The sequence below is a fragment of the Amycolatopsis sp. WAC 01375 genome (assembly GCF_003947325.1).
Classification (GTDB): Bacteria; Actinomycetota; Actinomycetes; order Mycobacteriales; family Pseudonocardiaceae; genus Amycolatopsis.
In genome coordinates, this window is sequence record NZ_QHHW01000037.1 from 1 (window position 1) to 115,343 (window position 115,343).

The 115,343-nt window shown below is 69.3% G+C and carries 97 protein-coding genes and 1 riboswitch (1 of these 98 running past the window's edge); of the genes, 59 read left to right on the forward strand and 38 right to left on the reverse strand.

Annotation, left to right across the window (positions count from 1 at the left end; genetic code table 11):
* Positions 1 to 69 precede the first annotated feature (69 nt).
* Entirely contained in the window at positions 70 to 306 is a 237-nt protein-coding gene (locus DL991_RS43885) for a LysR family transcriptional regulator (protein WP_305016700.1), read from the reverse strand.
* 86 nt (positions 307 to 392) lie between these two features.
* Here DL991_RS43885 and DL991_RS26025 point away from each other — a divergent pair, with 86 nt between their 5' ends.
* From DL991_RS26025 to DL991_RS26045, 5 genes are all read left to right on the forward strand, one after another.
* Entirely contained in the window at positions 393 to 1,541 is a 1,149-nt protein-coding gene (locus tag DL991_RS26025) for an acyl-CoA dehydrogenase family protein (protein WP_125786979.1), read from the forward strand.
* Positions 1,542 to 1,557: 16 nt separating this feature from the next.
* Positions 1,558 to 2,712, forward strand: coding sequence for a CaiB/BaiF CoA-transferase family protein (locus DL991_RS26030; RefSeq protein ID WP_125786980.1), 1,155 nt, complete (start codon positions 1,558 to 1,560; stop codon positions 2,710 to 2,712).
* On the forward strand, positions 2,709 to 3,509 hold the full coding sequence (locus tag DL991_RS26035) for a MaoC family dehydratase N-terminal domain-containing protein (RefSeq protein ID WP_125786981.1): 801 nt from the start codon (positions 2,709 to 2,711) through the stop codon (positions 3,507 to 3,509). The genes DL991_RS26030 and DL991_RS26035 overlap by 4 nt, the downstream gene beginning before the upstream one ends.
* The gene (locus DL991_RS26040) at positions 3,506 to 4,327 is read left to right on the forward strand and encodes a CoA ester lyase (protein ID WP_125786982.1); all 822 of its coding nucleotides are present in this window, start codon (positions 3,506 to 3,508) and stop codon (positions 4,325 to 4,327) included. The genes DL991_RS26035 and DL991_RS26040 overlap by 4 nt, the downstream gene beginning before the upstream one ends.
* A 92-nt stretch (positions 4,328 to 4,419) precedes the next feature.
* Positions 4,420 to 5,373, forward strand: a complete 954-nt coding sequence (locus DL991_RS26045; RefSeq protein WP_125786983.1) for a helix-turn-helix transcriptional regulator — start codon at positions 4,420 to 4,422, stop codon at positions 5,371 to 5,373.
* Between the two features lie 137 nt (positions 5,374 to 5,510).
* Here the strand turns inward: DL991_RS26045 and DL991_RS26050 are convergent, their stop codons facing one another.
* Complete coding sequence (locus DL991_RS26050) at positions 5,511 to 6,143, reverse strand: TetR/AcrR family transcriptional regulator (protein WP_125786984.1); 633 nt, start codon at positions 6,141 to 6,143, stop codon at positions 5,511 to 5,513.
* Positions 6,144 to 6,191: 48 nt separating this feature from the next.
* Between DL991_RS26050 and DL991_RS26055 the strand changes: the two genes are divergently transcribed.
* Genes DL991_RS26055 through DL991_RS26065 form a run of 3 tightly spaced genes read left to right on the forward strand, consistent with a single transcriptional unit; the run spans position 6,192 to position 9,462 of the window.
* Positions 6,192 to 7,139, forward strand: a complete 948-nt coding sequence (locus DL991_RS26055; protein WP_233598985.1) for a patatin-like phospholipase family protein — start codon at positions 6,192 to 6,194, stop codon at positions 7,137 to 7,139.
* Positions 7,136 to 7,984 (forward strand): SDR family oxidoreductase, encoded by an 849-nt coding sequence (locus tag DL991_RS26060; protein WP_125786985.1) that lies wholly within the window; start codon positions 7,136 to 7,138, stop codon positions 7,982 to 7,984. Before DL991_RS26055 ends, DL991_RS26060 begins: the two co-directional genes overlap by 4 nt.
* Positions 7,981 to 9,462, forward strand: a complete 1,482-nt coding sequence (locus tag DL991_RS26065; RefSeq protein WP_125786986.1) for an NAD(P)/FAD-dependent oxidoreductase — start codon at positions 7,981 to 7,983, stop codon at positions 9,460 to 9,462. The genes DL991_RS26060 and DL991_RS26065 overlap by 4 nt, the downstream gene beginning before the upstream one ends.
* Before the next feature lie 47 nt (positions 9,463 to 9,509).
* On the opposite strand, the gene DL991_RS26070 is transcribed toward DL991_RS26065, so the two are convergent.
* Both DL991_RS26070 and DL991_RS26075 read right to left on the reverse strand, forming a co-directional pair.
* Positions 9,510 to 10,262, reverse strand: coding sequence for a hypothetical protein (locus DL991_RS26070; protein ID WP_125786987.1), 753 nt, complete (start codon positions 10,260 to 10,262; stop codon positions 9,510 to 9,512).
* Positions 10,263 to 10,266: 4 nt separating this feature from the next.
* A complete protein-coding gene (locus DL991_RS26075) occupies positions 10,267 to 10,857 on the reverse strand; it encodes a papain-like cysteine protease family protein (RefSeq protein WP_125786988.1) in 591 nt (196 codons plus the stop codon).
* Between the two features lie 385 nt (positions 10,858 to 11,242).
* On the opposite strand from DL991_RS26075, the gene DL991_RS26080 reads away from it, so the two are divergent.
* The 5 genes from DL991_RS26080 to DL991_RS26100 all read left to right on the forward strand — a co-directional run bounded on the left by DL991_RS26080 (position 11,243) and on the right by DL991_RS26100 (position 20,143).
* A complete protein-coding gene (locus tag DL991_RS26080; RefSeq protein WP_233598986.1) occupies positions 11,243 to 14,053 on the forward strand; it encodes an AAA family ATPase in 2,811 nt (936 codons plus the stop codon).
* A gap of 279 nt (positions 14,054 to 14,332) precedes the next feature.
* Positions 14,333 to 15,031, forward strand: coding sequence for a TetR/AcrR family transcriptional regulator (locus DL991_RS26085; RefSeq protein ID WP_125786990.1), 699 nt, complete (start codon positions 14,333 to 14,335; stop codon positions 15,029 to 15,031).
* Positions 15,031 to 17,568, forward strand: coding sequence for an ABC transporter ATP-binding protein/permease (locus DL991_RS26090; RefSeq protein WP_125786991.1), 2,538 nt, complete (start codon positions 15,031 to 15,033; stop codon positions 17,566 to 17,568). Before DL991_RS26085 ends, DL991_RS26090 begins: the two co-directional genes overlap by 1 nt.
* Positions 17,565 to 19,280: an ABC transporter ATP-binding protein gene (locus DL991_RS26095; protein WP_125786992.1), complete on the forward strand. Its 1,716-nt coding sequence runs from the start codon at positions 17,565 to 17,567 to the stop codon at positions 19,278 to 19,280. The genes DL991_RS26090 and DL991_RS26095 overlap by 4 nt, the downstream gene beginning before the upstream one ends.
* The gene (locus DL991_RS26100) at positions 19,277 to 20,143 is read left to right on the forward strand and encodes an alpha/beta fold hydrolase (RefSeq protein ID WP_125786993.1); all 867 of its coding nucleotides are present in this window, start codon (positions 19,277 to 19,279) and stop codon (positions 20,141 to 20,143) included. The genes DL991_RS26095 and DL991_RS26100 overlap by 4 nt, the downstream gene beginning before the upstream one ends.
* Here DL991_RS26100 and DL991_RS26105 read toward each other — a convergent pair.
* On the reverse strand, positions 20,118 to 21,044 hold the full coding sequence (locus tag DL991_RS26105) for a hypothetical protein (RefSeq protein WP_125786994.1): 927 nt from the start codon (positions 21,042 to 21,044) through the stop codon (positions 20,118 to 20,120). The genes DL991_RS26100 and DL991_RS26105 overlap by 26 nt on opposite strands.
* A gap of 247 nt (positions 21,045 to 21,291) precedes the next feature.
* Here DL991_RS26105 and DL991_RS26110 point away from each other — a divergent pair, with 247 nt between their 5' ends.
* Positions 21,292 to 27,678 (forward strand): Ig-like domain-containing protein, encoded by a 6,387-nt coding sequence (locus DL991_RS26110; RefSeq protein WP_125786995.1) that lies wholly within the window; start codon positions 21,292 to 21,294, stop codon positions 27,676 to 27,678.
* Between the two features lie 41 nt (positions 27,679 to 27,719).
* Here the strand turns inward: DL991_RS26110 and DL991_RS26115 are convergent, their stop codons facing one another.
* Entirely contained in the window at positions 27,720 to 28,148 is a 429-nt protein-coding gene (locus DL991_RS26115) for a RidA family protein (RefSeq protein ID WP_125786996.1), read from the reverse strand.
* A 114-nt stretch (positions 28,149 to 28,262) separates the two neighbouring features.
* Between DL991_RS26115 and DL991_RS26120 the strand changes: the two genes are divergently transcribed.
* A complete protein-coding gene (locus DL991_RS26120; protein ID WP_125786997.1) occupies positions 28,263 to 28,925 on the forward strand; it encodes a maleylpyruvate isomerase family mycothiol-dependent enzyme in 663 nt (220 codons plus the stop codon).
* A 3-nt stretch (positions 28,926 to 28,928) separates the two neighbouring features.
* Here the strand turns inward: DL991_RS26120 and DL991_RS26125 are convergent, their stop codons facing one another.
* On the reverse strand, positions 28,929 to 29,255 hold the full coding sequence (locus tag DL991_RS26125) for a rhodanese-like domain-containing protein (RefSeq protein WP_125786998.1): 327 nt from the start codon (positions 29,253 to 29,255) through the stop codon (positions 28,929 to 28,931).
* 81 nt (positions 29,256 to 29,336) lie between these two features.
* Here DL991_RS26125 and DL991_RS26130 point away from each other — a divergent pair, with 81 nt between their 5' ends.
* The 4 genes from DL991_RS26130 (at position 29,337) to DL991_RS26145 (ending at position 33,948) form a co-directional block, all read left to right on the forward strand.
* Complete coding sequence (locus tag DL991_RS26130; protein ID WP_125787188.1) at positions 29,337 to 29,912, forward strand: TetR/AcrR family transcriptional regulator; 576 nt, start codon at positions 29,337 to 29,339, stop codon at positions 29,910 to 29,912.
* A gap of 29 nt (positions 29,913 to 29,941) precedes the next feature.
* Positions 29,942 to 30,334: a hypothetical protein gene (locus tag DL991_RS26135; protein WP_233598987.1), complete on the forward strand. Its 393-nt coding sequence runs from the start codon at positions 29,942 to 29,944 to the stop codon at positions 30,332 to 30,334.
* A gap of 57 nt (positions 30,335 to 30,391) precedes the next feature.
* Complete coding sequence (gene secD / locus DL991_RS26140; protein ID WP_125786999.1) at positions 30,392 to 32,668, forward strand: protein translocase subunit SecD; 2,277 nt, start codon at positions 30,392 to 30,394, stop codon at positions 32,666 to 32,668.
* A gap of 92 nt (positions 32,669 to 32,760) precedes the next feature.
* Complete coding sequence (locus tag DL991_RS26145) at positions 32,761 to 33,948, forward strand: sodium:proton antiporter (protein ID WP_125787000.1); 1,188 nt, start codon at positions 32,761 to 32,763, stop codon at positions 33,946 to 33,948.
* Between the two features lie 339 nt (positions 33,949 to 34,287).
* Here the strand turns inward: DL991_RS26145 and DL991_RS26150 are convergent, their stop codons facing one another.
* Positions 34,288 to 35,076 (reverse strand): hypothetical protein, encoded by a 789-nt coding sequence (locus tag DL991_RS26150; protein WP_125787001.1) that lies wholly within the window; start codon positions 35,074 to 35,076, stop codon positions 34,288 to 34,290.
* A 160-nt stretch (positions 35,077 to 35,236) separates the two neighbouring features.
* On the opposite strand from DL991_RS26150, the gene DL991_RS26155 reads away from it, so the two are divergent.
* The gene (locus tag DL991_RS26155; RefSeq protein ID WP_125787002.1) at positions 35,237 to 36,220 is read left to right on the forward strand and encodes a LysR family transcriptional regulator; all 984 of its coding nucleotides are present in this window, start codon (positions 35,237 to 35,239) and stop codon (positions 36,218 to 36,220) included.
* A gap of 135 nt (positions 36,221 to 36,355) precedes the next feature.
* The gene (locus tag DL991_RS26160) at positions 36,356 to 37,681 is read left to right on the forward strand and encodes an alpha-lytic protease prodomain-containing protein (protein WP_125787003.1); all 1,326 of its coding nucleotides are present in this window, start codon (positions 36,356 to 36,358) and stop codon (positions 37,679 to 37,681) included.
* A gap of 94 nt (positions 37,682 to 37,775) precedes the next feature.
* On the opposite strand, the gene DL991_RS26165 is transcribed toward DL991_RS26160, so the two are convergent.
* Entirely contained in the window at positions 37,776 to 38,090 is a 315-nt protein-coding gene (locus tag DL991_RS26165; RefSeq protein ID WP_063277207.1) for a multidrug efflux SMR transporter, read from the reverse strand.
* Between the two features lie 11 nt (positions 38,091 to 38,101).
* Positions 38,102 to 38,170: riboswitch (guanidine-III (ykkC-III) riboswitch) on the reverse strand.
* A gap of 65 nt (positions 38,171 to 38,235) precedes the next feature.
* A complete protein-coding gene (locus tag DL991_RS26170; protein ID WP_125787004.1) occupies positions 38,236 to 39,447 on the reverse strand; it encodes an MFS transporter in 1,212 nt (403 codons plus the stop codon).
* A gap of 83 nt (positions 39,448 to 39,530) precedes the next feature.
* Here DL991_RS26170 and DL991_RS26175 point away from each other — a divergent pair, with 83 nt between their 5' ends.
* The gene (locus tag DL991_RS26175) at positions 39,531 to 40,433 is read left to right on the forward strand and encodes a LysR family transcriptional regulator (protein WP_125787005.1); all 903 of its coding nucleotides are present in this window, start codon (positions 39,531 to 39,533) and stop codon (positions 40,431 to 40,433) included.
* A gap of 2 nt (positions 40,434 to 40,435) precedes the next feature.
* Here DL991_RS26175 and DL991_RS26180 read toward each other — a convergent pair whose 3' ends face one another.
* Positions 40,436 to 41,017: a TetR/AcrR family transcriptional regulator gene (locus DL991_RS26180; protein WP_125787006.1), complete on the reverse strand. Its 582-nt coding sequence runs from the start codon at positions 41,015 to 41,017 to the stop codon at positions 40,436 to 40,438.
* 59 nt (positions 41,018 to 41,076) lie between these two features.
* Between DL991_RS26180 and DL991_RS26185 the strand changes: the two genes are divergently transcribed.
* Positions 41,077 to 41,622 carry an SRPBCC family protein gene (locus DL991_RS26185; RefSeq protein ID WP_199754053.1) on the forward strand — a complete coding sequence of 182 codons (546 nt, stop codon included), beginning with the start codon at positions 41,077 to 41,079 and terminating at the stop codon, positions 41,620 to 41,622.
* Here DL991_RS26185 and mptB read toward each other — a convergent pair.
* The gene (gene mptB, locus DL991_RS26190; protein ID WP_125787007.1) at positions 41,526 to 42,965 is read right to left on the reverse strand and encodes a polyprenol phosphomannose-dependent alpha 1,6 mannosyltransferase MptB; all 1,440 of its coding nucleotides are present in this window, start codon (positions 42,963 to 42,965) and stop codon (positions 41,526 to 41,528) included. The two genes, DL991_RS26185 and mptB, sit on opposite strands and share 97 nt — an antisense overlap.
* 111 nt (positions 42,966 to 43,076) lie before the next feature.
* On the opposite strand from mptB, the gene DL991_RS26195 reads away from it, so the two are divergent.
* Together DL991_RS26195 and DL991_RS26200 are read left to right on the forward strand one after the other, a co-directional pair.
* Complete coding sequence (locus DL991_RS26195; protein ID WP_125787190.1) at positions 43,077 to 43,712, forward strand: DUF4230 domain-containing protein; 636 nt, start codon at positions 43,077 to 43,079, stop codon at positions 43,710 to 43,712.
* A gap of 92 nt (positions 43,713 to 43,804) precedes the next feature.
* Positions 43,805 to 44,314 carry an SRPBCC family protein gene (locus tag DL991_RS26200; protein ID WP_125787008.1) on the forward strand — a complete coding sequence of 170 codons (510 nt, stop codon included), beginning with the start codon at positions 43,805 to 43,807 and terminating at the stop codon, positions 44,312 to 44,314.
* A 142-nt stretch (positions 44,315 to 44,456) separates the two neighbouring features.
* Here the strand turns inward: DL991_RS26200 and DL991_RS26205 are convergent, their stop codons facing one another.
* Positions 44,457 to 45,710 (reverse strand): sodium:proton antiporter, encoded by a 1,254-nt coding sequence (locus tag DL991_RS26205; protein ID WP_233598988.1) that lies wholly within the window; start codon positions 45,708 to 45,710, stop codon positions 44,457 to 44,459.
* A 44-nt stretch (positions 45,711 to 45,754) separates the two neighbouring features.
* Complete coding sequence (locus tag DL991_RS26210; protein ID WP_125787010.1) at positions 45,755 to 46,957, reverse strand: helix-turn-helix domain-containing protein; 1,203 nt, start codon at positions 46,955 to 46,957, stop codon at positions 45,755 to 45,757.
* A 157-nt stretch (positions 46,958 to 47,114) separates the two neighbouring features.
* On the opposite strand from DL991_RS26210, the gene DL991_RS26215 reads away from it, so the two are divergent.
* Positions 47,115 to 48,932 carry an NAD(P)/FAD-dependent oxidoreductase gene (locus tag DL991_RS26215; protein ID WP_125787011.1) on the forward strand — a complete coding sequence of 606 codons (1,818 nt, stop codon included), beginning with the start codon at positions 47,115 to 47,117 and terminating at the stop codon, positions 48,930 to 48,932.
* A 133-nt stretch (positions 48,933 to 49,065) separates the two neighbouring features.
* On the opposite strand, the gene DL991_RS26220 is transcribed toward DL991_RS26215, so the two are convergent.
* The gene (locus tag DL991_RS26220) at positions 49,066 to 50,019 is read right to left on the reverse strand and encodes a YafY family protein (RefSeq protein ID WP_125787012.1); all 954 of its coding nucleotides are present in this window, start codon (positions 50,017 to 50,019) and stop codon (positions 49,066 to 49,068) included.
* A gap of 92 nt (positions 50,020 to 50,111) precedes the next feature.
* Here DL991_RS26220 and DL991_RS26225 point away from each other — a divergent pair, with 92 nt between their 5' ends.
* The 3 genes from DL991_RS26225 (at position 50,112) to DL991_RS26235 (ending at position 53,423) form a co-directional block, all read left to right on the forward strand.
* Positions 50,112 to 50,675 (forward strand): DinB family protein, encoded by a 564-nt coding sequence (locus tag DL991_RS26225; protein ID WP_125787013.1) that lies wholly within the window; start codon positions 50,112 to 50,114, stop codon positions 50,673 to 50,675.
* 304 nt (positions 50,676 to 50,979) lie between these two features.
* Positions 50,980 to 51,735 (forward strand): carbon-nitrogen hydrolase family protein, encoded by a 756-nt coding sequence (locus DL991_RS26230; protein ID WP_125787014.1) that lies wholly within the window; start codon positions 50,980 to 50,982, stop codon positions 51,733 to 51,735.
* Positions 51,732 to 53,423 carry an NAD(P)/FAD-dependent oxidoreductase gene (locus DL991_RS26235; protein WP_125787015.1) on the forward strand — a complete coding sequence of 564 codons (1,692 nt, stop codon included), beginning with the start codon at positions 51,732 to 51,734 and terminating at the stop codon, positions 53,421 to 53,423. Before DL991_RS26230 ends, DL991_RS26235 begins: the two co-directional genes overlap by 4 nt.
* Here the strand turns inward: DL991_RS26235 and DL991_RS26240 are convergent.
* From DL991_RS26240 to DL991_RS26255, 4 genes are all read right to left on the reverse strand, one after another.
* Positions 53,387 to 53,899: a VanZ family protein gene (locus tag DL991_RS26240; RefSeq protein WP_125787016.1), complete on the reverse strand. Its 513-nt coding sequence runs from the start codon at positions 53,897 to 53,899 to the stop codon at positions 53,387 to 53,389. The two genes, DL991_RS26235 and DL991_RS26240, sit on opposite strands and share 37 nt — an antisense overlap.
* Positions 53,900 to 53,927: 28 nt before the next feature.
* The gene (locus DL991_RS26245) at positions 53,928 to 54,473 is read right to left on the reverse strand and encodes a cysteine hydrolase family protein (RefSeq protein ID WP_125787017.1); all 546 of its coding nucleotides are present in this window, start codon (positions 54,471 to 54,473) and stop codon (positions 53,928 to 53,930) included.
* Between the two features lie 22 nt (positions 54,474 to 54,495).
* Positions 54,496 to 55,485: a hypothetical protein gene (locus DL991_RS26250; protein ID WP_125787018.1), complete on the reverse strand. Its 990-nt coding sequence runs from the start codon at positions 55,483 to 55,485 to the stop codon at positions 54,496 to 54,498.
* A gap of 91 nt (positions 55,486 to 55,576) precedes the next feature.
* A complete protein-coding gene (locus DL991_RS26255; protein ID WP_125787019.1) occupies positions 55,577 to 56,440 on the reverse strand; it encodes an alkaline phosphatase family protein in 864 nt (287 codons plus the stop codon).
* Positions 56,441 to 56,787: 347 nt separating this feature from the next.
* Here DL991_RS26255 and DL991_RS26260 point away from each other — a divergent pair, with 347 nt between their 5' ends.
* Entirely contained in the window at positions 56,788 to 57,423 is a 636-nt protein-coding gene (locus DL991_RS26260; protein ID WP_125787020.1) for a MerR family transcriptional regulator, read from the forward strand.
* Here DL991_RS26260 and DL991_RS26265 read toward each other — a convergent pair.
* From DL991_RS26265 to DL991_RS26285, 5 genes are all read right to left on the reverse strand, one after another.
* Positions 57,380 to 57,592 (reverse strand): hypothetical protein, encoded by a 213-nt coding sequence (locus DL991_RS26265; RefSeq protein ID WP_125787021.1) that lies wholly within the window; start codon positions 57,590 to 57,592, stop codon positions 57,380 to 57,382. The genes DL991_RS26260 and DL991_RS26265 overlap by 44 nt on opposite strands.
* Before the next feature lie 75 nt (positions 57,593 to 57,667).
* Complete coding sequence (locus DL991_RS26270; RefSeq protein ID WP_233598989.1) at positions 57,668 to 57,904, reverse strand: hypothetical protein; 237 nt, start codon at positions 57,902 to 57,904, stop codon at positions 57,668 to 57,670.
* A 152-nt stretch (positions 57,905 to 58,056) separates the two neighbouring features.
* Positions 58,057 to 58,326 (reverse strand): hypothetical protein, encoded by a 270-nt coding sequence (locus DL991_RS26275; protein ID WP_125787022.1) that lies wholly within the window; start codon positions 58,324 to 58,326, stop codon positions 58,057 to 58,059.
* Between the two features lie 172 nt (positions 58,327 to 58,498).
* A complete protein-coding gene (gene glpK, locus DL991_RS26280) occupies positions 58,499 to 60,451 on the reverse strand; it encodes a glycerol kinase GlpK (protein WP_125787023.1) in 1,953 nt (650 codons plus the stop codon).
* Positions 60,452 to 60,464: 13 nt separating this feature from the next.
* A complete protein-coding gene (locus DL991_RS26285) occupies positions 60,465 to 61,232 on the reverse strand; it encodes an IclR family transcriptional regulator (protein WP_125787024.1) in 768 nt (255 codons plus the stop codon).
* Between the two features lie 151 nt (positions 61,233 to 61,383).
* On the opposite strand from DL991_RS26285, the gene DL991_RS26290 reads away from it, so the two are divergent.
* The 3 genes from DL991_RS26290 to glpD are packed head-to-tail and all read left to right on the forward strand — an operon-like array spanning position 61,384 to position 65,453.
* A complete protein-coding gene (locus DL991_RS26290; RefSeq protein WP_125787025.1) occupies positions 61,384 to 62,205 on the forward strand; it encodes an MIP/aquaporin family protein in 822 nt (273 codons plus the stop codon).
* A 12-nt stretch (positions 62,206 to 62,217) separates the two neighbouring features.
* Entirely contained in the window at positions 62,218 to 63,735 is a 1,518-nt protein-coding gene (gene glpK / locus DL991_RS26295; protein WP_125787026.1) for a glycerol kinase GlpK, read from the forward strand.
* 5 nt (positions 63,736 to 63,740) lie between these two features.
* The gene (glpD, locus tag DL991_RS26300; protein WP_125787027.1) at positions 63,741 to 65,453 is read left to right on the forward strand and encodes a glycerol-3-phosphate dehydrogenase; all 1,713 of its coding nucleotides are present in this window, start codon (positions 63,741 to 63,743) and stop codon (positions 65,451 to 65,453) included.
* A 69-nt stretch (positions 65,454 to 65,522) separates the two neighbouring features.
* On the opposite strand, the gene DL991_RS26305 is transcribed toward glpD, so the two are convergent.
* Positions 65,523 to 66,254, reverse strand: a complete 732-nt coding sequence (locus tag DL991_RS26305; RefSeq protein WP_125787028.1) for an SDR family oxidoreductase — start codon at positions 66,252 to 66,254, stop codon at positions 65,523 to 65,525.
* Between the two features lie 114 nt (positions 66,255 to 66,368).
* Here DL991_RS26305 and DL991_RS26310 point away from each other — a divergent pair, with 114 nt between their 5' ends.
* Positions 66,369 to 66,845, forward strand: coding sequence for an Rrf2 family transcriptional regulator (locus tag DL991_RS26310; protein WP_125787191.1), 477 nt, complete (start codon positions 66,369 to 66,371; stop codon positions 66,843 to 66,845).
* A gap of 129 nt (positions 66,846 to 66,974) precedes the next feature.
* Here the strand turns inward: DL991_RS26310 and DL991_RS26315 are convergent, their stop codons facing one another.
* Positions 66,975 to 67,781: an NmrA family NAD(P)-binding protein gene (locus tag DL991_RS26315; RefSeq protein ID WP_125787029.1), complete on the reverse strand. Its 807-nt coding sequence runs from the start codon at positions 67,779 to 67,781 to the stop codon at positions 66,975 to 66,977.
* A 142-nt stretch (positions 67,782 to 67,923) separates the two neighbouring features.
* Here DL991_RS26315 and DL991_RS26320 point away from each other — a divergent pair, with 142 nt between their 5' ends.
* Positions 67,924 to 68,139: a hypothetical protein gene (locus DL991_RS26320; RefSeq protein WP_125787030.1), complete on the forward strand. Its 216-nt coding sequence runs from the start codon at positions 67,924 to 67,926 to the stop codon at positions 68,137 to 68,139.
* A 167-nt stretch (positions 68,140 to 68,306) separates the two neighbouring features.
* Entirely contained in the window at positions 68,307 to 70,883 is a 2,577-nt protein-coding gene (locus DL991_RS26325; RefSeq protein WP_125787192.1) for an exo 1,3/1,4-beta-D-glucan glucohydrolase, read from the forward strand.
* A 325-nt stretch (positions 70,884 to 71,208) separates the two neighbouring features.
* On the opposite strand, the gene DL991_RS26330 is transcribed toward DL991_RS26325, so the two are convergent.
* Positions 71,209 to 71,859 carry a TetR/AcrR family transcriptional regulator C-terminal domain-containing protein gene (locus DL991_RS26330; RefSeq protein WP_125787031.1) on the reverse strand — a complete coding sequence of 217 codons (651 nt, stop codon included), beginning with the start codon at positions 71,857 to 71,859 and terminating at the stop codon, positions 71,209 to 71,211.
* Between the two features lie 80 nt (positions 71,860 to 71,939).
* Here DL991_RS26330 and DL991_RS26335 point away from each other — a divergent pair, with 80 nt between their 5' ends.
* The 3 genes from DL991_RS26335 (at position 71,940) to DL991_RS26345 (ending at position 75,171) form a co-directional block, all read left to right on the forward strand.
* Complete coding sequence (locus tag DL991_RS26335; RefSeq protein WP_125787032.1) at positions 71,940 to 73,358, forward strand: FAD-dependent monooxygenase; 1,419 nt, start codon at positions 71,940 to 71,942, stop codon at positions 73,356 to 73,358.
* Between the two features lie 50 nt (positions 73,359 to 73,408).
* On the forward strand, positions 73,409 to 74,614 hold the full coding sequence (locus DL991_RS26340) for an MFS transporter (RefSeq protein WP_125787033.1): 1,206 nt from the start codon (positions 73,409 to 73,411) through the stop codon (positions 74,612 to 74,614).
* A 92-nt stretch (positions 74,615 to 74,706) separates the two neighbouring features.
* Positions 74,707 to 75,171: a TetR family transcriptional regulator gene (locus tag DL991_RS26345; RefSeq protein WP_233598990.1), complete on the forward strand. Its 465-nt coding sequence runs from the start codon at positions 74,707 to 74,709 to the stop codon at positions 75,169 to 75,171.
* A 277-nt stretch (positions 75,172 to 75,448) separates the two neighbouring features.
* Here DL991_RS26345 and DL991_RS26350 read toward each other — a convergent pair whose 3' ends face one another.
* Positions 75,449 to 76,414: an aldo/keto reductase gene (locus tag DL991_RS26350; RefSeq protein ID WP_125787035.1), complete on the reverse strand. Its 966-nt coding sequence runs from the start codon at positions 76,412 to 76,414 to the stop codon at positions 75,449 to 75,451.
* Between the two features lie 2 nt (positions 76,415 to 76,416).
* Positions 76,417 to 77,217: an SDR family oxidoreductase gene (locus DL991_RS26355; RefSeq protein WP_125787036.1), complete on the reverse strand. Its 801-nt coding sequence runs from the start codon at positions 77,215 to 77,217 to the stop codon at positions 76,417 to 76,419.
* 303 nt (positions 77,218 to 77,520) lie between these two features.
* Between DL991_RS26355 and DL991_RS26360 the strand changes: the two genes are divergently transcribed.
* From DL991_RS26360 to DL991_RS26380, 5 genes are read left to right on the forward strand one after another with little or no spacing between them, the layout of a single operon-like run.
* On the forward strand, positions 77,521 to 83,844 hold the full coding sequence (locus tag DL991_RS26360) for a type I polyketide synthase (RefSeq protein ID WP_125787037.1): 6,324 nt from the start codon (positions 77,521 to 77,523) through the stop codon (positions 83,842 to 83,844).
* Positions 83,845 to 83,852: 8 nt separating this feature from the next.
* Positions 83,853 to 87,875 carry a beta-ketoacyl synthase N-terminal-like domain-containing protein gene (locus DL991_RS26365; RefSeq protein ID WP_125787038.1) on the forward strand — a complete coding sequence of 1,341 codons (4,023 nt, stop codon included), beginning with the start codon at positions 83,853 to 83,855 and terminating at the stop codon, positions 87,873 to 87,875.
* A gap of 16 nt (positions 87,876 to 87,891) precedes the next feature.
* Complete coding sequence (locus DL991_RS26370; protein ID WP_101608575.1) at positions 87,892 to 88,191, forward strand: phosphopantetheine-binding protein; 300 nt, start codon at positions 87,892 to 87,894, stop codon at positions 88,189 to 88,191.
* Positions 88,192 to 88,195: 4 nt separating this feature from the next.
* Positions 88,196 to 88,981, forward strand: a complete 786-nt coding sequence (locus DL991_RS26375) for an alpha/beta fold hydrolase (protein WP_125787039.1) — start codon at positions 88,196 to 88,198, stop codon at positions 88,979 to 88,981.
* On the forward strand, positions 88,978 to 90,111 hold the full coding sequence (locus DL991_RS26380) for a glycosyltransferase (protein WP_125787040.1): 1,134 nt from the start codon (positions 88,978 to 88,980) through the stop codon (positions 90,109 to 90,111). Before DL991_RS26375 ends, DL991_RS26380 begins: the two co-directional genes overlap by 4 nt.
* Before the next feature lie 112 nt (positions 90,112 to 90,223).
* Here DL991_RS26380 and DL991_RS26385 read toward each other — a convergent pair whose 3' ends face one another.
* Positions 90,224 to 91,078, reverse strand: a complete 855-nt coding sequence (locus tag DL991_RS26385; protein WP_125787041.1) for an ABC transporter permease — start codon at positions 91,076 to 91,078, stop codon at positions 90,224 to 90,226.
* Positions 91,075 to 92,019, reverse strand: coding sequence for an ATP-binding cassette domain-containing protein (locus DL991_RS26390; RefSeq protein ID WP_125787042.1), 945 nt, complete (start codon positions 92,017 to 92,019; stop codon positions 91,075 to 91,077). Before DL991_RS26390 ends, DL991_RS26385 begins: the two co-directional genes overlap by 4 nt.
* Positions 92,020 to 92,302: 283 nt before the next feature.
* Here DL991_RS26390 and DL991_RS43010 point away from each other — a divergent pair, with 283 nt between their 5' ends.
* From DL991_RS43010 to DL991_RS26460, 12 genes are all read left to right on the forward strand, one after another.
* A complete protein-coding gene (locus DL991_RS43010) occupies positions 92,303 to 93,883 on the forward strand; it encodes a DUF6801 domain-containing protein (RefSeq protein WP_199754055.1) in 1,581 nt (526 codons plus the stop codon).
* Positions 93,884 to 94,083: 200 nt separating this feature from the next.
* A complete protein-coding gene (locus DL991_RS26410) occupies positions 94,084 to 94,857 on the forward strand; it encodes a hypothetical protein (protein ID WP_125787045.1) in 774 nt (257 codons plus the stop codon).
* A gap of 2 nt (positions 94,858 to 94,859) precedes the next feature.
* Positions 94,860 to 95,663: an ABC transporter permease gene (locus DL991_RS26415; RefSeq protein ID WP_125787046.1), complete on the forward strand. Its 804-nt coding sequence runs from the start codon at positions 94,860 to 94,862 to the stop codon at positions 95,661 to 95,663.
* A 4-nt stretch (positions 95,664 to 95,667) separates the two neighbouring features.
* A complete protein-coding gene (locus DL991_RS26420; protein ID WP_125787047.1) occupies positions 95,668 to 96,507 on the forward strand; it encodes an ABC transporter permease in 840 nt (279 codons plus the stop codon).
* Positions 96,504 to 97,727, forward strand: coding sequence for an MCE family protein (locus DL991_RS26425; RefSeq protein WP_125787048.1), 1,224 nt, complete (start codon positions 96,504 to 96,506; stop codon positions 97,725 to 97,727). Before DL991_RS26420 ends, DL991_RS26425 begins: the two co-directional genes overlap by 4 nt.
* Complete coding sequence (locus DL991_RS26430; protein WP_125787049.1) at positions 97,724 to 98,737, forward strand: MCE family protein; 1,014 nt, start codon at positions 97,724 to 97,726, stop codon at positions 98,735 to 98,737. The genes DL991_RS26425 and DL991_RS26430 overlap by 4 nt, the downstream gene beginning before the upstream one ends.
* Positions 98,734 to 99,744, forward strand: coding sequence for an MCE family protein (locus DL991_RS26435; RefSeq protein ID WP_233598991.1), 1,011 nt, complete (start codon positions 98,734 to 98,736; stop codon positions 99,742 to 99,744). The genes DL991_RS26430 and DL991_RS26435 overlap by 4 nt, the downstream gene beginning before the upstream one ends.
* On the forward strand, positions 99,744 to 100,748 hold the full coding sequence (locus DL991_RS26440) for an MCE family protein (RefSeq protein WP_125787050.1): 1,005 nt from the start codon (positions 99,744 to 99,746) through the stop codon (positions 100,746 to 100,748). Before DL991_RS26435 ends, DL991_RS26440 begins: the two co-directional genes overlap by 1 nt.
* Positions 100,745 to 101,722, forward strand: coding sequence for an MCE family protein (locus DL991_RS26445; protein WP_125787051.1), 978 nt, complete (start codon positions 100,745 to 100,747; stop codon positions 101,720 to 101,722). Before DL991_RS26440 ends, DL991_RS26445 begins: the two co-directional genes overlap by 4 nt.
* Complete coding sequence (locus DL991_RS26450) at positions 101,722 to 102,822, forward strand: MCE family protein (RefSeq protein ID WP_125787052.1); 1,101 nt, start codon at positions 101,722 to 101,724, stop codon at positions 102,820 to 102,822. Before DL991_RS26445 ends, DL991_RS26450 begins: the two co-directional genes overlap by 1 nt.
* Positions 102,823 to 102,827: 5 nt before the next feature.
* Positions 102,828 to 103,331, forward strand: a complete 504-nt coding sequence (locus tag DL991_RS26455) for a hypothetical protein (protein ID WP_125787053.1) — start codon at positions 102,828 to 102,830, stop codon at positions 103,329 to 103,331.
* 11 nt (positions 103,332 to 103,342) lie between these two features.
* Entirely contained in the window at positions 103,343 to 104,011 is a 669-nt protein-coding gene (locus DL991_RS26460) for a hypothetical protein (protein WP_125787054.1), read from the forward strand.
* 100 nt (positions 104,012 to 104,111) lie between these two features.
* On the opposite strand, the gene DL991_RS26465 is transcribed toward DL991_RS26460, so the two are convergent.
* The 4 genes from DL991_RS26465 to DL991_RS26480 all read right to left on the reverse strand — a co-directional run bounded on the left by DL991_RS26465 (position 104,112) and on the right by DL991_RS26480 (position 109,475).
* Positions 104,112 to 105,356: a CdaR family transcriptional regulator gene (locus DL991_RS26465; protein ID WP_125787055.1), complete on the reverse strand. Its 1,245-nt coding sequence runs from the start codon at positions 105,354 to 105,356 to the stop codon at positions 104,112 to 104,114.
* 36 nt (positions 105,357 to 105,392) lie between these two features.
* Positions 105,393 to 106,583: a helix-turn-helix domain-containing protein gene (locus DL991_RS26470; protein ID WP_199746689.1), complete on the reverse strand. Its 1,191-nt coding sequence runs from the start codon at positions 106,581 to 106,583 to the stop codon at positions 105,393 to 105,395.
* A 339-nt stretch (positions 106,584 to 106,922) separates the two neighbouring features.
* Positions 106,923 to 107,912: an alpha/beta fold hydrolase gene (locus DL991_RS26475; RefSeq protein ID WP_125787057.1), complete on the reverse strand. Its 990-nt coding sequence runs from the start codon at positions 107,910 to 107,912 to the stop codon at positions 106,923 to 106,925.
* A 342-nt stretch (positions 107,913 to 108,254) separates the two neighbouring features.
* Positions 108,255 to 109,475 (reverse strand): helix-turn-helix domain-containing protein, encoded by a 1,221-nt coding sequence (locus DL991_RS26480; RefSeq protein WP_125787058.1) that lies wholly within the window; start codon positions 109,473 to 109,475, stop codon positions 108,255 to 108,257.
* 281 nt (positions 109,476 to 109,756) lie between these two features.
* On the opposite strand from DL991_RS26480, the gene DL991_RS26485 reads away from it, so the two are divergent.
* Positions 109,757 to 110,953, forward strand: coding sequence for a helix-turn-helix domain-containing protein (locus DL991_RS26485; RefSeq protein WP_125787059.1), 1,197 nt, complete (start codon positions 109,757 to 109,759; stop codon positions 110,951 to 110,953).
* Here the strand turns inward: DL991_RS26485 and DL991_RS26490 are convergent.
* The 3 genes from DL991_RS26490 to DL991_RS26500 all read right to left on the reverse strand — a co-directional run bounded on the left by DL991_RS26490 (position 110,893) and on the right by DL991_RS26500 (position 113,366).
* A complete protein-coding gene (locus DL991_RS26490) occupies positions 110,893 to 111,441 on the reverse strand; it encodes a GtrA family protein (protein ID WP_233598992.1) in 549 nt (182 codons plus the stop codon). The genes DL991_RS26485 and DL991_RS26490 overlap by 61 nt on opposite strands.
* Before the next feature lie 7 nt (positions 111,442 to 111,448).
* Positions 111,449 to 112,663: a lipase family protein gene (locus DL991_RS26495; protein WP_125787060.1), complete on the reverse strand. Its 1,215-nt coding sequence runs from the start codon at positions 112,661 to 112,663 to the stop codon at positions 111,449 to 111,451.
* A gap of 130 nt (positions 112,664 to 112,793) precedes the next feature.
* On the reverse strand, positions 112,794 to 113,366 hold the full coding sequence (locus DL991_RS26500) for a hypothetical protein (protein ID WP_125787061.1): 573 nt from the start codon (positions 113,364 to 113,366) through the stop codon (positions 112,794 to 112,796).
* A 486-nt stretch (positions 113,367 to 113,852) separates the two neighbouring features.
* On the opposite strand from DL991_RS26500, the gene DL991_RS26505 reads away from it, so the two are divergent.
* On the forward strand, positions 113,853 to 115,085 hold the full coding sequence (locus tag DL991_RS26505; RefSeq protein WP_125787062.1) for a DUF6801 domain-containing protein: 1,233 nt from the start codon (positions 113,853 to 113,855) through the stop codon (positions 115,083 to 115,085).
* A gap of 73 nt (positions 115,086 to 115,158) precedes the next feature.
* On the forward strand, positions 115,159 to 115,343 hold the 5' end (the start) of the coding sequence (locus DL991_RS26510) for a DUF6801 domain-containing protein (RefSeq protein ID WP_125787063.1). Its footprint extends 931 nt past the window's final position; 185 of the gene's 1,116 nt are visible here — the first part of the coding sequence; its start codon is at positions 115,159 to 115,161; its stop codon lies off the right edge, out of view.

Here is a 115,343-nt window from a genome sequence, read left to right on the forward strand (position 1 = left end):
AAAGCCCTGGGCCCCCCCCGAAAGGGCCGCGGACGCCGAGCAGCATGCCGAAGGTGCCCGCCATCCCGGTCATCGCGGTGACCGCCGACCAGAGCAGCAGCGTGCCCAGCATCGGCCCCCGGCCGCCGAACCGGTGGGGCGCATGCCGTGGCGGGTCCGCTCGAACAACGGCACCCCGAGCTCCTGTTCGAGGGTGCGGATCTGCCGGGTGACCGCGGGCTGGACCAGGTGCAGCAGCTCGGCCGCGCGGGTCACGCTGCCGACCTCGGCGACCGTCACCAACGCCTTGAGCTGCTTGAAGTCCACCGTCGTCCCTTCGCATCGCGGCGCGGTATGCGCCTATCATGATTCGGTATTTCACATACCGTCTCATCATCGCTCATGATAATCACATGACCGAGGAAGAGACCGCGATCGTCGCGCTCGTGGCCGAGTTCGTGGATCGCGAGGTCCGCCCAGTCGCGCGGGAGCTCGACCATGCGAACACCTATCCCGAGAAGCTCATCGACCAGATGAAGGCGATGGGCGTCTTCGGGCTGGCGGTGCCCGAGCCCTGGGGCGAGACCCAGGTCTCCGCCCAGTGCTACGCGTTGGTCACCGAGGAGCTCGCGCGCGGCTGGATGAGCCTCGCCGGAGCGATGGGCGGCCACACCGTCGTCGCGAAACTCCTTGCCACGTATGGCACACAGGAGCAAAAGGACACCTATCTGCCGAAGATGGCGACCGGCGAGATCCGGGCGACGATGGCGCTCACCGAACCCGGCGGCGGCTCGGACCTGCAGGCGCTGCGCACCACGGCGCGGCGCGACGGCGATGAGTACGTGGTCAACGGCAGCAAGACGTGGATCACCAACGCGCGCCGGTCCCAGCTGGTCGCGTTGCTGTGCAAGACCGATCCCGGCGCCGAACCCGCGCACAAAGGGATCTCCGTGCTGCTGGTGGAGAAGGGACCCGGCTTCCAGGTCTCCCGGGACCTGCCCAAACTCGGCTACAAGGGCGTCGAGAGCTGCGAGCTCTCCTTCGACGACTTCCGGGTCCCGGCCACGGCGTTGCTCGGTGGCGTGGAGGGGCGCGGCTTTGCCCAGATGATGCGGGGCCTGGAGATCGGCCGGATCCAGGTCGCCTGCCGGGCGGTCGGGGTCGGCCGGGCCGCGCTGGAGGATTCCCTGCGCTACGCCCAGGAACGGGAGAGTTTCGGCAAGCCGATCTGGCGGCACCAGTCGATCGGCAACCATCTGGCGAACATGGCGACCAAACTCGAGGCCGCCCGCCAGCTGGTGCACCACGCGGCGCGGCGCTACGACTCGGGCGAACGCGCGGACATGGAGGCGGGGATGGCGAAACTGTTCGCCTCCGAGGCCGCGATGGAGATCGCGCTCGACGCGGTGCGCATCCACGGCGGCTACGGCTACTCGACGGAGTTCGACGTCGAGCGGTACTTCCGCGACGCGCCACTGATGATCGTCGGCGAGGGCACCAACGAGATCCAGCGCGGCGTGATCGCGCGCCAGCTGATCGAACGGCACCGCATCCCGTCCTGAAACCGAGGAAGGCAGTATGCGCCAACCACTCGAGGGAATCACCGTCGTCGCGCTGGAACAGGCCGTCGCCGCGCCGTTCGCCTCGCGCCAGCTCGCCGACCTCGGCGCGCGCGTCATCAAGATCGAACGCCGCGGCGTCGGCGACTTCGCCCGCGACTACGACAGGACCGTGCACGGCCAGTCGAGTTATTTCGTCTGGCTGAACCGGGGCAAGGAAAGCGTCGAACTCGACATCAAGGATCCGGCCGATCGGACGTTGCTCACCACGATGATCGGCCGGGCGGACGTGTTCGTGCAGAACCTGGCGCCCGGCGCGGTGGAACGGCTCGGCCTCGACGCGGTGACGCTGCGCGCGGAGCGTCCGCGGCTGATCCATTGTTCGATCTCGGGCTATGGTCCGGAAGGTCCATATCGGACGAAGAAGGCCTACGATCTGCTGGTGCAGTGCGAAACCGGGCTCGTGATGTCGACCGGCACCCCGGAGACCCCGGCCAAGGCGGGGATCTCGATCGCCGACATCGCCACCGGGATGTACGCCTACAGTGGCGTCCTCACCGCGCTGTACGACCGCGAGCGCACCGGTGAAGGCGCGAGCCTGCACGTCGCGATGATCGACTCGCTCGGCGAATGGATGAGCCAGCCCGCCTATTTCTCCCGGTACGGACAGGAACCAGCGCGCCGGACGGCGGCGGCACACCCGTCGATCTCGCCGTACGGGCCGTACCGCACCGGTGACGACCAGGTCTTCCTGAGTGTCCAAAGTGAACGGGAATGGGTCGTGCTCTGCCGGGACGTCCTGCGACGGGAGGCACTCGTCGAAGACCCGCGTTTCCGGACCAACGACGACCGCGTCGTCAACGACGACGAACTCACCGCGATCCTGGAAGAAGCGTTCAGCGGCCGGACGGCGGACGAGGTCGGAGACCTGCTGGAGCGGGCCGGGATCGCCAACGCCCGGCTGCGGACGCCCGAGCAGTTCACCCGGCATCCGCAGCTGGCCGCGCGAAGCCGCTGGCGTGCGGTGGAAACCCCGGCCGGACCGCTGGAGGCGTTGCTTCCGCCGGTCGAGGTGGCTGGCAGGGAACCGGTCATGGGGCCGGTGCCCGCGCTGGGGGCGCACAACGAGTCGATCCGGGCCGAGTTCGGTGCCGGCGAGGAGGTTCGAACGTGAAGGAAGTCCTGCTGCCCGGCCCCGCGGAGGCGCTGGCGTCGTTGCTCGACGTCGAGATGCCGGATCTGGACAGCGACGGCCTGCCCTTGCTGTGGCACTGGTTCTACCTGCTGGACCGGCCCGCGCAGGCCGATCTGGGTCAGGACGGACATCCGGTGCGCGGCACGATCCCCGCACCGCCGGAACCCGGACGCCGCCGGATGTGGGCGGGCGGACGGGTACGGACGCTCGGCAGGCTGCGGTGCGGACTGTCCGCCACCCGACATACGGAAGTGCTTTCCGTGCAGGAGAAACAGGGCCGCACCGGACGGCTGACCTTCGTCGTCACCCGCCACCAGATCGTCCAGGACGGCGAAGTCGTGGTCGAAGAGGAGCAGGACATCGTCTATCGCGACGCCGCTTCCCGGCCTGTCGAGGTGGCCACCGGGGAGCCGGAAGTGTCGGCGGCCGAAGACGAATGGGCGATCGACGTCTCGCCGACGCTGCTGTTCCGCTTCTCCGCGTTGACCTACAACGCGCACCGCATCCACTACGACCGCGACTACGCCCGCGATGTCGAAGGCTATCCGGGGCTGCTGACCCACGGGCCGTTGCAGGCGCTCGCGATGGCCGAAGCCGCCAGGCGGCAGGGGAGCGGCGGGCGGCTGGCGTTCGACTACCGCCTCGTCTCGCCCCTGTTCGACCATCAGGGCATGGTCGTCCTGGCCGAAGCCGGAAGTGACGAGACCGTCACCGCCGTCCGAGATCGCCATGGACGGCGGACCGCGACCGGAACGGTGCGGAGCCTCGGCCGATGAACGCTCTCCTCGCCGGTGCGAAGACCTTCCTGTTCGTCCCCGGGCACCGGCCGGACCGGTTCGCCAAGGCCGCGGCCAGCGGCGCCGACGTCGTGATCCTCGACCTGGAAGACGCCGTCGCGCCGGATCGGAAAGAGGCCGCGCGCGAACACGTCCGGACGTGGCTGGCGGACGGCCATCAGGCGGTCGTCCGGCTCAACGCGGCCGGAACCGGTTGGTATCACGAGGATGTGGCGAGCGTCGGGCGCGCGCTCGCGGTGATGCTCCCCAAGGCAGAGGACCGCGCCGAGATCGATTCCCTCGCCGGGCGGCTGCCCGGAGTCCCGATCCTGCCGCTGGTGGAAACGGCGGCCGGGATCGCGAACGCGCTCGCGGTCTGCGCCGCGGACGCGGTGGTGCGGCCCGCCTTCGGCAGCGTCGACCTCGCCGCGCAGCTGGGTGTCGATCATCGTTCGCACGAGGCGTTGCGGTACGCGCGATCCGCGCTCGTCATCGCCGCGGCGGCCGCGGGCGGGGCGGCTCCGATCGACGGCGTCACCACGGCACTCGACGACGAGGCCGCGCTCGCCGCGGACCTCGATCACGCGAAGACCCTCGGGTTCACCGGGAAACTCTGCGTGCATCCCCGCCAAGTGGCCGCCGCGAATCGTGGGCTGGCTCCTTCGGAAAGCGAGATCGAGTGGGCGCGGGGCGTGGTCGCGCTCGCCGGGGACGGCTCGGTGGCCGTGGCGGACGGCCAGATGGTGGACAGACCGATCGAAGCACGGGCCAGGGCGATCCTCGGGCGCGCGGGTGAGCCATTCCGACCAGCTGGATGAGGCCAATGTGCCCTGGTAGTTCCCACCGGGTGGCGGTAGCGTTCGGCGAGCGGACTTTTCGTTACGGGTGAACGGAAAAGAGACGTGGTCCCATGCACGAACCGTTGGTGACGGAATTCGCGACCACCGATCCGGAACAGGCATGTGCGCTGATCGCCGAGGCTTACCGCGACAACCGCTTACGGGTGCGGGGCACAGTCGAAAACTACCGTTTCGAGCACAACCGTTGTGATCTCGGGGACGTGCATTTCGACTTCCTGCACAACACGCTGACCACGGAAGTCGTCGTCGAGCCGTTGGGCAGAGTCGTGCTGCTGCGCGTGCTGGACGGTGAGCTGGAGATCGATGACGGCGTCAGTGACCGCAGGTTCGGTGCCGGAGACGTGTTCGTCGGCCCGCACCCTGGTCACGATTACCGGACGGGCATGCACTGCGCGCGGCTGCAGGTCATCGGCATCGATCTGTCGTTGTTCACCGGGATCGACCCGGCGCAGGACGGCAGGTCTATCGAGCGGTTGTGCTACGAGCCTGTGCGCATGGAGAAGGCACAGCGATGGCGCAGGACGGTCGAGTACATGACCGGGTTGCTCTCCGAACCGGGCGTGGAGAACGGTCCGCTGGTGCTCGGGGCGGCGGGGCGGCTGATGGCCGCCATGGCTCTCGACACCTTCACCACGGGCACAGGTGACGACCGCATCGGTGACCGCCGGGACGCCGTTCCGGCCACCGTGCGCCGGGGGATCGCGTTCCTGGAGGCGAATCCGGACCTCGACCTCGGCGTCGCCGACATCGCCCATGCCTGCCGGGTATCGGTGCGTGCCCTGCAACTGGCGTTCCGGCGGTATCTGGACACCACCCCCATGGCCTATCTGCGCAACGTCCGGCTGCACCAGGCCAGGACCGAACTCCGCGACGCCGACCCCGGGGGAGACACAACGGTGACCGGTGTCGCGGCGAAATGGGGTTTCCTGGACGGCAGCCGGTTCAGCGCGCAGTACCGGGCGGCCTTCGGGGAGTCGCCCAGCGAAACTTTGCGCAAGCGGTGAAGTTCGTTTTTGTCGGTGCGGTTCTGCGTTTTCGCCGGTAGACCGTGGCCGCCGGGTCCGGTTCACTGGGTTCAGGCTCACTGGCAGTGCCCGGCCCCCGCCTGCTGGTGCGCCGAAACGGGCCGGCCGGCCGGTTCCTATCGAGGCGCCGCGATTCCGTCGTACATGACCCGCCGGATCGCCCGGCTCATCGTGGCCTGCCTTTCCGGTGACGGGTCGCGCAGTTCGGACAGGATCGACGCGAGGATCATCCCGTTGATCGCGCGGGCGGTGGAGTCGACGTCCAGGTCCTCGTGCAGATAGCCGAGGCGGACGCCATGATGCAGGTAGCCGGCGGTCAGCTCGGCGGCGGTCTCGTAGAAGTCGAGCACCCGTTCGCGCATCTCGGCGTCGATGCCCGCCGCTTCGAGCAGGAGGAAGCGGGCCATCCGCGGGTCGCCGCCGAAGATCCGGGCGAGCGCCTCCCCGATCCGCGCGCTCTGTTTGCGGTACTCGGCGAGGCTGTTGACCGCGTCCGGCGCGTTGTCCGCGGCCAGCGCGCCGACCACCTTTTCGACCAGGTCCGTGATGACGTGGTCGACGATGTCCCGTTTGTTCTGGAAGTACCGGTAGAAGGTGCCGTGCCCGATGCCCAGCCGTGCGGCGATGTCGGCGATCCCGGTCGCGTGGTAGCCGCGTTCGGCGAAGCAGTCGAACGCGGTCTCCACGATCTCGCGCCGTAGTTCCTGTTTCTTCCGTGCGGCCCTGCTGACCGGGGTCTCCGTCGTCATTCCGTCAGCTTATTGCCTGACGCGTTCAAATGACATACCGTTCCGGAAATGACACGTCATTCCGCGAGGGCGCTGGTGCTCGGCTGCGGCGGAACCCTGGGGTTCGCCTGGACGGCCGCCGTCCTCGACGCGCTGCACGCCGAAGCGGGGTGGGATCCCCGCGAGGCGGACATCCTGGTCGGGACCTCCGCGGGCGCCGAAGCGGCGGCGATGCTCGGGTCCGGCATTCCGGCGAAGGCGATCCTCGACGCGGTAGCCGGCGCGCCCGGTGGAGACGCCGTCGTCGCCGCGCACGTCCAGCGGGTGCCGAACCGCTTCCCGCCGCTGCCGTCTCCGCGCTGGCCCGCGGCCGGGCTGGTCCGGGCCGCGCTGCGCCGGGACGTCGACACGCTCGCCGGTCTCGCGGGCTTTCTGCCTCGTGGCAGGGGAAACGCCGGCCGGCTCCGCGAGCTCGGGGACGCGCTGGCACCCGGCGGCTGGGTCCCGCATCCCGCGACCTGGCTGGTGGCCTCGGATTCGGCGGGTGACCGGGTCGCCCTCGGCTCCCCGGACGCGCCGCCCGCCCGCCTCGGCGAGGCGATCGCCGCCTCCTGGGCGATCCCCGGCTGGTTCCCGCCGTCCGTTGTGGACGGACGGCCGCTGCTCGACGGCGGGACGGTTTCCCCGACGTCGGCCGACCTCCTGCTGGGGCACGATGTCGGCGAGGTCGTGCTGGTCGCGCCGATGAGCAGCGAAGGCGGGGCTCCGGCACGCGGTCCGGCCCGGCTGGAACGCCTGCTGCGGACGGCGATGACCAGGCGCGTGGACGACGAGGCGCGACGGCTGCGCGCGGCCGGTGTCCGGGTGGTCCGGATCGAACCGGGACCGGCCGATCTCGCCGCCATGGGCGCCAACTTCATGGACGGACGGCGGCGGGAACACGTGCTCACCACGGCGTTACGGACGGCGCCGGGTCTGGTCGCCGACGCCTTCGAACGAGAGGGAGTGCGCGCATGAGCAAGTACCCGGATCTCGACCTCGACGGGGCACACGTGGCGATCACCGGTGCGGGCCAGGGCATCGGCCGCGCGACCGCGGAACGCATGGCCGCCGTCGGGGCGCGCGTGTCCATCGGCGATCTGGACCTCGAAGCCGCGAAGCGCACCGCCGCCGGGTTCGGTGGGACAGCGCATCACCTCGACGTCGCCGACCCGGCCTCCTTCGCCGCTTTTCTCGGTGACGCCGAACAGGCGAACGGGCCGCTCGCGGTGCTCGTCAACAACGCCGGGATCATGCCCAACGGCGGTTTCCTCGACCTCTCCGACGCCCTGAACCGGGCGACCATGGAAGTCAACGTCTTCGGCGTGGTCCACGGAATGCGGTTTGCCCTGCCCGGAATGCTGGAGCGCGGACGCGGCCACATCGTCAACGTCGCGTCGCTGGCCGGGAAGTTCCCGGTCAAAGGGCTGGCGATCTACAACGCCAGCAAATTCGCCGTCGTCGGGCTGACCGCGGCGACGCGCCTGGAGTACGCGCCGCACGGCGTGAGCGTCTCCGCCGTGCTGCCGTCGGCGGTCGACACCGCCCTCGCCTCAGGGCTCGACATGCGGCCGATCCCGAAGGTGAAACCGGGCAGGATCGCCGACGCCGTCGTGGCTTCCGTTCGCACCCGGGCCGCGGAGATCGCCGTGCCCGGTTACGTCGGCGCGCTCGCCACCCTCGCGGCCGTGACACCCGAGCCCGCGCTCAACGCCTTCCGTCGGCTGATGAGGGACGACCGGGCTCTGCGCCCCGATTCACCGGAGCGGGACGGCTACCGCGCCCGCCTCCATCAGGACACCCAGCGGGAGGAAAACGCATGAACGCGCAGTACGACGCCGTCGTCGTCGGAGCCGGTTTCGGCGGGATGGGCGCGGCGATCCAGCTCAACCGCCTCGGCTACGACAACCTGCTCATCCTCGAACGCGAGTCCGGCCTCGGCGGCACGTGGCATGTGAACCGCTATCCCGGCCTGGCCGTCGACATCCCGTCGGCCACCTACTCGTACTCGTTCGAGCCGAACCCGCACTGGTCTCGGCTCTTCGCGCCAGGTGCGGAACTCAAGCGGTATGCCGAGCACGTCGCGGACAAATACCGGCTGCGGCGATACATGCGGTTCGGCTCGGTGGTCACCGGCGCGGTCTGGGACGAGGCGAAGGCGCACTGGACGGTCTCCCTCACCGAGGGTGGGCCGGTCACCGCCAAGTACCTCCTCACCGCGACAGGATTCCTTTCGCAGCCCAAGAAACCCGACATCGCCGGGATCGGCACCTTCGGCGGCAAGGTCATCCACACCACGGCCTGGGACGACGACTACGACCTCGCGGGCAAGCGAGTGGCCGTGATCGGCACGGGCGCGACAGCGGTCCAGCTGATCCCCGAGATCGCGAAGATCGCGCGGGAACTGACCGTGTACCAGCGGACACCGATCTGGGTGAGCCCGAAACTGGACTTCCCGGTGCCCAAGGCCGTCCGCCGCGCGTTCGCCGCCGTCCCGTTCACCCAGCGGGCCGCCCGGCTGACCGGGACCGCGCTGCTGGAACTGATGATGGTCTCCGGTGTCCTGCACTACAAGCAGCTGCCGATGGCGAACCGGCTCGGCAAGCTGTGGTGCCGGGCGCATCTGCGCCGTCAGGTGCGGGATCCGGGGCTGCGCGCGGAACTGACACCGCGCTATTCCTTCGGTTGCAAGCGGCCGACGTTCTCCAATGAGTACTACCCGGCCTTCACCAAGGACCACGTGCACCTGGAGACGACTTCCATCGCGAAGATCGACGAGACCGGCATCGAGACCACCGACGGCGGGCGGCGGGAGATCGACGTCCTGGTGCTGGCGACCGGATTCGATTTGTGGGAGGCGAACTTCCCGGCGATCGAGATCATCGGCCGCGACGGCCGGAATCTCGGGAAGTGGTGGCGGGAGAACCGGTTCCAGGCCTACGAGGGCGTCGCGATCCCCAAGTTCCCGAACTTCGTTTCGCTCAACAGCCCGTATTCCTACTCCGGGCTGTCCTATTTCACCACCATCGAGACGCAGATGCGGCATATGGACCGGCTCTTCGGCGCGATGCGGCGGCGCGGCGCGACCGAGTTCGAAGTCACGCAGGAGGCCAACGACGCGTTCCTCGACCGGATGACCGAACGCCTCGGCGACTCGATCTTCGCCCTCGGGAACTGCGCCCCGGCGAACAGCTACTACTTCAACCCGCACGGGGAGGCGACCCTGCTCCGGCCGTCCTCCACGCTGAACGCCATCAAGGAGGCGGGGAGTTTCCCGCTCGAGGACTACACCTTCGCCTAGCGGTCAAGGGGTGCCGGGACCCCGCGCGGTCCCGGCACCCGTCGCGTTTACTGCCTGCGGAGCCGGAGTGTGACGGCCGCGCCCGCCGCGGCGAGGAAGACCGCGCCGAGTGCGTACGGCCACCACGGCACCGAGTTGTCGCCCACCGGGGAGGCACCATAACCGCCGGCGGCACCGGTGCGGTCGTAGGTCGAGCCGGGCAGCTTGTCGCCGTAGCGGCCCTGCAAGGCCTCGCGGTAGGCGGCGAGCGTCATCTTCTCGCCGGTCTTCGCGACCGAGGAGCCGTCGAGGACCGTCACGGTGTCCCCGTCGACGGAGTACCAGGCGCCCGCCTGCGGTTCGCTCAGGAGGTAGCCCCTGCCTGCCTGCGCCGCGAGGCGCTTTTCGACGTCACCCGAGGCGACGTTGTAGACCGACCAGCCCGAGCCCTCGCGCTGCGACCACACGGTCGCCGCGTCACCGTTGCCGAGGGTGGCGGGTGTGGCGACGTAGGCGAGTTCGGCGGGGACGGAGGACGTGCCGGAGATGAAGGCCGCGGTCGGCTGGTAGACCGCCACCGGTGTCCGCGGATCCGCCTTCGCGGTCCTGGCCGCGATGGCCGTGTCCGCCTTGGCGGCACCGGGGAAAACCGCCTTGGCGAGCCGCTGGGTGGTCGCGTCACTGGTGACCACAGTGGACACCGCGGCGAGGTCGGCGGCGGTGGGCGCGCCGCTGGGGGCGTCGGCGGCGGAGGCTTGGCCGCCGAGCGCGAGTGACAGTCCGAGGGCGAGGATCGTGGCGCCGAGGAAGGTTCGCTTCATGGTTTCAGTCCTTGATCCCGTAGACGGTGTGGGTCCAGGTGAACGAGTTGTTGGACCGGTAGGCGTTGTAGCTCATCTGGTTGTAGCGGGGGCTCGAGCCCCACGGGTCGCCGTAGTAGACCGTCGTCGCGCCGTTCGTGTTGTCGTAGCCGTAGAGCACGTGCATGTGGCCGCCGCCGTTGCGCCAGCCGATCCGGGTGCCGATCGGCTGCCGCGCGTCGACCTGGCCCTTGATGGAGGCGAAGCTCAACGTCTGGCCGGAGGAGCTGTAGCTGCCGACGTTGCTGAACCCGAGCCAGCGGAACACGCGCTGCTGATCGCTGAGGTAACCCTGGTTGTTCGCGCAATCCGTACCGGACTCGTTGTGCGCGACCTGGCAGAACTTCGTCTGCGTCAGGCTGTGCCCCCACCAGGCGGCGATGGTGTTGCCGCTGGCGTCCCAGCACCAGTTGCTCTTCTCCTGTGCCTGCATCTTGATCGGGATCGTGGTGGCGGCCGTGGTGGCGGGCGCCGCGGCGGCGGGCGCCTGCAGGGCGACCATCGCGGCGACACCGGCGCAGGCCGTGGCCAGCCCGCGCCTGAATGAGGTCTTCACCGTCGGAACACTCCTAACTGGATGGTCGGACGCGAAACACGCGCGGGCGGCTACCCGACGGAACAAGTGGGGACTTCGGCTACCCGACTGGGTGGCCGACCGGCGCGAGCAGGGGACTTGCGCTGTGACGAAGTGACAGAGGGGCACTGCGAACAGACTGAGATTCACCCTCTGGTGGATCCCGTGGCAAGGTTCGCGGCAATACCTAAGGGTCCGTATTACCGCCGCGCGGCTCCGTGTCACCGCGGGTCGGCGTCGCCCGATCGAGTTAACGACGCGGGAAGCTCGTGACTCCGGTGGTGTGGACCAGCGGAAAGCCTGCGGCCCGTGGTGACTGTTCGTGTTCCCGCCTTTCGGCGGGTGTCCGATCGGTATGGTCCCGAGCATGCCGACGAGCGGTGCGGCATCGGTGTTCGTGGCCCGCGACACCGAATTGGCCGAACTGGTGCGCGTCGCCTCGTGCCCGCCGTCGGTCGCCGTCGTCGAGGGTGAACCGGGTGTGGGCCGGAGCCGTCTGCTCGAAGAACTGGTCGCCCACCCCGGGATCGCGTCACGCGTGGTCTGGTCCACCCGATGTGTTCCCTTCGCCCGGCCGTGCCGGTTGGCGCCCTTGGTCGACGCGTTGCTGGGGAGCGGCGCCGTGGCCGCCGCCCACGCGGCGGAGTTCTCCCCGGTGACCGGCGTCCTGCGGCGGCTGATCCCCGAATGGTCTTCGTGGCTGCCGCCGTTCCCCGAGAACGCCGACGACGGCACCGTCCGGCAACAGGAGTTCCGGGCCGTTCGCGAAGTGCTGACCGGCTGCGGTCCGGCGGTGCTGGTCCTCGACGACGTCCACGCCGCCGACGACGACACGTGGGAGTTCCTGCGTGGGCTCGCGGCGTCCCCGGCGACGTCGCTGAGCGTGGTGGTCAGCGCGGTTGCGTGTGGTCCCAGGCGATTCCCGCCGCTGCCCGGAACCGCCGCGCAGCTGTCACTTCGGGCGTTCAGCGCCGTCCAGGTGCGGACGCTGCTGGACGTTTCCTTCGGCCGCTGTGCGCCGGATTTCGCCGAGGCGGCGCACCGGCGGACGTCCGGGATCGCCGTCGATCTGACGGCTCTGGTCCAAAGCACCAGTGAGGCGCTCCCGGCGACCGTGCCGCCGGTCGTGCGGAGCCGGGTCGCCGGGCTGATGGCGGCGATCGGCCCGGCCGCGCGGGACGTCGTCAGCGCGGCCGCGGTGCTGGGATCGCCTGCCGGGGAACCGGAGCTGGGCGCTGTCGCGGCATCGTCGGCCGGGGAGATCTCCGGCGCGGTCACCGAAGCCGTGGAAACGGGACTGCTGCGTGATCTCGGCCGCGGCCGGTACGTCTCGGGAAGTCCGCTCATCGGTGAAGCCGTCTACGCCTTGCTCCCCGGGCCTCAGCGGTGCGCGATGCACGAACGCGCCGCCGCCCGGCTCGCCGCTGACGACGAACCCATCGCGTCGCTCGTCGCCCGCCACGCGCGGCTTGCGGGTGACCTCGCCGAATGGACACAGTGGACCGGCGTCGCGGTCGACAACGCCATCGAAGACGGCCGGACCGAGGAAGCGGGTCGTCTGCTCGAAGCGGCTTTGCGGGACGCGGAGCTGCCGTGGGCCGCGCGCGAGTCGTTCGCCGTCCGGCTGGGGAGGGAACTTCCGCGCAGCATCGCCCACGCGGGCACGGTCCGGCTGCTGCGGGAGATCCTGCGCGAATGGCCGCTGAGCAAGGCCGCGCGTGGCGAGATCCGGGTCAATCTCGGGCAGGTGCTGATCAACCAGGTGGGCAAGGTCGACGCGGGCAGGCTCGAGATCGAACTGGGCGCGGCCGATCTCGGGAGGCGGCAGGCGCTGCTCGCCAGGGGCTTGGTCACCCTGGCCCTGCCGCATATCGGAACCGTCCCGGTGGAGGAGAACCTCCGCTGGCTCGACCAGGCCGAGCAGATGAGCAAGGGGGAACACGACGCGGGAGTGCTCGCCGCGATCGCCGCCAACCGGCTTTCGGCGCGGATGCAGATCGCGGATCCGGGGGTGTGGCAGGACATCGCCGACCTGCCACCCGTGCCCGAGTCGGCCGAGGTCTGCCGCCAGGTGGCCCGCACCTACATCAACCTGGCCGACGCGGTGGCGTGGAACGGGCATTACCCCGTCGCGCGGGCGTACCTCACGACCGCGCGATGGCTGATCCGCGACGATCACCAGCCCTATCTCGACGCGCTGGCCGACGGCACGGAACTGCGCCTGGACCTCGCGATGGGGGAGTGGGCGAGCGTCACGGAGAAGGCGCGGGCGATGCTGACCCGGGTCGACAAGGACAGCTCGCTGGCGGCCGAGCCGCTGCTCGTGCTCGGCTGGTACGAGTACGGGCAACACCGGCCGGCGGCGGCGCTGCGCAGTTTCGACGCGGCGTTCGCGCTTTCCGCGGGAAGCGTCCCGGTGCAGGCTTCCGCCTACGCTGGTCGCGTCGCGGTCCATCAGGCGGGCAAAGACCTGCAGGCGGCCCTGCGCCTGGCGGAATACGGCCTGGAAATCGTGCGCCGCAAGAACAATTGGCTCTGGGCGGCCGAACTGATGCCGTTCGCCGTGCGCACCATGCTCGGGCTGGGGCAGCACGTCGAGGCGCGAGAGCTGCTCGGCGAGTATCGGCAAGGCATCGACGGCAAGGACGCCCCCGTCGCGAACGCTTCGGCGCTGCTGTGCCGGGGGTTGCTCACCCAGTCACGGGGCGAGATACTGCCCGCCGGTGATCTGCTGCTCGGTGCCGCGCAGGCGTACTACGCGCTGCCCCTTCCGTATTTCGCCGCCTACGCCGACGAACTCGCGGCCGGATGCTTCGCCGAAGCCGGGGATCTGGCACGCGCCGTCGCTTCCTTCACCACCGCGGAGACGGCGTACGCGAGCCTCGGCGCCGCTGTGGACGCGCTCCGCTGCCGCCGGTCACTGCGTCGCTGTGATCCGGAGATGCCCCGGCGCGGCCGCAAGGGGTACGGCGAAGCGTTGTCGCCGAGGGAACTCGAAGTCGCCAGACTCGCCGCCCGGAACCTCACGAACCGGGAGATCGGCGAGCGGCTGTTCCTCTCGCCGCGGACGGTCGAAATCCACATCGGACGGGCGCTGCGCAAGTTGGGCCTCCCGTCGCGCACCGTGCTGACCGAAGAGCGGCTTGAGGGGTTGACCGTGAAGGAACCGGGACGTTAGTTGTTTCGATTGCAGATCCGTGAGGGCCTCCTTCCTCAAGTATCTGAAGGACTCCAGCCGGGCGCTCACGTGAGTGGTCGCGGTCCGTGGGGATGTCGTGAAGCAGCCGCCCGCTCATCCTCGCCACTCACGACCACCTTGGCTCGGCCCGTGCCACGGCAGACTCGCTCACCCGCCACCAGCCGACGAACTCGATCTTCACGCCGGGGGACGGGCTTGACTTCAAGGTAAGCCAACCCTTAGTTTCCCCCTATAACTTTCCATCGGTGAAGGGGTGCGATGCCGAAGATCGGTGGTCGTCCGGCCAGGATCGCGAGGGACGACATCCTTCGGGCCGGTCGCGAGCTCGGCATGCGCCGGCTCAGCGTCAAGGCGGTCGCGGTCCGGCTGGGGGTGACCGCGACCGCCCTGTACCGGCACGTCGACGGCCGGTGGGGGCTCGAGCGGCTGGTCGGGGAGAGCATCCTGGCCGAGCTACGGCTCCGGGACGATCCCCGGCACGGCCTCGAACAGCATCTGTTGTCCTTCGCCCTGCAGATGCGGGCCTTCATGCTGGAGTATCCCGGCCTGGTCACCTATCTCCAGCTGCTGTTCCCGCGGGGTGACGGCGGTCAGCGGCTGTTGAACACCGAGGTCGACGCCCTCGTCCGCCGGGGTTACGAGCCCGGCGCGGCGATCGTGCTCAGTGGCGCCGTCGCGTCGCTGACCATCGCGATGACCGCGTCCGAGGAGCACAGCATGGCCGCCGAGGAGGCCGACGGCGACGGGCTGGACCGGGAGCGGCAGGCGGTCCTCGACCGGTTGTCCCGTGACGACCGGCTCGCCGGGCCGTCCGCCGCGTTGCCGCAGGTGCCGAGGCCCGAATACGTGCGGTTACTGCTGACCGCGTCGATTCGCGGGTTGATCGAGTCCTGCCCGCCGGGCAGGCCGGTCGCCGAGATGGTGGCCGATCTGGCGGCCACGGGGGAGGAACTTTGATGGCGCGCGGATTCCAAGGCGCGGTGATGCGGGGTTTCGGGGCAAGAGACCACGAAGCGACCGTCGTCGGGACAGAAGAGATGGCGCCGCGTTTCGTGCGGGTCCGGTTCGTCTCGCCGACGTTGTTCGAGGACGTCGTCGTGGAGCCGACGGCCTGGCTCCGGTTCTGGTTCCCGGACCCGGAGGGCGGCCCGACGGAGTTCCAGCGCGCGTACACGCTCACCGAAGCCGACCCGGAAGCCGGCACGTTCGCGATCGACGTCGTCCTGCACGAACCCGCCGGACCCGCGTCGCGGTGGTTGCGTGAGGCGCGGCCCGGATCGACGGTTCCGGTGATGTCACTGGGTTCCACGTCGTTTTCGGTCCCCGCCGAACCGCCCGCGGGTTACCTCCTGATCGGCGACTCCGCCTCGATCCCCGCGATCAACGCGATCCTCGACGTGGTCCCGGCCGGAATCCCGATCGAGCTGTACCTCGAAGAGCACGACGAGACCGACCGGCTGATCCCGCTGGGGGAACACCCGAGGCTGGCCGTGCACTGGGTGCCGCGTGAGGACGCGACTTCGCTGGCCGCGGCGATCGAGACGCGTGACTGGTCGGACTGGCAGGCGTGGCTCGCGCCGGAAGCGGGCTCGCTCAAACAGCTCAAGACCCGGTTGCGGGACACGTTCGGCTTCCCCAAATCCGAGGTGCACGGCCGGGCGTACTGGTACTACGGCAGGGCCATGGGTTCTTTCCGCGGGAAGAAGGAAGAACCGGCCGCCGCAGTCCTGAAACCCGAAGTCCCGAAGCCCGTAGAGGAAGCACCCAAGGGAGCTTGGCGGGCACAGGCCGCCGGACGGCTGCTCGCGCCGGTGCGGCGGACGCTGATCTTCGCCGGGATTCTGCAGGCCGTCGTGACGTTGATCCGCCTCGCGCCCTTCGTGCTGCTGGTGGAGCTGGTCCGGCGGTTGCTCGCGGGCGGCGGATCGCTGTGGGCGATCGGCATCGCGGCGCTGGTGCTGCTGGGCGTGGGCACACTGGTCGAATCCGCGGTCGTGTTGTGGCTGCACGCGGCCGACGCGCGGTTCGCCCGCGACCTGCGGCAGCGGCTGCTGGGCAAACTCGCGAGGCTGCCGCTGGGCTGGTTCACCGCCCGCGGTTCGGGCACGGTCGCGAAACTCGTGCAGGGCGACACGCTTTCGCTCCACTATCTGGTCACGCACGCCGTCCCCGACGCGGTGGCGGCCGTCGTCGCGCCGGTCGCGGTGCTGGCCTACCTGTTCGCCGTGGACTGGCGGCTCGCCCTCGTCCTGCTCGTACCGATCCTCGTCTACCTCGTCACGACGTCGATCATGGTCGTCCAATCAGGACCCAAGACCGGCCAGGCGACGCGCTGGGCGGAGCGGATGGCCGGGGAGGCGGGCGCGTACCTCGAAGGCCAGCCGGTGATCCGCGTGTTCGGCGGTGCCGCGGCTTCGTCGTTCCGCCGTCGGCTCGACGAGTACATCGGTTTCCTCGGCGACTGGCAGCGACCGTTCACCGGCAAGAAGACCATGCTGGACTTCGCCACCCGGCCCGCCACCTTCCTGCTCCTGATCGCGGGTGCCGGCACGCCGATGGTGGTGGGCGGTGGCATGGAGCCGGTGACGTTGATCCCGTTCCTCTTGCTGGGTACCACGTTCGGCGCCCGGCTGCTGGGCATCGGCTACGGTCTCGGCGGCGTCCGTGAAGGGATGCTCGCCGCCCGCCGGATCCAGGTCGTCCTCGACGAACCCGAACTGTCCACTGTGGAGCAAAAGATCATCGACGGCGTCGAGCCCGGCACGGTGGAACTGGACCGGGTGGGTTTCGCTTACCGCAGCGGGGTCCCCGTGCTGGAAGACGTGTCTCTGACCTTGCGCCCCGGTACGGTGACCGCGCTGGTCGGCCCGTCGGGAGCGGGGAAGTCGACGCTCGCCGCGCTGGTCGCGCGGTTCCACGACGTCACCGAGGGCGCGATCCGGGTCGGCGGCCGGGACGTCCGCGCCTTCGCCGCCGACGAACTCTACGGCCGGGTGGGATTCGTACTGCAGGATCCGCGACTCGTGCAGGGGACCGTGCGGGAGAACATCGCGCTCGCCGTCCCCGATGCCACCGAAGGTCAGGTCGTCGCCGCGGCTCGCGACGCGCAGATCCACGAGCGGATCCTGCGGCTGCCCCAGGGATACGACACAGTCCTCGGTGCCGGTTCCCAGCTGTCGGGCGGAGAACGTCAGCGGGTGGCCATCGCCCGCGCGATCCTCGCCGACGCTCCCGTCCTCGTCCTCGACGAGGCGACCGCCTTCGCCGATCCCGAGTCGGAGTACCTCGTGCAACAAGCACTCGACCGGCTCACCGCCGGCCGGACCGTCCTGGTCATCGCGCATCGCCTGCACACCGTCACCGGCGCCGACCGGATCGTGGTCCTCGACCGCGGGAAAATCGCCGAAAGCGGGACGCACGAGGAATTGCTGGCTTCGGGCGGGCGCTACACCCGCCTCTGGCAGGCCGGTGCCGGAGCGGGGGTGACCGCGTGATCCGCACACTCCTTGGCCTGATCCCCGACACGAAACGGACGGCGTTCCGGCGTTACGTCGTACTCGCCGTGCTTTCGGTGCTGCTGCGTGCCGCCGGTGTCGTGCTGCTCGTGCCGCTGGTGGGTGCCCTGTTCGGCGCGGAACCTTCGGACGCGTTGCCGTGGCTGGGCGCGCTCGCGGCCGTCACCGCGGCGGGCTGGGCTGTCGACGCCGTCGTGGGACGGCTCGGCTTCGACCTCGGGTTCGGCGTGCTCGACCACGCCCAGCACGATGTCGCCGAGCATCTGACGAACGTCCGGCTGTCCTGGTTGGACAGTGAGCACACCCAGACCGCCCGCCAGGCCATCGCCGCCACCGGCCCCGATCTCGTCGGCCTGGTCGGCTACCTGCTCACGCCGCTCATCGGCGCGGTCCTCCTGCCGTTCGCGATCGCGCTGGCCCTGCTGCCGATCGCCTGGCCGCTCGGCGTCGCCGCGCTGGCCGGGGTCCCGGTCCTGCTGGACGCGTTGTGGGCGACCGGCCGGATCACCCGGCGCGCCGACCGGACGGCGGCCGAAACGAACACCACGCTGACCGAGCGGATCGTCGAGTTCGCCCGCACCCAGCAGACGTTGCGAGCCGCTCGCCGGGTGGAACCCGCGCGCAGTCACGCCGGCGCCGCGCTCGCCGCGCACCACGGCGCGACCCTCCGGCTGCTGCGCCTTCAGATCCCGGGCCAGGTGCTGTTCGGCATCGCAGGCCAGCTGGCCTTGGTCCTACTCGCCGGAACGACCGTTCTCCTTGCCACGCAAGGGAGCCTGACCGTGCCCGAGGCGATCGCGCTGATCGTCGTGATCGCCCGCTACCTGGAACCGTTCACCGCGCTCGGCGATCTCGCGCCCGGCATCGAGACGGCGACCACCACCCTCGGCCGCATCCGCACCGTGCTCACCGCGCCCATCGCTCCGGCCGGGGAGGCAGCGCCACCGGCGAAGGCGCCGCGGATCCGGTTCGAGGACGTCGGCTTCCGCTACGCACCCGGCACCGAGAACGTGCTGGAGCACTTCGACCTCACCCTGGAACCGGGGACGACGACCGCGATCGTCGGGCCGTCCGGCTCGGGCAAGAGCACCGTGCTCGCCCTGCTCGCCGGCCTGTACCAGCCCACCAGTGGGCGGGTGCTCGCCGACGGGACGGATCTCGCCGGCTTGTCCGCGGCCGGGCGGCGGGAGCTCGTCAGCGTCGTCTTCCAGCAGCCGTACCTGTTCGACGGTTCGGTGCGCGACAACGTGCTCGCCGGGGATCCCTCGGCGAGCGACGAAAGGGTCGCCGAGGTCGTCACGCTCGCCAGGGTCGACGAGCTGCTCGAACACACGGCCGTCGGCGAGGCGGGCGGCGCGCTCTCCGGCGGTGAGCGGCAACGGGTGTCCATCGCCCGCGCGTTGCTCAAACCGGCGCCGGTGCTGCTGGTCGACGAGGCCACGAGCGCGCTGGACACCGAGAACGAGGACGCCGTGATCCGGTCGCTCAGCGCCGATCCCGTGCGGCGGACGCGGGTGATCGTCACCCACCGGATCGCCGGGATCCGGCACGCCGACCGGGTCCTGTTCCTGGAGGAGGGGCGGTTGGCCGAGGACGGCACCGTTGAAGAACTCCTTGCCAGGGAAGGACGTTTCGCAGAGTTCTGGCGGCGGCAGATCGACGCCACCGGCTGGAGGATCGCCGCGCGATGACCCACACGCAGGGTGAGCCCGAATGGGTCACCACCCGTGACGGCAGACGGCTCTACGCGATGGTCCATCCGGGGCCGGAAGATTTCGCCGGGCCGACGGTCGTGTTCGAAGCCGGAGCGGCGGCCACCCGGTCGTCCTGGGCGGCGGTCCAGCCGGAGGTCGGCCGGTATGCCCGCGCGATCGCCTACGACCGCTCCGGGCTCGGCCGCAGCGCCCCCGACCCCGGTGGCCGGACGCTGCGCCGGATGGCCGACGACCTCAACGACGTCCTCGACCATTTCGGCCCTGGACCGTATGTTCTCGCCGGGCACAGCGCCGGCGGGCCGATCGTGCGGCAGGCCGCCGCCCGCCGCCCGGAGCGGATCGCCGGTCTGGTGCTGGTCGACCCGACCGATGAGGCGGCGGACGTGCTCTTCGGCCGCGCCTTCCGCGCCGGTGAACGCGTCATGCTCGGGCTCGGCGGCGTGCTCGCGCGGCTGGGCCTGCTCAAGGTCGTCTTCCGCGGTCTGCTGCGGGACATCCCGGACGACGTCCGCCGCGACCTCGAACGGGAGGCGTTCACCGTCGGGACGATGCGGACCCATCGGGAACAGGCCCGTACCTTCCTCGACGAACTGGCCCTCTGGCGGCACGATCCGCCGGTGCTCGGGGACATCCCGCTCACCGTCGTCTCCGGCGGGCTCGGTGAGGGCGGGATGTCCGCCAGGATGAGAGCGCAGGCGAACGCTTCACACGCCCACCGCGTGAGCCTCTCGCCCGGCGCCAGGCAGGTGATCGCGGAGCGGTCCGGTCACTACATCCCGAAGACCGAACCCGAGGTGATCGTCCGCGAGATCGTCAGGATGACGTCAGCGCCTGCCTGAGTTCTTCGTAGGTCGGGGCGAGCCTCCGGAGTGTCTCGGCGGCACACTCGTCGTCTTCGGTGACGAGGTCGTACTGCAACGAGCCGACCAGCCGAGACTGCGCGGCGAGGACGGCCGCGGCGTCTTCGCGGCCGATCCGGCGCAGGCACGCCGCCGCGTCGGCCTGCCTCCGGGCGCCGACGCGGATCGCGAAGTGGACGAGCAACCCGCGCAGGTCCGGGTCGCGACCGGCCTCGATCCGGGCGGCCAGTGCGAGGGCCGCTTCGCCGTTGCCGAGACTGCCGGGCGGGAGACCGCCGTCGTTCTCGCCACCGAGCCGCCTGACGGCCCGGGGGAGCGACCCGACGATCGCGGCTTCGTCGTCGACGACGGTGTGCCGGACGAAATTCGTGCGCATCGTATGCGGTTTGCCGTAGGCGACGGTTTCGGCGAGCCAAGCGGCGGCGAAATCCGCTCGCGGGATCCGCGCGTACGGATATCCCTGCGGGTCGTGGGCGGTGACGGACTCGCCGTCCGCGGCGAGCGCGACCAGGAAGTGGTCGGCGCCGATCGGGCCGGTCATCCCCGGCTGGTGGCGCAGATGCCCCATCTCGACCGGGCCGATCAGGACAGGACCGTCGGCGAGGCTCTCGACGAGCCGTGCGAAGGCGTCGTCCGGATCCGGTTCGCTGACGGTTTCCACGCTCCAACCGAGGGCGTCGAGAGCCTCGCCGATGCCGAAGTGGGGATCCCAGCCGAAGGCGTCGAAGAACGGCAGTGACCCGCCGACCAGCTGCATGCCGAACGGGCTGCCGGTGACGGTTTCGAGCACGTCGATTCCCGGCGCATCGGAGCCCAGCATCATCGCGAGGGAATGGGCATAGCAATAGGGACCGGAGCCACTATACGGAAGATCGAGCATACGTTCGACGATGGCGGTTTTCGCGCGAAAACGCCAGTCCCTTCGTTTTCGTCCGTTGTGGACGGTGACCCCGCGATTCATCACCCGTCCGGGGGTTTCGGGGCCACTCAACGGGTTCTATCCAGGGGACACCGTCGATCCCGCTTGCCGTCGACGATCTTGCCGAACCAGGATGACCATCACTTGGCTCGCTGTCGCCGTCGTCCTGACCTGGGCCGACGGGAGCGAGGGGTGAGGCGGAGGCGGCATGGCGGAACGTCGTGGGCGGAATCGGTGGCGGCGGGGCATGACGCTGCTCACGGTGATCGTCGTGGCCCTGCTGATGGGCGCCCCGCTGCCCGCAACCGCCCAGGTCCAGCCGCGCGGAGCGGGTACCGAGCGGCCGATCGGGCCGGAGCCGGTGTATTCGGGTCTGGCGCACGGCGGTATCACGATGGCCGCCAACTCCGTCGTGCAATGCGGCGTCGGCGTGGTCTGCAACGAGTCCGCGAGCAACGCGAGCCCGGTGTCGTGGATCAAGACCGACCCGGCCGCGCCGGGGAACACCGCCTCCGCGGCGAGCTTGAACGTCCCGCCCGGCGCGAAGGTGCTCAACGCCAGGCTGTACTGGCAGTTCAACCCGGTCGCCAACAGCGGGACCTCCGGTGACGGGAGCCGGGGCAACCAGGTCTCGGTGAAGACCCCGGGCTCGGCCTCCTACCAGCGGATCACCGCGGAAACCTACGACTGGTTCCCCGCGACCACCACGGGCGGTGTCCCGACGTTGTACGCCTACGGAGGCGCGGCCGACGTCACTAACCTCGTGACCGCCGCCGGCACCGGGCAGTACACGGTCGCCGACATCCAGGCCTGCCAGGGCCAGTCGATCAGTGGGACGAACCTCGGCTGCTGGGGCGGCTGGTCACTGGTGGTCGCCTACGAACTGCCCAGTGAGCCGCTGCGTTACCTGCAGGTGTGGGACGGTTTGCAGCGCGTCGCCGGCGGTAGCACGCCGAGCTCGGCGACCATCGCGCTGAGCGGCATCAAGGCCCCGACCTCGCGTCAGCCCAACGTCGAACTCGGCATCGTCGCGGGCGACGGCGACGCGCCCATCAGCGGCGACTACCTCCAGGTCGGTCCGAACGCCTCCAGCCTCCAGACGATCGCCATGCCCGCGCCCGGCGGCGTGGCGACCAACAACGCCTTCAGCAGCCGCATCGACCGTGTCACGGCCACCGGTTCCGGCGCGAACGTCACGTCGCGCGATCCCAATCCGGTGAACAACGTCGGCTACGACGCCCGCAGCATCGACATCACCGGCAAGGTCCCCGCGGGGACCACCGCGCTCCAGGTGAAGATCGGCACCATCGGCGACGCGCTGTACCCGCAGACGATCTGGCTCGTCACCGACGCGCTCGAACCCGACTTGCAGATCACGAAGGCCAACGACCCGGTCGGCAACACCGACGACAACCCGCCGGGCTACGTCGCCAAGGGCGGCGAGGTCACCTACAGCTTCGACGTCGCCAACCGGCACGCCGACGGTAGTGTCAACGACCTCGACACCGCGACGAACGTGGTGCTCACCGACACCTTGCCCGCCGGCGTCACGTTCGTGGCCGGGTCCAATCCGGACTGTTCGGCCGCCGGTCAGCTGGTCACCTGCAACCTGCGGAACTTGAGGCCGGGGCAGTCGCAGAACGTCGCCTTCAAGGTCAAGGTCGGCGCCTCGGTGCCGGACGGCACCAAACTCGACAACACCGGCAAACTGACCTTCCGCGGCGAGGACACCGGACGTCCGCAGGAACGCACCTCGAACACGGTGCGGAACACGGTCGCCTCGCCCGGGTACCAGCTGACGAAGACGGTCGACCTCGCCGAGGCGATCCCGGGCGACACCCTGACCTACCAGGTGACGGTGCGGAACACCGGGGTGATCCCCGTGCCCGCGCTGACGGTGCGCGACACGCTGCCGCCGGGCACGACGTACGTGTCCTCCACTCCTTCGAAGGGCACGACGTCCGGCTCCGGGCCGATCGATTGGGCCGTGAACGGTCTCGCCGTCGGGGAGATGGCCACGTTGACGGTGCGCGTGAAGGTCGAAGAGGCCGCCATCGGCAAGGAACTCGTGAACCGCGCGACGGTGCCGACCGGACCGCCGCCGGTCGTCCCGCCGGACAACCGCTGCCCGGACGATCCCGCCGCCGCGTGCGCGAAGACCAAGGTGCCGCCGCCGTCGTACACGGTGACGAAGACCGTGGACAAGGAATCCGCGAACCCGGGTGACGTCGTGCGTTACAAGGTCACCGTCGCCAACACCGGAAAGGTGACCGCGGCGGACCTCAGGGTCGTCGACGATCTGACCGGCGTGCTGGACGACGCTGTCTACCAGAACGACGCCACCGCTTCGCCCGGTTCGGTGTCCTATGTGGACCCGAAGCTGACCTGGACGGGAACGCTCGCGGCGGGGAAGAGCGCGGAGTTCACCTACACGGTCAAGGTCAAGAGCCCGAACACGGGCGACAACCGGCTGAAGAACGTGGTGACGTCGGAGACGCCGGGTGGTAACTGTCCGCCGGGTTCGACGGATCCGAAGTGCGGAACCACCACGCCGGTGTCGGGTCTGCTGATCGAGAAGTCGGTCGACAAGCAGTCGGCGAACCCTGGCGACGTGGTGAAGTACACGGTGACGGTGCGGAACACCGGTCAGACCAAGCTGACCGGTGCCACGTTCGCCGATGACCTGACTCAGGTGCTGGACGACGCGGACTACCAGAACGATGGTGCGGCAACGATCGGTGGTGTGGCATACGCGGCGCCGAAGCTGACCTGGACCGGTGATCTCGACGTGGGCGCGACGTCCACGGTGACCTACACGGTCAAGGTGAAGAACCCGAACACCGGCGACGACCAGCTCAGGAACGTCGTGTCGTCGGAGACGCCGGGCGGGAACTGTCCGCCGGGTTCCACGGATCCGAAGTGCGGGACCACCACTCCGGTTTCAGGGTTGCTGATCGAGAAGACCGTCGACAAGCAGTCGGCGAACCCTGGTGATGTCGTGAAGTACACGGTGACGGTACGGAACACCGGTCAGACCAAGGTTTCCGGCGCGACGTTCACCGACGATCTCACTCAGGTTCTCGATGACGCGGACTACCAGAACGATGGTGCGGCGACCATCGGCGGTGTGTCTTACGCGGCGCCGAAGCTGACGTGGACCGGTGATCTGGAGATCGGTGCCACGGCTACGGTCACGTACACGGTGAAGGTCAAGAACCCGAACCCCGGTGACAAGAAGCTGTCCAATGTGGTCACTTCGGAGACGCCGGGTGGGAACTGCCCGCCGGGTTCCACGGATCCGAAGTGCGGGACGACGACGCCGGTGTCGGGTCTGCTGATCGAGAAGTCGGTCGACAAGCAGTCGGCGAACCCCGGTGACGTCGTGAAGTACACGGTCACGGTCAAGAACACCGGCCAGACCAAGCTGACCGGGGCGACATTCACCGATGACCTGACTCAGGTGCTGGACGATGCGGACTATCAGAACGATGGTGCGGCGACGATCGGTGGTGTGGCTTATGCCGCGCCGAAGCTGACGTGGACGGGTGATCTGGAGATCGGTGCCACGGCTACGGTCACGTACACGGTGAAGGTCAAGAACCCCACCACGGGCGATAATCTGCTCAAGAACGTGGTTTCGTCGGAGACGCCGGGTGGCAATTGCCCGCCGGGTTCGACGGATCCGAAGTGTGGGACGACGACGCCGGTGTCGGGTCTGCTGATCGAGAAGTCGGTCGACAAGCAGTCGGCGAACCCCGGTGACGTGGTGAAGTACACGGTCACGGTCAAGAACACCGGCCAGACCAAGCTGACGGGCGCGACCTTCACCGACGATCTCACGCAGGTTCTCGATGACGCGGACTATCAGAATGATGGTGCGGCGACCATCGGTGGAGTCACCTACGCGGCACCGAAGCTGACGTGGACCGGTGATCTGGAGATCGGCGCCACCGCGACGGTCACGTACACGGTCAAGGTGAAGAACCCCGCCCCCGGCGACAAGAAGCTCATCAACACGGTCACCTCCGAGACGCCGGGTGGCAACTGCCCGCCGGGTTCGACGGACCCGAAGTGCGGCACCACGACGCCGGTGTCGGGGTTGAAGATCGAGAAGTCGGTCGACAAGCAGACCGCGAACCCGGGTGACGTCGTGAAGTACACGGTGACCGTCACCAACACGGGGCAGACCAAGCTGAGTGGCGCCACCTTCACCGATGACCTGACTCAGGTGCTGGACGACGCGGACTACCAGAACGACGGCGCCGCGACGATCGGTGGTGTGGCTTACGCCGCGCCGAAGCTGACCTGGACCGGTGACCTCGGCGTCGGTGACACGGCCACGGTCACCTACACCGTCAAGGTCAAGAGCCCGAACACCGGCGACAACCGGCTCAAGAACGTGGTGTCGTCGGAGACGCCGGGTGGCAACTGCCCGCCGGGATCCACGGATCCGGACTGTGGCACCGACACCCCGGTTTCGGGCCTGGAAATCAAGAAGACGGTCGACAAGCAGACCGCGAACCCCGGCGACGTCGTGAAGTACACGGTCACGGTCAAGAACACCGGCCAGACCAAGCTGACCGGCGCGACCTTCACCGATGACCTGACCCAGGTGCTCGACGACGCCGTCTACCGGAACGACGGCGCGGCGACCATCGGCGGTGTCACCTACGCGGCACCGAAACTGACGTGGACCGGCGACCTCGGCATCGGGGAGACCGCCACGGTCACCTACACGGTCCAGGTGAAGAAGCCGGGCGACGGCGACAAGAAGCTCGTCAACGCCGTCACCTCGGACACGCCGGGCGGCAACTGCCCGCCGGGTTCGACCGATCCGGACTGCGGCACGACGACCCCGATTTCCGGACTGCTCATCAAGAAGACCGCCGACAAGAAGTCGGTCGACCCCGGCGACACGGTGAAGTACACGATCACCGTCACCAACACCGGGCAGACCGCGCAGGACGGTGCCACGTTCACCGACGACATGACCGAGGTGCTCGACGACGCCGACTACCAGAACGACGGCGCGGCGACCATCGGCGGTGTCACGTACGCGGCACCGAAACTGACGTGGACCGGTTCGCTGGGCATCGGACAGACCTCGACCGTCACCTACACGGTCAAGATCAAGAACCCGAACCCCGGTGACAAGAAACTGTCCAATGTGGTCACTTCGGAGACGCCGGGCAACAACTGCCCGCCGGATTCGACCGACCCGAACTGCGTCGCGGACGTGCCGTCCCGCGAACTGACGGTCAAGAAGACGTCGGACAAGCAGACCGCGAACCCGGGCGACGTCGTCACCTACACCGTGACCGTCAGCAACACCGGCAAGGTCGACCTGGTCGGCGAAGATGCCGCACGGGTCACGGACGACCTGTCCGAGGTGCTGGACGACGCCGACTACGCCGACGATGCCGCGTCGGCGCCGGTCGCCGGGACGTTCGCCTTCACCGCGCCGAACCTGGTGTGGACCGGCGATCTCCCGGTGGGGGCGTCGACCACGCTGAAGTATTCGGTGAAGGTGAAGAACCCGGTGACGGGTGATCACGAACTGCGGAACACCGTCAGCACCAACACCCCGGGCACCTGCCCGCCGCAGTCCGACGATCCCGCGTGCTCGACCGTCACCCCGGTGCCCGGTATCTCGCTGGAGAAGAAGGCGGACAAGGCCACGGCCAACCCGGGCGACGTGGTCAAGTACACGGTGACCGTGCGCAACACCGGCAAGACGAAGCTGACCGGCGCCACGTTCACCGACGACCTCTCCGAGGTCCTCGACGACGCGGTGTTCCAGAAGGACGGTGCGGCGACGATCGGTTCGGTGACCTACGAAGAACCGAAGCTGACCTGGACCGGCGACCTGGAGATCGGGCAGACGGCGACGGTCACCTACAGCGTCAAGGTCACCAAGACCGACGGCGACGGCAAGCTGACCAACGTGATCACGTCCGAAACCCCCGGCGGGAACTGCCCGCCGGGCAGCAAGGACCCGAAGTGCGGCACGACGACACCACTGTCCAGCCTGAAGATCAAGAAGACGGTCGACAAGACGGAGGCGAAACCGGGCGAGGTCGTCACGTTCACCGTCACGGTGGAGAACACCGGACAGGCCACAGTGGACGACGCGACCTTCACCGACGATCTGACCCAGGTGCTGGACGACGCCACCTTCGACGGCACCGCCAAGGCCAGTACGGGAGCGGTCGCCTATTCCGCGCCCAAGCTGACCTGGAAGGGCGCGCTCAAGCCGGGGGAGAAGGCCACCGTCACCTATGCCGTCACCGTGCGGAAGCCGGCGACCGGTGACCACCGCCTCCGCAACGTCGTCACGTCCGACACTCCCGGCGGCAACTGCCCGCCGGGTTCGGCGAACCCCGACTGCGGCACCGACACCCGGGTCCCGCCGACACCGCAGCCGCCGGACAAGCCGAACCCGCAGCCGCCGAACCCGCAGCCACCGACCACGCCGCGTCCGCCCGGTCTGGCCGTGACCGGCTCGCCGGTGAAGACGATGACGGTGCTGGCGCTGGGCATGCTGGCCATCGGCGCGCTGCTGCTGCTCGCCGGGCGGAGGCGCCGGGAGTCCTGATCGAGCCGCGGTGCCGGTGGTCGTGAGTGGCGATTCGGGTTCTAACCCGAATCGCCACTCACGACCAGCCTGACCGCGATCAGTGCTTCGACCTCGACGACGAGGTCCGGGCGCGCCAGTGCCGCCACCACGATCAGCGACTGGGCCGGCCAGTCCGCTTCCGGGTACCAGCGGGTGAAGGTCTCGCGCAGCGCCGTGCGGAATCCGCCGAGGTGTTCGGTGCCGGAAAGCATGCTGAACACCTTGACCAGATGTTCCGGTCCGGCGCCCGCGGCTTCGAGCAGTCGTTCGAGGTTGGCGAGAATCGCGCGGGTCTGCGACTCCGCGTCGGGTCCGGCGAGTTCGCCGTCGGGCAGAACGCCGATCTGGCCGGATACGACGACGAGTTCGTGATCGGCGGGAACGCGAACCAGATGGCTGTACGGGCCGATCGGCGCCGCCACGGTCTCCGGATTCCAGCGCTGGATCATCGGTCCCCATTTCCTGGTGCTCGGCGGAATTCGCCTCCCGAGTATCGGGGACCGATGATTCCGGTCCGCGGCGGGAGTCTCACCTTCGGACGACGATGATCGGAAGGACTCCCGATGACGAATTCAGGATCGAAGACGCGCGCCGCGACCGCGGTCTGGCCGCTGATCCACGCCGAGCGGGCGGCACTGGCGAACGACCTCGCGGAACTCGGCGAGGAGCGGTGGGCGACGCCGTCGCTCTGCGCCGGGCTGACGGTGCGCGAGGTGCTCGCGCATCTCACCTCGGGGGCGAGTCTCACGCCGTTGCGGTGGCTGGCCGGCGTGATCCGCTGCCGGTGGGACTTCGACAAGCAGGTCGCCATGCGGCTGGCCGAACACCTGGGGGAGGACGGCGCCGAGACGCTGGAGCGGTTCCGCCGGGTCGTCGACAGCACGACGAAACCGCCTCTGCCGAAGTTGGCGATGCTCGGTGAGGCGATCGTGCACGCCGAGGACATCCGCCGCCCCCTCGGCATCCGCCGCGACTATCCGATCACCGTTCTCACCGCGCTGGCCGGGTACTACCAGGGCGCGGACCTGGTGGTGATGGCGAAGGGGCGCATCGGCGGGCTGCGGTTGCGAGCCACCGATGGCCCCTTCGCCGTCGGGTCCGGGCCGCTCGTCTCGGGTCCGACCCTGGCGCTGATCATGGCCATGACCGGACGGGCGGCCTACCTCGCCGAACTCCACGGCGACGGGGTCCCGATCCTGCGGCGGCGTATCCCGCCCCAGGACTGAGGCTCAGTCCTGTTCGAGGGGCAGGCCGGCGTCGGCCCAGTCCTCGATGCCTTCCCGGTATTTGCGGACGTCGGTGTAGCCGAGGGCGGTGAGCCGGTCGGCGACCTGTCCGCTGTTGGGGCAGGCGGGGTTCGAGCAGTAGGTGACGATGGCGGCGCCGCGATCGGGCAGCACGGTCGCGGCGCGAGTGTCGACGTCGGCGAGGACCAGGGGGATCGCGCCGGGCAGGTGTTGCTTGGCGTAGTACTCGCCACCCAGTGCGTCGACCACCGTCACGGCCTTCGCGTCGATCGCGGCTTTCAGTTCGTCACGGGTGATGAGTGCGGTCATATCGCTACCTCCAGTTAATCGGACTATAGTCCGTATGTGCCTCACGACCATAACGGACCGCAGTCCGCTTTTGCAACACCGTTGGAACTCCTGCGCACGCCGCCGTCCAAGGAACGCGCCGACGCCGCCCGCAACCGGGCCGCCATCCTGGACGCGGCCGCGTCGCTGTTCGCCGAGCACGGCGTCGACGCCGTGTCGATGGACCAGGTGGCCGCGGCCGCGGGCGTGGGGAAGGGGACGCTCTTTCGCCGCTTCGGCGACAAGGCGGGGCTGGCCGTCGCGTTGCTGGACGCGCGGGAACGCCTGCTCCAGGAAGGAATCCTGCACGGCCCGCCGCCGCTGGGCCCCGGAGCTCCGCCGGTCGAACGGCTCGTGGCCTTCGCCGAGGCGTATGTCGACTATGTGCTCGAACACCTGCCGCTGGTACGGATGTCGGAGACCGCGGCGCCGGGCGCGCGCTACCGCATCGGTGCCTACCGGTTCTGGCACCGGCACGTCGCGCTCCTGCTCGACGGGACGCCCGATCCCGAGCACGCCGCGCACGCCTTGCTGGCCACGCTGGCGGCCGAGCATCTGACCGCGCTGCTGCCGGAACTGGGGGAGGACCGCGTCCGCGCCGGGATCACGCGCCTGTGGCGGCGGGCCGGAGCCCAGTAGGGTGTCGGCGAGGACCCGGGAGTGTGTCGATGATGGTGGAGAGCCGGAGGTACCGGACGGCAAGGCAGGCCGTGCCGGCGCTGCTCGCCGCCGTGCTGACCGCGCTCGGCCTGTTCCTCGCGCTCCATGCGGCCGACTCCGCTTCGGCGGACGAGTCGCGCGGGCCGAACGCGACGGTCGACTCCTCGGTCTCCAAGGCCGTTGCGCCGGTGCGTGCCTCGGGCAGGCTCGCCGCCGAACCTTCGCTCCTGGGTGTGCACGGTCACGGTGATCTGCCGCTCTTCGGGACCGTCCCGCACGGGCCCGCGTCGACGACGCTGCTCCGCCTCGGCGGACTCCAAGACGACGTCATTCCTCCCTCGCGCACGGCGAACCGCCTCGCGCCGGGGGATCGCGCTCCTCCTTTCCCGGTAGCCGTCTGAGCTCACGGGCGCGTCTTCCGCGTGCCCGAACCGGGAAATCATCGAGGAGAAACCTTCGTGCCGCGCGAAACCGCGCGGCGTGGCATGACCGGGCGAGCCGTCGTCTCGCTGGTCGTCCTCGCCGCGACCGTGTACCTGTTGCTGACCACCGCCCCGCGTCTGGGCCTCGATCTGCGTGGTGGGACGCAGATCGTGCTGGAGACCAAGGATTCGCCCACCGTCACCGCCAACGCCGAGACCACCGACCGGACGCTCGAGGTGCTGCGCCGCCGGGTCGACGCGCTGGGCGTCGCCGAGCCCATGCTGGCCCGCTCCGGGGACAACCGGATCATCGTCGAACTGCCCGGCGTCCGGGATCCGCGCGAAGCCGTCGAGGTGATCGGCCGCACCGCGCAACTGTCCTTCCACCCCGTGCTCGGCACCGGCACTGCCTCCGGTGACTCCCGGGTCCTGCCCGACGAGAGCGGCCGGCCGCTCACGCTGGGGCCCGCCGCGCTGACCGGCGAAGGTGTCGACGAGGCACTCTCGTCGATCGATTCGCAGGGCGGCGGCTGGCTCGTTTCCGTTGACTTCAAAGGGGATGCCGGCCGCGCCTGGGAACGGCTGACCGGGCAGGCCGCTTGTTCGCCGCCCGGTGACCCGGCCCGCCGGGTGGCGATCGCGCTCGACGACAAGGTGATCTCGTCGCCGCAGGTCAGCCCGCAGGTCGCCTGCGGGGTCGGGATCGTCGGCGGGAGCACGCAGATCACCGGCCAGTTCTCCCCGGCCGAAGCGAAGGACCTGGCACTGCTGATCAACGCCGGCGCGCTGCCGACGCCGGTCGAGATCATCGAGCAGCGCACCGTCGGACCCACGCTCGGCGCCGAGGCCATCGACGCCAGCGCGCGTGCCGCCGTGATCGGCCTGGCGCTGACCGCGCTGTTCCTCCTCGCGGTGTATCGCCTGGCCGGGCTGATCGCCGTTGGCACGCTGGTGGCGTACGCCGCCGTGTCCTACGCCGCGCTGCTCGCCGTCGGCGCGACGCTCACCTTGCCGGGACTCGCCGGCTTCGTCCTGGCGATCGGCATGGCCGTCGACGCCACCGTGCTCGTGTTCGAAAGGGCGAGAGAGGAACATACGGTCAAACGGGGCGGTTCACTGCCGCGGTCGGTCAGCCGCGGGTTCAGCGGGGCGTTGTCGGCGATCGTCGATTCGAACGTGACGACGCTGCTCGCCGCGGGCCTGCTGTTCTGGCTGGCGTCCGGCCCGGTGCGCGGGTTCGGGGTGACGTTGTCCATCGGCGTCGTCGTCGCGTTGTTCATCTCGCTCGTGCTCACGCGTTTGCTGCTGCACCTGACGATGCGGGGCGTGGTCGCGCGGAAACCGCGGTTGTCCGGGCTCACCCACGAAGGCCGCGTCCGGCGGTGGGTGAACCGCCGTGATCCGGGGTTCCTCGGGAAACCGAAACGCTGGCTGATGGTGGCCGGTGCGGTCGTCATCGCCGCGATCGCGGGACTGTTCGTGGCGGGGCCGAATCTCGGCGTGGAATTCACCGGCGGCCGGGTCGTCGAATACAGCACCTCGGCGCCCGCCGACGTCGAGCGGGTTCGCGACGCGGTCTCCGACGCCGGATTCCCCCGCGCCGTCGTGCAGACGTCCGGGGAGAAGGACATCTCCGTCCGCACCGAACCGATCGACGAGGACGCCACCGAACGGATCAGGACCGCCGTCGCGTCGGTCGCGGGTGACGCCATCGAGATCCGCGACGAGCAGATCGGCCCGAGCCTCGGCGCCGAACTGCGCACCAAGGCGGTGATCGCGCTCTGCCTCGCGGTGCTGGCGCAGCTGATCTACCTGGCGGTGCGGTTCGACTGGCGGCTCGGCGTCGCCACGGTGGCGGCGCTCGCCCAGGACGTCCTGATCATCCTCGGGATCTTCGCCTGGCTGGGCAAATCCATGGACGGCGTCTTCCTCGCCGCGCTGCTGACGGTGATCGGTTATTCGGTCAACGACTCGGTGGTGGTCTTCGACCGGGTCCGGGAAGTGCGCGGGCAACACCGCAAGGAACCGTTCGCCCGCGTCGTCGGCACGGCGGTGCTCCAGACGTTGCCGCGGACGATCAACACCGGGATCGGAGTGCTGTTCGTCCTCGGGGCGCTGCTGTTCCTCGGGGACGGATCCCTGGCCGACTTCGCCCTCGCGCTCCTGCTCGGTCTCGTCGCGGGCACAGTGTCCACAGTGGCCACCGCCGGTCCCGTCGCGATCCTGCTCGACAAGCGGTGGCCCGGGGCAGGACGTCCGGTCAGGAAGGCGTCGCGGACACGGTCGCGCGAAGACAACGGCGCGGTGGTGTGATCGACGTTCCTTTGTGGACCGCCGCGCCGCGCCCGGCCTCTATGCTCGTTCCCGGTGGCAGGGGAGTTCCACCGGGAACGAGGGGCGGGTAGATGATCCAGAGCGTGCTCGTCGGCGCGGTCGTCGTGCTGGCCTGGACGATGACCGCGGCCCGGCTGGAGCGGTGGCAGATCACCGCGCCGATGGCGATGGTCGCGGCGGGGCTGGCGATCGGGTTCAGCACCCGCAACGACCTCGGCAACGGACTCAACACCGAGATCGCCCTCAACGCGGCGGAACTGATCCTCGCGCTGCTGTTGTTCGTGGACGCCACCGCGGTCAAGGGCGGCTATCTCGGTCATGACGCCAAGACCGCGGTGCGGCTGCTGCTGATCGCGCTGCCGCTGACGATCCTGATCGTCATGGGCGTCGGCCTGCTGGTGCTGCCGGGCGTCGGCTGGACGGTGGTGCTGCTGATCGCCTGCATCATCGCGCCCACGGATTTCGCGCCCGCGACCTCGGTGGTGCACGACGTCCGGGTGCCCGAACGCGTGCGACATCTGCTGAACGTCGAAAGCGGCTACAACGACGGCGTCGTCGCCCCGGTGTTCATCTTCGCGCTCACCCTCGCGGGGAGCCACCACCAGGCGAACACGCCGGGCGAGGCACTGCAGACAGCGATCCCCGCGGCGCTGCTGGCCGTGCTGGCGGGCTCCGTCATCGGCGCGGTGGCCGCGGTGGCGATGAACGTGACCGGCAGGCACGGCTGGTCGACGCGGCATTCCGCGCGGGTCGCCGCCGTCGCGTTGCCGCTGCTGACCTACACCGCCGCCGTCGCGATCGGCGGCAACGGCTTCGTCGCCGCGTTCATCTGCGGGATCGCCTACAAGACCGCCCGGCACCCGAGCGAAGACGAACTCGGGCTGGCCGAGGACGTCAGTTCGCTGTGCGGGCTGCTGATGTGGTTCGTCTTCGGCAGTACCGCGGTGCTGGTGCTGTCCTTCGGCCTCACCTGGGGCGTGGTGATCGTCAGCGTCGTCGCGCTGACCGTCGCCCGGCTGGTCCCGGTGCTGATCACCTTGCTGCGGACGGATTTCCGCTGGCGGGACCGGATGACCATCGGCCTGCTGGCCCCGCGCGGCGCGGCCTCGATCGTGTTCGGGCTGCTGGCCTTCAACTCGCTCGACGGGGACGCGGCGGACATCGCGTTGAGCGTCATGGCGGTGACGGTGCTGGCGAGCGTCGCGGCGCACGGTGTGGGGGCGTCGGCGTTCCTGAACCGCAAGTCGAAGAGGTCTTGACGGCGAGGTGCGCCCAATGTGGCATTGGGGACGCTGGGTGTCCCCAATGCCACATTGGGCGCACCGAACGAGCCGCCGGCACGGCCACCTATTGAGGGGTAAGGCAAACGTGCGGTGTCTCGGGGCGAGACGGCGGGCTGGGTGACGTGACGCCGCACCCCCGAGTTACGTCCCCAATCACGCGAGTCACGCCTTGTACTTCATGACCGGCCGCCGAGCGTACGCAGGAGCGACACCGGCCCCGCGCCACGACACGTTCGACTTCACCCTCGATGACTTGCAGGTGATCCTCCGGCCGCGGAAGCCGATGGAACGGCGAGGAATGCCGGCCGATCGTGCTCAGTCACCCGCTGACTCGACGACGTCCACCGCCGGCGGCCAGGGCGCGCCGTCCTCCCACAGCCGTTCCGCCTCGTCGGCGAAATGCCGGTACCATGGCGCGTCCTTCGGTTCCACTGTGAACACCGGCGAGGCTTCACCGGACGGCCGGTATTCGTAGTGCTGGACGCAGATCAGTCCCCGTTTGCTGGAGACGTCGAGACAGTTGAATCCCGCGGAGGAGATCCGCGACGAAACCCGGATCTCCAGCCTGCCGCTCGTCCTGCTCTTCAAGGACGTCAGTTCGTCCAGGGTCGCGAGGATCCGCTGCCGCAGCCGCCCCTGCCCGAGGCTCTGGGAGATCCGGCGGTCGGCGATGGCGACGAGTTCTTCGTCGGACGGATCGAGCACCAGGACCCGGATCCGTCCGCCCGCTTCGAGGATCGACCGGATGTCGCTGCGCATGCCCTGCACGGTCCTGGTCATCGAATGGCCGATGAGCAGGATGTCGAAGGCCGTCGCACGCCGGGAGATGAGATCCGCGGGGAACTCCGGTTCGAAGAACGCCGCCGGGCCGCCGCGGTTGGCGTCGCGGACCTGTTCGGTCAGCCGCCGCGAGCGGATCTGGGAGAAGGCGAGCAGGGCGAGCAACGCCGTCACCACGGACGAAAGCGTTTTGACGTCCGAGATCCCGGTCGCGCCGAGAACGGTGAACACCAGTGCGACGGTGCCCAGTACGTACAGATCCAGATTGTCGTCGGTGATCACGCGCGCCAGCGATCGCCGGAACCGTCCATGCTCGTCCGCCACTGAACCCCCTTGTCGTCGTTCCGTGGTGACGATATCGGCCGGTCGCCCGCCATGTCCGGGATTGCTGACATCGATGGCATCCCGCGAACCACCCGATACGAAGCCATTTGGCCCACTTGTTTGTCTGGTCCAGTCCAGTTATGTCTACTAACGTAGAGGGATGGAGCTGGAACTGCGCCACCTGCGCATCATGTGCGCGATCGCCGAACTCGGGAGTATCACCAAGGCGGCGAACACGCTCGGAATGGCGCAGCCTGCACTGACAGCACAACTGAAGCGCATCGAACGGACCCTCGGCGGGAAGCTCTTCCTGCGCGATCACACGGGCACCAGGCCGACCGCGCTCGGTCTCCTTGTCCTCGAGCGGGCCAAGATGGTGCTCCCGGCCGTGTCGTCCCTGCACGACGAGGCGGCGCGCCTCGCCCAGCACGCCGGGACCGGTGAGCCGGTGACCCTGCGGCTCGGCTCGGCGACGGGGCCGATGCTGGGGGCACTCCTGCAGCGCCTCGGCACCACTCATCCCGACATCCACGTCGCCACGCATACGTCGTGGTCGTCCAACAAACTCGCGGACATGACGGCCGAGGGCGCGCTGGACTTCGCCTTCGTCGGCGTCTGCGGTGACGCCGCGCCGCCACCCGAGCCCGGTCTCCGCTGGCGGACGCTCGCGCATCATCCGGTGTTCGTGCTGATGTCGGCGCGGGACGAGCGCGCGCAGCAGAGCGAGGTGGAACTCGGCGAACTCGCGGACGAACGGTGGTGTGCGACGCCGGGCGACGGATGCTTCGGCGACTGTTTCGCTTCCGCGTGCGCGCGATCGGGGTTCACGCCGCGTTCCCTGTACGAAACCGATGTGCTGACCTGTATCGAGATGGTCGAATCGGGACACGCGGTGGTGTTGTGTCAGCCGCTGTTCCACGAGATCCCGGGGATCGTCGCGGTCCCGATCGCGGGGAACCCGCTGAGCTGGCGGAATCTCGTCGGCTGGTCGGATCGAGGGGAGATGGGCCCCTTCGCCGCGGAGATGATCGCCCTGTCCCGCGCGGTGTACGGCGAGCTGATCGACCGGCGGCCGACCTACTCGAAGTACCTGGAGTTGAACCCGGGTTATGGCGTCGACTACACGGACGCAGGGGTGCGCTGACCTGCGCGGAAGTCGTTGAAAGGTCCAGTCCACTGACGTGGATATGACCTAAATGGTATGTACCTTTTGCGGCAGGTGCCTCGTACGGTCTGGGACGAGATCTTCTTCCGGAACGTCGGTGAGGAAACGCCTGAAATGAACCGAAAGATCGTAGCGGCCGCCGCGGCGGCCCTTACCGGTGCGGGCCTGGTCACGGCCGTCGCGCTGACACCGAGCGCCAGCGCCGGCCAGACCGCCCCCGCGGCCGACCAGGTCCAGTCGGAGATCGTCGCCGCCCTGTCGCGCGACCTGAAGATCAGCCCGGACCAGGCGAGGACCCGTCTCGCCGTCGAGCAGAAGACGGCCCGCGCCGACAGTGACCTCAAGACCCGGCTCGGCTCGTCCTACGCCGGATCGTGGCTGGACGCGACCGGGACCACGCTGACCGTCGCGGTCACCGACGCGGCGCTGGAGGGCACCGTGCGTGCCGCAGGCGCGACCCCGAAGACCGTCGCGCGGAGTGCCGCTCAGCTCGACGCGGCGAAACTGTCGTTGGACGCCAAGGGAACCAGCGCGCCGAAGACCGTGCCCGGCTGGTACGTCGACGCCGTCAGCAACTCGATCGTCGTCCTGGCCACCACGGGCACCGAAGCCGCCGCGAAGTCGTGGGCGACCGCGTCCGGCGTGCGTGCCGACGCGGTGCGGGTCGAGACCAGCACCGAAAGCCCCGTTCCGCTGATCGACGTCATCGGCGGCAACGCCTACACCTTCGGTTCGGGTCGCTGCTCGATCGGTTTCTCGGTCGAGGGCGGTTTCGTGACCGCCGGGCACTGCGGCACCACCGGCACGCGGACCTCGAACCCGAGCGGGAGCGTCGCGGGCTCCAGCTTCCCCGGCAACGACTACGGATGGGTCCGCGTGGACGCGGGCAACACCCCGCGTCCGCTGGTGAACCGCTACCCGGGCACCGTGCCGGTGGCGGGCTCGCAGGAGGCCGCGATCGGCGCGTCGGTCTGCCGTTCCGGTTCCACGACGGGCTGGCACTGCGGCACCATCCAGCAGAAGAACGCCTCGGTGAACTACCCGCAGGGCACCGTTTCCGGCCTCACCCGGACCAACGCCTGCGCCGAACCCGGCGACTCCGGCGGTTCGTGGCTCGCGGGCGACCAGGCGCAAGGTGTCACCTCCGGCGGTTCCGGCAACTGCAGCTCGGGGGGCACGTTCTACTTCCAGCCGATCTCGGAGATCCTGAGCGTCTACAACCTGCGCCTGGTCACCTCGGGATCGAACCCGCCGTCCAGCACGACGCCGACCACCACGACGTCGAACAACCCGCCCGGCGGAACCTGGGCGGCGGGCACCACCTACGCCGTCGGCGCGACGGTGACTTACGGCGGTGCGTCGTACCGGGCCCTCCAAGGCCACACCGCACAGGCAGGTTGGGAGCCGCCGAACGTCCCAGCGCTTTGGGCGCGCGCCTGACCGCCTAGCCGTCCGGGCCACACGCAGGGGTGCGCCCGGACCCGACCGCCCCCGACGTCGTCCGTGCGTCGGGGGCGGTCCCTCTTTTGCCGGGTCAGTGCAGGACTTTCAGGCCGACCACGCAGGCCACGATTCCCACGATCAGCAGAATTCGGGCCACCGAAACGGTTTCCGCGCCGGACCACATGCCGTACGCGACGGTGAGCGAAGCCCCGATCCCGACCCAGACCGCGTAGGCGGTGCCGACGGGGAGATCCTTCATCGCGTAAGCGAGCCCCACCATGCTCGCCACCAGCGTGACGCCGAAGATCACCGACGGTACCGGCCGGGACAACCCTTCGGATTTGCCGAGTGCGGTGGCCCACACGGCTTCCAGTACACCCGAAACGATCAGGACAAGCCACGACATGACGCGCTCCCAGAGCGCCGTCTTGTCGCTGGCCGGGTACGGCACCCACTCGTCCGGGGACCTCGATCACGAGGTTCCACGACCAGGATGGCACACCCTCCTCATGGGCGCCCGCGGGTTTGACGAGGGTCACCACTGTGGACGGTCAGGTCAGCACCTTGGGTGCCGACCACGCGAGCAAACCCAGTTCCAGCACCGAGAATCCGATCAGCGCCCACGCACTCGGCAGCCAGATCAGCGAGATGCCGACGAGGAGGATGGGCAGGACCAGTCCGGCGTAGGCGGCCAGGAACAGGGCCGCGAGGACTTCGCCGCGCACCGGCGGTTCGGCGAGGGCGGCGACCGTGGCCACCGCGGCGCGGAAGCCCAGACCGACGCCGGCGCCCGCCACGACCCCGCCCGCGAGGAAGAGCCACAACTGCGACGTGGTCACCGCGATCGGCAGTGCCACGAGTCCGGTCACCATCAGCCCGAGGCCGAGCCGCAGCTGGGCGCGCCTGGCCAAGCCGGCGAACACGACCTGTGCCCCGGCCGCCGCGACGAACACGGAGAACGACGCGAGACCGGCCAGCATCCGCGAGTTCTCGTGCATGCCCTGCGCCAGCAACGTCGGGGTCAACGCCATGAACAGCCCCGTGATCGCGAAGGCCGCGAAGGCGCCGATGGCCGCGCCGAAGAAGGCTGGCCGCGCTCCCGAAGGCAACGAGACGCGCTGTGGCCGGTACGCGGGCCGTTCCTCGGCACGTTCCACCGTCTCCGGTACGAGCGCGACGGCGATGGCCGAGGCGAGCAGCAGTACCAGGAAGAACACGAACGGCGTGGTGAGCGGTTCGGCCGAATGGCTCGCGAACACGCCGCCGACCAAGGGGCCGAGCGACAGCCCGCCCATGTTGACCACGGTCGCGATCAGCCCGGCGCGCCCGTGGTCCTCGCGCGGACGGGCGACCGCGCGCAGTTCGGACAGGTGCGCGGTGGCGGTCGCGGTCAGCGCGCCGATCCCGGCGCCGCCGACGAGCCTGGCCAGGATCAGCCCGGGAACGTCCGGCCACGCCAGGAAAAGCGTCGCGGAAAGGGCTTGCGTCAGGGTCGCGGCGAGGATGACTCGCCGCCGTCCCAGCCAGTCGCTGACGTGGCCGGCGAGGTAGAGGCTGCCCATCACGCCGACCGCGTACGCCGCGAACACGATGGTCACGACGTAGGTCGGGAAGCCGTCACGCTGCTGGTAGAGCACGTAGAGCGGAGTGGGGACGGTGGAGAAGGCCAGCGACGCGGCGTAGGCGGCCGCGATGACCCAGAAACCGCGACCGTGACTGATCCGCCGGAGCGCGGGACGGGGGAGGGTGACGGTGTTCGACATGTCTCCACTGTGAATCGGCGGATCAACCAAGTCCAACGAACAATGCTGGTCACAGTTATCGAGAACTGCGATAATCGGCTACTGTGGAGACCCGTCAGCTCGAATGTTTCGTCGCCGTCGCCGAGGAACTCAGCTTCACCCGCGCCGCTCGGCGGCTGTACGCGGTGCAGTCGACCGTGTCGGCGACGATCCAAGCGCTCGAAGGTGATCTCGGCGTCAAGCTGTTCGACCGCTCGACGCGGCGGGTCGCGCTTTCCCCGGCGGGCAAGGTGTTCCTGCCCGAGGCCAAGGCCGCGCTGGAGGCTGTCGACAGGGCACGTGAGGTGGTCGCCGACGCCTCCGCCGGCCTGCGCGGCAGCCTCCGCATCGGCACGCTGACCAGCGTCGGAGACCTCGATCTGCCCGATCTGCTCGGCGCGTTCCACCGGCGCTACCCGCTGGTCGACCTGCACGTTTCGGTGTCGATCACCGGGTCGACCGGACTGGCCGAGGATCTGCGCCAGGGCAGGCTCGACGTCGCGCTGCTCGGCCTGCCCGAATCCGATCTCGCCGGGCTCGACACCAAACTGCTCGGCTCGGCGCCGTTCGTCGCCGTGCTTCCGGACGGTCACCGGCTGGCCGACCGTCGGTCGCTGACCTTGGCGGATCTCGCGGGCGAGTCCTTCGTGGACAATCCGCGGGGCTTTGGCAACCGGGTCGCGCTGGACCGCGCGTTCGAGGCGCTCGGGGCGCCGCGGCGAGTCATCGTCGAGGTCGCCGATCTGCGCGCCGTGCCCGCCTACGTGGCGGCGGGGCTCGGCGTCGCCGTCGTCCCGGATCTCAAGCTGCTCTCCGGTGTCCGGACGATCCCGCTCGACGAACCCGGTCTCGCCTGGCCGCTGACCATCGCCACGAGAGGAGAGCGGCCGCCCGGCCGGGCGGCCCGGCTGCTGTTCGAACTGATCGACGAAGGGGAGTTCTCCCTCGTGATCCCCACCAGGACCTGAGTTCAGCCGGTCAGCAGGGTGCGGGTCGTTTTGGCCACCAGGTCGACGGTGCGTGGTGGCGGCGCCTCGCCTCGGTCGAGATGTCTCCGCACCGCGGCGTACGGGAGGTCCACGAGCGCCAGCATCAGTTCGTCCGTGCTCCGGCCGGTCAGCGGGCGCAGCCGTCGCACGACCTTGGTGATCGCCGTTTCGAGGCGGTGGTTGGCATCTCCGACGCGGGTGCGGTCCTCGGCGCTCCAGTCGTCGACGCCGAGCGCGCTCTGACCCCCGTAGAGCAGCTTCCCCTCGGCGGGATGGGCACGGCACCAGCGGACGACCTGTGCCGCGGCTTCGACGGCCGCTTCGGTGACCGGTTCCTGTTCGAGGGCTTCGAGATAGCCCTGCTGGAAGCGGGTCACCGTGCGAAGCCAGACGGCGGCGAGCAGCGCCGGACGTCCGGGAAAACGATGGTAGATCGACCCACTCGGCGCGCCGACCTCGCGGGCGACGGCCGACATGGTCACCCCGGCGATCCCTTCGGCGGCGAAGATCCGCACGGCGGCGTCGAGGAAGTCGTCGGCGGTGTGCCGCGGTGGCCGTCCCATTTTCAGAGACTATCCTCTACTATGGTTTTAGGGGAAGGTCTCTAGAACTGGGAGGTACGATGCGCGTGTGGAACAGGCATCACCGGATCGTCGACGTGGCGCAGGAGCGCGTCGGCGCGCTGATCGACACTCTTTCCGCGGACGGCGACCAGCTCTGGCCCGTCGACGCGTGGCCGCCGTTGCGGTTCGACCGGCCACTCGGGGTGGGAGCCGACGGCGGGCACGGACCGGTGCGGTACCACGTGGAGTCCTACGAACCCGGGAGGTCCGTGCGGTTCAGGTTCACCGCGCCCCGCGGCTTCGACGGGTTCCACGAATTCACCTTGCGGGCGACGGAAAAGGGCGAGACCGAACTCGTACACCTCATGGTGCTGCGGCTTCGGCATCCGGCATGGTTCACCTATCCGCTTCTGTGGCGGCCGATGCACGACGCGCTGCTGGAAGACTGCCTCGACCGTGCCGAGCGTGAACTCACCGGCACGGTCAAGGCGCCCGCGCGATGGAGCCTCTACGTTCGGCTCTTGCGGAACCTGATCTCCGGCAAGAGGCCCTTTCGCTTGAGTACGAACAAAGTGCCGCCGATGAGCACGACGGCGATCAAGTAACCCAGTGCCAGCGACACGGCGCCACCGTTCGCGGGCGGGAGCAGCACACCGAACACCGCGCTGACGACGGCGAGGATCCAGCGTCCGCGGTCGGTCGTGAGGCTGACGGCCAGCAGCGCGACCGTCCACAGGAGATACCACGGCTGCACGACCGGGCCGAGCACCAGCATCGCGGCGAAGGTCAGACCCGCGCCGTAGAGCGGGTGCAGCTTTTCCCGGTACGTGAGCCATAGGAGCCTGGCGCCGACGGCGAGACCGAGGATCGCGCCGACGAGCGAGAACACCTTGATCGCGCCGCCGGTCAGGTCCGCGCCGAAGATCTTGCCCACCCCGCCGACGAGGAAGCCGAGTTCGTTGGTGGGCGCCATCCAGCTGTGGACCTGGCCGGAAACCCCGGAAAGCACGCGGACCCAGCCGAAACCGAGCCCGCTGCCGAGTGAGATCGCCACCGTGACGGCGGCGAATCCGGCGGGCAGCCCGAGCGCCACCGCCGCCCGGCCGGCGGGCGTCGCCCGGCGGAACAGGTCGATGCCGACGAACAGCAGGCCCGCGACGGCCACGATCTTGATGTTCGCGGCGGCACTCACCGCGATCACGCCGGCGGCGATCAGCGCCGGCCGCGCCGCGCCGGTCTTCGCCGCGCCCATGAGGACGAGTTCCAGCCCGGCGACCATCAGCCCGACCATGAGCCCGTCGTTGTGCACGCCCGCCACGACATGCCATAGGACCAGCGGGTTGAGCAGGGCCAGCCACAGCGCGATCGACGGCGAAACCCCGACGCGCCGGGCGAGCCGGGGGAGCGCCCAGGCCAGCAGCACGATCCCGATCAGCCCCAGCAGCCGGTGCAGCAGCACTGTCGGCACGAAGGCCTCTCCGGCGACGTGGGCGATCGCGCGGGCCAGCGCGACGAACGCCGGACCGTACGGCGCGGGCGTGTCCCGCCAGTAGTGACTGACCGCGAGCGTCACCGGCGAATCGGCGCCGAGCGCCTCGGCCGGTCCCACGAGATAGGTGTCGAACCCCTTGGCCGCGATCAGGCCCTGCGCCAGGTAGCTGTTGATGTCGCCGCTGAACAGCGGGCGCGCGACCAGCAGCGGCGCGCACCAGGAGACTGCGATCCAGTACAGCCGCCGCTCCGGCAACCCGGCGGCCAGCCGTCCGATGCCGAGCCAGGAGAGCACCAGGGTGGCCATCCCGGAGACGCCCAGCGCCACCACCAGCACCGAGGGCAGGCCGATCCCGGACGTGACCAGCACCAGCACGGCGATTCCGAGGAAACCCGCCCAGTGCAACGCCGAGATGTTCAGCCCGGTCTTCTCCGGCGCGGGCAAGACGTTCTGCATGCGGCCAAGCTACTCCAAGTGCGGAATCCGGTTCCGCCGAACGTACGGGAAACCGGCCACGACGCTTCGGGGCCGCGTCCGGCGGGTACCCCACGCGCTGGAGAGGCGGTGGTGGGCGTGAAGAAGCGCTGGACGCGTCTCGGAGTGTTCGGCCTGGTCGGGCTCCTGATCGTCGCCGCGGCACTGCAGATCGCCGGGGTGCTGCCGAAGCTCGACCCGTTCGGAACGTCCACTGTGGACCGCTCGCAGCCCGCGGTGCTCCAGGCCGTCCGTGACCTGAGCCAGTATCACGCGGCGGTCGGCGACTACCAGGTCGTCGTCGACATCGAGAAGGACGTCAAATGGGTGCCCGCGAGCATCGCCGGGGAGCGCACCCTGTTCGTCGCGGCGGGCTCTGTCGACGCGTACGTCGATTTCGGGCCACTGGTGGAGAATTCGCTGACCGTGTCCGAAGATCGGCGATCGGTCGCGGTGCGGCTGCCCGAGCCGAAACTGGCGAAACCCAATCTGGACCACGAACGCAGCTACGTCTTCGGCCAGGAGCGCGGCCTGATCGACCGGCTCGGCGGACTGGTTTCCGTGCAGGACCAGCGGCCGTTCCACCTCGCCGCGGAGAAACGCATCGGTGAGGCCGCGCAACACTCCGGCCTGCTCGAACGCGCCAAGGCCAACACGAAGGCGATGCTCACGCAGCTGCTGAGAGGGCTGGGGTTCCAAGTCAGCTTCCCGGAGGAACCGGCCACCTGACCTCGGGTTCCGCGTCCGTGCTGAGCTGGCCGCGCCGGTCTTGACCGGGAGCCCTCGTACTGGTGGGCTGACGAAATCGACCGGGAGGCGCGATGGAGACGAAGCCGAAGGACAGCCTGACCTACAGCGAACCGATCGCGACCGGCGAGGTCACGATCGACGTCGCCCCCGAGAAGGTGTACCGGCTCGTCAGCGACCCGGTCGCGATGGCCGAATGCGCCGAGGAACTGCACAAGGCGCGCTGGATCCACGGCGCGACCGAGGCGCGGGTCGGGAACTGGTTCACCGGCAGCAACCGCAATGGACTCCGGCGCTGGGTGACCCACGCCGAGATCACCGAGGCCGAGCCGGGGCGCCGGTTCGCCTATCGGGTGCGCACGCCGTTCTTCGTGCCGATTTCCCGCTGGGAGTACGACATCGTCCCCGTCGGCGAAGGCAGCCGCGTCACCGTGACGAACTGGTTGCGGGTGCCGCCGTGGTTCGTCCCGATCGCCATCCTCATCACCGGGGAACCGGATCGAGCCGGGACCAACCGGGCCAACATCGCCACCACGTTGCAGCGGGTGAAGGCCCGGCTCGAGGGCCGGGAGTGGCGCCACTAGCGAAGCTTTCGCTTGCTAGGCCCTGGGTGTAGTTGTCCGTGAAGGCCTCCTTGAGGGACCCAGAGTCCCTCAAGGAGGCCTTCACGGACTTCGGGATCGGGGCAACACCGGTCGAGTGAGCGTCGAGGAAATGGCGTTTCCCTTACCCGCTCTCGAAGCTCTGCATTCCCTGGCCCTCCAGTTTGCGCATCACCGGGCCGGACAGCAGACCGTGCACGAGGACCGACACCGCGATCGTGAGCGCCGTGACCCGCCAGAGCGAGTCGGCCATCGGGAAATCGCCGTGCCCCAGCGCGTAGGACAGGTAGTAGAGGCTGCCGATCCCGCGGATGCCGAAGAACGCGATCGCCGTCGCCGCCGGACGTGTGGTGGAGCCACCGAGCAAGGCCAGCGCGCCGAACAGCGGGCGCACGATCATCACCGCCGCGACGGCAACCAGGACTTCGACGAGTTTCACCCCGGAAAGGAGTCCGTCGCCCAGCGCCACGCCGAGTCCGAGCAAGGCCAGCGCGACGAAGAGTCGTTCCAGCTGATCGCCGAATTCGTGCAGCACCCCGTGGTACTCGTGCGACCGTTCGCTGGCGCGGATGGTCGCGGCAGTGGTGAACACCGCGACGAAGCCGATACCGCCCAACCATTCGCACAGCGCGAACGGAAGAAACGCGATGGCCAGCACTACCAGCCCGTCGGAGTATTCACCGAGGCGCAGCCGCTCGTGCCGCACCCGGAACATCAGCCAGGACATCAGCCGGCCGCAGACAAGCCCGACCAGTACGGCGACCGCGAGCGGGACGAGGACCTCGGTCAGCACCCACGGCACGGGTGACGTGCTCGCCGTTCCGGCCAGTACGAGGGCCAGCAACACGAACGGCATCGCCAGTCCGTCGTTGAGCCCGGCCTCCGAGGTCAGCGTGAACCTGATCTCGTTGTCCGAGCCCCGGCCGTCCTCGGTATGCGGCGCGGGCACCTGGACATCGCTCGCCAGCACGGGATCGGTCGGTGACAGCACGGCCCCCAGCAGCAGCGCGGCGGCGGGGGACAGGGCGAGCGCCCACCAGCCGAGCAAGGCGACCGCGCAGACCGACAGCGGCAGCGTGATCGCCAGCAGCCGCCACGTCGAATTCCAGGACCGCCAGCCGATCAACCGGTCGGATTTCAGTCCCGCGCCGACCAGCGACACGAGCACGCCGAGTTCGGTGATCACCTCGACGGCGCCCACATGCGACCGTGGGTCCAGCACTCCCTGGCCATAGGGGTACCCGAAGGGGAGCAGCCCGAAAAGCAGTCCGCCCACCAGCAGGACCAGCGGCATCGACAGCGGGCGTTCGTGCAACAGGTTCGGCAGCACCGCGGCGCACAGCGCCAGAACGCCCGCCCCGGCGAGGAGTATCTCCATTCGCGCGGAGTACCCGGCTTGGTCCTCCGGCAACCGGGGGCGGCTCAGCCGCCGACTTCGAGTCCTTTATGGATTGTCAGGCCGACACCGGCGGCCAGCCGGTACGGCCGGGTGTCCACAATGGCGCCGAGCAGCCGTCGCAGCCGGGAGACCTCGGCGCGGACGGTGACGAGATGTTCGGCGTCGCCGTAGAGCGCCCGGCTGAGCGCCTCGGCCGACAGCCCGGACGGGCCCGCCGTGTGCAGGTGCACGAGGATCTCCGCGTGCCGCGGCGTCACGGTGCGGACCCAGCCGACGTCACCCGAGGCCATCCGCAGCATCGGCGCGTGGCCGAGTTCGAGATCCAGCCGGACCCGGCGCGCGGTGTCGGCCGGGCGCACGAGCCAGCCTTCTGACAGCCGTTCGGGAAGGCAGGCTCCCAGCCCGGGAACGGCGAGGATCCGCCCTTCCGCGGGCGCGGCGATCCTCGCGCCGGAGGAGACCCCCGCGGAGTGGGCCACCCAGCCGTCGTCGTCCACCAGCAGTACCGGGCCGCCCACGCCGGTCACCACCGGTTCGGCGGTCCGGCGCAACCGGTCGAGCCCCTGCTGGTGGTGGCGCCAGAGCTCGGATTCGACCAGCCGCCGCCCGGTCTCCACCAGCGCGCCGATCGCCGGGTGCAGGGTCAGCGCGGGACCGCTGACGTCGATCACCCCGAGCAGTTCGCCGGTGCGCGGATCGTGTACCGGCGAGGCGGTGCAGTACCAAGGATGCTGGCCCTGTTCGAAGTGTTCGCCCGCGAGCAGTTCCACCGGCGCGGCCTCGGCGAGCGCGGTGCCGATCGCGTTGGTGCCGACCCTGGCCTCGGTCCAGTCGGCGCCTTCGGTGAAGCCCAGCGTGTCGGCCCGGCGCCGCACCGCGGGCGAGCCGACCCGCCAGAGGATGATGCCCTCGGCGTCGGTCACCACCAGCAGCATGTTCGCGGTGTCGGCCGTCGCGCCGACCACCTGCCCGAGGTCCTCGATCACCCACCGCAGCGGGGAGGCGCGGCGACGGCGGGCGACCTCGTCGAGCGGCACCGAATCGCGGGTGTTCACCCCGTCGGCGGCGAGCCCCAGGCTCAGCATCCGTGACCACGACCGCGAAACCAGCGGCCGCGGCCGGACCCGAGGACGGCCGCCGCCGATCACGGCTTCGTGCATGCGGATCAGGTCCCGGGCGTGCATCGGCAGGTCGACGCCGGGCGGGACCGAACTGTGCACGCCCACAGGCCACCTCCGCACCATCGCGTCGACTGACCAGCATAGGTCCGCCGGTCGAGGCGCGCCAAGGAGCCGGGCTGCAACACGCTGCAACCCTTGCCGCCGTAGCCGGCCGCGGCGTGTGATCGGGGTAACAGCCGAACGCCGACGTTCAGGAGTGGCCATGACACAGACGGTGGACCGGATCGAGGCGACGGGCTCGCCGCAGGCTCGGGTCGATGCCTGGCTGAGCCGGTTCGAATCGGCCCTCGCCGCCCGCGACGCCGAAGCCGCCGCCGCGCTCTTCGCCGTCGACTGCTACTGGCGCGACCTGGTCGCCTTCACGTGGACGATCAAGACGGTCGAAGGTCGCGACGAGGTGGCCGGCATGCTCGGCGCCTGTCTCGACCGGATCGAGCCGTCCGGGTTCCGCACCACCGAGACGCCGACCGAAGCCGACGGTGTCACCGAAGCGTGGCTGGAGTTCGAAACCGCGACCGGGCGCGTGAAAGGCCACTTGAGGCTGAAGGACGAAGGCGCCTGGACGCTGTTGACGAGCCTGCGGGAGCTCAAGGGTTTCGAGGAACCTCGCAACGATCAGCGGCCCAAGGGCGTCGAGCACGGCATCGTGCGCGGCCGGAAGTCGTGGGCCGAGAAACGCGAAGAGGAACGGACCCGGCTCGGCTACGAGCAGCAGCCGTACGTCGTCGTGATCGGCGGCGGGCAGGGCGGGATCGCGCTCGGCGCCAGGCTGCGGCAGCTCGACGTGCCGACGCTCGTCCTGGAACGCAACGAACGGCCCGGCGACTCGTGGCGCAAGCGGTACAAGAACCTCTGCCTGCACGACCCGGTCTGGTACGACCACCTGCCCTATCTGCCGTTCCCGGACAACTGGCCGGTGTTCGCGCCCAAGGACAAGATCGCCGACTGGCTCGAGATGTACACGCGGCTCATGGAGGTGCCGTATTGGACCAGCACCGAGGTGACCTCGGCTTCCTGGGACGAGGAACAGAAGCAGTGGCTGGTGACCGTCGTCCGTGAGGGCGAGGAACTGGTGCTCACGCCGCGGCACGTCGTTTTCGCGACCGGGATGTCCGGGAAACCGAACATCCCGTCGTTCCCCGGAATGGACGTCTTCGAAGGCGATCAGCACCATTCGTCCCAGCACCCCGGCCCGGACTCCTACGCCGGCAAGAAGGCGGTCGTGGTCGGCTCCAACAACTCCGCGCACGACATCTGCGCGGCACTGTGGGAACACGGCGCCGACGTCACCATGGTGCAACGGTCCTCGACCCATGTGGTGAAGTCGGATTCGCTGATGGAGCTGGGACTCGGCGACCTGTACTCGGAACGCGCGGTGCGATCGGGGATCACCACCGACAAGGCGGACATGATCTTCGCGTCGATCCCGTACCGGATCATGCCGCAGTTCCAGATCCCGGTGTACGACGCGATCCGTGAGCGGGACAAGGACTTCTACGCGCGGCTGGAAGCGGCCGGGTTCCAGCACGACTGGGGCGACGACGGATCCGGGCTGTTCCTGAAGTACCTGCGCCGCGGTTCCGGCTATTACATCGACGTCGGCGCGTCGGAACTGGTCGCCGACGGGAAGATCAAGCTGGCCCACGGCCAGGTCGACCGGCTGACCCGTGACGCGGTGGTGCTGTCCGACGGCACGGAACTGAAAGCGGACCTCGTCGTGTACGCCACCGGCTACGGCTCGATGAACGGCTGGGTCGCCGACCTGGTCGGCCAGGAGACCGCGGACCTCGTCGGCAAATGCTGGGGCCTCGGCTCCGCGACGACGAAGGACCCCGGCCCGTGGGAGGGCGAGCAGCGCAACATGTGGAAGCCCACCCGGAAGGAAGGCCTGTGGTTCCAGGGCGGGAACCTGCACCAGTCGCGGCACTACTCGCTTTATCTCGCACTGCAACTGAAAGCGCGCTATGAGGGCATCCCGACGCCGGTGTTCGGCCTGCAGGAGGTGCACCACAAGGCGTGAGGAACACGAAGCTTCAGTGCCGGGACCCCGGGCGGTCCCAGCATCGGAGGGCGCCGCCTCCGGACCCCGGGCGGTCGACGACGTCGGGCACCGTTCCCCAGACCCTGGGCGGTTCCCGGCGTCGTATCCGTGTTCAGCGGATCCGGGCCGCCTTCGCGTAACGCCGGGCCAGGACGGCGAAAGCCTCCCGCAGTTCGGGAGGCCCGACGACTTCGACGTCGGCGTCGAACCGGCCGATACTCGCCGCGAGCCCGGCCCACGACCACGACCCCAGCGCGAGACGACACCGATCCGGCCCGAGTTCTTCCACCGCGCCGTCTCGGACGTAGTGGGAGACAGTGGCCGCGGGAAGGTCGAGGATGACTTCGCCGCGGCACGGCCACTCGCCGGATTCCGAAGAGCCCCGGAACCGGCTCGCGACGAAGGTGGCGACGTCCGGGGCAGGCAGCTCACGCGGCGTGAACCGCGGGCCGGTCGGGGTGCGCGGGGAGATCCGGTCGGCGCGGAAGGTGCGCCAGTCCGCGCGATCGAGATCCCAGGCGACGAGATACCAGCGGCCGTGCCAGGTGACGAGATGATGCGGTTCCACCCGGCGCGGCGCGTCCGCGTAGTCGAACCGGAGGATCTCGCGGGCGTGCACCGCCGTGCCGAGCGCGAGCAGGACGTCGCCATCGACGCGGGGTTCCGGCCGGCTCGCGGGTGATTCGACGGCGGTGACCCGGAGCATGTCGATCCGGCGCCGCAACCGCGAGGGCAGCACCTGCCGGACGGTGTGCAGCGCCCGCATCGCCGCCTCCTCGATCCCCGCGCCGCTGGTGGTGGCGATCTGGAGCGCGACGGCCAGCGCGACCGCCTGGTCGTCGTCGAAGAGCAGCGGCGGCAGTTCGGATCCGGCGTCGAGCCGGTACCCGCCGTCGGGACCTTTGATCGTCGCGATGGGGTAGCCGAGCTCGCGGAGCCTGTCGACGTCGCGCCGCACGGTGCGCGGGCTGATGTCCAGCCGCTCGGCCAGCAGTGCCCCCGGCCAGTCGCGGCGGGCCTGCAGCAACGAGAGCATCGACAGCAGACGCGCGGAGGTCTTCGGCATGTTTTCCATGATGCCTCCAGTAGAGGCCACAACCTGTCCTCTACCCCTGCGAGAGTCGTCGTGTGCCAGAGAACGACAACCCGGAGGGCCTGATGACCACCACCATCCTCGACGCCGAACGCGCCGACCTGCTCGAAGCCCTCGACACCATCCGCGCCGCGCTGACCGCCACCGTCCAGGGGCTCACGGACGAGCAACTCGACGCGCATCCGACGGTCAGCGAACTGAGCCTCGGCGGCCTGATCAAGCACGTCGCCTCGATCGAGGAGATGTGGCTGCGGTTCGCGGTCGAGGGCCCGTCCGCGATCAACTACGACCTGCCGGAAGGCGTCACCTGGGCCGACATCGGCGCCGGGACCGCCCGTGAGTTCCCGCAGTGGGCCATCGACCACCAGAACAACTTCAGGATGCTGCCCGGCGACACCCTGGCAGGAATCCTCGCGCGCTACGAGCAGGTCGCCGCGCGGACGACGGAGATCGTCTCGACGATCCCCGACCTGTCCGCCACGCATCCGCTGCCGGAGGCGCCCTGGAACCCGCCGGGCGCGGTGCGCAGCGTGCGCCGGGTGCTGACGCACGTCATCGCCGAGACCGCCCAGCACGCCGGCCACGCCGACATCCTGCGCGAGAGCATCGACGGTCAGAAGTCGACCTGATCCCTTCGCGCACCTGTTGTGACTGGTGATGCTGCTGAGGCTCATGATGGCCTCCCGGGGTCCGTGAAGGACTCCTTGAGGGACTCTGGGTCTCTCAAGGAGTCCTTCACGGACCGGCCGCTACCCGGCTCACTCCAGCAGGTACCTAAACACCCTTGGCCAGAACGACCCCCGCCGTGAGGGTGATCCAGACAACAAATCACCGCTGAATTGCATTTAACTGCATCTTTTCGACGGTCCACCGACATTATTCGCAACAGATCGCCCTTATCGGCACATCGAAACGGCGCATATCGTCGTCGGTATGAAGGTCGCCGTCCATCAGGGCTCGTATGCCGAGCTGCCGTCCGTCGTCGCGGCGTCGGGCGCCGATCTCGTGATCGCCGCCGAGATGATCACCACCGGCTACCACATCGGCGCCCGCTCCCATGCGCTCGCCGAACCGGCCGACGGTCCGACAGCGGCCCGGATGTCCGTGCTGGCGAAGGAAACCGGCGTCGCGCTGGCCTACGGATACCCCGAGTCCGGCGGTGACCACGTCCACAACAGCGTCCAGCTGATCGGCCCCGGCGGACAGCGGCTGGCGAACTACCGCAAGACCCACTTGTTCGGCGACATCGACCGCGACCGGTTCGAGCCAGGCACCGAGGCGGTTGTGCAGGCCGAGCTCGGCGGTCTCCGGATCGGCCTGCTGATCTGCTACGACGTCGAGTTCCCCGAACTGGTGCGGGCGCACGCGCTGGCGGGGACAGAACTGCTCGTGGTGCCGACCGCGCTGATGAGCCCGTACGAACTGGTCGCCGACACGTTGGTGCCCGCCCGCGCCTACGAAAGCCAGCTGTTCGTCGCGTACGCGAACCGCTGCGACACCGAACAGGAACTGACCTACTGCGGCCGATCCTGCGTCGTCGCCCCGACCGGTGAGGTGCTCGCCCGCGCGGGCGCCGGTCCGGAGCTGATCAGTGCCGAAGTCACCCGTGACGCGCTCGTCGCGTCGCGCCTGGAGAACACCCACCTGGCCGATCGACGGCCCGATCTGTACCGAGGACTTTCCGCATGACCTCCGCTCTCCCGACCGCGATCCACCACGACGAATCCACGGGTCGCCCGATCACCATGTTCGGCCCCGATTTCCCGTTCGCCTACGACGATTTCCTCGCCAGCCCCGCCGGGCTCGGCTCGCTCCCCGACGAGCGACACGGCACCGAGGTGGCGGTGATCGGCGGTGGCCTCTCGGGCATCGTCACCGCGTATGAGCTGATGAAACTCGGTCTGCGCCCGGTCGTGTACGAGATCGCCGAGATCGGCGGCCGCCTGCGCACGGTGAACTTCCCCGGCTGCCCGGACGACGTCGTCGCGGAGATGGGCGCGATGCGGTTCCCGCCGGCGTCCACCGCGCTCTTCCACTACATCGACAAGGTCGGGCTGGAGACGACGCCGTTCCCGAACCCGCTCGCGCCGGGAACGCCGAGCACCGTGGTCGATCTCAAGGGGGAGAGCCACTACGCGCGGACCGCGGACGAACTGCCCGCCGTCTTCGGCAAGGTCGCCGCGGCCTGGGACAGCACGCTGTCCGAGCAGGCGGCGTTCACCGAGATGCAGAAGGCGATCCGCGAGCGTGACACGAAGACGATCAAGCGGCTGTGGAACGAACTCGTGCCGCGGCTGGACAACCAGACCTTCTACGGCTTCCTCTGTGATTCGCCGGCGTTCGCCTCGTTCCGCGACCGCGAGATCTTCGGGCAGGTCGGCTTCGGCACCGGTGGCTGGGACACCGACTTCCCGAACTCGATCCTGGAGATCCTGCGGGTGGTCTACACCGGCGCCGACGACGAGCACCGCAGCATCGTCGGCGGGAGCAGGCAGCTTCCGTTGCGGTTGTGGGAACACGCGCCCGAGGACATCGCTTTCTGGCCCGCGGGAACGAGTTTGAGCTCACTGCACGGCGGAAGCCCGAACCCCGGCGTCGCCCGGCTGCACCGCACCGCGCCGAACAACATCACCGTGACCGACACCGAAGGCCGCGTCCGCACCTACCCGGCGGCGGTGTTCACCGCGCAGAGCTGGATGCTGCTGTCGAAGATCGCCTGCGACGAGGCGCTGTTCCCGATCGACCACTGGACGGCGATCGAGCGCACGCACTACATGGAGTCCTCGAAGGTCTTCGTCCCGGTGGACCGGCCCTTCTGGCTGGACAAGGATCCGGCGACCGGCCGCGACACGATGAGCATGACGCTGACCGACCGCATGCCGCGCGGCACCTATCTGCTCGGTGACGACCCGGACGCGCCCGCGGTGATCTGCCTGTCCTACACGTGGGCCGACGATTCGCTGAAGTGGCTGCCGCTTTCGGTCTCCGAGCGGGTCGAGGTGATGTTGCAGTCGCTGAAGGAGATCTACCCGGGCGTCGACGTCCGGCGCCACATCATCGGCGACCCGGTGACCGTGTCCTGGGAGGCCGAACCGCATTTCATGGGCGCGTTCAAGGCCAACCTGCCCGGCCACTACCGCTACCAGCACCGGCTGTTCACCCACTTCAAACAGGACAGGCTGGAGGAGCGCCACCGCGGCCTCTTCCTGGCGGGCGACGACGTCTCGTGGACGGCCGGTTGGGCCGAAGGAGCCGTCCAGACGGCGCTCAACGCGGTGTGGGGCGTGCTCGACCACTTCGGCGGCGCGACGGATCCGGCGAACCCGGGTCCGGGCGACGTCTACGACGAGATCGCGCCCATCGAGCTGCCGGACTGAGCGCGGCGCTTCACCAGCCACGCCGTGCCGAGCGCCAGTGCCACGCCGAGTACCGCGCCGACGGTGTTCATCAGCCAGTCGTTGGTGTCGCAGGCGCGGCCGATGGCGGGGACGAACGCCTGAAGCGTCTCGATCACCGCGGACAGCGCCGAGCCCGCCGCGAGCATCGTCAGCGGCCGCTCCGCCGCCAGCGCGGCGAAGTACACCAGTGGTAGGAACAAGGCGACATTGGCCAAGAGTTCCACCGTCCCGAGCGTGGGCAGCGAGAACTGGACGGTGCACAGGATCCCGTCGATCGTGTGTGCGGTGGGCATCAGCGTCAGCGCGAAGACCGGTACCAGGGACGCGCCGGTGAGGGCCCACAGGATCCGCCGCTTGCCCGCGAACAGGTGGCCTAGGACGGCGCAGACGAGCGCGACCAGTGCGATCGCCACGGGCACGAGCGCGGAGTGGTCGAGGAGGAAGTTCGTGATCATGGCGAGCCGATCGTACGAGCAGGCTCGCTCAGCCGGTGAACTCGACCTCCGCCGCGGGCACCACGCGCAGCCTGCCGCCCGGGTGGATCGCGGTGCACAGGAGCAGGTTGTGCCGGGCGATGACCTGTTCGGCGGTCAGGCCCGTGGTGGGGTCGCCGTCGGCGGACGGCGCGTGGCCGTCGCCGACCAGCACGACGTCGAGACCGTGGCTCTGCGCGGACCTGGCGGTCGCGTCGACGCAGTAGTCGGTGGCCAGCCCGGTCAGCACCACGGTGTCGACGCCCCGGTCGACGAGCAGCCCCGCCAGCCCCGTGCGGTAGAACGAGTCGGTCGCCGTCTTGTCGACCACCACGTCGATCGGCTCGAGATCGAGCAGCGCGCTGACCCGGGTGCCCGGTGACGCGGGATCGAAGTCGGTGCCGGGCGCGCCGACCTGCCGCAGGGCGATCACCGGAACGCCGTCCGCCCTGGCCCGGCGCGCCAGCGCGGCGATCCGGGCCGCCAGTTCCTCGCCGCGCCACACCAGGGGGACGAGCATGTCCTGCATGTCGACGATCAGCAGCGCGGCCTTCATATCCGGCAGCTTAGGCCGAGTCCTAGGGCAGCGCGGCGGGTGATTCGGCCTCCGGGATGAGCAGGCGAGGAGTCCCCGAGCCGTCGGCGGACACGGCCCAGACGTCGGAATGTCCTTGGGTGCGGGGGAGGGCGTAGGCGACGGTGCGGTCGTCGAGCCAGGCGGGCTGGTCGTCGACGTTCCGCGTCTCGGCCAGCGGTGTCACGGTGCCGCTCGCGAGGTCGAGCACCGAGATCCGCCAGCCTTTGGCGGGATCGCCGTCGATGGCGGCCTTGTAGGCGATGCGGGTCTCGTCGGGGGAGAGCGACGGGCATTCGACGTTGTCCCGCAGCGTCCTCACGGTCCTGGCCTGGGAGTCGCCCTCGACGAGGTACCGGTGGGAGCCGGTGGACATGGTGGCGTAGAACCGGTTCGGTTGCCTGGCGAAGGTGACGCCCCAGAAGTTGAAGTCGGCCGCCTTGTACGGCTTGCCGTCCACCGTGACTGCGAAGTCCTCGAGCGTGCCTTCGACGTTGTCGGTGGTGAGGTCGAGGGTGCCGGCGCGGGTGGAGAACCGGCCGCCGTTGTACGAGTCGCCCGTGACGAACACCGTCCACGCGAGACGCCGTCCGTCGGCCGAGACGCGCGCCCGGTTGGGCAGGCCGACCAGCGGGATCTCCTGCTTGACCGCGAGAGCGCTGTCGAGTACGGCCAGCTGGTAGGTCGTCAGCCCGGTTTCCGGGCGCAGGCAGATCCCGGTGCCGCTCGCCGCGTAAACCCGGCTGCACGAGACGGTGGACACCGCCCGGGTTCCGCCGGGATCGGCCGCGCTGACGCTGGACACGTGCCCGCGGTCGGCGTCGGCGGTGCTGCGGAACAACAATCGCCCGCCTTCGAGGGTGACGGCGTCGCGGGTGCCCGCCGACGCGGTGTCCTGGTTGCGCGCGCCGGCCACCCCGACGTAGAGCACGGCGGCCGTGGCCAGTGTGAGTATTCCGGTGACGGCGATCAGGACGCGGGTGCGGGTGTTCACGGTCGTGCCTTCCTGCGGGGAGCCAAGAGAACAGCGTCTTTTACCGGCCGCGGGCGCGTCCACAGTGGACACGCCCGCGGGGTTCACCCGGTTACTGCCACACGCTCGTGATCGGCGGCTTGTTCGCCGCGTTGGCGATGCCCGGCAGGCCGAACGCCGCCTCCATCGTGCGGAGGATCGAGTAGTGGTTGATGGATTCGCTGTAGCTGCCCGGCTTCACGTGGGCGCCGACGAACGTGGTGAAGATCTGGTTCACCGACGTCCCGCTGTCTTCGTCGAAATTGACGATCAGCAGGCTGTTGTGCGTCTTGGCCCACTGCGCGTAGGCGTCGAGGTTGTTCTTCAGCCATTTGTCGCCGGTGTCGACCGGGCAGTCGTGCATGTCGCTGCACAGGTCCGGGGTCACGAAAGCGACGTGCGGCAGCTTGGTGAAGTCGCTCGGGAACGACGAGAACCTTTTGTTCGCCGACGCCGGGACATTGCTGAAGCTGACCCAGCTGTTGTGCTTGCGGGCGTATTTGCCCTTCGTGCACCCCGTGTAGCCGTCGGAGGGCATGCTTTCCGCGTAGCCGGCGAACTTCTTGCCGATCCCCGCCAGCTGGGAAGCGATGTTCTCCTTGTTCCCGAGATCCTGGCATTTGTTGCTGTCGACGCCGTGCGTCGAACCCGCGAACTGGGCGATGTAGTTCGGCTGGCTGGGATGGGTCGTCCCGTACGCCTTGGTGAACTTGGCGCCCTGCGAGGCGAGTTTGTTGAGATACGGAGCCTTGGAGCTGCCGCTGATCTCCTTGTAGTCCTTGTTCTCGAACATCACGAGGACGATGTGGTCGAAGGCGGGGACCGTCGCGGCGGCCGGCTCCGTCGCGGCGGCCGGAATGTCCTGATGGGACACCACCAGCCCCGTGGCCAAGCCGGTCGCGGCCACCGCCGCGACCGCGATCCGTTTCCAGAACATGCAGAAACCTCCTGGGAAAAGGTTGAAACTTTGACGACCGGCCATCGGGTTCAGCGGCGCTCCGAAGGCGTCGACAGAGCTGAGACATCAGATGTCTCAGCTGCATTTAAACGGCAGGAAAGTCTTGGGCCCATCAAGATCGCCTGACTGGAGCAATCCGCGGGGGTAGAACGCCCCAAAACCGACATTACTTGGCACGAAACCATGTAAAGCACCTCTTCGCCTTGTGTTCGGGGCGGCGAACCGATGAACTTGTGGCAACTCGCTGATTCAGCCGGCTGGCAGTTGCGTCACCATTGCGCCGGTGTTGTGGTGTACTCATCCGACCATTGGTTAAGCTGTTCGGCGTGAAGCCCTTTTCGCCGAGACCGGCCGGATACACGATCGAAGAACTCTCGACGATCATCGGCATGTCGGCGCGCAATATCCGGGCCCATCAGACGAGAGGTCTGCTCGCCCCGCCGGTCCGGCACGGCAGGTCCGCCTACTACGGCCCGGCCCATCTGCGGCGGCTGCGGCGCATCACGATGCTGCAGAAACAGGGCTTCAACCTGGTGTCCATCGCCGCGATGCTCGGAACGACCACAGTGGACGGCGCCGAACGGCTGGAGGCGGCGATGGTCGACCTCGCTCGCGAACAGCCCGCCGTCGTCCGGTGCCTGGAACGGCACGGCGTGCTCGGCAAGGACGACGAGGGAGCGCCTGCCGTCGTGCGCCCGTCCGTTTCCCGCGCGGTGGCCGAGCTTGCCGGTGCCGGGATCCCGCCCGTCATGGCCCTGCGGTTCCTCGGCCAGTTCATGGACCGGGTGGCGCCGCTGGCCGGCGAGCAACTGGCCGCTCTGAAAGTCCAGACCGGGGGTGTCTCGGCGGCTCCGTGGTCCTGTTTCGCCGAGCTGCTGGTAAGCGCTTTCAGAACGACCGTGGAAAACGCCGCCGAAGTCACTTTCGCAGACGGGGAGCCAGGGACACGGCCGCCGAGGTAGCCGCAGCCGTCGCCACGTCGAAGCTCGTGCCGTCGGCGAAACCGGACAGGATGACCACGTAACCGAGGATTCCGGCGATCACCAGGAAGACGGCCAGGATCGTCACCGGAAGCCGTGGTCGCCGCTTCGCACCGGGTACCGCGATGGGCGTGGTTCGTTGGTCGAGCATGATGCAGATGTTCGGGAACGTTCATCGTGGCCCCGTCTTGTTCATGTCATGACTCTGTAACGGGAGGAAGGCGGGTCAGGAGCGCCGCACGATGATCTGATCGACCAGGGTGCCGTCGCGGAACCGGACACGGGACCAGGTGACCTTCTTGGTGCGGTCCTGGCCGTCCTGTTCCGAGTACTTCATCGGGACGGGGGAGTCGTTGCCGGTCTCATGGCCGAGGTAGGTCGTCCCGTCCTTGACCGGGTCGGTGGTCCCTCGCGACGGCACCTTCTTGACGGCCTTGCCCGCCGGCTGCACGGAACCGTGCAAGAGACTTCGGGCATAGGGGACTTAGCGCCGAACTCGCGTGATCAGAGCCGTAACTCGCGTGATTGGGGACGTAACTCGTGAGATGCGCCTTCAATCACGCTAGTTACGTCTCTGATCACGCGAGTCACGACTTTCGGGCCCGCGGCCGGCGGTCAGACCAGTTCGGACGAGACGACCGAGGACAGTCCGCGCAGCCGGTCCAGCAGGGGCTCGACCTCACCGGCGTCGATCAGGACGGCGCAGGTCATGGTGCTTTCGCGGACCCCGTCGCGCACGTCGACCGACAGGTCGTGGACGAGGCAGCCGAGCGCGTCGACCAGGCCGGGAATCTGGTCGACGCCGCCGACGAAGTACGTCGCGATCCGGCGGCGGACCAGCATGGACGATCGCGGGGCGGGGATCTGAAACGAAACAGCGGACATCGCGGGCTCCAAGGGCGGGAAACGTACAGGCCATGGAGGGCCAGGTCCCGGGAAATGCCCCGTGTCGAGGGGTCGCCGGACTGCGCGCCGGCGACCTGGTTCAGCCGGCGCGCTTGACTACGAGTCGAGTCCAGCGGCGCACGGCGACAGGCTAACACGACCTACCGGCGAGTCACGAGAGCCGTAGCCGGGAGCCCTGCTCGCGGACGTGCGCGGCGGAGCCGCAGTCGAGGTCGAGCTGCCGCTGCCGTTCGGCCACGAACGCGCGGCCGAGCCCGGTACGGTCCGAAGTGGACAGTGTGCGCCGGAGTTCGTTCAGCAGCCCGCGTTCCTCCGCGCGGATATGCGCGTCCACCGAATTCTCCAGTGCCGCCAGCGCTTTCTCGGAGTCGCCGGCCTCCAGCACGGCCAGCAGTTCGGCGCCGAGCCCGCTCTCTGTCGCATCGGGACGGACGATCCGTTCGGTCGCGGTCGCATGGGCGACCAGCGCCGCCGAAAGTTCCGCGATCAGCGCCCGACGATCGGCCTCGTCGTTGCGGAGGTCCCGGAACAGCTGTTCGATCCGGCGGTGGTCGGCCAGGACGACCTCGACCAGGTCGGAGCCGGGGGGAGCGGCCGTCGGGCCCGGGCGCATCCAGCCGAAGGTCAGCTCCACGGCCTGGCGCCAGTGCGAGTATTCGCTGTCGCGGCGGGCCGGGTCCATCGTCGGCAGCCACTGTCCGGCGCGGTGCCAGTTCCGGCGCAGGCCCTCCAGGTCCGGCCAGTAGCCGACCGACAATCCGGCCGCGTACGCCGCGCCCAGTGACACCGTCTCGGCGACCATCGGGCGCACCACCGGCACGTCGAGGACGTCGGCGACGAACTGCATCAGCAGGTTGTCGGCGGTCATCCCACCGTCCACTTTGAGCGTCGACAGCGCGAGCCCCGAATCGGCGTTCATCGCGTCGACGACCTCGCGGGTCTGCCAGCCCGTCGCTTCCAGGACGGCCCTGGCGAGGTGTCCCTTGGTGATGTACGACGTCAGTCCGGCGATCACGCCGCGTGCCTCGCTGTGCCAGTGCGGCGCGAACAGGCCCGAGAAGGCGGGCACTATGTAGCAGCCGCCGTTGTCTTCGACCGTCCGCGCGAGCGTCTCGATCTCGGGCGCGCTGCCGATCAGTTCGAGCCCGTCGCGGAACCACTGCACCAGCGATCCGGTGACGGCGATCGACCCTTCGAGGGCGTACACGGCGGGCTCGTCGCCGATCTTGAACCCGACGGTGGTCAGCATGCCGTGGGTCGAGAGCACGGGCGTCGGGCCGGTGTTGAGCAGCAGGAAGCTGCCCGTGCCGTACGTGCACTTCGCCTCGCCGGGCGCGAAGCAGGTCTGGCCGAACAACGCCGCCTGCTGGTCGCCGAGTGCCGCCGCGATCCGGATCCCCGGCACCACCCGTGACGTCGTCCCGTACACCTCGGTCGACGGCCGGATCCGCGGCAGCATCGCGCGGGGGACGTCGAAGAACTCCAGCAGTTCGTCGTCCCAGGACAGCGTCCGCAGGTTCATCAGCATGGTGCGCGAGGCGTTGGTGACGTCGGTGATGTGGACGCCGCCATCGGGACCGCCGGTCAGGTTCCAGATCAGCCAGCTCTCCACCGTCCCGAACAGCACGTCGCCGCGCTCGGCGCGTTCCCGCAGGCCGGGAGTCCTTTCCAGCATCCACCGGATACGCGGTGCGGAGAAGTACGTTGCCAGCGGCAGCCCGCACAGCCGCCGGACGCGGTCGGCGCCCGGCTCGCGGGCGAGGTGTTCGAGCATCGCGTCGGTGCGGGTGTCCTGCCAGACGATCGCGCGCCCGACCGGATTGCCGGTGTGCCGATCCCACAGCACCGTCGTCTCGCGCTGGTTGGCGATGCCGAGGCCGACCACCTGTGCCGGTTCGGCACCGGCGTCGGCCAGCGCCTGCGGCACGATCCGGCCGACGTTGCGCCAGATCTCGGTCGCGTCGTGCTCGACCCAGCCGGGCCGGGGGAAGTGCTGCTGGTGTTCGCGCTGCGCGACCGAGACCAGCCTGCCGCGCGCGTCGAACAGGATGCACCGCGTCGAGGTGGTGCCCTGGTCGATCGACATCACGTAGCGCTGGACCACGCGAGCACCTCCATCACCATCGGGACGCGCCGAGATCGCGGGAGACCGCCCGTGCCGCGTCGCGTACGTGGCCGAGCAGCCGCGGGATCGGGCTGCCGTCGGCTTCACAGATCCGTTCCGTCGCGCCGGACACCCCGATCGCGCCGACCACGATGCCGCCGTGGCCGCGGATCGGCGCCGCTATCCCGGCCTCGCCGGTGATCATCTCGCCGTTCTCACTCGCCCAGCCCGCCTCGCGCACCTTGCCACAGGCGCGTTTGATCGCCGTCTGGGTGACCAGGGTCCGGCGGGTGTAGGCCTCCGGTCCGCCGCTGCGCAACGATGCCACGAGACCGGTGTCGTAGGCCAGAAGTACTTTTCCGAGCGCCGTCGCGTGCAACGGCAGAAGCGTGCCGATGTCCAGGGTTTGCAGGCTGTCGTCGGGCCGGAACACGTGGTGCACCACCAGGACCCGGCCTTCCAGCGGCGCGCCGATCCGGACGGCTTCACCGCTGCGCGCGGCCAGCGCGTCGGCCCAGTTGATCGCACGTGACCTGAGTTCGTTGACGTCGAGGTAGCTCGTGCCGAGGTGCAGCAGCGCCGCGCCGAGTTGGTATTTCCCGGTGTCGCGGTCCTGTTCGACAAAGCCGACCCCTTGCAGGGTGCGCAGGATCCCGTGCGCCGTTCCCTTGGCGAGTTCGAGGGAATCGGCGATCTCGCCGACCCCCAGACGCCCCGAACCGCGCGCCAGCAACCGCAGGATCGCGGCGGCGCGCTCGATGGACTGGATCGGACCGGGCACGGCTCAACCGTAGCCCGACCGGCCCTGATTCGACAATGTCGAACATCGTCTTCGCGCGTTCGACAATGCCGACCGGTGTCCGTTGACCCCGCGTTTCCGCGAACTTAACTTCGGCCTCAACAGGGCAACGGTGTCCTTTGTGGAGGAAGCAATGGTGCGAAACCTCAAAGCTCGCGGACTGGCGGGCGAACTGGCGGCGGAGTTCGTCGGGACGATGATCCTCATCCTGTTCGGCTGCGGGGTGGTGGCGCAGGTCGTCGCCGCGGGCATCGGGGACCACGACAGCATCGCGTGGGCCTGGGGAATCGGTGTCACGCTCGGTATCTACGTGGCTTCACGGATCAGCGGGGCGCATCTGAACCCCGCCATCACGGTGGCGCTCGCGGTGTTCAAGGGCTTTTCGTGGCGCAAGGTCGCCCCGTACGCCTTGGCGCAGACGGCCGGAGCGTTCGTCGCCGCGCTGCTGGTGCGGTGGAACTACACCGAGGTGCTCAACGCCGCGGACCCCGGCCTGACCATCAAGACCCAGGGTGTCTTCTCCACCCTTCCGGGTAACGGAACCCTTCCGGTGGGTGACTGGGGCGCCTTCCGCGACCAGATCATCGGGACCGCGATCCTCGCGCTGGTGATCTTCGCCATCACCGATCTCCGCAACACCGCGCCCGCCGCGAACCTCGCCCCGGTCGTCGTCGGCTTCCTGGTGGTCGCGATCGGCATGGCCTGGGGCACCAACGCCGGCTACGCGATCAACCCCGCCCGCGACTTCGGCCCGCGGCTGATGTCCTGGCTCACCGGTTACGACACCGCGTTCACCGACCAATACGGCTATCCGTACTGGTGGATCCCGATCGTGGCGCCGGTGATCGGCGCGGTGATCGGCGGTGCGATCTACAAGTTCTTCATCGAGCGCTACCTGCCCGCCGACCCGGCACCGGAAGCCTTGCCCGCCAAGGACATCGAGCGCGTTTCTTAAGGAGCGAAACCCATGCCTGACTACATCGGCGCCGTCGACCAGGGCACCACCAGCACGCGCTTCATGATCTTCGACCACGGCGGCAACGAGATCGCCCGCCACCAGCTCGAGCACGAGCAGATCCTGCCGAAGCCGGGCTGGGTCGAACACGACGCCACCGAGATCTGGGAGCGGACCCGCTCGGTCATCGCCACCGCGCTCAACAAGGCGAAGCTGACCGCCGCCGACCTCGCCTCGCTCGGCATCACCAACCAGCGCGAGACCACCGTCGTGTGGAACCGCCGCACTGGGCGCCCGTACTGCAACGCCATCGTGTGGCAGGACACCCGCACCGATCGGATCGCCTCGGCGCTCGAACGCGAGGGCAAGGGCGACGTCATCCGCCGCAAGGCCGGACTGCCGCCCGCGACCTACTTCTCCGGCGGCAAGCTGCAGTGGATCCTGGAGAACGTCGACGGCGTCCGCGAAGACGCCGAAAAGGGCGACGCGCTCTTCGGTACCACCGATTCCTGGCTCATCTGGAACCTCACCGGTGGCCCCGACGGCGGCGTGCACGTGACTGACCCGACCAACGCGTCGCGCACCATGCTCATGGACCTCGAAACCCTGGAGTGGGACGACGAACTGCTGTCGTTCTTCGACGTCCCGAAGCAGATGTTGCCGTCGATCGCGCCGTCGTCGAACAACGGTCGTTTCGGCGTCACCCGCGCGGACGGCCCGCTCGGCGGCGAGGTCGCCATCACCGGGGTGCTCGGTGACCAGCAGGCGGCGACCGTCGGCCAGGTGTGCTTCCGCCCCGGCGAGGCCAAGAACACCTACGGCACCGGCAACTTCCTGCTGCTCAACACCGGGCACGAGGTCGTGCGCTCGAAGCACGGCCTGCTCACGACGCTGGCCTACCAGTTCGGTGACGAGAAGCCGGTGTACGCGCTGGAAGGCTCCATCGCCGTCACGGGTTCCGCCGTGCAGTGGCTGCGCGACCAGCTGGGCATCATCAGCGGCGCCTCCCAGAGCGAGAGCCTCGCCCGCCAGGTCGAGGACAACGGCGGTGTCTACTTCGTCCCCGCGTTCTCCGGGCTCTTCGCGCCGTACTGGCGATCCGACGCGCGCGGCGCGATCGTCGGGCTCACCAGGGCGACCACCAACGCGCATCTGGCGAGGGCGACGCTCGAAGCGATCTGCTACCAGACCCGCGACGTCGTCGAGGCCATGCAGAACGACTCCGGTGTCCCGCTCGACGTGTTGCGTGTGGACGGTGGCGTGACCGCGAACGAGCTCTGCATGCAGTTGCAGGCCGACATCCTCGGCGTGCCGGTGTCGAAGCCGGTGGTCGCCGAGACCACCGCGCTCGGTGCCGCCTACGCGGCAGGCCTCGCGGTCGGGTTCTGGAAGTCCATCGACGAGCTGGAACAGAACTGGAACGAGGACAAGCGCTGGGAGCCGTCTTGGACGGACGAACAGCGCGCCGAGGGCTACGCGGGCTGGCAGAAGGCCGTCGGCCGCACGCTCGACTGGGTGGAGGTCGAGTGAGCCCGATGAACAGGAGGAACAGAGTGACACCCGTACCGCTTTCCCCGGTCTACCGTGCCGAGACGTTGCGCAAGCTCGCTCGCGAAGAGGTCGAAGTTCTCGTCGTCGGCGGGGGAGTGACCGGTGCCGGCGTCGCGCTCGACGCCGCTTCGCGCGGGCTCTCCGTCGCGCTCGTCGAGGCACGCGACTTCGCCGCGGGCACGTCGAGCCGGTCCAGCAAGCTGATCCACGGCGGGCTGCGCTACCTGGAGAACCTCGACTTCAAGCTGGTCCGTGAAGCGCTGAAGGAACGGAGCCTGCTGCTGCAGACGCTGGCGCCGCATCTGGTCCGTCCGGTGAAGTTCCTGGTTCCGCTCAAGCACCGCGTCTGGGAACGCGGCTACATCGGCGCGGGTGTCACGCTCTACGACACGCTCGGCGGAGCGCGCGCCTTGCCGCGGCACCGGCATCTGTCCAAACGCGGCGCGGGCAAGGTCGCCCCCGGCCTCGCGGACGACGCCCTGATCGGCGCCATCCAGTACTACGACGCCCAAGTCGACGACGCCCGTCACACCATGACGATCGCGCGGACCGCGGCTGAGCAAGGCGCGTCCGTTCTCACCCGCGCTCGCGTGACGTCGCTGATCCGTGACGGCGAGCGCGTCGTCGGCGCCAAGGTCGTCGACCGCGAGAGCGGCGCGGAGATCGAGGTCCGGGCGAAGACGGTCGTCGCGGCCACCGGCGTGTGGAGCGACGACATGGCCGAGGCGGCGGGCATCCCCGCGCCGTTCACCGTGCGCGCGTCGAAGGGCATCCACCTGGTGGTGCCGCGCGAGAAGATCGACCTGGACACCGGGCTGATCCTGCGCACCGAGAAGAGCGTCCTGTTCGTCATCCCGTGGGGACGGCACTGGATCGTCGGCACCACCGACACCGAATGGGACCTCGACCGCGAACACCCGGCTGCCAGCCAGGCGGACGTCGACTACGTGCTCGAACATCTCAACGCGGTCCTGCGCACGCCGATCACCGCCGACGACATCGAAGGCGTGTACGCCGGGCTTCGGCCGCTGCTGGCGGCGAAGGCGACTTCGACGACGAAGCTGTCGCGCGAGCACGCCGTCGCGCATCCGGTGCCCGGTCTGGTGATCGTGGCCGGCGGCAAGTACACGACGTACCGCGTGATGGCCGCCGATGCGGTCGACGTCGCGGTGGAGGACCTCGGCCGTCCGGCGCCGTCGTCGTGGACCGAGCGGCTGCCGATCGTCGGCGCGACGGGCTACCACGAGATGTGGGGTGCGCGGCACTCGCTGGTGCAGCGCACGGGGCTGCCGATCGGCCGGATCGAGCACCTGCTCCAGCGCTACGGCACCGCGATCGAGGACATCCTGGAGTCGATTTCGGAGCGACCCGAATTGGGCGAGCCGATCCCGGGAACGGCGGAGTACCTCAAGGCGGAGGTCGTGTACGCCGTCTCACACGAGGGCGCGCTGCATCTGGAGGACGTCCTGACCCGGCGCACGCGAATCTCCATCGAGGAGCGTGACCGCGGTGTGACGGCGGCGCCGGTGGTGGCGGAGCTGATGGCGCCGCTGCTGGGCTGGGACTCGCACAAGCGGGAGCGCGAGGTCACCAACTACCTCGCGCGGGTCGAGGCGGAACGCTCCGCCCAGGCCCAGCCGGACGACGAAGCGGCGAACGCCAGCCGTCTCGCGGCTCCGGCGCTGCTGCCGAGCTGATCCCGAAGCGCGTGAAGGTCCCCTTCCCTTGGCTGAGCCGAGGGAAGGGGGCCTTCACACGCTGTGCCGTTACTTGAGCCAGTCGAGGTAGCGGGTCTCGGCGATGCGGGCGCCGTCCTTCGTGGTGAGGACGTCGCCCTTGACCGCGGCGAACATGCCCGCGGTCTCGTCGACGGTCACCGAACGCGTGTCTCCCTTGGCGGACAAGGTGATCCGGCCCAGTTCGTCCAGGGGGTACACGTCCGGGCCGCCCACGTCGAGGGTCCCGTTCAGCGGCTTCCCGGCCGAAACCTCGGAAACGGCGGCGGCGACGTCCGCCGCGGCGATCGGCTGGATCGGCGTACTGGGCAGGCGGACCGTGGTCTCGTCGGAGGTCCAGGACAGGACCGCGTCGACGAATTCCATGAACTGGGTGGCGCGGACGATCGAGTAGGGGACGCCGCTGTTCTTGAGGATGTCTTCCTGAAGCGTCTTCGCGCGGTAGTAGTCGAGTTCGGGCACCTGGTCGACGCCGACGATGGACAGGATCACGAAGTGCCCGGTACCCGCCTTCTTCGCAGCCGCGACGAGGTTGTCCATCGACGTCCGGAAGAACGCGGGGGAGGCGTCGTCGAAGGTCGGCGAGTTCGTGAGGTTGACGACCACGTCGGCGCCGTCGAGCGCGGCGTCCAGCCCTTGGCCGGTGAGGAGGTCGACCCCGGTGGACGGCGAGTGCGGCACCGCCTCGTGCCCGGCCTCGTTCAGGTTCCGCACGACCTGCGAACCGATCAGTCCGGTCCCGCCGATGATCGCGAATTTCATGGCCCAGTGCCCTTCCTCGGTAGGCGTCCGCTAACTCGGATACCTCATGTCCGAGATAATACTCAGACATATTGTGTCCGAGTCAAGAGGCGAGTTAGAGTCATCCGGGTGAAGATGTCCGGCGGGGTCGAGTGGGCCCTGCACTGCTGCGTCGTCCTGACCTCGGTCGAGGAACCCGCGCCGGCCGCGCGCCTGGCGCAGCTGCACGACGTCTCGCCGAGCTACCTCGCGAAGCAACTCCAGGCCCTTTCGCGAGCTGATCTCATCCGGTCGGTGCAGGGAAAGGCCGGGGGATACGTCCTCACCCGGCCGCCGTCGGAGATCACGGTGCTCGACGTCGTCGAGGCCATCGACGGGCCCGGCCCCGCCTTCGTCTGTACCGAGATCCGCCAGCGCGGCCCGATGGCGACCCCGTCCGAGGCGTGCACGGCGCCGTGCGCGATCAGCCGCGCGATGGCGAACGCCGAAGTCCAGTGGCGGGCGGCGTTGCGCGCGGTCTCCATCGCGGATCTGGCCGACGACGTCAGGGGCGACTACGGTCCGGGCGCCCTCGCCGGGATCGGCGCGTGGTTCAAGGCCGCCGAGGGGTAGTCGAGGCTTGCCGGTCCGGGTGGTCGTGAGTGCCGTTTCGGGTTAGAACCCGAAACGCCACTCACGACCACGATGACCAGGCAGGCGGTCGGGTTTACCGCACGGCGCGCGTCACGCCGGTCGGACCGCTCACGGTTTGAACCGGTCGGCGTGTTCGGCGACCCACTGAGCGAAGGTGCGGGCCGGGCGCCCGGTCACCATCTCGATCGTGTCGACGACGGTGCGCGCCTCCACGGGCGGATCGCCGTGCCAGCCGACGACGTATTCGGCGTCCGCCACCGAGACGCCTTCGGCCAGCAGCCGGTCGATCGCCTGCTGTCGCGTGATCCGGTCCAGCGTGATGTCCTGGCCGAGCGCGTTGCCGAGGATCGCGATCCGTTCGCTCGTGGTCAGCGCTTCCGGCCCGGTGAGGTTGTAGACCTTGCCCGAGTGCCCGTCCTCGACGAGCGCGGTGGCGGCGACGGCCCCGATGTCACCCTCGTGCACCACGGCGCTCGGGAGGTCGAACGGCTCGCGGACCACTTTCCCGGTGCGGATGGAGTCGGTCCAGGTCAGGACATTGGACATGAACTCCTGGGGTTCCAGCCGTGTCCATTCGACCCCGGACTCGGCCATGGCCTGCTCCGTAGGCCCGACGTAGCCGCCCCACACGATGGTCATCCGCCGCACCCCAGCGGCCACGGCGCGTTTGACCAGGTCGGCGCCTACGTCGGCGAGCCCCGCCGTGACGGTGATGTGCAGCCGGGTGACGCCGTCGAGGGCGTCGGTCAGCGTTTCCGGCGCGGTGTGCGTGCCCTCCGCCAGTTCGACACCCACCGGAAGCCGTGCCGCGGCGGGGTTCCTGGTGAGTGCCCGGACGTGTTCCCCTCGGCGGACGAGTTCGGCCACCACGTGGCGGCCGGTGTTCCCGGTGGCGCCGGTTACCAAGACGGTCATGAGTTTGTTCCCTTCGTTTCCAGCGAAGGTAAAAGCTCAAGTAATGTGGAGGTCAAGCGGACCGGTCAGGAATCGAGAAGCGTCGAGGTCCACGGGATCCCTAGCGTCTTAGCCACAGGCAAAACGACTCCAGGAGGTTCTCGTGAGCAAGCGGATCCGGACGTTCCACCGGTGGACGTCCCTCGTCTTCGTCGCCACCGTGATCGTCTGCTTCGTGGTCGTCGCGCAGGGTGACCCGGCCGAGTGGGTGCTCTACACGCCGCTGCCGCCGCTCTTCCTGCTGATGTTCAGCGGCCTCTACCTGTTCGCGCTGCCGTATACCGCCAAGCGGCGCAATCGGCGGGGTGTGGCCGGGTGACTTTCCCGGTCTTAGTTTATGGCGAAAATTAACAGGTCCCGTACTGGTCCGAAACTCTTGACGCCACCGCCGGGTCCGGTGAGGATCGGCCGGTCCCCGCCTCCCGCAGAATGGACCAGACCATGGCAAGACGTGCGCCTGCGCGCCGAAGTCCGCTGATCGCCTTGATGAGTCTCGCGCTGCTCGGCGGGGCCGTGGTGGCCACCCCTGCCGCCGTCGCCGCCGAACAGCCCGTGATCGGCAAGCCCGCGCTGGACCGGGACGGCTGTGCCCGGATCGAAAAGAGCCTGCCGGCGCTCGCGGACTGGCCGATGGTCGAGAGCCGGTTCAAAGGCAAGGCGGGTGACGAGCAGCGGATCGCCCGGATCCTCGCGGGGATGACCCTGGAGGAGAAGGTCGGGCAGATGACGCAGCCCGAGATCGCCGCGATCACCCCCGACGAGGTCCGCCAGTACTCGATCGGCTCGGTCCTCAACGGCGGCGGTTCGTGGCCGAACAAGGACAAGCACGCCTCCCAGCAGGACTGGCTGAAGCTCGCCGACTCCTACTGGGAAGCCGCGAAGGGCAGCCGGACGAAGATCCCGGTGATCTGGGGCATCGACGCCGTGCACGGCAACAACAACGTGTACGGGGCCACCGTCTTCCCGCACAACATCGGTCTCGGCGCCGCGCACGATCCTTGCCTGGTGCGCGACATCTCCGCGGCGACGGCCCGGCAGATCCGCGCCACCGGCCAGGACTGGGCGTTCGCGCCGACGCTGGCCGTCGTCAAGGACGACCGCTGGGGACGCACCTACGAAGGGTTCTCCGAGGATCCGCGGATCACCAGGGCCTACGGCTACGAGGCGATCAACGGGCTCCAGGACCGCTCGACCAAACGCATCGGCTACAACGGCGTGATCGGCACCGCCAAGCACTTCATCGGCGACGGCGGCACCCTCAAGGGACAGGACCAGGGCGTCAACCCGTCCTCCGAAGCCGAGATGATCAACGTCCACGGCCAGGGCTACTACGGCGCGCTCGCGGCCGGTTCCCAGACCGTGATGGTGTCGTTCAACAGCTGGACCAACGCCGAACTCGGCATCGACGAGGGCAAGCTGCACGGCAGCGACAAGGCGCTGAACCAGATCCTCAAGGGCAAGATGGGCTTCGACGGTCTCGTCGTGTCCGATTGGAACGGCATCGGCCAGGTTCCCGGCTGCACCAACGCCTCGTGCCCGCAGGCGATCAACGCCGGCATCGACATCGTGATGGTGCCGAACGACTGGAAGGCGTTCATCGCCAATACCGTCGCCCAGGTCGGCGACGGCCGGATCCCGGTCTCGCGGATCGACGACGCGGTGACCCGAATCCTGCGCGTCAAACTGCGGTCGGGGCTGTACGAGTCGCAGAAGCCGTCGGACCGGTCGTACGCCAACTCGGACGAGGCGCTGAAGGAGACCTGGCTGGCGCGCGACGCCGTCCGTTCGTCGCAGACGTTGCTGAAGAACAACGGCAACGTGCTGCCGCTGAAGCCGAAGTCGAAGGTCCTCGTCGTCGGCAAGAGCGCGGACAGCATCCAGAACCAGACCGGTGGCTGGACGCTGAGCTGGCAGGGGACCGGCAACACCAACGCCGACTTCCCGAACGCCACGTCGATCCTCGCCGGGCTCAAGCAGCAACTGGGCGACGTCAACGTCACCTTCGACGAGAAGGGCGACACCGACCCGAAGGGCTACGACGCGGTCATCGCCGTCATCGGTGAGACCCCGTACGCGGAAGGCGTCGGCGACCTGACCCGGAAGACGCTGGAGGCGTCCAAGCTCTACCCCGAGGACCTGGCCGTGCTGGACAAGGTCCACGGTAAGGGCGCTCCCGTCGTCACCGTCTACGTCGGCGGCCGCCCGCTGTACATGAACAAGGAGATCAACCGCTCCGACGCGTTCGTCGCGGCCTGGCTGCCGGGCACCGAAGGCGGCGGCGTCGCCGACGTCCTGGTCAAGGGCGGCTTCAAGGGAACGCTGCCGTACTCGTGGCCGAAGAGCGCGTGCCAGACGCCGCTGAACGCGGGTTCGGCGGAGTACGACCCGCTGTTCAAGCTCGGCTACGGCCTCAAGACCGGCCAGCGCGTCACCGTCGGGCAGCTGGACGAGACGGCGGGCCCGGTGACCTGTGGCTCGACCGGTGGCGGCGGCACCGCGACCGAGGATCTCGAGGTCTTCAACCGCACCGATGTCGCGCCGTACAAGGGTTTCATCGGCTCGGCGGAGAACTGGGGTGGCACCGAGATCGGCCCGGACGGCGCCGCTTCACACGCTGAGATCGGCGTCGTCCAGTCCGATGTGAACGTCCAGCAGGACGGGCTCAAGGCGACCTGGACCGGCACCGGCCCGGCACAGCTCTACTTCCAGAACCCGGGCGGTACCAACGATCTGCGGGGCTACCTGAACGCCGACGCGGCGCTGGAGTTCGACACCGTCGTGCACGAGGCGCCTGCCAATCGGACGGTGATCAGCATGCACTGCGTCTACCCGTGCTTCTCCGAGGTGAACGCGACCAAGCTGTTCACCGATCTGGCGGGGGCGCCGAAATCGACGGTCAAGATCCCGGTGTCCTGCTTCGCCAACGGGCTGGACCTGGAGAACGTCAACACGCCGTTCCTGGTGTACACCGACGGCCGATTCTCCGCTTCGTTCGCGAACGTGCGGTGGGTGCCCAAGGGCGCGCAGGACCCCGATGCGAGGCCTTGCTCAAGTCTGAGCTGATCCCGTCAAGGTGTGCCCATAGCGGTCTTGTCGAGAGGTAAGGCCGGCGCGGCATGATGCGAAAGCCACTTTCGCAACCTTCAAGGTTGCGAAAGTGGCTTTCGCAACGTCGGTGGACACGGGGCGAGCGGTCGGCCCGGGTGGTCGTGAGTGGCGATTCGGGTCCAGCGGCGTTCGTTGGTCCGGCGGTTCACGTACTTGCGAATACGGTCAGCCTAGGGGAAAGCAGACATTTCCCCTTGATTCGCGTCCTCTGTGGACGATTAGCGAGTCGGCACCGCCATGTCACCTTTTCCTTACCCCTCAATAGAATCCGAATCGCCACTCATGACCCGTCCGACGGCGCGGCCGCGACGAGCCCGCTGATCAGCAGGTCCAGTGCGCGCGTGAAGTCCCGCTCGGGATCCGCGGCCGTCAGCGCGGGCAGCGCGCGGCTGAAGTTCGGCAGCGCCGCCGGATCGATCCGGCGCAGGTAGGGGTCTTGTCCGGTTTCGTCGCGGCGCGTCGTGGTGAAACCGGCGGTCGTCAGCAGCAGGGAGCCGAAGACGAGGCTGTTCAGGGCGCCCAGTGTCTGGCGGATCCCGTCGTCCTCGAAACCGGCTTCGTAGAGCGCGCCGACGAGATCCTCGACCGGCCGCAAAGAGCGCAGCGAGTTCGGATTGGCCTCGTCGGTGGCCAACGCCATCGGCACGACCGGATGCCGGGCGAGCGCGCGATAGAGGTTGAGCACGGTGACCCGCACTCTTTCCGGCCACGGTGCGCCGGGGTCGGCCGGTTCGATTCCGCTGTAGACGCGTTCCGCGATGCCGTCGAGGATGTCGGTCTTGTTCCGCACGTGGTTGTACAGCGCCATCGCTTCGACGCCGAGCGTCTTGGCGAGTTTGCGCATCGACAGCCCTTTGAGGCCTTCCTCGCCTGCCAAGGCGAGCGCCGCGTCCAGGACCTTCTCCCGGTTCAACGGTTCTCTCCGCGTCATCCCGCGCCCTTCGCTTGACAGGTTTACGGTGTATCTATCATATTTACAGCGTATATTTACACTGTACACGCGGGGGTGTCGTGAACGACGTGATCATCGTGGGCGGGGGACCGGTCGGTCTGCTGCTGGCAGGCGAACTCCGGCTGGCCGGAGCCGATCCGCTCGTTCTGGAGGCGGGTGACGGTGCGGTCCGCCGGAGCCGGAGCTTCGGGTTGCGCGGGATCAACGGCCGTACGTCGCAGTCCCTGCGGCTGCGTGGTCTGACCGAGGCGTTCTCGAAAGCGCAGAAGGAGGCATCCGGCGTTTCCAGGCTGCTGAAGGGGAATCGCGCCAGGGGGCATTTCGCCGGCTTGCCCCTCGTCGAGAACGAGGTCCAGTCGGGAGCGGCAGGCGGGTTCGTGCTCGAACAACATGTGCTGGAACGGATCCTCGCCGACTGGGCGACCGGGCTCGGCGTCCGAGTCCGGACGGACTGCGAGGTCGTCGACCTCGTGCAGGAGGATTCGGCGGTCCGTGCGGTACTCGCCGGCGGCCGGTCCGAGCGGGCCGCCTACCTGGTGGGCTGCGACGGAGGTCGCAGCGTCGTGCGGAAGCGGGCCGGGATCGCATTCCCCGGCACGGACGCGACGATGACCGGCCGGGTCGCCGCGGCGGAGCTCGCCGATCCCGGTGCGGTGCGCTCGACGATGCACGGCCCCGGCGGGATGGTGCACACGTCGCTGGTGCCGGGTGAGATCTCCACCATGGAGTTCGGCGGCGGACCGGGCGGCCGGGACACGCCGCTGACGGCCGAGGAGATGCGGGCGAGTATCAGCCGTGTCGCGGGGGTCGACGTCGAACTCGTCCGCTTCGGTGGTGGAATCCGATTCAGCGACAACACGCGTCAGGCAGCGACCTATCGGCAGGGGCGCGTCCTTCTGGCGGGCGACGCCGCCCACGTGCATTCGCCGATCGGCGGACAGGGGCTGAACCTGGGGCTCCAGGACGCGATGAACCTCGGCTGGAAACTGGGCCTGGTCGTCCGCGGACTGGCGCCGGAGTCCTTATTGGACACTTACACCGCGGAGCGGCATCCGGTCGGGGAGCGCGTACTGCGCAACACCCGGGCCCAAGTCGCGCTGCTGTGTCCCTGCCCGCAGGTCGCCGCGCTGCGCGAGGTGATGGAGGAGACCTTGGCGATCCCGGCGGCAAAACGGCATTTCATTGCGATGGGGAACGGCGCCGACATCGACTACGCGCCGGACGCCGCGCATCCGCTGATCGGCCGGTTCGCTCCGCTGCCGCTGGTGTCCGAGGACGGTCGCGCGCTTCTGGTGGCTCGCGACGGCGAGGTCCATGTCGCCGCGAACGGCCAGGTTCGGCTCGTCGAGGCAAACTCCGATCAGGCATTCCTGATGCGGCCGGACGGCTACGTGGCCTGGGCCGCGCCGCACGGCGAGACGACCGGATTGACCGAAGCGCTCGCACTCGTTGCGGGCACGGACGGAGCGGGTGTATAAAGTGAAACGACCGTTCAAAATGTAACGGATGTTCAAGTTGTGGGGGCGTCTTGCCAGGCCAATATCGAGCGCTGTTCTCCGCGAAAGGCTCTCTCGCCTTCTCCGCCGCCGGGCTGGTCGCCAGGATCCCGGTCCCCATGATGGGGATCGGGATCATCACGATGCTGGCGCAGACGCGGGGCGACTACGGGCTCGCCGGACTGGTCTCGGCGGCGTTCACGCTGTCCATGGCGCTGCTCGGGCCGCAGGTCTCGAGGCTGGTGGATCGCCGGGGGCAGAGCAGGATCCTGTTGCCCGTCACCGGGATCAGCGTGATGGCGCTCGGCGCGCTCCTGCTCTGCGCGCGATTCGGGGCACCGGTCTGGACGCTGTACGTGTCCGCGATCCTCGCCGGATTCATGCCCAGCATGGCGGCGATGGTCCGGGCCCGGTGGTCGCGGCTGTACCGCGGCTCGCCCCGGCTGCACACCGCCTTCGCGCTGGAATCGGTGGTCGACGAGCTGACCTTCGTCATCGGGCCCGCGTTGTCGGTCGCGTTGTGCACCATCGTCTTCCCCGAAGCCGGACCGCTGGTCGCGGTGGTGTTCCTCGTCGTCGGAGTGCTGCTGTTCGTCGCGCAACGCGAGACTGAGCCGCCCGTGCTGCCGCCGAGCGGATCTTCCGGGAGTTCGGCGATCCGGGTGGGCGCGGTGCGGGTGCTGGTGCTGACGCTGGTGGCGGGCGGCGTCATCGTCGGCACGGTCGACGTCGTCAGTGTGGCGTTCGCCCGGCAGGCCGGGTCGCCGTCGGCCGCGGGCATCGTCGTTTCGGTCTACGCGGTGGGTTCCGCGATCTCGGGGCTGGTCTTCGGGACGCTCAAGCTCGCCATGACCCCGCCTCGGCTGTTCCTGATCGGCACTGCGGGCACAGCCGCGAGCGTGGTCCCGTTGCTGGTCGTGGACGGTGTCGTGAGCCTGTGCGCGGTGGTGTCCGTCGCGGGATTGTTCTTCTCTCCCACGATGATCGTCGTCATGGGGATGATCGAGAAGATCGTCCCGGCAGAGAAGCTGACCGAGGGGATGACGTGGGCGATCACCGGCCTCAGCATCGGGGTCGCGCTCGGCGCCGCGGTGTCCGGTGAGGCCGTCGACCGCTTCGGGCCGGACGGCGGGTTCGCCGTCGCGGTCGTCGCCGGTGGCTTGATCATCCTGACCGCCCTGCTCTCGTATCCTCTGCTGAGCAGGAAGACCACGATCAGCGAGGAGGCGGCACGCTGAACGAGCCGAGCACCGACGGCCGTCTCGCCAAGGGCGAGCAACGCAAAAGGGAACTGATCGAGGCCACCCTCCGCATCGTCGCGAAGGATGGCGTGTCGGGGGTCAGTCACCGCACCGTCGCCCGTGAAGCGAAGCTGCCCGCGACGGCGGCCGCGTACCATTTCAAGGGGATCGAAGACCTGTTGACTGCCGCGCTCACCCAATGCATGGACGAAGACGCCGAGCGGATGCGCGTCCTCGCCGCCGAGGCCGACGGCGGCGTGGACGCGCTGCGGAGGTTCGCCACTTTGCTGGCCGAAGTCGTCGCCAAACCCGGGCATCTGCTGGCGGAGTACGAGCTTTACCTCTTGGCGGCGCGGGAGCCGAAGCTCCGCGAGTCGACCGATCGCTGGATGGCGGCCTTGGCGGACTTCGCTCGCCGGTACACCGAAGATCCGGTGCGGGTCGAGATGCTGGTCGGGCTGGTGGACGGGTTGCTGCTGCAGGGATTGCTGCGCGACGAGCCGCCGGCGGCTGAACGGTTCGAGGCCATCTTGCGGACCGCTCTGGCCTCGTAATCGGGGACGGGAGCGCGTTGCGAAAGTGGCTTTCGCAACGTCAGCGGACGTGAGTGGCGATTCGGGTCAGGGCCAAGGGCCACGTGGGTTTCGGCCTGGCACCACGTTCGCCCCACAGACACCAGCAGCCACAGCAGTGGCGCGTGAAGTCCCCCTTCCCTCGGCTCAGCCGAGGAAACTCGACCTTCACACCTTGCCGAGGTGGGCAAGGACACTGACCAAGCCCTCGTGAGTGGCGATTCGGGTTAGAACCCGAATCGCCACTCACGACCTCGTCCTACGTGATCGCGGGTGGGGACCAAGTCAGCCGCGGATCCGTCTGCACGAAGCTGCCCAGCAGCTGGTCGATCCGTGTCAGCGTGTCGAGGTCCAGTACCACCCCGGCCGCCTTCGCGTTCTCGGTCAGCTGGGCGGCGCTGCTCGCGCCGGTCACCACCGAGGCGACGGTGTCGTGCTGCAACGTCCAGGCGAGTGCCAGCTGGGCCATGGTCAGCCCGGCCTCGTCGGCGACGCCGCGCAGCATGCCGACGCGTTCGAGGAGGTCCGGCAGGAGCAGCGGCCGTGCCTCGGCGGACTTGGCGGCCCGGGAGTCCGGCAGGATCTCGCCCGGCCGGTATTTGCCGGTCAGGACGCCCTGCGCGAGGGGGACCGAGGCGAACTGGCCGATCCCGGCGCGTTCGCAGACCGGCATCACCTGTGCTTCGGCGACCCGCCAGAGCATCGAGTAATGCGGCTGGTTGGCGATGAGCGGGACGCCGTGCCGCTCGGCGATCGGCCGCGCCTCCAGTAGCTGTTCCGCCGTCCATTCCGCGGTGCCCGTGTAGAGGATCTTCCCCTGCCGCACCAGATCGGACAGCGCGAGGAAGGTCTCCTCCAGCGGTGTGCGGTAGTCGAACCGCAGCAACTGGTAGACGTCGACGTAGTCGGTGCGCAGCCGCCGCAGCGATCCGTGCAGCGACGTGGTCAGGTGTTTGCGGCTGAGGCCGGCGTCGTTGACACCCGGGCCTTCCGGCCAGAAGACGCCGGTGCAGAGGACGAGATCGTCGCGGCGAGTGGGCGCCAGTGCCGCGGCGAGGTTCTCTTCGGCGGCGCCGCCGTCCCAGGCCGCGGCCGTGTGGAAGGTCGTGATGCCCGCGTCGAGCGCGGCCTGGACGCATTCCGCGCCGTCGCGGTGCGTGAGCCAGTTGCCGTAGGAGATCTCGCTGACGGAAAGCCCGCTCGCGCCGAGCCTGCGGTATTCCATGGTCACCTCTTCCGTGCGCCGGTTTCGAGGATGGTGCGGTCGATCCATTCGTCGAGACCGGCCGCCTTACGGGCGTAGGTCTCCCGCACCGATTCGTGCGGCAGGATCAGGAACTCCTCCGACGCCAGGCCGTGCACCACGGACTCCGCGACCTCCTCCGGTTCCAGCAGCGGCGCGGCGGCGGCGATCGCGAGCGCCGCCGGGTGTCCGGCGGCGATGCCCGGTTCCAGCAGCGCGGTCCGCACGCCGAGCGGGCACAGCGCGCTGACCCGCACCCCGCGCGGCCGGTAGGTGATGGCCAGCCACTCGGCGAGGCCGACGGCCGCGTGCTTCGTCACCGAGTACGGCGCGTCGCCGGGGGTGCCCAGCAGGCCCGCTCCCGAGGCCGTGATCAGCAGATATCCGTTGCCCCGGCTCAACATCGCGGGGAGCGCGACCTGGGCGGCGTGCACATGCTGCATGACGTTGATCGCCCACGAACGTGTCCACTGTTCGTCCGCGGCGTGCACACCCGTCCCGAACGCGGCACCGGCGTTGGAACAGAAGAGATCCACCGGTCCGAACGCCGTGCGAGCCTCGGCCACCAGCATCTTCAGGTCCTCTTTGGACGACGCGTCGGCGTGCCGCGCGATCGCGGCGCCACCCGAGGCGGTGATCCCGGCGACGACCTGCTCCGCGGCCTCGAGGTCGAGATCCGAGACCACCACCCCGGCGGCGCCCTCGGCGGCGAACCGCCGGGCCATGGCGGCGCCGATACCGTGTGCCGCGCCGGTCAGCACGACGACTCGTCCTGTCACTTCCACATGCGCTCCATGGTTATCGATTCTGCTTTTGATGACAATTCTTCTGTTTTGTTATGCCGGTGAGCAACGCCTTGTACAGAACTGCGACGAAGGTGATAAAAGTGCAGGTCAAGGGACTGTTCTTAAGGTGTCGACATATTTGTTTCCGGCGCCGGACTTTAGCATGCGATCCCTTGTTTTCCGAGTTCTGGTGCGGGAGTATTGCGCTCTCTGCGGCAAGTAGGTTATTTCTTGGGAATCCCGCTGAAAGATCGCCGAACCCGGCGAGGTTCGACCAGCCCCAGCCGAACAGGAGGTCCGCCGGTGAGTCATGCGACGGCGCGCACGCGGGTACTCGGCGTCAACCCGCTCGGACGTCCGGATCCAGGGCTGGCCGCCGCCGTCGCCAGGGGCGGCGGCCTCGGGATCGTGGACATCGGATCCACGATGTCCACAGTGTCCACATCGGACGGAGGGTTCCCGTTCGGCCTTCGCGTCCCGTCGGGCCGCCACGTGCGGGACGAAGAGGTGAGAGAGCGCGGTGCGGGGCTCGTCCTGCTTGCCGAGGGGGCGGTTTGGCGGGGCGGGGCCGATCGTCCGGTGCTGGCCGAGGTGACCGGTGTCGAGCAGGCCGTCCGGATGCTCGACACCGGCGCCACCGGTCTGGTGGCGAAGGGAGCCGAAGCGGGCGGCTCGGACCTCACCACGTTCGTTCTGCTCCAGCGGTTGCTGGAGCGGTTCGGCGAGGACGTCCCGGTGTGGGCGTACGGGGGCATCGGGCCGCGGACGGCGGTGGCCGCCATCGCCGGAGGAGCGGCGGGTGTGGTGCTCGACGCGCTCGGCCTGTACCCGGAGGCCGACGTGCCCGTGACCGCGCGGGCCGAATTGGCGAGGGCCGACGACGGACTCACCACGTTGTTCGCGAATCGCTTCGAGGACGCGGAAAGCGCCGTCCGATCGGTTGTGCGGTCCCTTGCCGCTCCGTCGTCGGCGAGCCCCTCGGACCAGGGCGTACGGCTGTGCCGCACGTTGGGGACCCGCCTGCCGGTCGTGCAGGGACCGATGACGCGGGTGAGCGACCAGCCCGGTTTCGCCGCCGCCGTCGCCACGCACGACGGCTTCCCGTTCGTCGCCGTGGCCACCGCGAACGGCGCCAAGACCACCGAACTGCTCGGCCGCACCGCCGAAGCGCTCGGCGAACGGCCTTGGGGCGCGGGCATCCTCGGCTTCGTGCCGGAGGCGCTGCGTGCCGGACAACTCGCGGCGGTCCGGGCGGCGCGTCCGCGCTGCGTGCTGATCGCCGGCGGGAAACCCGCGCAGGCCAAGGCGCTGGAGGCCGACGGGATCGGGACCTTTCTCCACGTGCCGTCCCCGATCCTCCTGCGGCAGTTCCTCGACGCCGGCATCCGCCGGTTCGTCTTCGAGGGCGCCGAATGCGGCGGGCATATCGGCCCGCGGTCCAGTTTCGTGCTGTGGGAGCAGCAGCTGGACGTCCTGCGCGAACACGGCGCCGAGGACGTCGAGGTGCTGTTCGCGGGCGGGATCCACGACGCCCGGTCCGCGGCCATGGTCGCGGCGATGGCGGGGCCGCTGACGGGGATCGGTGTCCTGATGGGCACCGCGTACCTGTTCACCGAGGAAGCCGTGACCCACGGCGCCATCACCGAGGTCTTCCAGGACCGGGTGCTCGACGCCGGGTCCACGGTCACCCTGGAGACCGCGCCCGGGCATCTGACCCGCTGCCTGCCCAGCCCGTACACCGACGAGTTCGCGGCGCTGAAGGCCGGGCTTCGCGCGGACGGTGTCCCGCCGCAGGAGAGCTGGCAACGACTGGAGGAGCTGAACACCGGACGGCTGCGGATCGCGAGCAAGGGCATCCGGCGGGAAGGCGACGCCCTCGTCGAGGTCGACGCGCTCGGTCAGCTCGCCGAGGGTATGTACATGGCGGGCCAGGTGACGGTGTTGCGCGAGCGGCGCACCGACATCGCCGCTCTTCACCGGGAAGTCACCGATGGCGCGGCGGAACTGCTCGCCGGCCGCACCCCGCCTGAGGAGTCCGTTGTGGACGGTGACATCGCCATCGTCGGCATGGCGTGCGTGTTCCCCGGGGCACCCGACCTCCCGGCCTTCTGGTCCAATGTCCTGCGCGGCGCGGATGCCGTCACCGAGGTGCCGGATCAGCGCTGGGACACCGATGTCTACGCGGACCAGTCGACGTCGAAGTGGGGCGGTTTCCTGCCTGCCGTGGACTTCGACCCGCTCGCGTACGGCATTCCGCCCAACTCGATGGGCAGCATCGACCCGGCCCAGCTGGTGTCCCTGCAGACGGCTCGGCGAGCCCTGGAAGACGCGGGCTACGGCGACGGCGGTTTCGACCGCGAGCGCACCAGCGTCATCTTCGGCGCCGAGGCCGGGGGAGACCTGGCGAACGCCGGTGTGCTGCGTGCGCTTCTGCCCAGCTATCTCGAAGACGTCCCGGAAGAGCTCCTCGCGCAGTTGCCGGAGCTGACCGAAGACTCGTTCCCCGGCACGCTCGCCAACGTCATCTCCGGCCGGATCGCCAACCGGCTCGACCTCGGCGGCACCAACTACACCGTGGACGCCGCCTGTGGCTCCTCGCTGGCGGCGCTGGACCTCGCGGTGAAGGAACTGCGGGCCGGCACGAGCTCGATGGTCCTGTGCGGCGCTGTCGACCTGCACAACGGCGTCAACGACTACCTCATGTTCACCTCCGCGGGCGCGCTGTCGCCGACCGGCCGGTGCCGCCCGTTCGACGCGTCGGCGGACGGGATCGCGCTCGGCGAGGGCGTCGCTTGTCTCGTGCTCAAGCGGCGGGCCGACGCCGAACGCGACGGCGACCGCGTCTACGCCGTGGTCAAGGGCGTCGGCGCGGCCAGTGACGGCAAGGCGCTCGGCCTCACCGCGCCGCGCCCCGAAGGCCAGCGGCGGGCCCTCGCCCGGGCGTACCGCGATGCCGGGGTGTCCCCGGCGGACGTCTCGCTGGTGGAAGCGCACGGCACCGGCACGGTCGTCGGCGATGCCACCGAACTGACCACCCTCACCGAGTTCTTCCTCGACGCGGGGGCTGAGCCGGGCCAGTGCGCGCTGGGTTCGGTGAAGAGCCAGATCGGGCACACGAAATGCGCCGCGGGGCTGGCGGGCCTGATGAAGGCGGCGCTGGCGCTGTGGCACGAGGTCGTGCCACCCACGCTGCACCTGCGCACTCCGAACCCCGCCTGGGACGCCGAGATCAGCCCCTTCGCCTTCTCCACAGGCGCCCGGCCGGTGCCGGTTCCGCGCGGACGCGAGTTCGCCGGGGTGAGCGCGTTCGGGTTCGGGGGGACCAACTTCCACGCGGTGCTCGCCGCTCCGGGAGTGCCGCCGCGACGGCGGCACGGGCCGCGTGACTGGGATGCCGAGCTGGTCCTGCTCCGCGGGTCCGACGTGGACGGTGCCCGGAAGGCGCTGAGTGACCTGCTCGCGGTGAACGAAGGCCGTCCGCTGCGGGAAATCGCCGCTCTCGCCGCCGAACGCGGCGGATCCGAACCGGTGCGGCTCGCCGTCGTCGCGAGTGATCTCGCGGAGTTGCGCGAGGCAGCCGAGAACGGCGGAGGGCTCACCGCGGAGCACACCGAGGCCGGTGCGGTCGCGTTCCTGTTCCCCGGCCAGGGCAGCCAGCGGACGGGGATGCTGGCGGAGCTGTTCGTGCACTTCCCCGAGCTGGCCGACGTGCTGAGGCTCGCTCCCGACGTCGCCGCGACCACCTTCCCGCCGCGCGCGTTCACCGAAGAGGCACGTGCCGCCCAGGACGAGGCGCTCAAGGACACGCGGGTCGCGCAGCCCGCGCTCGGGCTCGTCGAGTCGGCCGTGTGCCGGTTGCTGGCCGACCTCGGTGTCCGGCCGGACCTGCTGGCGGGGCACAGCTACGGAGAACTGGCCGCGCTGTCGGTCGCTGGCGCCTTCGACACCCCGACCTTGGTGGCGCTCAGCCGGGCGAGGGCCCGCTCGATCGCCGAAGTCGCGGGCGCGGATCCGGGCGCGATGGCCGCGGTGAAGGCGTCCCGCGAGGAGCTGGTCGCCGCTCTCGACCACCCGGACGTCGTGCTCGCCAACCACAACGCGCCGGGTCAGACCGTCCTTTCCGGACCGACGGCCGCCGTGGATGAGGCCGTCCGCGTACTGCGTGGCCAGGGGATCGCGGCCAAACGGATCCCCGTCGCCTGCGCCTTCCACAGTCCGTTGGTGGCCGGGGCGAGTGACGTGTTCGCCGCCGATCTCGACAACGCCGAGATCGGCGAGCCGGGTACGCCGGTGTGGTCGAACCGCACCGCCCGGCCGTACGACGCCGGAGCCGTACGCGCGGAGCTCGCCGCGCAGATCGGGTCTCCGGTGCGCTTCGTCGAGCTGATCGAAGACATGTACGCGGCAGGCGCGCGCACGTTCGTCGAGGCAGGCCCGGGGCAGGTGCTTTCCCGGCTGGCCAAGGAAATCCTCGGTGACCGGCCGCATACGGTGATCCCTTGCGACCCCGGTGGGCCGGGGCTGCGAGGGTTCCTCACCGCGCTCGCGCGCCTCGCGCTCACGGGCGTCGACGTGCGCACCGAACGGCTCTTCCACGGCCGCGTCCGCGTCGGCCCGCTTCCCGCGCCCGCCTGGACCGTGGACGGCCAGACCGTCCGCGCGCCCGGCGGCGAGGTCCCCGCCCATGGGCTCGTGCCCGCCCGACGAATCCCGAGGACGACCATGAACCAGCCCGTGCCCGGTCGCGACCAGGCCGTCGTCGAATTCCTCCGCACCAGCCGTGAAATGCTGGCGGCGCAACGGGACGTGATGCTGGGCTACCTCGGCACCGCGCCACTCGCCCCGGCCCCGGTGCAGGTCCCGGTCGTTCCGGCGGTGCTGCCGCCGGTCGTCGTGGCCCAGCCCGCCGTCGAGCCGGAACCGGTCGCCGCGGTGCCGTCACGAGAGGCCCCGAAGACCGACGTCCTGGCCACCGTGATCGGCGCGATCAGCGAACGCACCGGCTATCCGGCCGAGATGATCGACGCCGATCTCGATCTGGAAGCGGATCTTTCCATCGACTCGATCAAACGCACCGAGATCGCGGGCACGCTGCTCGCGAAGCTCGGCCTCACCGGACGGGTGCACGACGACGCCCAGGATCAGCTCAGCCGCGACCGGACGGCGAGCGCGCTGGCCGTCCGGCTGCGGAAGTGGCTCGAACCGGCTGCTCCGCCCGCCGGTGCACCGGCCCCCGCGGGTACCTCGCCCGGCCGGTACCTGCTCAGCCGCGTGTCCGCGCCGCTCCCGACACCCGATCTCGCCAGGGTGAACGGCAAGACGGTCTCGGTGAGCTTCGAGTCAGGCCAGGAGGAACTGGCCGAGTCGGTCCGCGCGGTGTTCGTCGACGCGGGCGCCGTGCCGGGGGAGCGGGCCGAAGCCGACCTCGTCCTCGTGCTGAACCCGTTGTCGGACGCGGAAGAACCGATCGCCGCCCAGGTCTTCGGCCTGCTCAAAGAGGCCAAAGGCGCGGTGGTCGTGGTGGCGAGGCCGGGTGCCGGGCACACCGCCGGACTGCGCGGCCTCGTCCGTGCCGCGGCGCGGGAGCGGACCGAGCCGACCAGGCTGGTCGAGCTGGAGTCCACAGTGGACCTGGCGCGGATAGTGCTGGAAGAGGCGATCGCCGACGGGCCGGTGGCCGTCCGTTACGACACCGCGGGGCGCGCGGCGTTCGAGCCGTCCGCGGGCTCTCTCGGTTCGATCGCGTACGCGGGCGCCGGCCCCGGCGGCGGAGAGGTCAAGGCCCTCGGTCTCGACCAGGATTCGGTGCTGCTGCTGATCGGCGGCGCCCGCGGGATCACCGCGCGGGCGGCGGTCGCGCTGGCGGCGAGCGGATGCCGCGTCGAACTGGCCGGGCGCACCCCGTGGCCGGCCGAACCCGGCGACGACGACCTGCCCGGCGACGCGCCGGGGATGCGCTCGGCGTTGGCCGCCCGAGGTGGTTCGCTGGCGGACATCGAACGCCGGGTGCGCACCGTGCTGGCCCAGCGTGAGATCGCGAGAACACTCGACCAGATCGGCGCGGCGGGCGGTGTCGCGGCCTACCGGTCGCTCGACGTGCGCGACGGCGCCGCCGTCCGGCAAGTGGTCAAGGATCTGCACACCCGCTACGGCCGTATCGACGGCGTCGTCCACGCGGCCGGGGTGATCGACGACAAACTGATGGCCGACAAGGACGAGCAGTCGTTCCGCAGGGTATACGGGACCAAAGTGGACGGTGCGCGCGCGTTGCTCGACGCCTTGGAGCATTTCGGGGTGCGGCCCGGGTTCGTGACGTTCTTCGGCAGCATCGCCGCGGTGCTGGGGAACCGGGGTCAGACCGACTACGCGGCGGCGAACGACGCGCTGGAAACCCTCGGCGAACAGTGGGCGGAACGCACCGGCTGCCGGGCGCTGACCGTCCACTGGGGACCGTGGGCCCCCTCGGAGGACCACGCGGGCATGGTGTCGCCGGAACTGGCGCGCGAGTACGAACGCCGCGAGGTGGCGCTGATCGACCCGGACGAAGGCACGGCCGCGCTCTTGCGTGAGCTCGCCTTCGGCCCGGCCGACGTCCGCTCCGTGCTGTACACGGCGTCACTGTGGTGAATCAGGCCGTGGTGAACCAGGAGCCGGTCGCGATCGTCGGGATGGGTGTCTTCCTTCCCGGTTCGTCCACTGTGGACGAGTACTGGCAGAACATCGTTTCCGGCACCGACGCGATCACGGAAATCCCGCCGCACCGCTGGGATCCGAGCTTCCACGACGGTGACGGCCGCACTCCCGACCGCACCTATGGGCGGCGCGGTGGGTTCGTCGCCGACAGCCTGGACTTCGACGCGACCGCGCTCGGCATCGCTCCGAGTTCCGTCGCCGGGATGGAACCCGACCAGCTGGTCGGGCTGGCCGTGGCCGCTTCCGCCGTCGACGACGCCGGTGGCCTGCGGCGGCTGGGCGACCTCGAACGCGTCGGCGTGATCCTCGGCAGGGGCGGCTACCTCTCGCCCGGGCTCCAGCGGTTCGACCAGCGCGTCCGGTCGGTCCGTCAGATCACCGGCGCCGTCCGGGATCTCCTCCCGTCGGCGCGACCGGAAATGCTCGACAGGCTCCGCGACGCGCTGCTGGAACCGCTCGGCGAGTTCCGGCCGGACAGCGCGATCGGGCTGGTGCCGAACCTCGCCGCGTCGCGGGTCGCCAACCGGCTGGACCTCGGCGGCCCGGCGTACACGGTCGACGCCGCCTGCGCGTCCTCGTTGCTCGCCGTGGACCAGGCGATCGGCGAGCTCTCCCGTCGCCGCTGCGACGTCGTGCTGGCAGGCGGCGTGCACCACTGCCACGACGACACACTCTGGTCGATGTTCACCCAGCTCGGCGCCCTGTCACCGAGCCAGCGGATCAGCCCGTTCTCCCGCGACGCGGATGGCCTGCTGATCGGCGAGGGCACCGCGATCGTGGTGCTGAAACGGTTCTACGACGCACGCCGCGACGGCGACCGGGTCTACGCGGTGCTGCGCGGTTCCGGGACGTCGAGCGACGGCAAGGGCGCGAGCCTGCTCAGCCCGGCCGTCGCGGGCCAGACCCTGGCGCTGCGCCGCGCGTGGGCGTCGGCGGGCCTCGATCCCACCGCGCCCGGCGCGCTCGGCCTGCTGGAGGCGCACGGGACCGCGACACCGACCGGGGACGCGGCCGAACTGACCACCCTCGCCGAGGTGTTCGGCCCGCCGGACGGACCGCGCGCCGCGATCGGCGCGGTCAAGGCGATGATCGGGCACACCATGCCGACCGCCGGGGCCGCCGGGCTGATCAAGGCGGCGCTCGCGCTGCACCACGCCGTCCTGCCGCCCACCCTGAACTGTGCCGATCCCAGTCCACTGCTGGACAAGACCCGGTTCCGCACACTGGCCGCCGCCGAGCGGTGGCAGGCGGGCGACGTCCCGCGGCGGGCGGCGGTCAACGCCTTCGGATTCGGCGGCGTCAACGCGCACGTGGTGCTGGAGGAGGCCGACCCGGCACCCGCGCGGCCACAACGGGCCAAGGTGACCGTGGAGCCCGAGCGGGTCCTGCGGCTCGCGGGGTCCACACCGGACGAACTGCGCGCGCTGCTCGACCGCCAGGAGCCGGAATCCGGCGGACACGGCCCGTGCCGGATCGGAATCGTCGGCCCGACCGGGAAGCGGCTGGAAGTCGCGCGGAGGGTGCTCGCGAAGGTCACGGCCGAGGGCAAGTCCTGGCGCGGGCCCAACGACATCTGGTGCGGCACGGAGCCTCTGTTGCAGCAGAACGGGGCGAAGACCGCGTTCGTCTACCCCGGCCTGGAGGCCGACGCGGAACCGCGCTGCGCCGACGTCGCCCGGCACTTCGGCCTGGAGCGGCCCGAGTGGTCGACGGCGAGTGTGCTTTCGCGTGCCTCCAGCGTGTCCCAGGTCGGGTTGCTGCTCGACACCGCGCTGCGACGGCTCGCCATCACGCCGGATCTGCTCGCCGGGCACAGCGTCGGCGAATGGACCGCGATGCAGGCTGCGGGGATGTATCCGGGACAGTCCACAGAGGACATGTTGGCCCAGTACTGGCCACAGGGATTCACCTTGCCCGACGCCGAATTCCTCGTTCTCGGCTGCTCCGCCGAACGCGCGGAGGCACTGCTCGCCGCCGAACCGGAGCTGATGATCTCCCACGAGAACGCGCCGCGGCAGACGATCGTGTGCGGGGATCCGGCGGCCGCCGCCCGGCTCGCCAAGCTGTGCACCCAGCACGGCGTCGTCGCCAGGACACTGCCGTTCCGGTCCGGGTTCCACACCCCGCTGATGCGCTCCCGGCTCGGCCCGTTCACCCGGCTCGCCGCCGAACTGGACCTGAAGCCGCCGCGGATCCCGGTCTGGTCGGCGACCACGGCGCGGCCGTATCCCGCGGATCCGGTGGAGGTCCGCGAGCTGTACCTGGCCCATCTGGTGCGCAAGGTCCGGTTCCGGGAGCTCGTCGAGGCGCTCTACGCCGACGGCGCCCGGGTCTTCGTGCAGGCGGGAGCCGGTCAGCTCGGTTCGTTCGTGACGGACACGCTGGGTTCGCGGCCGCACCTGGTCATCCCGGCGTCCTCCGGTACGCGGCCCGGTCTCGCGCAGCTGCGCCGGGTGGCCACCGCGGTCTGGGCGGAAGGCGGACGGCCCGCGTTCGACGCGCTGGAACCACGCCGGACCCGGATCGACACGGCTGGCACGCTGCTCTCGGTCGACGGCGACGTCAAAGGCATGTTCGACGGCGCGGTTCCCGAGCTGGTCGACGGCGTGCCGGACGCGATCGTCGCCGAGTTCACCGCGCTGCTCTCCGAGACCCGTCAGGCGGCGGCGAGTGTCGTCAACGCGGCGGCACGGCGGACCTTCGAGTCCACTGTGGACGTCTCACTCGCCACGATGCCGTACCTGGTGGATCACCGGTTCTTCCGTCAGCGCGAGGATTGGCCCGAGGAAGCGGACTTCCGCCCCACGGTCCCGGCGACGACGCTGGTCGAACTGGCTTGCCGGGAAGCGGAACGGGCTTGGCCGGGTTCGGTCGCGACCGGCGTGAGCAATGCCGCGTTCTCCCGATGGCTGATCGCCGCGCCGTCGGTGCGCGTGCCGCTTTCGATGACCCGCGAAGGCGACCGGATCAGTGTCCAGATAGGACCGCACGCCAGTATGGACGTCCACCTGGCGCAGCGGTATCCCACGGCGCCCCGGCCGTCCCCGCTCCCGGGACCGGAAACCGCGCCGCCGCTGAGCGCCGCCGAGATCTACCCGCGACGCGAGATGTTCCACGGCCCCGCCTACCAAGGGCTCGCGAAGCTCATCGGGCTGGGCGAACGGCATATCCGCGGCGACCTCGTCGTGCCATCGGCGCCCGGCGCGCTGCTGGACAACGTCGGCCAGCTGCTCGGCTGCTGGCTGATGGCCACCAAGGCGGACGCGCTGCTGGCCTTCCCGACGTCGATGGGCCGGATCACCTGGTACGGGCCGGAACCGGCGCCGGGCACCCGGCTGCGGTGCGTGGTCCGGGTCCGGCTGCCGCGGCCGGACGTGCTGGAGATGGACGCCGAACTCGTGCGCGACGGTGCCGTGCTGGCCAGGATCGAACAGTGGCGGGACATCCGGTTCCCGTGCGACCGGCCCGCACACCGGGTCTACGCCTTCCCGGACCGGCACCGGCTTTCCGAGGATCACCACGGCGGCTGGACCCTGGTCACCGACCGCTGGCCGAGCCCCGCCGCGCGCGACATCTACGCCGGCGTCTACCTCGGCGCGGAGGAACGCGCCGAGTTCGCCGCCTGCGCGCCCCGGCGGCAGCGCGGCTGGCTGCTGGAACGGATCGCGATCAAGGACGCCGTCCGCGCGAAACTCGGCTGGGACGGCGTGTACCCGGCGGAGCTCCGCGTGAGCGCCGACGGGACCAGGGTGACCGGCCTCCACGGCCGGACGGTGCCGCCGCTGGCGGTGGCCGTCGCGTCGGCAGGAGAGGTCGCGGTCGCCCTCGTCCGCGAGCCGGCCGCGACGCCACCCCGGATCGCGATCCGGGCGGAAGGTGAGCCTGCCGGGCTCGCCGAGGAGATCGGTATCGGGGCGGAATTCGCCGGAATCCCCGGGCACGTGGTGGCCTGGAACCGCGGGTAAGAGCAAGGAGCAGAGCATGACGATCGAACAGCAGAGCCCGGCGTCGGTCTTCGGGACCGTGGCCGAGTTGCTGAGGGAACTGGTCGGGGACACCGACGTCCTCGGCATCGAGATCACCCCGCAGACCACCTTCCACGAGGATCTCCAGCTGGAGAGCATCGACCTGGTCACCTTCGCGAGCATCCTCGCCGAGTTCTTCGGCGCGGACGTGAACCTCGCGGAGTTCCTGGCCGAGAAGGACCTGGACGACGTGATCGGACTCCGCGTCGGCGACATCGCGGACTACGTCGCCGCCCGCCTCGGCGAACGGGGCTGAAGCGGTGCCGACGATGACCGTCAACGGGCTGCGCACGAACGTGCAGCTCGTGCCCGGCGGGGGTACGGAGACCGTGGTGTTCCTGCACGGCATGGGCACCGACAGCCTCGCGAGCTTCTACCTCACGCTGGCCCCGCCGGTCGCCGCCGCCGGCGTGGACGTGATCAGCTACGACCTGCGCGGGCACGGCAAGACCGAACGCCCCGAGCGCGGGTACACGATCGCGGACTTCATCGCCGACCTCGACGACCTGCTGGACCAGCTCGATCTCGACCGGCCGGTCCACCTGGTCGGCAACAGTTTCGGCGGCACCCTCGCCTACAGCTACGCCGTGGCGAAACCGGACCGTGTGCGCAGCATCGTGTGCATCGAATCGGAGCCCGCCACCGAACTGTGGGCCGACAAGATGGCGCAGATCCTCGAGCACACCGTGCGGTTCTTGAAGGTCGAGGAGAGCTTCGACTGGATCGAGGCCAACTACAGCGCCCATCACCGGCGGCTCGCGCGAATGGCGGCAGAGCGGATCATGGCGACGTCGATGGCCGAGGAGGTCCCGCTCGGCCCGTTGCTGACCATGGACCAGGTGGCCGGGATCGACTGCCCCGTACTGTCCATTCTGGGCAGTCACGGCTATCAGGCCGACGACCTCACCGCGCTGACGTCCTTGTTGCCCCGCGGGGAGTTGCACGTGTTCGAAGGCCAAGGGCATTCGGTGCTCGTCGAGCAGCACCGGGAAGTCCGGGAGCTGCTGCTGAACTGGATCTCCCGGCACGGGAGGCCACGCGGATGAGCCGGTTCCTGCTGGTCGTCCCGCCGCTCACCGGGCATGTGGCGCCGTTGCGCGCGGTGGCCACCGAACTGGTGGGGCGCGGCCACGACGTCGCCTGGTGCGGCCCGGAACCCACGACGTCCGAGCTGACGCGCGCGGGCCGGGTGTACGCGGCGGGCGACGCGCTGGAGTTCGCGGTGGAGCGCCGTCCCGAAGGCCTGCGCGGGTTCGCGGCGTTGAAGTTCCTGTGGGAGCAGTATCTTGTTCCGCTCGCGGACGCGATGGTGCCCGGGGTCGAGAAGGCGGTCGACGACTTCCGTCCCGACGTCGTGATCGCCGATCAGCAGGCCTTCGCGGGTGCCCTCGTCGCGAGCCGCCGCGGTCTGCCGTGGGCGACGTCGGCGTCGACGTCGACCGAACTCGGCGATCCGCTGGGCGCCATGCCGAAGATCGCCGCTTGGGTCGACGGCCTGCAGGACGGTCTTCGCGAGCGGCACAAGGTGTCCTGCGGCGACCTGCGCTTCTCCCCGGATCTCGTCCTGGCCTTCACGACCGTGTCCCTGACGGGGCCGATCGCCGACGCGGGCGCGGTCCGGTTCGTCGGCCCCGCGCTGGCCCCCGCGCCCCCGCTGGGGTTCTCGTGGGACCTGCTCGACGGCCGTCCGCTCGTCCTCGCGACCCTCGGCACCGCCAACGCCGCCCTCGGCCGCCGCTTCCTGTCCGAATGCGTCGACGCCCTCGCCGGGATGCCGGACGTCCAAGGTCTGGTCGTCGATCCCACCGGTGAGCTGATCAGCGACGATGTGCTTTTGGCCAAACGGATTCCGCAGCCGGAGCTGGTGCGGAAGGCGGCGGCGGTGATCTGCCACGGCGGGCACAACACCGTCAGCGAGACCCTCGCTTCCGGGCTGCCGCTGGTGATCGCGCCGATCCGGGACGACCAGTCGATGCTCGCTCAGCAGGTCGAGGCCGCCGGTGCCGGGTTGCGGCTGCGCTTCGACCGCGTGAAGGCACCCGACATCCGCCGCACGGTCACCGAAGTGCTGACGGAGCCCGCCTACGCCGCCGCGGCCGCGCGAGTGCGGGCCTCGTTCGCGGCGGCCGGGGGAGTCGTAGCGGCGGCGGACCACCTGGAGTCCCTGCCGCGCTGAGCGTAACTCGCGTGCTTGGAGCCGTATCTCGCGTGATTGAAGGCGTAACACGCGAGATACGGCTTCAATCACGCGTGTTACGCCTTCAATCACGCGAGTTCCGGGTTCGGCCTCAGGCCATCGGGGTGACGTCCCGCGGTGTGCGGAACGTCCTCGCCGCGATCCACCCGCCCGCCAGCGCCGCCACGGCGGCGATGGCGAGCGAGACGGGGATCGACCAGCCCGAAGGGCGGCCAAGCGCGAGCGCTCTTGTCGCGTCGATCGCGTAGGTCAGCGGGTTGAGCGCCGAGGCCACCCGCAACCAGGTCGGCATCGTCTCGAGCGGCATGTACGCGCTGGAGGAGAACATCAGCGGGAACATGACCACGAAGGACGCCATCTGCAGGGTTTCGGCCTTGCGCAGCCAGGTCGTGATGGCGACGAAGATCCAGCTCAGGCACCAGCCGACGACGAGCGTGAGCAGAAGTGCCGCGGTGACACCGAAAACGCCGCCGGTCGGCCGGAAACCCAGCAGCACCACGCTGGCGAGTGCGGTCACCAGCAGTTGCACGCCGAGTCTGGCGGAGTCGGAGATGGTGCGCGCCACCAGGACGGCGGAAAGGCTGATGGGCATGCAGCGGAGCCGTCCGGTGAATCCACTGTAGATCTCCGCGAGCAGGCCGGCGCCGGAACTCATCGCCGTGGTCATCGCGATGTTCACCAGCGTCGCCGGGACGAGGAAGTTCACGTAGCCCTGATAGGCCGCGACCCCGGGCAGTGTGCTGACCCCGTTGAAGACCTGGCTGAACAGCAGGAGCAGCACGATCGGCTGCAGCAGACCGAAGAACACCAGCCGCCGGTCGCCGAACGCGGTCTTCAGCGACCGGGCGGCGAGCACCCGGACCTGGGTGGCGAAGGTGCTCGGCGGCCAGGCCGCCGGATCGGTCAGCGCCGACGGCGACGGCGCGCGGTGGCGTGCCTCGGTCATGTCGTGACCGCCGGATTCCGGTGCAGGGAAAGGTAGACGTCGTCGAGTGTCGGCTCGGCGACGGTGAGGTCCTTCATCGGCGCGCCCGCCGCGTCGAGCGCGCGGACCAGCACGGTGATGTCGGCGGGCCCGGAAAGCGCGACGCCGACCACCAGCCCGGAGGCTGACGTCGTGCAGCCCATGCCGAGCCGGTGCAGTGCGGCCAGCGCACGGCGGGCGGCGAGGTCGGTGCCGAAGGTCAAGGTCGCGGTCCGTTCCCCGAGCCGGGCCTTCAGTTCCGACGGCCGGCCGGAAACCGTGACGTGCCCCAGCCCCAGCACGATGACGTGATCCGCCAGCCTGTCCGCCTCCTCGAGGTACTGCGTGGTGAGCACGACGGTGGTGCCGCGTGCGGCGAGTCGTTCGACGCCGTCCCAGAGCCCCGCCCGGCTGAGCGGATCGAGGCCGGTCGTCGGTTCGTCGAGGAAGAGGACTTCGGGGGAGCCGACGAGCCCCGCGGCGAGATCGAGCCGTCGCCGCATTCCGCCGGAGTACGTCCGAGCCGGACGGTCCGCGGCGTCGTCGAGGCCGAACATGGCGAGCAGTTCGGCCGCGCGGGCCCTGGCCTGGCGCCGGTTCGCGCCCAGCAGCCTGGCGACGAGTTCGAGGTTGCCGCGGCCGGAGAGCGCGTCGTCGACCGCCGCGAACTGGCCGGTGACCCCGATCCGCCGCCGGACGTGGTGCCCGGCGCGCACGACGTCGAAACCGCAGACCTTGGCGCTGCCGCCGCTCGGCTTGACCCGGGTGCTGAGGATGTCGATCAGCGTCGTCTTGCCCGCGCCGTTGTGGCCGAGCACCGCGAGCACGGTGCCGCGGCCGACACGAAGGCTGATGCCGGCGAGGGCCGTCACTTCACCGTAGTGCTTGGCGAGGCCGGTCACCTCGATGGCAGCCTGCTCCATTCGCCGAACGTAGCGGCTGTTCCGACGCGGCCGCAATGAACGCGAGCGGACTCCGGGTGCGCGTGACAGTTCCTCGCTCGCGGCTGTTGACGGAAGTGACAAAAACGATTTCGCGAGGATGCCGATGCCAGTGAATCAAACGGCCGACCGCATGCGTATGACAAAGAAAAAGCGACGGATTCGGTGTCCTTGCCGGTGCGGCTGGGCGCAGGTAATTTGTCGATTTCGTGTCCGCGCCGTTTCGGCGGATCACGCAATTCTCCGATTCCCGGGAGTGACCGTTGTGAAGTTCCCACTGAAGTCGAAAAGATCCGTGCAAGCCTTGGCCGCCGGTACGGTGGCCGCCGTCGCGGCCACCCTGGCTGTCGTCGGTTCCGGCTTGAGTGAGGCGGCGCCCGCGTCGCTGACGCTGAACTACACCTGCCCGTTCCCGTTGATCGGCGACCAGACCCTGGTCGTGAAGGTCGACACCGTCCTGCCGGACGACGCAGTGGCCGGGAAGACCTCCACACCGATCACGTTCGACGTCGACGTCACCGTCCCGGCGGACGCGACAGCGGGACTCGTGCTCGTGGGCGCCACCACCGTCGAAGGCAGCGCGAAGGCCGCCGCGGTACTGAAGTATCCGGTCGACAAGACGCTGAACCTCGGCCTGCCGCTGGTCATCCCGGTCACGCCGGTGCCGGAATCGGGCGAATTCCACGTCAAGACGAGCGGCAAGGCGCCCGCGGTCACCTTCCCCAGCCCGGGCACGGCTTTCGTGACGGTCGGGAACTTCAGCACCACCATGACGCCGAAGAACGCGCAGGGACAGCCGACCGACCTCGGCACCTTCACCTCGGACTGTGTCGTCCAGCCGGGACAGAACCAGCAGCTGGGGACGTTCGAGATCAAGCCCGCCGACGGTGGCACTACGACGCCGACCACCCCGACGACGCCCACCACCCAGCCGACGCCGACGACTCCCACGACGGAGCCGACCCCGACCACGGAGCCGACCCCGACCACGACTCAGCCGACGCCGACGACTCAGCCGACCCCCACCACTCAGCCGACGCCGACCACGCAACCGACCCCCACGACACAGCCGACTCCCACCACGGACCCCACTCCGACCACGGAGCCGACTCCCACCACCCAGCCGACGCCGACGACAGAACCCACTCCGACCACGACCCAGCCGACGAGCCCGACCACGGAGCCGACGTCGACCACGCAACCGACACCCACCACGGAGCCGACTTCCACGACCGAGCCCACCCCGACGTCGAGTACCCAGCCGACTCCCGCCACGGAGCCGACACCGACGAGCCCGACCACCGCGCCCACCACGACAACCACGACGACGCAGCCGCCAGGCGACACCCAGATCACCTACGGCGTCAAGGGCAAGACCACGATCGCCGGCCTGAACGCGAGACTCCCGCTCGGCCCCGGTGAGTTCAGCGCGAAACTGAACGCGCAGTCGGGCAGGTTCACCGGGCGGTTGTCGCTGCCGCCGTCGAACGTGCAGTTCCGTTTCCTCGGCTTCTTCCCTGCCTCGGCGACGGTGAAGGTCGACCAGGTCGGCGACGTGACGGGCACCGTCGACGCCGGCGCGGTGAAGGCCGACGCGAAGGCCGACGTCAAGCTGCTCACGGTGCGGCTGTTCGGGTTCCCGATCATGGCGAGTTCGACCTGCAAGACCGCCCGGCCCGCCGACATCCCGCTGGTTTCGTCGCACGGCTTCAACCCGTTGAAGGGCGGAAAGCTGACCGCTGAATACAAGCTGCCGCAGTTCCGCGGTTGTGGCCCGCTGACGCCGATGATCAGCGCGATGGCCTCCGGCGACGGGAACAGCCTGGAGATCACCCTCAAGAAGTAGGTTCGGTCTCGTGAGTGGCAATGACGGTTAGAACCGTCATTGCCACTCACGAGAAGTCACTCGAAACAGTTACGCCCATTACAACATTTCCGCGATTCCGCCCGTCCATTCCCGCATTACTTGTGTCCCTGATCTTCCGCCAGTAGCGTGCTGCACGAGTTGGCCGTTCGGCCGGAGAAAGTCGAAGTGAGGAAGCCCGAATGTCAGTGATGACCGGGCGCGTCCCGCGCGCCTTCCTGCTCCCGGTGGTGCTGGGGCTGGGGGCGCTTTCCTTGGCTTCCGCCTCCGCGGAGCCCGCGCGGAGCCGGCAGGCCGAACCCGAAAAGCCGCCCGCCGCCGCGCAGGCCGGGTTGAAGTTCGGCTTCTACGTCGGCGACGAGAAGCAGCCCACCACGAGCCGCATCGCGAAACTCGGCTCGGACATCACGTTCCCGCAGGGCCGGTTCGACGGCTCGATCCTCGGCTTCAGCGACACCTCGCCGATCACCGGCAAGCTCGCCATCCCGTCGACGTCGAGCTACTTCATCTCCTTCCGGTTCATGCCCGCCACCGGCACCGTCGAACTCATCCCGGACGGCGACGCGACCGGCGTCGTCGATGTGGACACCGGCGCCACTGGCGACTGCAAGGAGGTCGGCACCAACATCTGCGCGCACACCGACGTCACCAACAAGGTGTTCATCAAGCTCTCGAACGTCAAAGTGGACGGCAAGGTCCTCGACGTCGGCCCGAACTGCCGGACCGCGCAGTCGGTGGTGGTGAACATCAAGGCCCTGGTGCCGCTCGCGTTCCCCGCCTCGCCGGTGAAGGTCACCAGCACCTTCGCGACGCCCGGGTTCAGCGGGTGCGGCGTGCGTGAAGACCTGAGCCCGTTGCTCACCGGCCTGGTCTCCGGCCCCGGCAACACCCTGGTCACCAACCTCGTGCTGCGGTGCGTCGGCTCGGGCCCGCCCCCCAACGGATGCGGAGCCTGACGATGGCCAATCCAGTCACCCTGCTCGCCCGCGCGCCGGAGAAGGCCGCCGCGGGGCTGCGTGAATTCGGCCGCATGTGCGCCATGGGGATCGACGTCGTCCTCGCGATGTTCCGCCGCCCGGTGCAGGTTCGGGAGTTCATCCAGCAGTTCTGGTTCATCGCGAGTGTGTCGATCACGCCGGCGATCCTCGTGTCGATCCCGTTCGGCGCGGTGATCTCGCTGCAACTCGGTTCGCTCACGAGCCAGATCGGCGCGCAGCAGTTCAACGGCGCCGCGAGTGTCCTCGCCGTGGTGCAGCAGGCCAGCCCGATCGTGACCACGCTGATCATCGCGGGCGCGGGTGGTTCGGCGATCTGCGCGGACCTCGGCGCCCGCTCCATCCGCGAGGAGATCGACGCGATGGAGGTGCTCGGCGTCTCGCCGATCCATCGGCTGATCGTGCCCCGTGTGCAGGCGGCCATCGGCGTTTCGGTGCTACTGAACGGTTTGGTCAGCGTCGTCGGCGTGCTCGGCGGCTACTTCTTCAACGTCATCGTGCAGGGCGGCACCCCGGGCGCGTACCTCGCGAGCTTCAACGCGCTCGCCCAGCTGCCCGACCTCGTGGTCAGCTCGATCAAGGCGTTCATCTTCGGTTTCCTCGCCGGCGTCGTCGCGGCCTACCGGGGGCTGAACCCCAGGGGCGGCCCCAAAGGCGTCGGTGACGTCGTCAACCAGTCGGTGGTGATCACGTTCCTGCTCCTGTTCTTCGTCAACACCATCCTGACCGCGCTGTACCTGCAGCTCGTCCCGGCGAAGGGAACCTGATCCCGTGACCAGCGTCCCCGAACGGGCCAAGGAAGCGTTGAAACGCCCCGGTAACAGTCTTTTCGAGCTGGGCGACCAGTTGCTGTTCTACATCCGCGCACTCGCGGCGATCCCGATGGCCGTCACCCGCTACTTCCGCGAAGTGGTGCGCCTGCTCGCCGAGGTGACCTTCGGCAGCGGGGCGCTGGCGGTGATCGGCGGCACCGTCGGCGTGATGGTCGGCCTGTGCGTGTTCACCGGGATCACGGTGGGGCTGCAGGGTTTCAGCGCGCTGAACCAGATCAACATCTCCGCGATGACCGGCTTCCTCACCGCGTACTTCAACACGCGCGAGATCGCACCGCTCTCGGCGGGGCTCGCGTTGTCCGCGACGGTCGGCGCCGGGTTCACCGCGCAGCTGGGCGCCATGCGGATCTCCGAGGAGATCGACGCGCTCGAAGTGATGGCCGTGCGCAGCATGCCGTACCTCGTCACCACCCGGATCGTGGCCGGGTTCATCGCGATCATCCCGCTCTACGTGATCGGCCTGCTGATCTCGTACCTCGGTTCGCGGGTGACCACGGTCGTCTTCTTCGGACAGTCCGGCGGAACCTACGACCACTACTTCTCCCTGTTCCTACCGCCTGAAGACGTCCTGTGGTCGTTCGTCAAGGTCCTCGTGTTCAGCGTCGGCGTCATCCTCACGCACTGCTTCTACGGCTATCGCGCCGCGGGCGGCCCGGCGGGTGTCGGGGTCGCGGTCGGCCGCGCGGTGCGGACGTCGATCGTGCTGATCAGCGTGCTCGACCTGTTCCTCAGCCTGGCGATCTGGGGCGCCACCACGACGGTGAAGGTCTCGGGATGAGCGCGCGGGCACGGACGCAGGCGGCAGGGGTGATCTTCCTCGTCATCCTGGTGCTGCTCGGCTGGCTCTCCGTGGCGATCTTCAACAAGGACTTCGACCGTGCGGAACTGGTCACGCTCAAGACCGACCGGGTCGGCAACCAGCTGGCCCCGCCCGCCGAGGTCAAGGTCCGAGGGGTCCCGTTCGGCGAGGTCAGGGCGGTACGGGGCAGCGCGGACGGCGCGGAGATCGACCTCGCGATCGACCCGGCGAAGATCGATCAGCTGCCGCGCAACGTCTCGGCCCGGTTGCTGCCGAAGACGGTCTTCGGTGAGCGTTACGTCAATCTCGTGCTCCCGGACCGGCCGGAAGGAGGCTCGCTGCAAGATGGCGATGTCATCGGCCAGGACCGGTCTTCCAACGCGATCGAACTGGAACGCGTTCTCGGCGATCTGCTGCCGCTGCTGCGGGCGGTGCAGCCACAGAAGCTGAACAGTTCACTCGGCGCGATCTCGCTCGCCCTCGACAATCGCGGGAAATCCTTGGGGGACAGCATTGTCCAGCTCAACGACCTGCTCGGCCAGGTGAACCCGCTGATGCCGCGGTTCAAGGCCGACATCAGCGGCCTCGCCGACGTGGCGGACCTGTACACCGGGGCGGCGCCGGACATCCTCAAGGCCCTTTCTGATCTCTCGACGACGGCGAAGACCATTGTGGACACTCGTGCGGACCTGGACAAGCTGTACAGCAGCGTCACCGCCGCCAGCGGCGACATGAACAAGTTCCTGGTGCAGAACAAGGACAACATCATCGGCGTCAGCGTGAAGAGCAGGCCGACCCTGGAGCTGCTTTCCCGTTACTCACCCGAGTTCCCCTGCCTGTTCGACGCGGTGAACCGGCTCAAACCGGTGATGGAGAAGGCCTTGGGCAAGGGCACCGGCGAGCCGGGTCTGCACGTGACGCTGTCCGTCCACGACCCGCGCGACAAATACGTGCCCGGCCGGGACGATCCGCGGTTCGACCAGAAGGGCGGCCCGCGGTGCTACGGCGGCGGCGGGACTTCGGCGGCGGTGGCGTTCGCCGCCGATGGGGACCTCGGCCCGGCCAATTCGAAGGGGGAGCGGGGGCTGGTCGCCGAGCTGCTGGCGCCGTCGCTCGGGATGAAGCCGGCCGAGGTCCCGGATTGGAGCAGCGTGCTCGTGGGCCCGGCCTTGCGCGGTACGGAGGTGACCGTCCGATGAGGGGTGTCGCGGGGCCTGCGATCAAAGGCCTGATCTTCTTCGTGATCACCGTGGTGGCGACCGGGATCCTGGCCATCACCATCGCCAACTCCGGAGTCGGCACGACGGTCGGTTACACCGCCAGATTCACCGACGCCACGTCGGTCAACCCCGGCGACGAGGTCCGCATGTCCGGTGTCCGCATCGGGCAGGTGGATTCGGTCGGGGTGGTCGAACGGCGGCTGGCGGACGTGCGGTTCTCGATCGAGAACAAGCGACGGCTCACGTCGGGTGCCACGGTCACCATCAGGTATCGCAACCTCGTCGGCCAGCGGTATCTCTCGATCGATCCCGGCCAGGACGGACCGGCGGCACTGGACGAGGGCGCGCTGATCCCGCCGGAACGGACACATCCGGCATTGGACCTCACCGCGTTGTTCAACGGGTTCAAACCGCTGTTCCAGGCGCTGTCGCCGAACGACGTCAACCAGCTGTCGTTCGAGATCGTCCAGGTGCTGCAGGGCGAGGGGAGCACCGTCGACAGCCTGCTCGAACACACCGCCTCGCTCACGAGCACCTTGGCGGGCAAGGACGAGCTGATCGGCCAGGTGGTCGGGAACCTCAACACGGTGCTCGACACGCTGAACTCCCAAGGCGATCAATTCGACAAACTCGTCGATGTCACCGCGCAGCTGGTCTCCGGGCTCGCCGGTGACGCGAAACCGATCGGACAGGCGATCGGCGGGCTCGGCGAGCTCACCACCGCCACCGCGGGCCTGCTCCAGGACGGCCGCGCGCCGCTGAAGGCCAGCATCGACACGCTCGGGGACCTGTCGAAGAACCTCGCCGACAACACCCCCGTGTTCGAGCAGTTCCTGACGAATCTGCCGAAGAAGCTGGACCGCATCGGCGCGATGGTCTCGTACGGCTCGTGGTTCAACTTCTACCTGTGCTCGGTCAAATCGGACGCGCCACCCGCCCCGGGCGGCCCACCGGTCGGTATCCCGTCGACCCAGGGACGGTGCCGGTGAAAGCGCCGAGGATCAAACCCTTCCGCGGCCGTAACCCGATCGTCGTCGGCACCGTCACGGCGGCGCTGATGGCCGCGGCGGGCTCGGCCGTCTTCTTCTCCGACGACCTCCCGCTGGTCGGCGGCGGCACCACGTACGCGGCCGAATTCACCGAAGCCGCCGGGCTCAAACGCAACGACGAGGTCCGGGTCGCCGGGGTGAAGGTCGGCGAGGTGTCCGACGTCCTGCTGGACGGCGGTCGCGTCAAGGTCCTGTTCCGGGTCAAGGACACCTGGATCGGCAACCGCACCACCGCCGCGATCAAGATCAAGACGTTGCTGGGGCAGAAGAACCTGGTCCTAGACCCGGTCGGCAACGGGGAACTCGATCCGGACGAGCCGATCCCGGTGCAGCGCACCAGTTCGCCCTACGACGTCACCACGGTGTTCAACGACCTCGCCAACACGGTCGGCGCGATCGACACCGATCAGCTGGCGAAGGCGTTCGGGACGATGTCGGAAACGCTCGGCGCCTCCACACCGCAGGAGGTCCGGACGGCCTTCGACGGCATCACCGCGCTGTCCAAGACGCTCGCGTCGCGCGACGAGGAGCTGGTGAAGCTGTTCCAGAATACGAACAAGGTGTCCCAGACCCTCGGCGAGCGGTCACAGCAGATCGAGGCGCTGATCCGCGACGGCAACACGCTGCTCACGGAGCTGAACGCGCGCAAGGACGCCATCGCGAAACTGTTCAGCGGCGTGAAGAACCTGTCGGTACAGCTCAAGGGGCTGGTGGCGGACAACCAGAAGACGCTCGGCCCCGCGCTGGACCAGCTCGATCGCGTGGCCACCGTGCTGCAACGCAACCAGGACAAGCTCACCGAGAGCCTGCGGCTGGCCGGCCCCTTCTACCGGTTGCTCGGCAACGCGGTCGGCAATGGCCGCTGGATCGACACCTACATCTGCGGGCTCGTCCCGACCGGTGGCACACCGGGCAGCTGCATGCCGTCAAGGAAGGGGGGACGCTGATGGGGCGCCACTTCACGCTGGCCGATCTCGGCGGACAGGCCCGGCGACGGTCCTGGGTGCGGCGGCTCGCGCTCGCCGTCGTCGTGGGACTGCTCGTCACGGCGGCGTGGCCGCTGCTGACCCGGCAGGCCGACCGCGTCGTGACCGGGTTCTTCACCGCGACCGTCGGGGTGTACCCGAACACCGAGGTGCGCGTGCTCGGGGTCCCGATCGGTTCGGTGACCAAGGTCGAGCCGCGGGGTACGAACGTCGAGGTGACCATGACGGTCCGGCCGGACGTCAAACTGCCCGCCGACGTCGGCGCCGTCGTGATCACGCCGAGTCTGGTCGCCGACCGGTACGTGCAGCTCACGCCGGTGTACGTGGGCGGACCGGAACTGGGCGGCGACGCCCGGATCCCGCCGGAGCGCACCGTGACCCCGGTCGAGGTCGACGAACTCCTGGGCAGCCTCAACCAGCTGATGACCGCGCTGGGGCCGAAGGGCGCCAACCGGGACGGCGCGGTCAGCGACGTCCTGACGAAGGCCGCGGCGTACCTCGACGGCAACGGCGGCAAACTCGGTGAGGCGATCAAGAACCTCGGCGAATTCGCCCGTACGGCGAGCGATTCGAAGGACGACCTGTTCACCACCGTCGACAACATCAGCAAGTTCACCGCGATGCTCGCTTCGAACGACGGCCAGGTGAAGCAGGCGATCCAGCAGATCTCCTCGATCAGCAAGATCCTGGCCGATCAGCGGGACCAGTTCTCCGGCGCGATGACCGAACTCACCGAGGCGCTCGGCGTCGTGCAGGGCTTCATCAAGGACAACCGCGGGAAGGTGAAGTCCGATGTGGACAAACTCGCCGAGATCACCAAGGTGCTCAGCCAGCAGAAGGCCTCGCTGAGCGAGGCGCTCGACGCGGCGCCGAACGCGCTGGCGAACGTCCTCGGTGCGTACAACCAGGGCGCCGGAACACTGGACGGCCGAGGGAACCTCACCGAATTCTCGGGGGCGAAATGAAAACCCGGCTCGCTGCCGTCCTGATCGTTGTCCTGGCCGCCACCGGGTGCAGCGGCGGTGTCGACGTCTACGACATCCCGCTGCCGGGCGGTGCCGCGCTGGGCGAGCGGCCGATCCACGTCACGGCCAGCTTCAGCAACGTCCTGGATCTCGTGCCGCAGTCCGGGGTGAAGATCAACGACGTCCCGGTCGGCCAGGTGCGGACCGTCGAACTGGCGCCGGACGGCCGCAGCGCGATCGTCGGGTTGCTGCTCAACGGAGACGTGAACCTGCCTGCCAACGCCGTCGCCCGGCTGCGGCAGGCGAGCATCCTCGGCGAGAAGTTCGTCGAGCTCGCACCGCCGGACGACGGCACCCCGAGCGGGCGGTTGGCCGACGGCGCCGTGATCCCGCTGGCGCGTTCGTCGCTGACCCCGGAGATCGAGGAGGTCTTCGGCGCGCTTTCCCTGCTGCTCAATGGTGGAGGCGTCGCGCAGGTGCAGAACATCACCCGCGAACTCAACGACGCGCTCGGCGGCAAGGAAAGCGCGGCCCGCAGCCTCCTGTCCAATTTGGACAAGTTCGTGCGCGGGCTCGACGAACACAAGGCCGAGATCACTCGCGCCATCGAAAGCGTCAACAAACTCGCGGTGACACTGAACGCGAACACCGAGGAGATCAAGGCGACCCTGAACGGGCTCACGCCCGGGATCGAGGTGCTGAACCAGCAGCGTCAGGCGCTGGTCGGGATGCTGAAATCGCTGGACGGGCTCACTTCGGTCGCGGTCGAGACGGTGAACCGCAGCAAGGACGACCTCGTCGCGGATCTGAAGGCACTCGAACCGCTGCTGCGGAAACTGGCCGACTCGGGGGACAAGCTGCCGAAGGCGATGGAGATGATCTTCACCTTCCCGTTCCCCGACGCCGCGCTCGAGGCCATCCGCGGTGACTACCTGAACACCTTCCTGACCTTCAAGAACAGTGGTGGCCGCTGATGCTGACCAGATTCGTCCGCGCCCAGCTGGTGGTCTTCGTGGTCATCGCGGTCCTCGGTGTCGCGTATGTCGGCGCGACGTACGCGGGGCTGGACAAACTGGTGCTGGACCGCGGGTACACCGTCAAGGTGCGGCTCGCCACCGGCGGCGGGATCTTCGGCAACGCCGAGGTCACCTATCGGGGCGTGCCGATCGGCCGGGTCGGCGAACTGCGGCTGACCGCCTCCGGGATGGAGGTCGATCTGGAAATCGATCCGGGCGCCCCGGAAGTGCCGGCGGACACCGAAGCCGTCGTCGCGAACCGGTCCGCCGTCGGGGAGCAGTACGTCGACTTGCGGCCTCGGCGTGGCGACGGCGCGATGCTGCAGGACGGTTCGGTGATCAGCGAGGCGGATACGAAGATCCCGCTGCCGGTGGACGTCGTGCTGTCCAGTGTGGACTCTTTCGCCAACTCGGTGCCGAAACCGGCCCTGCGGACCGTGGTCGACGAGCTGTACAACGCGACGTCCGACGCGGGCCCGGCACTGGACCAGCTCGTCGGGCGGGGCATCGAGTTCGTGCGGGAAGCGAGCGCGCACGTCGGGCCGCTGACCAGGTTCGTGACCGACGCGCAGACCGTGCTCGACACACAGATGTCGCAGGCGGACGCGATCCGCTCGTTCGGCGCCAACGCGAAACTGCTCGCCGCGACGCTGAAGAGCTCCGACGGCGATCTGCGCCGGCTGATCCCGGCCGTCCCGGCGGCCGCGAACGAGGTCAGTACGCTCCTGCGGGAGACCGGGCCGAGCCTCGGCATCCTGCTGGCGAACCTGCTGACCACCGCGGACGTACTGGAAACGCGACAGGACGGCCTCGAGCAACTGCTGGTCACCGCGCCGAAAGCGGTCGCCGCCGGGCACGCGATCATGGGGCCGGACGGCGCGCGCGTCGGCCTCTCGCTGACGTTCTTCGATCCGCCGCCGTGTGTCACCGGTTACGGAACCGGCTACCGCGACGGACTCGACACGTCGCCGCGCCCGTTGAACACCGCGGCGCGCTGTGCCTTGCCCAAGGGCAACCCGACGAACGTGCGCGGTTCGCAGAACGTGCCGGGAAGGTGAAGGCCATGACTCGAATCGCCGCACTCCTCGCAGCGGTCGCGACGGCGCTGGCGGCCTGGTTCGGCCACTCCTGGTGGGACGCGAGCCGGGACGACGGCGTCGCACGGGCCACGGTCCGCGAGGAGGCCTTGCAGGTGGGCAGGCAGGCGGTCACCGCACTGACCACTTTGGACTACCGGCAGGCGGAGCAGGGCTACCAGAATTGGCTGAACCTGTCCGGCGGCGCGCTGCACGAAGAGCTGGCGCGGGACAGGGAAGGCGGACTCGGCCGGATCAACCAGGCGAAGACCGTGACCACCGGCCGGGTCGTCGACGCCGCGGTGACCGAAGTGGACAGTGGCGGCGGGACCGCCGAGGTGATCGCCTCGGTCGAACTCGAAGTCCGGCCCGAAGGCGGGGAAGCCGTCACCAAGCACAACCGGTTCCGCGCCGGCCTGAACCGCACGCCGGACGGGTGGCGCGTCACGTCGCTCGGCCAGGTGCCGGTGACCGACACCGGAAAGCCCTGACGGAGGACGGGATGACCACGAAACGAGCCGTCAAACCGGCGCGGCGCACCGTGAAGGTGGCCGGGAAAATGGGCGGGAGCACCCGGGTTCTCGATGCTCCCCCCGAAGCCACCGACGAGGTCGTGGAGGCCGACTCCGCCGATCCGGGCGCCGAGCCCGCCGACGAGGTCGTCGAGCCGGTGCGACGTCGCCGTCTCCCGCTGGTGTTCGGCGCGGTCGCGCTGGTGATGGCGGGCCTCGCGGGGTGGTTCGCCATCGAAGCGCGGGACACCACGGCGGTACTGGCGCACAACACCGCGCTGACCGACGTCGCCACCACCGCGGAGGTCGGCGACCAGATCGGCAAGGCGCTCGGCACGGTGTTCTCCTACCGCTACGACGACCCCGCCAAGAGTGAACAAGCCGCGAAAGAGGTCCTCACCGGGCCGGCGCTTGGGCAGTACGACCAACTGTTCGCGCAGGTCAGGGGACTGGCGGCGGAGCAGAAACTGGTCGTGACCTCGACTCCGGTTGTCTCGGGGGTCAAGGTCCTCGACGGCGACCGGGCGTCGCTGCTGGTGTTCCTGGACCAGACCGGCGTGCGCGGGGACGGGCAACGCAGTACGGGTGCGGCTCAGCTGAGCGTCACCGCCGAACGCTCCGACGGTAGGTGGCGGGTGACCGCTCTGGCCGCCGCTTAGCGCTTCCGCAATTAGTCACCTACTTGCGTGGTGCTGTCGTTGCGTGAAGGCCCCCTTCCCCCGGCTCAGCCGAGGGAAGGGGGCCTTCAAACGTAAAGCCTCAGGAGGGCGCCGCCCGCAGGGCCAGGATCATCTCGAACCGCCGCTCAGGGTCCCGCAGCCCGTCGGCGAACAGCGTCTCGAGTTCCTGAGCGCGGGACCGCACCGTCTGCGGGTGCACCGCGAGCCGTTCCGCCACCTCACGGACGTTCCCGCAGGTCTCCAGCCACGCCAGCAGCGTCCCGGCCAGCCGCGAATGCTGCTTGCCGGTCAATCCGGTCAGCGGCCCGAGCCGTTCCCGGACCAGCTCCGCGGCCAGGAACGGTTCCTTGAGCAGCCACAGGCGCGAAAGATGGTCGACGCACCACGTCACGGGTTCGTCGAGGAGCGCGCCGGAGTCGACGAGCCGCAGGGCTTCTCGCGCGGCTCGCAAGGAGCGCGCCGCGAAAGCGGGTGGGACGGCGGGGCCGACCGCGGCGCGCCTGCCCGCCAGTTCTTCGGCGAATCGCTCCCGATCGTCCGGTTCCGGCGCGGGGAGCAGCAGGCAGGGGGAGGTGGTCTCGAAGTCGGCCAGCGCGGTCGACGCGATCGCCGGGGTTTCGTCCGGCGACTGCTCCAGCGCGACGGCGACGAGCAGCTCGGGGAGTTGCCAGCGGGCGAGGTCGGCGGCGTGTTTGATGACGTCGGGCGGCGACGGCGGTTCGGCGAGCAGGAGTTCCATCAGCCGGTGCCGACGGCGTTCGAGTGCGCCGGCGGCCTTTTCCCGCGCCTCCGCGTGGCCCTCGACGGACAGCGCCGACAGCTCGTCGATATAGGCGAAGATGGCTTCCGCGAGCAGGCACAGCGTCGCGGAAGGCACCCCCGCGCGGCGGCCGGCTTCGGCGACGCGGCGCCAGGTCACCCTGGCGCCGACGCGGTACGCCGCCTGGAGGACGTCGACGTTGCGGCCCTGCTGGAACTCCTGGACACCCAGGCTCAGGAACACGCTCCGGCGGTCTTCCGACGGCGCCTCCGGGTTCCCGATCCGCTCCACGAACTGCAGGAACGCCATCTGGACGCCGGTCTTGAGCGCCTTCCCGAAAGCGCCGTCCAGTGGCCGCGCGTAGTCGGGGATGGTCCGCTGGATCTCGCGGACCACTTCCCCGGCCACGTCGGCAAGCACCGGCCGGAACACGGTCGCCAGCTCTCTCGGCAGCAGCGCCCAGAGCTGGACGGGGCGCCCGCTCGACCCGCCCGGCCGAGCGGGCGTGAGGAGCGGGCCGTACGTCGCCTCGACCCCGCTGCGGGCATCCTGCGGTCGGGTCACCTCGTCACCTCGTTGTGAGTGGGAAACGCTGATCTGTCAGTCCTGGGCGAGCAAGGCCTCCGCGCGCAGCGCGATCTCCATGTCGAGCCGGTCGTCGGCGTTGTTCAACCGGTCGCCGAAGAGATCGATGAGCTGGTGCATGCGGTAGCGGACGGTCTGCGGGTGGACCTTGAGTTTCTTCGCGATCTCCGGAGCGCTGCCCCGGGACTGGAGCCAGATCAGCAACGTCTCCCCGAGCCGCGCCCGTTGTTTGGGTGTGAGGTCGTCGAACGGGGCGAGGCTGCGCGTGCACAGCTCACGGACCAGGAACTCGTCGGCGAGCAGCCACAGGGTGGACAGGTGATCGCTGTACCTCGTGACCGGGTTGTCCGGCAGGATCCCGCGCTGGACCAGCCGCAGCGTGCGGCGAGCCCACAGCAGGGAGCGCGGCGCTTCGGTGAGCCGCACGGCAGGGCCGATCACCGCGCGCCAGCCGGGGAGCCGTTCGGCGAGATCCTTCAGGTGTTTTTCGGGGTCGCCCGTGACCAGGCAGGGCTTGGGACCCTCGAAATCGACGAGGACGTCGGCGTCGAGGTCGGCGCTGTCGGGGTCCAGTGGGCCGAGCCGCCGCTCCAGTGCGACGACGGTGATCTCGGTGGGCAGCGCCCACTGGGCGTTGGCGGCGTGGGACGCGATCGACTGCGGTGAGGACGGCGGATCGGAGAGCATCAGTTCGAGCAGCCTTCGCCTGCGTCTCGCCCTGGTGCCCGCGGCCCGTTCCTGCGCGGCCGTGTAGCCCTCGATCGAAAGTGCGGAAATCTCGTCCACGTAAGCGAAAATCGCTTCGGCCGCGGTGCACAGGAGATCGGCGTCCGCTCCGATCGACTGCCCGAATTCCGAAACGTGCCGCCAGGCGACGCGACCGCCGACGCGGTAGGCCGTCTGGAGACAATCGAGACTACGGCCTTCGTTGAACTCGACCTTGCCGAGGTTGCGGAACACCGCCGACCATTTGTCGAGCGCCGTCGTCCCCTGACCGATGGTATCGAGGCAGTGCAGGATCGCCTGCCGGATACCCTGCGTGATGATCTGTCCGAACGCGCCTTCCAGTGGCTGCGCGTATTCGGGGACGGCTCGTTGCACCTCCTGAAGGATGGCTCGTGCCAAGGGGTCGGCCCGCGGCCGGAACCGCTCGCCCAGGTCTCTGGGCAGTGACGCCCACAGTCCATTCGCACCGGTGCTGCGCACAGGTCGGTTCTCCACTGGGGTTCTCGGTGCCGGCGTGAAGGCGCGCGGTCGTTGGACCGGACCCGGTGGCTGGCGGTGCGGGGTGGCGGGGTGACGCACGTCGGGGTCTGGCCGTGCGGTCCGCAGATCGTTCCGCGACAACCCGGTATCCAAGTCGGTCATGTTTTTATCCTTGTTAGCAACAAAATCAGCCTCTTCAACGGTGAAGCCGATCCAGATTTTGTGGCTCACGCAACATAAAATCCGGCCGAGAGGACTGTCAACGGCTGGCGGGACCTTGATCGGCCACCTGGATGGACTACACCCGAACGGGTGGTCCATTCCGGCGGTGAGTGACATTTAGGCAGGCCTGAGATGGCGTCCGGATGACAACTTTTCCGGGGCGTTTTCGAGCTCTTCCGCCGCCTCGCTGGCGCGGATGAGCACCTCGACGACTTCGTCCAGGGTCAACCGGGCGGGCGCGGTCTCGGTGAGGAAGCGTTCGAGCTCGCCGCCGAACCGGGCCGGGTCGGCCACATGTGGAAAGTGTTTCGCATTTTCGAACACCGTCAAGCGGCTGTCCGGCAGCACTTCGGCCGTCTTACGGCCGTGCGTGACCGGGATGAGCGGATCGTGCGCGCCCCAGACGACGAGAGTGGGCACTTCGCGGGCGAGGTAGAGCTTGTCGATCGCGCTCGCGCGCTGACCGCGGAGGTCGATCAGGCTGCGCGCGATGAACAGGAACGCCCGCCGCCTGCCAGGGTCGGCCAGTGACGCAAGGTGACGGGTCAGCTCGCGGGTCTCGGCGGAAAGCTTCCCGCCGAGAGCGCGGCCGGCCGCGGCGAACCCGCGCGCGATCGCGACGGTGACCGGGTTGACCGCCAGGGTGAGTGTCGCGTTGGCGCCCGGCAGCGCCGTCGCGCGCAGCACCGGGGCCACCTGCGGGCCGAGTCCGGCACTGCCCACGAGCACCAGCCGGGCGCACATCTCCGGGAACTGGTAGGCGAACTGCATCGCGATCCCGCCGCCGAGGGAATGCCCGACGATGGTCGCGTGCCGGTTCCGGGTGAGCGCGAGGACGTCACGGACCACGCTGGCCATCGCGCCGAGGCCGTAATCGGCCCGAGGGGCGGCGGAATCGCCGTGGCCGGGGAGGTCGGGGACGAGGACGCGGCGCCCGAACCCGGTCCGCTCGAAATGGTCGAGCAACGGCGCCCAGGTCTCTCCGCTGCCCGAGATCCCGTGCAGCAGTACGAGCGGCTCGCCCGCGGCGTCCTTTGTGGACGGAAGGTATTCCCGCAGCCGGATTTCCCGCCCGTGCAGGGTCAGTGTGCGCGCTTCGAGGGCCATGTCCCGCCTTTCGGTTGTCAGGCGTCAAAATAACGTGAAGAAAGCCCGGTCCGTCAGCGTGTCGCGGGATACGTCCGGCATTTGCGACCGGGGTGACAAGAATGCCGGGGCGGACCCCGAGACGGATGCCAAAACCGGGACCGCCGGGCAATCGCGCATCGACATTTTCCCACCGTCCCGGTATTCAGGAAAGCGTCGGTAAACACCCGTCACCACGGGGAGAGAAAGCGATGGCCTGCCGAGCGGACTTCCACGTCGATCAGCCGAGGGCGAAGCGTGCCCGCCGCGGCCTCCGCTGGGTGCTCCCCACCGTGCCGCCACCGGAACGGCGGGTCCGGCGTGTCAGTTCCCTGGCGGCGCTTCGTCGCGGCGGTGGGCGCGCATAAGCCGCTGGGCGCGCAGTGCCAGCTGCATGTTCAGCCGGTCGTCGGCGTCCCTGAGCCGGTCGCCGAACAGCTCCTCCAACTGCCGGAGACGGTTGCGCACGGTCTGCGGGTGCACGCCGAGCCGTCGCGCGATCTCCGGTGCCCCGCCGCGGGTTTCCAGCCAGGCAAGCAGGGTCTCGCTGAGCCGCTCCTGCTGTTTCTCGCTCAGCGAGGTGAACGGGTCGAGACTCTGTTTGGCGAGTTCGGCGCCGAGGAAGTCCTCGGCGAGCAACCACAGCGTGGCGAGGTGGTCCCGGCACCAGATGACCGGGCCGGGCGCGTCTTCGCTGTTCAGCAGCAGGGCACGGCGGGCGGTGCGGAGCGCGGCCGGGGCGTCGGCGAGCGGCACGACGGGGGACACCGCCGCGCGCCAGCCGTCCAGCGCGTCCTTCAGTGGCGCGAGGTCGGCGTCGGGATCCGCGGTGAGCAGGTACGGCTCGGCGGTGTCGAGGTCCGCCAGCACGGTGTCGTCCAGCAGATGGCCGGGGAAGGCGGGCGCGCCGGGAGCGCGCTGGAGCGCGACCATGGCGGCCGTCCCCGGCACCCGCCAGCCGGCGCCGTCGGCCAGGCTGGCGATACTGCACGCGGACCCTTCCGGCGCCTGCGCGATCAGTTCGAGCAGACGGCGGCGCCGGAGCGGGATCGCGCCCGCCGCACTGGCCTCCGCCTCCTGGTGGCCCTCGATCGTCGTGGCGCACAGTTCGTCGACGTAGACGAAGACGGACTCGGCCGCGAGCGCGATGACGTCGAGGCCGACGCCGAGCCCGCGCACGATGGGCCGCATCGCCCGCCACGCCGCCCGTGCGCCGACCGTCACGCTGTCGTGCAACGGTTCCAGGCTCCGGCCCTCGGTGAACTCGATCCGCCCGCGCATGCGGTAGAAGTCGATCCAGCGGTCGTGGGGCACGTCCGGATCGCCGATGCAGTCGACGTAATGCCGCACCGCGCGATCGCACGAGACGACCAGGACGCGGCCGAAGACGCCGCGCAGCGGTTGTGAATACGCGGGGACGGACCGCTGTACCTGGTTGACCATGGCCGCCGCGGCGTGCCCGGTATACGGACGCAGTTCTTCGCCGAGCGAACGTGGCAACGTCGCCAGCATGTCGAAACCGCGGTAATGGACCACCGAGACCACCTTTGATTTTCTTCGAACCGAGGACGGGAAACGTGAATCCCTTTGCGCAACCGCGTCGGATCGACGGGAACGGGTGCCGCAGTGTTTCTACTGGATCGGCCGAGCGCGTGTACCGCGAATGTGACGTTGAATGGGCAACGAAAGTCGCCGATGTGGCGGCTTTTGACACGGATGTGGCGACGGTTCTACGCTCCGTGCATTCGAGTGCGCCGGTGGCGCGCGGACGAAAGGGAATTGGTGCCCGGAATCGTCGGCCTACTTCACTACGGGGGATCGCACACGTGAGCTGGCAGCCCGTCGGCGCGTTGTGGGCCCGCCTGCCGAGGGAACTCGGTGACGCCGTCCGCCCGCGAATCCCGGCGATCGCCCGGCACTGCGTCGAAGGCGTGGCGTCCGAGATCGGTGAATGCGCCGAAGTGTTCAGCGACAGCGATGCGCGTGCCGCCGCCGTCGAGCTGACCAGGCGCGGTATCGAACGCGCCATCGATCGGATCGGCGTTCCCGAACTGCTGCAGAACGACCTGCTGGCGGATTTCCGTGCGCAGGGCAGGATCGCCTTCCATCAAGGGCTCAGCAGGGAGGCCGCACAGGCGGCGTTCAGGGTCTCGAGCCGGGTGCTGTGGCGGTCGATCGCCTCGGCCGGCCGCCGGCTCCAGCTGCCGGGCGACGTTCTCTACGGCGCGGCGGAGTGCCTGTTCGGCGACGTCGTCGAGGTGACGATGGCTCTGACCGACGGGTACAACGCCGCCCGGGCCGAGGCGACGGGCCCCGCGGAGCAACGGGCCCGGCTGTTCCGGCTGCTGACCGCCGGTGCCGGGTACACCCGGGCCGACGCCGGCGCGCTCGCCGTCGCGATCGGCTGGCGGATCCCGGACCGGATCACCGCGGTCGTCTTCACCGCGGAGCCCGGCGCGCCCGCGTTCCCCTCCGGTCTGCTGCCGTCGGCGATTCCCGTGGACCTCGTCTCCGACGCGCCCGGCGCGCTCGTCGCCTGCCCGGAAGCCGACCTCGGCGGCCTGCGGGAACTGCCTTCCGGCTGGTCGGCGACGGTCGGGGTGTCCGTCCCGACGGCGCAGGCCGCCGAATCGTTCCGGATCGCGCGCCGCGCGTCCGAACTGGCCCAGCGGGGGATGATCACCGCGGTCGGTCCGGTGCTGTGGTGCGAGGAGCACATCACCACGCTGCTGCTGCTCGCCGACGAGTTCCTGCTCGACAGGCTGGCCGTCGAGGCGCTGGAGCCGCTGTCGGGGCTGGCGCCGCGTCAGCACGACGAGTTGTCGGCGACCCTGCTCACGCAGGTGCAGACGCGGGGGAGCGCGCCCGAGATCGCCCGGCAGCTCGCCGTTCACCCGCAGACGGTGCGGGCCCGGCTGCGGCGGCTCACGGAGTTGTTCGGCGAACGGCTGGACGATCCGGATCAGCGGCTGCGGATCGAGCTGGCGCTGCGCGCCGAACGACTGCGGCCCGCCGAAGCCTGACGGGCGCCGGCGACGGGGAACACCCAGCGACGATAACCCCACCAGCGGAACGCCGAACCCGCCGCGGTGCCGAGCAGCATGCCGCTGACGAAGTCCGCGATCTCCTGTGCGAGGAAGCCGACCTCGGGGACCTCGAGCCGCAGGACATAGCGCGAGATCAGCGGCGGGCACAGGTTGATCGTCACGGCGATGGCGTTGACCGCGAAGAACAACGCCGCCTCGGCGAACCGGCGCCTGCCGCCGCGGGTGTGGAACGACCAGCGCCGGGAGAGTAGATACGCGAACGCCGTCGCCATGACGGTGGCGATGGCCAGCGCCGTGACCGGTTTCTCTTGCAGGACGGTGAGTTTCAGCCCGTAATTGACGCCGAGCGTGAGGCCGAACGCGGCGAGGCCGACGGTGGCGAACCGGAGCAGCTCACGCCGCTTCCCGGCCCGCGCACCGACGGCCGCGCCGTCCACAAAGGACGAAGGCGCGGTTCTGAGCACCGCGGGCTCAGCAGTTCGACGTCGCCGGAGCGCCCGCGACCCGGTCCTTGAGGAAGGCGAGCACGTCGGCGTTGCCGGTGTAGACCGCCGTGATGTGGTCGGTGTCGAAGGTCTTCCAGGTCGTCTTGACCCCGGCGGTGCAGTAGGTCTTGTGCAACGCGTCGGCCTGGGCGAACTGCACGAGCTGGTCCTGGGTGGCGTGGTAGAGGAGCACCGGGACCTTGGGCGGTGTGCCGCCGAGCTTGTTCTCGTTGAGCCGCTTCACCCATTCCGGCCGCACGTAGCCGGCGCTGGTCGTGTAGTCCGCGATCTTCTGGTTCGCGTAGGTGGTGAGCAGTTCGAACGTGCAAGCGCTCTTCTGCATCTCCGCCAGCTTCACACGGCCGTTGTCGCTGAGGAATGAGTCCAGTTTCAGCTCGGGATAAGCGTTGTCCAGGCCGATCAGGGCGTAGGCGAAGACGCCGAAGCCTGCCTTCCCGTCGAGTTGCAGGGTGACCTGCACGAGGTCGGCGGGCACACCGCCGGCGGCGACGCCGACGAGGTTCATCTCCGGCGCGTAGGCCGGTTGCAGTTCACCGGCCCAGACCGCCGCGCCGCCGCCCTGCGAGTACCCGCGGAAGAGCACCTTGGCGTCGGTGGACAGTTTCGCCTCCGGCAGGCGTTGCGCGGCCCGGACCGCGTCGATCACCGCCGGGCCCTCCGAACGCCCGACCACATAGGTCGTCTTCGGATCCTGGCGGTAGCCCTCGTAGTCGGTGAGCGCCACGGCGTACCCGGCGTCGAGCGCGTCGTCGAGGCCCGACTGCTCGTAGAACGCGCCGATGTCGATCATCTTCGACGGCGTGCAGTCGAACGCCGGACCGTGCGTACCGGCGGCGAACGAGACGATCGGCGCCTTCGCCGGGTCGACGTTCTTCGGCACCAGCACGGTCCCGGTCACCGCGTCCGGCCGCCCGAGGGCGTCCGTTGACAGGTACATCACCTGCCACGCGTTGACGGAATCCTTACGCGGACCGGCCTTCGAGACCCGCGAGCGGATGATGTCGCCCGGTTTGCCCGCCGGGAGCGGGGACGGCGGGGTGTAGAACGAATCGTCGGACGCCGCCGTGACGGCGGAGTTCGCCGGGCTCCCGCTCAGCACGGTCAGCAGACCGGCGGACAGGACGATCGCCAGCGCGGCGGCGAGTATCCGGCGGGACGGGCGGGGAAACGGGGTCGGCACGGCCGGGCCTCCAGAACGGGTGGGCAGGTTGAGGTGCGGAAGAGCCGGGGAGCGTCGCGAAAGCCACTTTCGGGACATCAGGCGTCCCGAAAGTGGCTTTCGCGACACGGCGCGGAGTTCGAGGCCTCACTCAGGCGTTGCCGCCGTAGACCTGGCGGCAGGTCGTGGACTCGGCGAACGCGAGATCCAGTTCCGGGTTGGCGCGCAGGTGCTTGATCGGGCCTTCGGGCTCACTCAACCCGCTCATCGTGGTGTCGGCGTCGGCGACCACCTTCTGCAGGCTCGCCTGGTCGGTGACCTTCGCGTCCTGCATCTTCACCAGGGTCGCGGACACCTTCGACTTGGTCTCGTCGAGGGTGGTGGTGGCCTTGTCCACAGCGGACTGTCCATCCGGGACCGGCGGTACCCCGGCGTTGCGGATCCCGCCCGCCATGTCGTCCAGCGCCACGGTGAGCGAGTTCAGGAAGCCCACCATGGCGGTCTTCGCACCTTGGGGGTTGTTGGGGTCGAACGCGGGCGGCTGGGTCAGCTTCGCCGAGCCCGTCGCGACTCCGGAGCACACCTTGTCCGCCCAGGCGAGTGCGGCCGGGTCGGCGTGCCTGCCGGTGTCGGCGGGCTCGTCGGACCCGCAGGCGCTCAGAAGGACCGCCGAGGCGGTCAAGGAGACGGCGGCGAACGCGATTCGCGCTGCCGTGCGGCGCATTCTTTTCATGATTTCCCCGTCGAATTCGGCGAAAGAGGGCCGGCCGTGGCACGAGGAGCGGGATTCCGCGGTGGTCGGCGGTGACCGGCTTGCTGAAACGCGAGGTTACTCACGAAAGATTCCGGCAGGCAAGGCGGCGACGGCCGGGAAAGGGCGATTGGCACGCGTGAGATAGTTTCCCGCAGTGCGATTGTCACCCTCATCAGCGGTTTCGCATGGGGCGTGATGTGGCTCTGTGCTGGGAAAACCCATGTGCCGCTACTAGGAACCGGCCGGACGCACCGTGCCAGGGTGACAATTTACCGGCGGCGCGTCAACTTTTCCGGGGAACCACTTGATAGCGGGACTGTCGCGTCGTTAGTTTACTGTTCGGTTGCGATCCGTCAGACATCGTCGCTACCCGGAGAATTCTCTCGGGCCGATATTCATTGCTCTGGGGAATTGTACGCCGTTTCGTATCATCGTTGATACCACGGAAGGACGATCGTGAGTCACCGTAGAGGAACCAAGAAGGCGGTCGCCGCCGCCGCTGCCGGCGCCGTGGGGCTTGCCACCGCGGTACTCGTGGTCGGGGCACAGTCCAGTGTCGCCGATCCGATCTCGCTGCCCCTCAACTACCACTGCGACCTGCCGCTCGTGGGGTCACAGTCGCTGAAGGTGGTGATCAACACCGATCTTCCGCTGTCGGTCAAGACCGGTCAGCCGACCGGCACGTTCGACATCAAGGCCGTCTCCACGATCAACGCGGACACGGTCAGCGGGCTCAACCTGATCGGTGCGACCACGCTGGAAGGACAGGCCATCGCGGCGGCGACCGTGGCGGCACCGGGGCTCAACCTCCCGGTCAGCGTCCCGAACGACATCGCCAAGCAGAACATCCCCACCTCGGGCGAGATGACGGTCAACGCGGCGGGCAAGACGCCTTCGCTGACCTTCAACCAGCCCGGCGAGGCGAAGATCACCGTGGGCGACCTGCGGCTGAAGGTCACCCCGCGCAAGGCCGACGGTTCGGTCACCGGCATCACGCCGGACGGCACGATCGACGCGCCGTGCACGCAGGATCCCGGTCAGAGCAACACTCTGGCCACGATCAAGATCGGTGACGGCGGTGGCGGCACGACCACGCCCACCACCCCGACCACGCCCACCACCACCCCCACGACGCCGACCACGCCGACGACCCCGCCCACTACCACCACCACGCCCGGTGGCGGCGGGATCAAGTACGCGTTCGGCATCAAGGGACAGACCGCGCTGAAGTCGCTCGGCAGCACCGCGGTGATCAACGGTGGCTTCGACGCGGACGTGGACCTCGCGTCGAAGACGTTCACCGGTGACCTGAAGCTCGACCCGACCTCGACCCAGTTCAAGCTGTTCGGGTTCGTCGACGGACGTTCTGAGGTCAAGGTCGAGCAGGTCGGCAAGCAGTCCGGTGAGCTCGTCGGCACCGGGTTCAAGGCGCACATCAAGTTCAACGTGTTCCTGCCGAGCGTGCAGGTCTTCGGGATCCCCCTCAGCAGTGACCCGAAGTGCGGCACGGTCAGCCCGTCCACCAGCGAGATGACCACCGGTCCGGACTTCGACCTGCTCAAGGGCGGGAAGCTCTCCGGTACCTACTCGCTGTCGGCCCTGCAGAACTGCGGTTCGTTCAACGACATGATCAGCATGTTCGCCAAGAGCGACGGCAACACGCTCGATCTGAACCTCACCAAGAAGTAAGTCAGGCAGCCGGTCCCCGTCGCGTTCCGTGACGGGGACCGGTGCCGTTTCCGTGCCGTCCAGGAAGGCGACCATGCCCCTTCGCATCAACGTCCGGATGCTCCTCGCGGCGGGCCTCATCGTCCTGCTCACCGCCGGCAGCCTGCTGTTCGTCGCGGTCCGGAGCGCGGCGGCGGGTACGCCCGTGGCCAAGAACCTGTCGTTCACCTGCCCGTTCCCGCTGATCGGGTTGCAGAAGCTCGATGTGAACATCAAGGC

Coding starts and splice junctions, on each gene's coding strand:
- DL991_RS26025 (WP_125786979.1), top strand. CDS start 393: ATGACCGAGGAAGAGACCGCGATCGTCGCGCTCGTGGCCGAGTTCGTG.
- DL991_RS26030 (WP_125786980.1), top strand. CDS start 1,558: ATGCGCCAACCACTCGAGGGAATCACCGTCGTCGCGCTGGAACAGGCC.
- DL991_RS26040 (WP_125786982.1), top strand. CDS start 3,506: ATGAACGCTCTCCTCGCCGGTGCGAAGACCTTCCTGTTCGTCCCCGGG.
- DL991_RS26045 (WP_125786983.1), top strand. CDS start 4,420: ATGCACGAACCGTTGGTGACGGAATTCGCGACCACCGATCCGGAACAG.
- DL991_RS26050 (WP_125786984.1), bottom strand. CDS start 6,143: ATGACGACGGAGACCCCGGTCAGCAGGGCCGCACGGAAGAAACAGGAA.
- DL991_RS26055 (WP_233598985.1), top strand. CDS start 6,192: ATGACACGTCATTCCGCGAGGGCGCTGGTGCTCGGCTGCGGCGGAACC.
- DL991_RS26060 (WP_125786985.1), top strand. CDS start 7,136: ATGAGCAAGTACCCGGATCTCGACCTCGACGGGGCACACGTGGCGATC.
- DL991_RS26065 (WP_125786986.1), top strand. CDS start 7,981: ATGAACGCGCAGTACGACGCCGTCGTCGTCGGAGCCGGTTTCGGCGGG.
- DL991_RS26070 (WP_125786987.1), bottom strand. CDS start 10,262: ATGAAGCGAACCTTCCTCGGCGCCACGATCCTCGCCCTCGGACTGTCA.
- DL991_RS26080 (WP_233598986.1), top strand. CDS start 11,243: ATGCCGACGAGCGGTGCGGCATCGGTGTTCGTGGCCCGCGACACCGAA.
- DL991_RS26085 (WP_125786990.1), top strand. CDS start 14,333: ATGCCGAAGATCGGTGGTCGTCCGGCCAGGATCGCGAGGGACGACATC.
- DL991_RS26090 (WP_125786991.1), top strand. CDS start 15,031: ATGGCGCGCGGATTCCAAGGCGCGGTGATGCGGGGTTTCGGGGCAAGA.
- DL991_RS26100 (WP_125786993.1), top strand. CDS start 19,277: ATGACCCACACGCAGGGTGAGCCCGAATGGGTCACCACCCGTGACGGC.
- DL991_RS26105 (WP_125786994.1), bottom strand. CDS start 21,044: ATGCTCGATCTTCCGTATAGTGGCTCCGGTCCCTATTGCTATGCCCAT.
- DL991_RS26110 (WP_125786995.1), top strand. CDS start 21,292: ATGGCGGAACGTCGTGGGCGGAATCGGTGGCGGCGGGGCATGACGCTG.
- DL991_RS26115 (WP_125786996.1), bottom strand. CDS start 28,148: ATGATCCAGCGCTGGAATCCGGAGACCGTGGCGGCGCCGATCGGCCCG.
- DL991_RS26120 (WP_125786997.1), top strand. CDS start 28,263: ATGACGAATTCAGGATCGAAGACGCGCGCCGCGACCGCGGTCTGGCCG.
- DL991_RS26125 (WP_125786998.1), bottom strand. CDS start 29,255: ATGACCGCACTCATCACCCGTGACGAACTGAAAGCCGCGATCGACGCG.
- DL991_RS26135 (WP_233598987.1), top strand. CDS start 29,942: ATGATGGTGGAGAGCCGGAGGTACCGGACGGCAAGGCAGGCCGTGCCG.
- DL991_RS26145 (WP_125787000.1), top strand. CDS start 32,761: ATGATCCAGAGCGTGCTCGTCGGCGCGGTCGTCGTGCTGGCCTGGACG.
- DL991_RS26155 (WP_125787002.1), top strand. CDS start 35,237: ATGGAGCTGGAACTGCGCCACCTGCGCATCATGTGCGCGATCGCCGAA.
- DL991_RS26160 (WP_125787003.1), top strand. CDS start 36,356: ATGAACCGAAAGATCGTAGCGGCCGCCGCGGCGGCCCTTACCGGTGCG.
- DL991_RS26165 (WP_063277207.1), bottom strand. CDS start 38,090: ATGTCGTGGCTTGTCCTGATCGTTTCGGGTGTACTGGAAGCCGTGTGG.
- DL991_RS26170 (WP_125787004.1), bottom strand. CDS start 39,447: ATGTCGAACACCGTCACCCTCCCCCGTCCCGCGCTCCGGCGGATCAGT.
- DL991_RS26180 (WP_125787006.1), bottom strand. CDS start 41,017: ATGGGACGGCCACCGCGGCACACCGCCGACGACTTCCTCGACGCCGCC.
- DL991_RS26185 (WP_199754053.1), top strand. CDS start 41,077: ATGCGCGTGTGGAACAGGCATCACCGGATCGTCGACGTGGCGCAGGAG.
- mptB (WP_125787007.1), bottom strand. CDS start 42,965: ATGCAGAACGTCTTGCCCGCGCCGGAGAAGACCGGGCTGAACATCTCG.
- DL991_RS26200 (WP_125787008.1), top strand. CDS start 43,805: ATGGAGACGAAGCCGAAGGACAGCCTGACCTACAGCGAACCGATCGCG.
- DL991_RS26205 (WP_233598988.1), bottom strand. CDS start 45,710: ATGGAGATACTCCTCGCCGGGGCGGGCGTTCTGGCGCTGTGCGCCGCG.
- DL991_RS26215 (WP_125787011.1), top strand. CDS start 47,115: ATGACACAGACGGTGGACCGGATCGAGGCGACGGGCTCGCCGCAGGCT.
- DL991_RS26220 (WP_125787012.1), bottom strand. CDS start 50,019: ATGCCGAAGACCTCCGCGCGTCTGCTGTCGATGCTCTCGTTGCTGCAG.
- DL991_RS26225 (WP_125787013.1), top strand. CDS start 50,112: ATGACCACCACCATCCTCGACGCCGAACGCGCCGACCTGCTCGAAGCC.
- DL991_RS26230 (WP_125787014.1), top strand. CDS start 50,980: ATGAAGGTCGCCGTCCATCAGGGCTCGTATGCCGAGCTGCCGTCCGTC.
- DL991_RS26235 (WP_125787015.1), top strand. CDS start 51,732: ATGACCTCCGCTCTCCCGACCGCGATCCACCACGACGAATCCACGGGT.
- DL991_RS26240 (WP_125787016.1), bottom strand. CDS start 53,899: ATGATCACGAACTTCCTCCTCGACCACTCCGCGCTCGTGCCCGTGGCG.
- DL991_RS26245 (WP_125787017.1), bottom strand. CDS start 54,473: ATGAAGGCCGCGCTGCTGATCGTCGACATGCAGGACATGCTCGTCCCC.
- DL991_RS26255 (WP_125787019.1), bottom strand. CDS start 56,440: ATGTTCTGGAAACGGATCGCGGTCGCGGCGGTGGCCGCGACCGGCTTG.
- DL991_RS26265 (WP_125787021.1), bottom strand. CDS start 57,592: ATGCTCGACCAACGAACCACGCCCATCGCGGTACCCGGTGCGAAGCGG.
- DL991_RS26275 (WP_125787022.1), bottom strand. CDS start 58,326: ATGTCCGCTGTTTCGTTTCAGATCCCCGCCCCGCGATCGTCCATGCTG.
- DL991_RS26290 (WP_125787025.1), top strand. CDS start 61,384: ATGGTGCGAAACCTCAAAGCTCGCGGACTGGCGGGCGAACTGGCGGCG.
- glpK (WP_125787026.1), top strand. CDS start 62,218: ATGCCTGACTACATCGGCGCCGTCGACCAGGGCACCACCAGCACGCGC.
- glpD (WP_125787027.1), top strand. CDS start 63,741: ATGAACAGGAGGAACAGAGTGACACCCGTACCGCTTTCCCCGGTCTAC.
- DL991_RS26305 (WP_125787028.1), bottom strand. CDS start 66,254: ATGAAATTCGCGATCATCGGCGGGACCGGACTGATCGGTTCGCAGGTC.
- DL991_RS26310 (WP_125787191.1), top strand. CDS start 66,369: ATGTCCGGCGGGGTCGAGTGGGCCCTGCACTGCTGCGTCGTCCTGACC.
- DL991_RS26315 (WP_125787029.1), bottom strand. CDS start 67,781: ATGACCGTCTTGGTAACCGGCGCCACCGGGAACACCGGCCGCCACGTG.
- DL991_RS26325 (WP_125787192.1), top strand. CDS start 68,307: ATGAGTCTCGCGCTGCTCGGCGGGGCCGTGGTGGCCACCCCTGCCGCC.
- DL991_RS26330 (WP_125787031.1), bottom strand. CDS start 71,859: ATGACGCGGAGAGAACCGTTGAACCGGGAGAAGGTCCTGGACGCGGCG.
- DL991_RS26350 (WP_125787035.1), bottom strand. CDS start 76,414: ATGGAATACCGCAGGCTCGGCGCGAGCGGGCTTTCCGTCAGCGAGATC.
- DL991_RS26370 (WP_101608575.1), top strand. CDS start 87,892: ATGACGATCGAACAGCAGAGCCCGGCGTCGGTCTTCGGGACCGTGGCC.
- DL991_RS26380 (WP_125787040.1), top strand. CDS start 88,978: ATGAGCCGGTTCCTGCTGGTCGTCCCGCCGCTCACCGGGCATGTGGCG.
- DL991_RS26385 (WP_125787041.1), bottom strand. CDS start 91,078: ATGACCGAGGCACGCCACCGCGCGCCGTCGCCGTCGGCGCTGACCGAT.
- DL991_RS26390 (WP_125787042.1), bottom strand. CDS start 92,019: ATGGAGCAGGCTGCCATCGAGGTGACCGGCCTCGCCAAGCACTACGGT.
- DL991_RS26410 (WP_125787045.1), top strand. CDS start 94,084: ATGTCAGTGATGACCGGGCGCGTCCCGCGCGCCTTCCTGCTCCCGGTG.
- DL991_RS26415 (WP_125787046.1), top strand. CDS start 94,860: ATGGCCAATCCAGTCACCCTGCTCGCCCGCGCGCCGGAGAAGGCCGCC.
- DL991_RS26425 (WP_125787048.1), top strand. CDS start 96,504: ATGAGCGCGCGGGCACGGACGCAGGCGGCAGGGGTGATCTTCCTCGTC.
- DL991_RS26430 (WP_125787049.1), top strand. CDS start 97,724: ATGAGGGGTGTCGCGGGGCCTGCGATCAAAGGCCTGATCTTCTTCGTG.
- DL991_RS26440 (WP_125787050.1), top strand. CDS start 99,744: ATGGGGCGCCACTTCACGCTGGCCGATCTCGGCGGACAGGCCCGGCGA.
- DL991_RS26445 (WP_125787051.1), top strand. CDS start 100,745: ATGAAAACCCGGCTCGCTGCCGTCCTGATCGTTGTCCTGGCCGCCACC.
- DL991_RS26450 (WP_125787052.1), top strand. CDS start 101,722: ATGCTGACCAGATTCGTCCGCGCCCAGCTGGTGGTCTTCGTGGTCATC.
- DL991_RS26455 (WP_125787053.1), top strand. CDS start 102,828: ATGACTCGAATCGCCGCACTCCTCGCAGCGGTCGCGACGGCGCTGGCG.
- DL991_RS26460 (WP_125787054.1), top strand. CDS start 103,343: ATGACCACGAAACGAGCCGTCAAACCGGCGCGGCGCACCGTGAAGGTG.
- DL991_RS26475 (WP_125787057.1), bottom strand. CDS start 107,912: ATGGCCCTCGAAGCGCGCACACTGACCCTGCACGGGCGGGAAATCCGG.
- DL991_RS26500 (WP_125787061.1), bottom strand. CDS start 113,366: ATGCGCCGCACGGCAGCGCGAATCGCGTTCGCCGCCGTCTCCTTGACC.